Genomic DNA, 115,343 nt, shown 5'->3' on the forward strand with positions numbered 1-115,343 from the left:
CTAACCGACAAAATGTTAAAAAATAAATTCTAGTTAGACGGGCTTTATTTGCAGCCTATCAGTCTTAGACAGAGGTTTACCGAAGATATTTGAGCAACATTTTTTTTGATTTTTTGATTTTTACTTCTATCTTTGGCGCTCCAAGAGGAAAACGCATCCATAGCTCAGCTGGATAGAGCAACGGTTTTCTAAACCGTAGGTCATAGGTTCGAATCCTATTGGGTGTACGAGATTCATTTCTTAATTAAGTCGACGTTGCTCCAGACGTCGGCTTTTTTTTGTTTTAAGCCCCCATGTTTGCCAGGGGCTCACTGCAGATCAACTTCAGGGCCTGCATCATATATTACAAACTAAACTCATGATATCGTAGTTTACCGGGTCCTCCTCATCCTCAAAACAATTAAAACAACGTAGGTTGATACAGTTTCGCTGTAGACTCCTCAGGACGCAGAAAGTTGGAAATGGAAATACCGAGCAATCGCACTTTCTTGCCTGAAATATCAGCCGCGACCAGCAATGCCTCCGCAATTGAAATGATCATATCCAATTCCCTGATGGGCTCCGAGAAAGACCGGCTACGTGTGATTTGTTTGAAATCGCTGAATTTAATCTTGATCGTCAGCGTCCTGCCGTAAAGTCGATGTTGCTCCATCCTGTTGCAAACTGTTCCCGCAATTTTACAAAGCTCCTCATTCATCTCTGTTAGTAGCTCCAGGTCCTCGGAAAAAGTATCTTCAGCACCAATGGATTTCGTCTCCTGATTGGCCTGAACAGGCCGGTGATCAATGCCCCGGACAATCTTATAAAAAAAATGGCCGCTTTTACCAAACAGATGAACGAGCTCCCCCTCCGTCAGCTTTTTGAGGTCCGCACCTTTATGCAGGCCTCTTATTTTCATTTTCTCCGCCGTAACCTTACCCACACCATGGAACTTCTCCACCGGTAGCTGCTCGATAAACCTTTCAATTTTCGAGGGACCGATAAAAGTGAGCCCATCTGGTTTATCCATGTCGGAGGCTACCTTTGCCACAAACTTATTAATAGATACTCCGGCAGAAGCGGTCAGGTTCAATTCATCTTTGATCGCCTGTTTGATTTCCATAGCAATGTCGATCGCCGATCCGATACCCAGCTTATCTTCCGTAACATCCAGATAGGCCTCGTCCAGTGACAAGGGCTGAATTAAATCTGTATAACGCCTGAATATCTCCCGGATGTGCCGGGACACCTCCTTATAAGCTGCGAAACGCGGGTAAACAAAAATCAGATGAGGACAAAGCTGTAAAGCCCGCTTTGAGGGCATAGCCGAGTGGACACCAAATTTACGTGCTTCATAACTTGCAGTAGCCACAACACCTCCCCGTCCCTCGGGCGATCCGCCAACAGCAATGGCCTTTCCTTTCAGTGATGGATTGTCCCGCTGCTCCACAGAAGCATAAAATGAATCCATGTCAATGTGGATAATCTTACGCTGTTTGTGTTGCTCCTTCTGATCCATAACCTTTGAAGCATTAAAATTAAAAAAAATACGCCTTAAACAAGAAAGGCCTGCAAAATTGCAGGCCTCTCAAATCAATCAAAGTATATTAATTACTTCGCATTTTTCTTCTCAGTAACTTCAGTACGGATATCCTGAGCAAGACCTTTTAAATCTTGCATTGCTTTACGTACTCTTGTACCTGCAGCACCATTTCCTGAATTATAAAATTTGTCTGCATCAGCTTCAACGCTTGCAATAAGTTCTTTAAGTTTCGAGAATTTTTCCATGTTTTTCTTTCGTTTAAGATTGTAAATATATGATATAACGCTTTAAAGTTAATAATTATTGGATTTCCACCAAACGAATATTTTTGACAACACTGCATTTTTCAATCGATAAGCAAACTTTCCACTCTCCAAAGCTATTTAAAGGGCTATTTCGTTTAGATAAAAAAGTGCTTTTTCTTTTATCAAACGCCTGTTTTAATTGAAAAAACCGCTCATTGGAACCTCCGAACAACATGCTTTAAGCGTCTTCACCGCCTTATCTTTGAGCTGCCGTAGCCGCTCCTTACTCAGATGAAACACCGGAACCATATCTTCAAGCCTTGTCTGCGGCATTCCACCAAGCCCGTAATACAAAGACAAAATTTTTTGCTCCCTCGGAGGAAGGATACTCAGCAGCCGCCTGACATTCTCCGCCAGCGACTGCCGGTCCAGCACCGCATCGGCCGCCTCCACTTCCGAATTCCTGATCATATGCCCGAATGTTGTACCGGGCTCTCCCAACAGTATCGGCATATCCAGCGATGTGGTCTTCAACGCACTCATCTGGTAATCCACAACCTTTGTCTCCGGGAGATCCAGCGCTTCAGCAACTTCCTCCAGACTAGGCCTTCGTTCTAGCTTTTGCTCCAGCAGATCAGACGTCCTGTTCAGCCTGGTAATGCCTACAATCTGGTTGCCTGGCAGCCGGATCATCCTGTGCTGATCCGCGATGGCATAAGTGATCGACTGACGGATCCACCAGACTGCAAAAGAAATAAACTTAAACCCCTTCGTATGGTCGTAACGGGATGCCGCTTTGATCAGCCCTAAATTCCCCTCGCTAATTAGGTCTGCAAGACGCAAGCCCATATCCTGATAGTTCTTCGCCACTGATACCACAAAGCGGAGATTTGCACTGACCAACTTATCCAGGGCAGCCCGATCTCCCTCACGCACAATGGAGGCCAGCCGAACCTCCTCCTCCACATTCAACAACTCTATTTTACTGATCTCACTTAAATACTTCTCCAGTGAATCTCCCCCTCTATCGGTAATTGATTTCGATATCCTAATCTGTCTCATCCGCATTAAACCTATTAAATTTTCCTCAACGACTTACGCAAAGTTCGTAAGCGAAAACGATAAATACATTTACTTAATTTATTTCAGGAAATGATGCGGTTTTCAACTTGTTCATCTATCATTTTATAGGTTACAACCCACTATCACTCTTCAAAACAGAATATAATTTGCCGTAAAACCAAAGCGCAAAAAAAACAACAACAATACACTATCTAAAATAACACAAGCAAAAACAACCTCAAATTAATCAAATTAAAGTACATTCGAAGGAGCATCCCATAAAACAAAACAATAAAATGTACACTAAGTAAATATTTTGATAAAAGTTATGCCGTTTTATTTAGATAACATAGACTATCAGATCCTTCTGCAGCTGCAGAAAAATGCCCAACTCACCAATAAAGAGCTTGGATTACGTTTAAAACGCTCCTCATCCTCTATTTTTGACCGTATAAAAAGGATGCAGCAGCTCAGGATCATCAAAGGTTACACCATTGTCATAGACCACGAACAGATTGGCACCTGCCTGATCTCCCACATCCACATCAAACTAAAAGAGCATACCTATCCATCGCTCAAATCTTTTGAAGAAGCCATCCATTCATTTCCGGAGGTCCTGGAATGTGCCAACATCACGGGCCAATATGATTATATGCTGAAGGTCTGCGTTGCTGACATGAGGAGCTACCACAACTTTCTGCGGCATAAGCTCGGCCAGCTGACCAACCTTTCTGCAATACATACTGATACCGTATTGTCAGAAAGTAAACATGACATCGGTTATCCTGTAGCAAACCTAAAACTAATACCTTAAATTTGTTGTTAGTAGCGTAACAGAGATATGGCATTTATAGATTATTATAAAATTCTGGGTATTGACAAAAAAGCTTCGCAGGACGACATCAAGAAAGCCTATAGAAAGCTGGCAAGGAAGTACCATCCCGACCTTAACCCAAATGACCAGGCGGCAAACAAGAAATTTCAGGAAATAAACGAAGCCAATGAGGCTTTAAGCGATCCTGAAAAGCGTAAAAAATACGATGAATATGGAACCAACTGGAAAAATGCTGAACAATATGAACAGGCAGGCCAGTCCCAATCCCGGTCGCGCGGCAGTGGGCAGAACCCATTTTCGGGCGGCGGCTTCGGTGGCGGCGATTTTTCGGATTTCTTTGAATCCATGTTTGGCGGCAGCGCTGCCGGAAGAGGCGGAAGCCCCCGGTATAAAGGCCAGGATTACAATGCAGAGCTGAAACTCAACCTGAGGGATGCTTTCAGTACGCACAAACAAACATTGACGGTAAATGGCAAAAACATCAGGATTACCATCCCCGCAGGTATTGCCGATGGGCAAACAATCAAATTGAGCGGACATGGCGGCCCCGGCACCAACAAAGGCCCGGCAGGCGACCTCTTCATCACCATCCACATCAGCGAAGACAGTACCTTTAAAAGACTGCACAATGACCTTTATAGTAATCAGGAACTTGACTTATACACTGCGGTACTCGGTGGAGAGGTGATGGTAGATACTTTCGACGGCAAGGTAAAACTCAAAGTTCCCGCAGGCACCCAGAATGGCACGAAAGTACGCCTCAAGGGAAAGGGTTTTCCAGTCTATAAAAAAGAAGGCGAAGTTGGCAGCTTGTACATTACCTACCAGATCAAAATACCCACCGACCTCGATGAAAAACAAATTGCACTTTTCCGCGAGCTGCAACAGGGGAATTAAACATCATGAGCTATGGAAACACAATTCATCACCATTACGGAATGCTGTATCAACTATCACATTGATCCCGTATTTATCGACGAACTGGAAGATTCAGGCGTCATCGTCCTGACCATGAAGGAAAAAGAAAAGTATATTCATCACGAACAGCTCGCTGAGCTGGAAAAATACATCCATCTGTACTACGACCTCAACATTAATATTGAAGGCATTGACGCCATCAGGCACCTGCTGCAGAAGATGATCCTCATGCAGCAGGAACTCAACCTACTACAGCAAAAACTACAGTTTCATCAATAAATACTCAACCAACATCATTCTATCATTAAGAAGTTCAACACATTCCATTTATAAACGATTTAATGCCGGACCGCGGAATTGTAGAAAACTAATTTTACTTTTGCCGTATTCATGAAGACTTCCCAACCGTTGTTCGATTTCACTAAAAAAATCGACTACAAAACTGAAATACTTGCAGGCCTCACCGTGGCAATGACCATGATGCCAGAATCCCTGTCTTTTGCCATCCTTGCTGGTTTCCCTCCATTAATGGGTCTTTATGCAGCCTTTATTATGGGACTCGTGACAGCTGTCTTTGGCGGCCGCCCCGGCTTAATCTCTGGTGGCGCCGGTGCAACGGTAGTGGTATTGATTGCACTGATGAAATCCAACGGCATTGAATATGTTTTTGCAGCTGTCGCTATGGCCGGACTCATTCAAATCATCATCGGCCTCCTCAAACTGGGCAAGTTCATACGCCTTGTGCCTCAGCCGGTGATGTTTGGATTCGTAAATGGCCTTGCGGTAATTATCTTCATGGCTCAACTGGAACAGTTCAAAACATTGATCAACGGACAATTGGTATGGATGAGCGGAAATCCCCTATACCTCATGATCGGCCTGGTGCTGCTCACCATCACACTCATCCTGATCTTTCCAAAACTCACCAAAGCCATTCCCGCATCTTTGGCGGCGATTATCGTCGTATTCCTATTGGTGTTCTTCCTTAAAATCGACACCCGTACCGTAAAGGACATCGCCGCAGTAAGTGGTGGTTTCCCGCCATTTCATATCCCATCCATCAGTTTCAGCATGGAAACGCTGACCATCATCTTCCCTTATGCAGTGATCATGGCTTCAGTAGGATTAACAGAAGGCCTCCTGACATTGAACATTGTCGATGAAGTCACCCAGACCAAAGGCAACAGCAATAAAGAATGTATCGCTCAGGGTAGTGCTAACCTCCTGAATGGATTTTTCTCTGGAATGGGTGGCTGCCCGATGATCGCGCAGACTTTTGTGAACCTGAATGCTGGTGCCAGGGCACGTCTCTCTGGAATTGTGGCGGCACTAACCATACTCCTCATCGTTCTTTGCGGGGCACCGGTTATCGAAAAACTACCCATGGCAGCCTTAACAGGGGTGATGATGATGGTTGCCATCGGCACATTTGAATGGATGAGTTTCAGGATCATCAACAAAATGCCTGCACAGGACATCTTTGTGGGCATTGTAGTTGCGGTGATCACTGTCTGGCTGCACAACCTCGCGCTGGCAGTACTGACTGGCGTCATCCTTTCCGCACTTGTGTTTGCCTGGGAAAGCGCAAAAAGAATCCGTGCAAAAAAATACATCGATGTAAATGGTGTCAAACACTACGAAATCTACGGGCCCCTGTTTTTTGGATCAGTCGCGACCTTCAACGAAAAATTCAGCGTCGACGAAGATCCGGAGATGGTCATCATCGATTTCAAAGACAGCAGGATTGCCGATATGTCAGGCATTGATGCCCTTCATAAATTGACCGAACGTTATCAGAAAGCAGGAAAGAAACTGCAGCTCACACACCTCAGTGAAGACTGCCAGACACTGCTAAAAAATGCGTCAGAGGTCATCACCGTAAATATCCTCGAAGATCCAACTTATAAGGTAGCCGTTGGGTAATGTTAAAATAATCAGTCAATTGTTAACACTCCTATTGAAAAATCTTTAAGTTTGCGGTATGAGGTATCTGGCTTTTCTATTCACCATCTTCGTCGTCGCCCTTTCGGTGTGGCCATGCTGTGATGATGAAGCTAAGCCTACCGGCACTGAACAGCATGTCAGCCAATCCAGGGATTGTGACTCCAATGAAAACCCACATGCCTGTTCCCCATTTTTCCATTGTGGTGCATGCCAGTCCTTTGCCATCACTCCTTCCATTGAGCTGCTCAATACCAATGCTGCTCCGGGAAAAGAAATTCAATATATTGAAATTCCTGCAGCACGTGTCATCCTTTTCCCTGGTGACATCTGGCAGCCGCCTCAGCTGGTCTGATTGTATTTACAATGCCTGATCTCTGCTTCAGCGCATTTCTTAACAATTAGTTGACCACCAAAAGCATCTTTTCATGTTTAACAAGATCATTTTATTCTCTATAAAGAATAAATTATCCATTATACTGATGACCTTGGCGCTCATCATCTGGGGAGTCTATTCACTATCAAAGCTCCCCATTGATGCAGTCCCGGACATCACCAACAATCAGGTACAGATCATCTCCCAGGCGCCAAGCCTTGGTGCCCAGGAAGTGGAGCAGTTCATCACTGCCCCCATCGAGCTGGCCATGTCCAATATTCCCGAAATGATCGAAAAAAGATCAATATCCAGATCCGGGATTTCTGTGATCACCATTGTCTTTCAGGATGATACAGACATCTATTGGGCGCGACAGCAAGTTGCTGCGCAGCTCAAGGAAGCCGAAGCCAACATCCCCAGTGGGCTTTCTTCTCCAGCCCTGGCCCCCATCACCACGGGCCTTGGCGAAATCTATCAGTATGTGCTCCATACTAAAAAAGGATATGAGGACAAATTCAGCGCCACCACCCTCCGGACCTTGCAGGACTGGGTGGTAAAAACTCAACTCGCAGGTACTAAAGGCCTTGCTGAAGTAAGCGGCTGGGGCGGTTACGTCAAACAATATGAAATTGCACTCGACAACGACCGCTTGAATTCGTTGAACATTACCATTGCCGACATTTACCAGGCGCTGGAGAACAACAATGAAAATACCGGTGGCTCCTACATTGAGCAGCAAAGTAACTCCTATACCATTCGTGGGCTCGGACAGGTAAAAACACTGTCAGACATAGAGAAAATCGTCGTCAAAAACCCATCTTCGGTGCCCGTCCTGATACGGGATGTCGCCACCGTACAGTTCGGGAACTCCACACGTTATGGCGCCGTCACCAGAAATGGTGAAGGTGAAGTCGTTGCCGGCATCACCCTCATGCTCAAAGGAGAAAACTTTAATGAGGTCATCAAAAACGTAAAGGAACGCATCGTTCAGATTCAGGCCTCATTACCCGAAGGCGTTGTTATTGAGCCCTTCATAGACCGTACTGAGCTTGTTGGCAGGTCCATAAGTACAGTACAGAAAAACCTGATTGAAGGCGCCCTCATCGTGATTTTCGTGCTGCTGCTTTTACTGGGCAACTGGCGGGCAGGGCTGATCGTAGCCTCGGTTATTCCCATATCCATGCTGTTTGCTTTTTCCATGATGAAGGTGTTCGGCGTGTCCGGTAACCTCATGAGCCTGGGTGCCATAGACTTCGGACTCATTGTAGATGGTGCCGTCATTATCGTAGAAGCCATCATTTTCAGACTCAGCAGCATCAATGCTGCCCCTAACCTGCCGGCCATGACCCAGAAGGAAATGGATAAGGAAGTGTATACCGCCGCTTCAAAAATCAGGAACAGTGCTGCCTTTGGGGAAATCATCATCCTCATTGTTTACCTTCCCCTGTTGTCACTCGTAGGCATTGAAGGGAAAATGTTTAAGCCAATGGCCCAAACTGTGGTGTTTGCCATCATTGGCGCCTTCATCCTCTCGCTCACCTACGTGCCTATGATGACCTCACTTTTCCTGAGCAAGCAAACCACTCATAAAAGAAATATATCCGACCGCATCATGGATGCACTGCACCGCATTTACCAGCCTGCACTCATCCGTGTGCTTCAATTCAAAAAGCTGAGCGTCACACTTTCTGCTCTTCTCTTTGTGCTCAGCATCTGCCTGTTTCTGAATATGGGCGGAGAATTTCTCCCACAATTGGAAGAGGGTGATCTGGCTGTTGAAATTGCCATGGCGCAGGGCACCTCGCTGACACAGGTTGTGGAGACATTTGGCAAGGCTGAAAAAATCCTCAAAAAGCAGTTCCCTGAGGTGCGCCAGGTGGTCACCAGGATCGGCAGCGCCGAGATCCCTACAGACCCGATGCCTGTTGAACGTGGCGACATGATGGTGGCCATGGCACCCAAAGAAAGCTGGACATCTGCACACAGCAGAACGGAGATGAGTGAAAAGATGGAGGAGGCCCTCTCCATCCTGCCCGGCGTCAGCGTAGAAATTACTCAACCCATGCAGATGAGGTTCAATGAGCTGATGACGGGTGTCCGTCAGGATGTCGCCATCAAAATTTATGGTGATGAACTGGAGATCCTCAGCGAACAGGCCGAAAAGGTCGCAGCACTGATCAAGGACATTCCCGGTGTAACCGAGCCCTTCGTAGAACAGGTAACCGGACTCCCACAGATCGTCGTCGAATATGACCGTGATAAAATCGCACAATATGGACTGTCCATCAGCACAGTCAACAACCTGCTCAGCACCGCCTTTGCAGGGCATACTGCAGGGGTTGTCTTCGAAGGTGAAAAACGATTTGAAATGGTCGTGCGTCTGCAGCGCGACCTCCGCGAAAACATCTCCAGCATTGAGAACCTGTATATCCCCCTGCCTTCTGGTAACAAGGTACCACTCAACCAGATCGCTTCCATAGCCCTCAAAAATGCTCCCGCACAAATCTCAAGGGAAGATGGCAAAAGAAGGATTTATGTAGGCTTTAATGTGAGTGGCCGGGATGTGCAACGCACGGTGGCCGAAATACAGCCGCTCCTGCAACAAAAGCTCAAACTGCCTTCCGGATATTACATTAGTTATGGTGGTCAGTTTGAAAATCTCATTAAAGCCAAAAGCAGACTCTCGATTGCGGTTCCTGCAGCCCTGCTGCTCATCATGGGTTTGTTATATTTTACGTTCAGATCGTTCAGCCAGACCCTGCTCATCTTCACCGCCGTGCCACTCTCGGCAATCGGCGGCGTTTTTGCCCTGCTCATCAGGGACATGCCCTTCAGCATCTCCGCTGGCGTGGGGTTCATTGCGCTCTTTGGCGTGGCAGTACTCAATGGCATCGTGCTCATTGGTTATTTTAACCAGCTGAAAGCACAGGGCATGACAGATCCATACCAAAGTGTACTGGAAGGTACCAGAGTGCGCCTCCGCCCGGTCATCATGACCGCCGCTGTAGCCTCCTTAGGTTTTCTTCCGATGGCCCTCTCCGGCAGTGCAGGTGCAGAAGTACAGAAACCACTGGCAACAGTAGTCATCGGCGGACTGATTTCAGCCACCTTACTCACCTTATTCATCCTCCCATGTCTGTACCTCTTGTTTACCGGTAAACAATCCGGCTCATCAGCAGGCTCAGTTTCGAGGACAATACTGGCCTTCCTAATGCCTGTGTTCTTGCTGATGGGAAATCCAGAGAGCACACAGGCCCAGACCGTAGAAAAGGCCATTGCCATGAACACCGGACATCCAATAACGAGTCTGGATGAAGTCCTTGAATCTGTCCTCAAAAACAACCTGAAGGTAAAATCCCTGTCGCTCAGCACTGACCAAGCCAGAATGCTGGAAAAAAGTGGTTTTGACCCCGAGAAAACGCAGTTCTCCATTGCCCAGGATCCAACGAGTGGCGGCGGAAACGACAATGCGATCAATGTCACCCAAACCTTCTCCTGGCCTGGCCTCTACCACAACCAGCGAAAAGTACTTGGACTACAAACCGCGCTGTCAGAAAAATCCGGTGCCTATACCAGATCGGAAATCATCCGCGATACCAGACAGGCCTGGCATCACTACCTGTACTACCTGCAGCTCCTCAAAGTTTTGAACTTTCAGGACAGCATATATGGAGCTTTCATTGATAAAGCAGAAGTCAGGTTCAAATCCGGCGAAACCTCCAACCTTGAACTCATGACCGCGCGGACCAAGTATCAGGAAGTACAATCATTAAAAAACACTGCAAAAGCGGGACTGAAAATACAGGAACTCCAGCTCCAGCAACTCATGAATGAAAAACGGCCACTGAAGCCCACCGTTCAGGAACTAAAACCGCTGACTTTAACGGATGCAGATACCATCGCAACCAGCAGCAACCCCTTGATCGCTTATTACGGACAACAGGTGGAACTGGCTGCGGCAAGGGTCAAACTGCAGCAGTCACGTGCCATGCCGGACTTTAGCCTCGGCTACAGTCAGCAGCTTGTGATCCGTTCGTTTGATCCTGCAAACCTCAACCGTGATTACACTCCAGGCACCCGTATCGCTGGCATTCAGCTGGGCGTAGCCGTACCTGTCTTTAATAAGGCGGGACGCGCAAAGGTGAGGTCAGAAAAAATCGCAGCCCAACTTGCTTCAAATGAACGCCAGCAGGCTCAGAACCAGCTCGACCTCCAGTATCAGCAAAAGCTCCAGGAATACCAGAATGCCAGCCAGATGCTCAGCTATTACCAAACCACGGGAGCCAGACAGGCGGATGAACAACTGCGCATTGCACAGGTGTCTTTTGACCTCGGCGAGATCGGGTACATGGAGTACATACAAAATACAGCACTAGCCATCCAAAGTAAAATCAGCTACCTTGAAACGCTGAATCAATTCAATCAAACTGCCATTGAACTGGCATTTATCAAAGGAGAATAAGATATCATGACAACATACCATAAACTATTCAGCCTCATTTTAATTGTCATCATGAGCACGGCTTTCTCCTCCTGCAGCGAGAGACCGGAAAAACAGCCGGTCCAGGAGGAGGCTGAGGGTCACCACGACGCGCATGAAGCAGAGCTTTCCCTCTCGGCACAACAGATGGAAGCCATCGACTTGCAGATCGGAAAAGTGGAACAGAAGAACCTTACCGCCGTCGTGAAGGCCAGCGGACAACTCGCGGTACCTCCGCAGAATGAGGCGAAAGTAAATGTCCTCGCAGGCGGCATCATCAGGAAAATAGTCGTTCTGGAAGGCCAGAAAGTTAAAAAAGGACAAACGCTGGCCATCATGGAAAATCAGGAAATGATCAAACTCCAACAGGAATACCTCTCTACGAAAAGTGGATTCAGCTTTGTCGCAGCAGAATATAGCCGCCAGCAGCAACTCAAGGCCGCAGGGGCTGGTACCGGCAAAACCTTTCAGCAGTCGGAAGCAAACTACCAGACAGAACAATCACACATCAGGGCACTGGAATCACAACTACGCCAGATCGGCATCAGCCCTGCCCGTGTAAGCAGTGGCAACATCACCTCGCAGATCCCCATTATTGCCCCCATCTCCGGTACCATCGGACTGATTTCCGTCACCACCGGTGCCTACGTGCAACCCGGAAATTCACTGATGGACATCGTCGACAACTCGAAGATCCATGCCGACCTCCTTGTCTATGAAAAGGACCTCAACAAAGTGAAAATCGGCCAGCATGTCAGCTTCAGACTGACCAACCAGGATAACCAGCAGATCGAAGGGGTGCTGAATGGCATCAACAAATCCTTTGAAAACGACACCAAAGGATTAATTGTTCATGCCGTCATCAGTAATCCTATGAGCAACCTCATCCCCGGAATGTATGTCACCGGACTCATCAGCGTCGGCAATGCCCTATCCACCGTGGTACCTGTCGATGCGGTGGTAAAATCTGCCGGCAAGGAATATATTTTTATTGTTGCCGATGAGGAAGCACACGGAAATGGAGGTAAATCCGGTACCGACAAACCACAGGAAACACATTTTAAAAAAATTGAAGTAGTTTCAGGAGTGACAGAATTGGGTTATATTAGCATTACTCCAATTGAGAAACTCCCTGAGCATACTCAGGTGGTCACTAAAGGTGCTTTTTATCTGCAGTCTAAGTCTTCAGGTCCTGCAGAACACGATCATTAATCCACGACCTGGAGAATTGAAAATATCCGTCATTAACGTTACAATCGCTTTAAAATCATTAGGCATGTCAAAACATTCACATTGTTGTTCAGAAGAAGAAGATCCCAAATGTAAAAGCCAGTCTACCGATGTAGCAGCAGGACACGATCACGGCGACCATGACCATGATGGCCACGACCATGATCATGGCAGTCAGGAAAAAGAAGGCTGGCTTTCCCACTGGCCATTGCTTACCGCCCTGCTGGTCATCATTGTGATGATGGTCCTGGAATATGGCTTCCACATCACCTTCAGCAAATACATTCAGCTGGCAATATTCGTCCCCGCTTATCTGCTTGCCGGTTATGATGTGCTGCTCCTTTCCTTCCGAAAAGCCCTGCGCCTGGATTTTTTTAACGAATTTTTCCTGATGAGCGTTGCCACCATTGGTGCCTTCACGATTGGTGCATATAGTGAGGGTGTCGCCGTAATGGTCTTCTACTCCATTGGAGAGTGGTTCCAGGATGCCGCGGTCAGTAAGGCCAAACATAGCATCAAAGCCCTGCTTGACATCCGGCCGGATAGCGTTAACGTGATCAGGTCCGGCAAAGTGACCCAGGTTGCTCCATCCGAAGTGGACATTGATGAAATCATACAAATAAAAGCAGGTGAAAAGGTTGCGCTTGATGGCATCCTTCATTCCGAAGGGTCCAGCTTCAACACCGCCGCATTAACCGGAGAAAGTAAACCCGACAGCAAAAATAAAGGTGATCAGGTATTTGCAGGTATGATCAACCTCAATCAACTTGCTGAAGTACAGGTCAAGGCATTGTTCAAAGACAGCAAGTTGAGCAAAATCCTGGAAATGGTACAGGATGCCACCGCCAGAAAATCACAGACACAACTGTTCATCTCCCGTTTTGCAAAGGTCTATACCCCTATTGTGTTCCTGCTGGCCTTTTTGGTAGTCGTTCTGCCGATGTTATTCCTCACCGATTACAGTTTTAAAGAATGGTTTTACCGGGGCCTCGTATTCCTGGTCATCAGTTGCCCATGCGCACTGGTGGTGTCTATTCCCCTGGGTTACTTTGGTGGTATCGGCCTGGCCTCCAGAAATGGCATCCTATTTAAGGGATCGAATTTTCTGGATGTGATGACCCGGGTGGATACCGTCGTGATGGATAAAACGGGTACACTGACAAAAGGGATTTTTAAGGTGCAGCAAATCCATGCTACCGGAATTTCCGACAAGGAACTTGTCCGCCTCACCGCAATACTGGAAAGTAAATCTACCCACCCGATTGCTACGGCCATCCTTCAATACGCGGGCACCACGGAACAGGATATAAAAGACCTGGAAGAGATCCCAGGACATGGTCTGTCAGGGAAAATCGATGGACGCGAGGTCATGGCCGGCAACACCAAACTACTGACTAAATTCGGCATCAGCTACCCTGACACAGTCGATAAAACCGAAGGTACCGTGGTGGTCGTTGCTATCGACCGTAAGTATGCCGGATACATTACCATCGCCGATGAGCTTAAGGAGGACGCGGCAGAAACCATAAAAAGACTGCGCAGCCTCAACATCCTGACCGTCATACTTAGCGGCGACAAGCAATCGGTGGTTGATAAAATTGCTGCTCAGCTGGGAATAGACCGCGCTTTTGGAGACCTCTTGCCGGAAGATAAAGTGCATCAGCTGGAACTGGTAAAAAAGGAAAGAAAAGGGATTGCTTTTGTAGGTGATGGCATCAATGACTCACCCGTGATTGCCCTTGCGGATGCCGGAATGGCCATGGGTGGCCTGGGAAGTGATGCGGCCATAGAAACCGCAGACATCGTCATCCAAAATGACCAGCCCTCGAAAATCGTGGATGCCATAAAAATCGGCAAGCTCACCAGGAATGTGGTCTGGCAGAACATTGTCCTGGCGATGTCCGTGAAGTTAATCGTGTTAGGCCTTGGTGCCGGTGGCGTGGCGACCTTATGGGAAGCAGTTATTGCTGATGTAGGTGTAGCCTTGTTGGCCATCCTGAACGCAGTACGCATTCAAAACCTGAAAATCAGGTAACTATTGATTTAACCATTGTTTAAAATCCTCGGCCCTTTCTTCACTGACCACCGCCTCTGTGCCCGTCGGAGGGGCCGGGGACAATACAATTCTGACGCGGTTGCGGGACAGCTTGTACATCTCTTTGATCGCGGTGATGTTGACGATGAACTTCCTGTTGATGCGGAAAAATTCTGCAGGATCCAGCTGATGCTCAAGACTCCCAATCGTTTCCTCAATGATGTAATTCTGCTTGTCGTGGGTCACCAGAAACAGGTACTTGTCATCCGCCATGAAATAGGCCACATCTTCAGCGCCAACGGTCTTGATCAGCTTGCCCAGCTTCACCATAAAACGGTTCCTGATTTTTAAAGCAACAGTTTGTTCGGGAGGTTTTTGCTGCACAGGCGGCAGGTTCAGGGCTGATCCCTTGCGGATGCTGCTCAACTTCAACAGCGCAGCACGTACATCCTCTTCATCAAAGGGTTTCAGTAAATAATCGATGCCCTGATTCTTGAAAGCTTTCAACGTATACTGATCGTACGCCGTTGTAAAAATCACCGGACTGCTCACCTCTACCTGCTGAAAAATCTGGAAACTTTCCCCATCTCCAAGGTGGATATCCATGAACAGCAGGTCTGCCTTGTTTTTTTTGAGCCACGCTACAGCGGACTCAACAGTACCGAGGATCGCCAGCACCTGAATATTAGGATTGATCTCCAGTAGGGTGCTCTGCAATGTATCTGCAGCAAGATCTTCATCCTCAATAATTAATACCCTCATTACATTTTTTCCTACCCTGTAAATGTAAAAAAAAACTCCGGTCCGCGAAAATGCAGACCGGAGTTCAAAGGAACAATCTTTAAATGTAGTTATTGAAGGTTCGGGTTGTTGGCTACGGCCTCCCTCGGGAACCGGATGGTATACTTCGGATCGTTTTTCTGCAGTGTATAAGAGCTTCCATTCTCAAAGCTGTGTACCAGTTCAGGCTGTCCATACCTGCGCAGGTCGTACCACCTGTGGCCTTCCAATGCCAGTTCCCTTTCACGTTCATTCAGGATCTCCTGAAGCAGGGCCGGTTTGGCCAATGCAGAAATACGCGTAGCTTCCGTCTGATAGTAAGCTGGCTTCAGGCGTTTCACCTTCAGATCCAGCAGGCTTTTCAGTGCCAGCGCAAGGTTATCAGACTGCAATGCAGCTTCCGCCTGGATCAGGTACAACTCCCCATTCCTGAAAGAGATCTTATTTTCATTGAATGCACCCTTTAAAGACACAGTATTGCCAAAAGCTCTTCCAAAATACATGGGATAACGTAGGTCGTTTGCCTGATCGTAAATATTCAGCAGATGATCTGAGATCATGGACGTATTCGTAACTCCGGCATCAAAAGCCTTTTCCATAGACATGATGTTCTCCTTTGAACGGTAGTTGTTCGGCAACACCGCTCCTGTCACATTCAGGTCTTCCAGGTCGCCGTTCAGGGCAAGTGCCTGTTGGCTTGAGGCAAGTGCATTGGCCCAGTCACCCTTGAACTCGTATACCCGTGCGGTTAAAGCTGCAGCGGCACGTTTGGTGAAACGATAGTTAAATCCAGCATCAAAATTTGTGACATTCAACAATTGCCTGCCTGCCTCGATATCCGCAAGTATTTGTGCATATACTTCTGCAACGGTAGCTGTTTTGTAGTTCTGCTCCAGGTCTATAGCTAACGACAATACGATACCACGATCTGTAGCCGCCGTTCCCGCGTTATAAGGTTTTGCATATAGGTTTAACAACTCAAAGTGAGCGTATGCACGCAGCAAATAAGCCTCTCCCTTAATCTGCGCAGTTTCAGGACTCACACCGGCCTCCTTTTCTACCTCTGCAATTACATGGTTTGCGTTGAATATTGACGTGTAAAACGCTGTGTAGGGCATTGAACTAGTCAGCCCGTCTGCATCATTATCATTCCAGGCATAGATATCCTTATATGCAGGGAATCCAGTGGCATATTCGTCCATTAACAACTCATCCGTGCGTACCGCCAGCAGTGATTTATGGGCTGGAAAGAAATTATAAGCTGAAGTAAGCAGTCCTCTGAAATCTTCCGTTGTTTTAGGAATCACCCGCCCTGCCGGTTCGATATCCAAATATTTTTTGCAGCTGCTTGCGGAAAGTACAACAAGTGCGACGGCTGCTAATTTTATGATCTTATTCATGAGTATTTTAGATTAAAATGTTGCATTCAAACCAAAAGAAATGCTTTTGGTAATCGGCTGTGAATAAATGTTACCATAGGTCTCAGGATCAAAGTATCCTTTGTAGCTGGAACCAAATACAAATGGATTTCTTGCTTCTACACTAAATCTAATGCTGTTTGCCTTGATCCTTTTTGCGATCGCTGAAGGCAGTGTGTATCCCATACGCATACTGTTGATGCGAACATAGCTCATTTTTTTTGCGTAGATATCAAGATTACTGAAAGATGATCCGGTGTCTCCATTATTTAAATAATAGTATGCCATCCATCTATCTTCATACGTATCTTTTCCAAAGATCGCCGGTAGCTGACTGCCGCTTCCTGGTGTCACCACACTTAACAGGTCTTTGGAGAAATTCTGACCACGGTCAAATGCAGCAGGATTATATGGAGCCCTTGCCATCACCCACTGGTTAAGATTAAATATTGCAGTCACCGCCAGATCAAAGTTCCCCAGACGGAACCGGTTGGTTAATCCTCCTGTGAATTTAGGGTCCCGATCTCCAACATAGGTATACAAATCCTTGAACTGATCAGCAGTAAGTCTCGTTTCCGCAGCTTCACCGGGGAAGAAATCTGCATAAGGATCATACAATTGGTAGAAATCCTCAATGCTCAATACCTGTCCATCTTTAACCAGTAAAGGCAAACCATTGGCATCCAAACCAGCAGTCTTAAGTACGAACAATGAATTCACCGGAAGACCTTCTCTGGATGGGGTACGCTGATTTGAAGCAACATTCTCCCTCAACACCTTACTTTTATTATGGCTGATGTTGAAATCCGTTGACCAGCTGAATTTATTCGTACTGATATTTCTCGTAGAAACGCTCAGCTCCAATCCTTTATTTCTGATCCTGGCGAAGTTGGAGTTGGTAAACTCAAACCCATTTTCAAGTTGCAATGCCTGAGAACCAATCAGATCCTTACCATATCGGTTGTAATAATCTACCGTTACCTGCAAAGCATTATTGAATAACCCCAGTTCCAATCCAGCATTGAATGTAGAAGTCTTTTCCCATCTTAATTTATCATTTGGAGGGCTGGTCACAATTACAGCCGTCTCTGTTCCACCAGGTAAGATCGTCACGTCATCATAACGTCCAATAATCTTTGGTGACGTGTTCTTGTCGACATTCCCCTGCAATCCATAAGAAGCACGTAAACGGAGATTAGAAATCACTTTGATGTTTTTGATGAAATCTTCCTCTGAGGCATTCCATGCTCCCGAAACAGAATAGATCGGCAGGTACCTGTATTTCGGATCTACACCAAATAAATCTGAGCCATCATAACGGATACTTCCGTATACGGTATATTTACGGTCGTAGGTATAAGACAACGTTCCATAAATAGAAGCAAATGCATTCTCTACGAATCCCTTTCTATAAGTACGGAAGCTCTCATAGCCGGCAAAGTCAGCATTTGGGAAAACAATATTCGAATTTGTTAACGTCTGTTCATTAAATCCAAATGCCCTGGTCGTCAGATCGGTATTTTTATTTCTTCTCAATTCTGTTCCTAAAACAGCTTCAATCTCATGCTTATCAGCAATCACCTTACTGTATTCCGCCATCATTTTCCAGTTGTATTGAAAAAGAGAAGTTTTGTCATTCTGCATTGCACCACCTGCTGGAAGGAAGTACTCATACTTCCTGGTTGCCGAATTATAATATCTTGTAGATTCCTTTAATTTACGTCCTGCGTAAGAATTCACTCCCATATAACGTTCAGCGCCGGTTTCTTCAAACTGTAGCCCCAGCTGTGTACTTAATTTTAAATCACTATATACCTGATAATTCAAATCAAAAACACCCTTGAGACTGCTGTTATCAAGACCATAACGTGTGTTCTCTCTTTCTTCGACCGCATTAAACGGAAGATAAACATCACCAGTCAGGTTGCTTGTCCCGAAGATGTCCTGATCGTAAACAAAATTACCATTGGCATCTCTCACGGTTTGATAAGGATTTACATTCCTGGAGTAATTGGAAGGATTGGTACGTGCATCAATTTCAGTCAGGTAACTCTTACGATTGGTTTTTGATCCGAACAATGCAGCTCCAGCGGTAAGCTTCGGTGAGATCGTAAAATCGGTTTTCAACGTAACATTATACTTTTCAAGACCAGTTTCCTTGGTGGTACCTTTTTCGTTGTAGTAACCTGAAGAAAAATAATAGTTGGCGGCATCACTTCCGCCCGAAAGGCTCAGGCCGTACTGCTGATTTACCGCAGACTGGTAAAGCTCATTGCCCCAATTGGTATTGTTTTGTCTGAGGTTATTGATCTCAGCCTGTGTTGCCGGGCTCAGCGCAGCAAAACCATTCGCACGGTAATTCGCAAGCTCATTATTGTTATTCAGTATTCTTGCAATGGAGCCCTGATTATCTCTGTAAGTCAGGTCGGCACGATTGGCCAGGGCAAGTTCGAAATCAACTTTCTCTGAAGCATTCATCAGGTTCAGCTTGTCGAAATCCGGACGTTCCGCAATGAAGGTACTTGCATTGAAATTAATTGCCGTCGGACCTTTTTTCCCTTTTTTTGTCGTAATAACGATCACGCCATTAGAAGCCCTGGCACCATAAATAGCCGTAGCGGCTGCATCCTTCAGGATCGTGATGTCAGCAATATCATCTGGGTTCAATCCCGCAATAGGAAGGTTGCGCAAAGCATCAATATTGTCTTTGTCATAGATAGCAGGAAGGTTTGTTCCTTCCAAAGGAATCCCATCCAGCACCCATAGCGGATCCTGGCCGCCATTTAATGAGGCTGTTCCACGGATCCTGATTTTTGGTGCCGAACCAGGGCCACCACTGATGTTGGTGACATTCACACCGGCAACCTGCCCCTGTAACATCTGATCTACACCAGAAACCCCTGTCTGACGGATTTTATCGTACTCGATCAGCGCCGTAGCTGTTGTATTCTTGCGTTTTGCAATGTTTGTATATCCATTCACCACCACCTCGCTCAACGCATTGTCATTGCTCTCCATACGGATGGAGAAATCAGCTTTGTTCTCAATGTTAATGGCGATTGAACTGTAACCCAGGTAACTTACACGGATCGTTTTTGTTCCTGCAGGAACATTCAGACTGAACTTTCCGTCGGTACCAGTCATGGTGCCAATGGCGGAGTTCTGGATCACTCCTGGAACACCACTTTGCGCTCCGATTGTGGCCTTATCCACAAAAACGGATGCCCCCGGAATGGGAAGACCGTCCTTTGCTCCCACAACCCTACCGGTGATGGTACGCTGCTCCTGCCCGAAACCTGTCAGCCCGAAGCCCAACAGCAGCAGTATTAAAAGTAATTGTTTATTCATATCCCCTATTAGTTGTTTAGTTGTTGTTTGTGTGTTTGGTTAATAAATCTATGAATTGGCTATTTGGTTAAATCGTTAGCGGCATTGATCTGGAGGCTCTGCTGAATCCGAAGGATCAGGTCCTGATAATGTCCTCTTGTCGCATCGTCTCCAGTACCACGTTTCTTCGTCAATACCAACAGGATCTGCATCAGCTCCGTACGTTTAGCCGCAGCGACGTCTGAAGTTCTGCTCATCGAAGACACATGGATGTTCCTCAATGACACATCAGCACTGGCCGGCTTCTGCGTGCTCAAGCCACCTTCGTTAAGGCCCAGGTCGCAGGTTTGTGGCAGGTTATTCAAGCTGGCGTTAGCTCCTGCCATCGACGCCTCGTCTGTCAGACCTGTTTTTTTAATTTTGTCCAGCATTTTATCCGTACTCACCAACAACACATCTACGTAATTCTGTTGCAGCATGCGCTCGGTAATGGACAGTGTTTTACCAGACATCGTTTTCTGAAACACGGTTCCTCTGATTTCCTTCAACAAATCGCCAGCGGTCAACACTTCCTGCGTACCCATCAATATTTCCATCTCCATCATCCGCAGCAGACGCTCTTCGCTCAGCAGGCTATATAGCAGTCCGTATTGCTGCTCACGTCTCAGATTATAAGGCCCGTATTCGAAAGGACCAACCGGTGTATCTTTGATCGGAAAAGTCTTCAGTAGCAATTCCTTCGGATACAACCAATCTGGTACCGTCATTACTTCGTTTTTCAGGTAGTCGAGGGCCTTCAGTTGCATGTCCTTAGGCACAGGTGTATAGGCATTTTTACGGTCACCCGTCACCGGGTTCTCCAGATAATATCCACCAATATTGGCAGTCACATGCTCCGCATAAGTGTACCACTGATAAATCGCGGCCATATACAGTTTACCAGCCTGGTAATAATCTTCCCCGTCATTAGATGCCCAGGCAGCAATCTGCGGGATCAGTCTTTTCAAATTCTTCAGTCCATATTCGCTGGCTTTAACCGCATCGTCACCAAGATCTTCTGATTGCGCACGCGGATCAATCACATTGGTAGAATTCTGTTGTTCTCCATAATGATACAAAGGATCATCAGCATGGTCTTTAATCCATTTGCCCAATACCGGTAGCTCCTCATGCGGATCTTTAACATCCAGCCAGCGATAAGCCCAGGCGATGGCATATTTATCGTATACCCCAATCTGAGGGGTAATGTTAGTCACATTGTCTTCCGGCTGTGCAACATAGTTAAAACGTGCATAATCCATAATGGAGGGTGCTGTTCCTCCCATTCTGTTCGTAAAGGAAACTGACCGCAACGAATCTACGGGGTAGGCAAACGATGCCCCCATATTGTGCTTGAGTCCGAGTGTGTGTCCGATTTCATGTGAGGACACAAAGCGGATCGCATGTCCCATACGCGCATCAGAAAAATGATTCCCTCTGGCACCAGTATCGATTACACCAGTCTGAATGCGCATCCATGACTGCAGGGAAGTCATCACATTGTGCCACCAGATGACATCCGCCTCCAGGATTTCTCCGGAACGGGGATCCACTACCGAAGGCCCCATTGCGTTGGACTTTGGCGATGCAGCATAAGTAATTTCAGAATAACGCACATCGTCACCATCATAATCCGTCGTGTCAGTCACTTCACGTGCCTGGATCGCATTCTTGAAACCTGCAGCTTCAAAAGCTTTCTGCCAGTCTACTACGCCAGCGATAATTTCTTTTCTCCATTGCGGTGGTGTTGCGGGATCAATATAAAAGACAATTGGCTTTACAGGCTCCACAAGTTCTCCGTTCAGGTATTTCGCCCGGTCCTCCGGTTTAGGTTCCATCCTCCAGCGCGTCACCAGCTCCCTGCTTTCCATCTTATGCTGGGCATCCGAGAAATACCAGCGGGGTGTGCTGAACAAACCTACCCTTGGATCGGCAAAGCGGGGCTTCATCGGCGTTTCCGGAAGCAACAGGATATTGGTTGTCACCGCTACACTGATCGGGATGCTGCTCTGTCCCTCTGTAACCCTGGTACTCAATAAAGCGCGTACCACAATATTCTGAGGAAAACTCTTAATTCTTTCTATTGCTGATAAGGACGATTTAGGCGAGGTGCCCAGGCCAATATCTGTAAATACATCATTGAAACTTTTCTCGGTACCATCAAAAACCTTGTTCATTTTGATGACCACTGCTGCTGAATCAGGTGAGTAGGCTTCAATCTTAAAGGACTCAATTACAGATCCTGTGAAGTTATCATTTACCGAGCGACTGATGGCATCACCGGCAACAGTTTCTACCTGGGGCACAATCGTTTTCACCCACACTGTTTTTGATAGCTTATTCTGGGAGAAACGGATCACCTTATTTTCAAAGTTCATCCCCTTGTTCAATCCTGATTCATTTAATGCCATCGGCACAGAGGAGATCTTATTGATGAGCAACAAGTCTTTACCCATCATCTTCAGGGGAATTTCAAAATAATAATCCGTTTCTACCTGGTGGACCTTAAACAGACCATTAACAGTAACCGCCTTTTTCAACAGCTCCCGGTAGTTCTTCAACCCTCCGGAAGCACTGCTGTCGGCAGCATCTTTCTTTTTAACAGTATCAGCGGCCTTCTTCACGAGGCCTTTCGGTAATTTTTTAGGCAGTTTTTTGGGGGTCTGTGCGTCGACAGACACACTGCAAAGCATCACCAGCACAACCATCAGCGCAAATTTCAACAGTCTCAAAATGCTGATGTTCCGGTTATTCTGGACAGAAAAAAATGAAGTCTTATTCAAAATCATGTTCCAAAATGCTTCATAAATAAGAGATTTGAAAACAAACAGAAGTGAACCCACCCATTTACAGGGATGAAACCGCAGTTTTAAGGAGTGAAAACAAACCGCAACCACCTCCTTCTGCTGTCCTGAAAATGAGGCACTAAGGGAGCAATGGCAGGTAGCAAACATAATCATCCCCCTCAATCCCATACTTCAAATGCCTGTCCCCAAAATAGATATAAGTACTTTGCAAATAGTTCAACCCCTGTTTTCCTGAATCCCCAACATCTGTCCTCAGCTGCAGGTTATTCGTCACCACTAGGTCTGTTCCGTTGCTTTTTATGCTAATTTTCAAAGGTTTTTCCTTGGATAGCTTGTTGTGTTTTACTGCATTCTCCACCAGCGTCTGCAGGCTCATGAAAGGCAGCTTGTAGGATTGGTCCGCATCAGGCACCGCCAGCTCCAGCGGCAGCAACGCATCCCCGAAGCGAATCTTCATCAGGAAGAAATATTCATTCACAAAACGCAGCTCCTCTTCAACTGTAGCCAGCCCGTTTGGCGAAGCTTCCAATACATACCGGTATACCCTCGATAATTTCAAAACAAACAGCTGTGCCATCTTTGTGTCCTGGGCAATCAGTGCATTCAGCGAACTCAGTGAATTGAATAAAAAATGAGGGTTTACTTTCTCCTTCAGTTTATCCAGCTGCAGCAACGCGTTGTCCTTCTGCTGTTCTGCCTCGTTGATCTCCACCTGCCGCCGCAGCAAAAACTCTTTCTGCCACTTCTGCTGATACAACCAGGTTAATCCAAGAATGATCGCTATGGCGAGGAGCCCCATGTAAATGGAATAGGTATGTATGGCTTCCACATCTTCATCTACCACCAGCTTCGGCACATCAACAACGGTGGTCCAATTTGTCCCTACAATACCTGAGGGTACAAAATACCTGGTGACTGGAATTTTAAGGTATTCGGATAACGTCTCTTCATGTCTTACATTGCCATCCCAGGCACCATGCATCAATACAGCCGACTTGTCCATGTTCGACAGGTGTCGCCCAATCATCGACTCCTCGGGATGGGAAATGCATAAGCCCTCTTCATCAATGATAAAAGCATAGGAAAAGGCTTTCTCGTCTACCAGATAAAATGTCCGCTGCAAAGCTTTAAGGTCAACATCCAGCCCGAGCACCAGTTGTCCTGATCTTTTCCATGAAACACGCGAGGCAGTAAGCCAGTGTACCGCATCACCGGCAGCCACTACTTTGCTGACCGCCGCCAGCGAGGTGTCCGGAAGGACGAGCCGATGCCCTGCCCAACGTTTGAGGTAAACCGGAAGAACGCCACTGCGGTAACCATTTTGTGTGCGCGACAAGTACACGTAACTGGTATCCTGAGGTCCGGCAATGGCATACCATGCGTTCGTAACCCGGGCATCGGCAAACAACAATGCAGCAAGGTCAGCCTGAAGCTCATCAGCGTCAATACGATCTTCAGTAGCAGCAATAAAGTTACTGGCGTCGGCAGTCCCGTTCAACAATTGGTTGAACTCATAGCGAAACACCGTAGCCTTCTGCCGGTAAACGTTTGTCCCCGCCAGCTCGCCAATACGTGCAATGCGCTCATCCTGCAGGCGGCTGATGAAAAAGACAATTCCTGTGATCGACAAAATCACAGTTAACCCTATAGCAATGATATACTTTGGATTATGCAAGACAGGCCTCATGCCCGCAAAGATACGGCATTACTTTAAACCCCAGCGCCAGTTTGCGTAAAGCACTGGTTTTACAGGCACAATCATTCGCTTACTTTCCTCATAACCAGAGGATAAGAATATGGTTTCCCCAGGAGTCGTAGTAAAGCTGATGTTCATCTTCCCCCCGGTTTCAAATACGGTAAAAGATAGCTCAGACCTTTTGTCCGACGTCACCATATTCACCTTCATATCTGTCTGCAGCTGACAGCTGTCACCCTTTAAACTATAAATCTTAATGAAGGAAGTCGTATCGTTTTCCTTTTTTGCAGATACCAGGAAGTTGCTGCCCGCAGAAAGCTTATCGAAAGAAACATTCTTCCAGGAAGCGGGAATTGCCGGAAATACCTTCAGCTTACCTTCTCCGTTTTGCAGCAGCATCTGCGGAATGGTTAAGGCTACCGCCGGCAGACTATCTTTCATCGATCCATTGTCGTGTAAAACATTCGATTTCGCCAATCCGTCAAATAACTGGTTCAGCCACTCACTATATTGATCTCCTGTATTTGTCAGGTCAGGAAGGTAGCTCATCGCCGGTGGCAGGCTATTTCCCTTTTTCTTTGACGCCAATGCATAGTAATAACGGTGGATCCAGTAAAAACTCTCCACACGCTGGTCGGGAACGGAAGCGAAATTCTGCTGGTAATACTGGTGCCACCACTTCCGGTGTGCCTCCTGCATTACAGGCAGTTTGGCAATTGTAAAAAGCTTAATGCCATTCTGTGCTTCCTTCAACTCATCCTGCATACCATTGGGATCATATCCTACGGCAACCAGCATCGTGCTCTCCGCTGGCGTAACAACACTGCGCCAGGCCGTCGCAAAACCAGCATTGTCGCCCAGGGACTGAACACACACCTGATCATTCAGCACCTTTCTGATCACTGGCACTACAGCTTCAGCCTGCTTTTCCGCAACAAACTGCCACCTGATGTTTTTCTCCAGCCTGTTGCCCACAGCCTTTATCCATACCACATTCCCATTCGCAGGCACAAAGGAGCTGAATTGAATCGTTCCCGAGGTGGTGCTGATGATCCCTTTTGCAGTAGCATTGTAGAGGTCAAGCTCCAGCTTCACCGCGGTAATCTTACCCCTTGTCTTCAACAGCATCTTCCCCGTCCTCCCTCCCGATAGTGGCATGGCGATTCCGCTCAGGTCCGACCTACCAATGTCAAAACGAATTGCATTTTCGCTCTCCTTGTAGATATTGGTGTTCAGCAGGCCATTTCCCAGCAACAATCCTGTATTGGGGTTTGTGCTGACAGAATCCCAGCGCATCGACTGCCGGGCCATAAATTCCGCCCAGCTGAAAAGTGGTTTACCGGTCTGCCCTTCAGAATTGCCGGCAAAAATAAACAAAGCAAGAATAGTAAATGTCCATTTCATGAGTTTGTAAATTACTTTTGTATAAATAATAGCTCACTCTCCGAAATATCCTCCCTACGAAAACATTCCGATCAACATATATTGGTTATCCTAAAATACAAATAAATATCCAACATTACGACTGCAACATTTGCTCAATCAGACTTAAACCTCCGGAATAAAACACAGTTTTCAGCAGCGAGACTTTTCTCCTATTTGCCGACGGGTCTCTTCTCATATTTTTTACTATTTTTGGGGCTAATATGTACAGAGATCAAACCCGTTTCTTGATAGCAGTCGACTGTATCGTCTTCGGCTTCGATGGAGAACACTTGAAAATATTATTGGTTAAACGCGCACTGGAGCCGGAAAAAGACAAATGGAGCTTAATGGGCGGTTTTGTTAAACCCGGTGAAAGCCTCGATGAAGCGGCTCAGAATGTACTCAACCTCAACACTGGATTAAAAGGCGTCTACCTGGAGCAGATCCAGGCTTACGGAGATCCACTCAGAGATCCCATCGAGCGTACGCTGTCCGTGACCTACTTCGCGTTGATTGACATCCATAAATATGAAACACAGATCAACGACGAGTACCATGCGGAGTGGTTCCTCCTCAAGGACATGCCGCAGCTGATCTTCGATCATGATGAAATGGTGGAAACAGCAAAGCGAAAAATCCGCTATAAAGCGGCCCTGCACCCGATCCTTTTTGAGTTGCTGCCTAAGAAATTTACCATTCCTCAGCTGCAGAACCTTTATGAGGATGTTTACAATACACAGATCGACAACAGGAACTTCATCCGTAAACTTACCTCAACAGGCCTGCTCATCAAGCTTCCTGAAAAGGATAAGTCGGGATCAAAAAAAGGCGCCTTTTATTTTAAGCTGGACAAGAAAAAATACAAAGCTAATTTCCAGGCCTTCCTCAATCTGATCCCTAAACCAGATAAACTGGTCATGGGCTAACTGAACAGCTGCTCCAGCTTTGCATCGTTATAATCGCTTACAAAGGCTATTACATTGTGGTAAGCCGCAAAATCCTCCTTCGGATGCATGGTGGTAAGTACCACACAGCGCATACCTGCATTCTGCGCAGCTTCCACCCCTTTAGGAGCATCTTCAAATACCACAGCGTCAGCGGGTGACACACCAAGCAGACCTGCAGCTTTCAAAAAAGTTTCAGGATCCGGTTTGCTCAGCACCACATCTTCGGCGCTCACAACCGCTGTAAAGTAATCATGTAGCTGTAGGTTGTCCAGCACGAAATTAATATTAAAAGGAATGGCAGCAGAGCCGATGGCCATACCGATGTCCTGTGCCTTCGCTTTTTTGATAAAAGCATCCAGTCCCTCAATGAGCTTCAGATGTGGCAGGTATTCTTTCTGATATCTCCGCTCTTTCTCCATGGAGATTTCATGCTCACGCTCTGGAGTGAATGCTGATGGTCCGAACACACGCGCCAGGAGCTCACTGTTTTTACCATACATCTGCAACTTCACCTGCTCATAGGTCAGTGAAGCACCGAGGTCCTCATTCAGAATCTTCTGCCAGGCACGTCCGTGAAAGGCCATGTCGTCGATCATCGTTCCGTTCATGTCGAAAAGGAACGCTTTTGGTTTTGTCATCTTCTAAAATATAAATAGATATCTGCTAGTTTACGGTTGATGTAACTCAGGCATTCGCCAGGGCACGGTCGAGGTGTACATATCCGCCATCAACATACACAATCTGCCCAGTAGTGTGGCTTGACCGCGAAGACATCAGGAAAGCTGCAGTATTGGCAATCTCCTCTACAGTCGTCATCCTGTTTTCCAGGGGGATCTTCGAAGAAATCTCCTTTAGTTTCTCCGCAGCATCGGGCAAAGTTTCAATCCAGGTTTCATATTGGGGTGTCCAGCACTCTGCGACTACAATAGCGTTCACACGGATGTTGTATTTGAGCAACTCCACCGCCCACTCCCTGGTTAAGGCATTACGTGCGCCATTGGAAGCTGCGTAGGCCGATGTATTTCCCTGTCCTGTCTCTCCGGTTTTTGAGGTGATATTGACAATAGCGCCCTTGCTCCTGATCAGTTCCGGCAAAGCATGGTGTGCCATCAGGTAATAATGAACAACATTTTTGTGGAGCGAGGACAGGAAATCGGCATAGTTCCCATGCTCAAGGCCAACGCCATCATTCACACCGGCATTGTTCACTAAGCCGTCTATGCGTCCGAACTGCTCGATTACCGCCTTCACAGCCTTTTCACAGGCCTCAGGGTCACTCAACTCGGCCTCCACCTGGAAAGCCCTGCCCCCCTTTGCGGTAATCTCCGCAACCACCAGCTGGTTGTCTGCAGCCTTCCTGCCCACAATCACGGCTACCGCGCCCTCGCCGGCAAACACTTCTGCAATTCCCCTGCCGATGCCTTTGGCTGCGCCGGTAATGATGATTACTTTATCATTCAGTTCTAAGTTCATTATCTAGTATTCGATTTGGTTATTCTTTGTTTTAATGTGCTTTGCTTTGTTTGCACTGCCAATCTACTAAATAATCTGATTTATTTAGGCGATTGCGCCCTAACAGGGCCAGGTTAAAAACACATCGAGCTGGACTATTCTATTAGTTAGCGACTGTTAACATCTGATTCTTAGCAATTAAAAATCCAAAATCCCGTCTGCTTTTTTTAGCAGCTCTGCTCCCTTTTCTTTGAGGTCTTTTTTTCCCTTTTCCATGGTCTTTCCGGCCGAAAATTCCGATGTGGCATTGGAAATGGCTTTCAAACGATCTACCGTCGCAAACATTTTATCCGCATGAGGCACTTTGTTTTTCTTCAACAACTCCTTCCAATTAATTTTTGAAAGTACTGAAATCATGTACTTTGTAGCTATTTTTGTCAGAAAAACCTTATCGTAAACGCCATTGAGTGCTGCATCGGGGTCTTTTTCCTGAAGATGGACAATCGTCTGGTCAATTGCTGCCTGCTCATCCTTACCAAATAAAGGACTGTTTCTCAGCTTCTTCAAGGGCGCAATTGCGGCCTCCGGTTTACCCTTTTTCATCTGGAGGTAGCTATCCACTCCCCATACCACTTCGTTCTCCAGCCCCAGCTTTCTCGTATCTTCCAGGAAGGCCTCAAAATCCTCAAGTCCCCGTTCTTCATCGATGTCCCTTTCCATGCGCATCCGGTCAAATCCCCGGAACAGGTGGTTCATGGAATGAAAGGCGATATGCGTCTGCTCATCATTCATCCGGCTCCATCCGAAGAAAGCCTTGGTATAGGGCATCCCAATCCCGGTATGTTTGTTCAGCCATTCAATATTTCTGGAATAGCCATCTTCAGACAGGTAATACAGGCCATGGTTAAAAAACAAAAAGCCCCTGATGAACTCCAGCAACGTTTTCATTTCACCATCATCGAGCAGCTCAGGTTTCGTATATGCACATTCATAAAGCGCAAAATCCTGGCCCAGGTCGCGACTGGCCAGCACCAGCACACTTAAAATGGCATGTTCCACATTCTGCTGGTAGATCTTATCGCTGCCTCTCAGCAAGACCTGAGTTTTGGATGTGTCACCGTAAACGGCATTGAAGCCCTCCACCAACGAAGGAAACTGATCTTCATCCGTCTCTTTCACAAATCCTTTAACCTTGCGGTAATCCTGATACATTAAAAAGGCTTCCGCCACGGAAATACGTTCCTTACCGCCAACATCAACCTGGTTGAGACTTGACATCACCGTCTGCGAGTGTTTCGCAAACTGCCTGAACTCCTTGCTGTTCGTGTCCTGCACTGCTGCCGAACGCATCGCGATCTTTACAAACTTGTAAAACATCACTTTCTCATAGTTGATCTTTTCCTGAAGGGCATGTTTGTCCTTTTCCAATAACAAAGCATCTGTCACAGGGTCTGAGCAGCCTGAAATCAGCAAAGAGGATCCGGAAATCACCACGATAAAAAAAAGGAGCAGCAAGCGTGAGTTCGTACGCATAAATAAGTTTATCCTCTAAATATATAAATTATTCCGGCTTTTCAATATTTACTCTTTATCCACATAAATGGTGGCTTATGGAATATTTTTGTAGTTTCGCCCCTTTCATTAACCTACCTATGGATCATTTTTTTTATAGAAGCAGAAGTAAGACTATTAAACAATTATGGATGTCAGGGGGACTCCTGGTACTAATGATTGCCATCGCCGCCTTTTCTTTTGGATCGGCCGACGGAAGCCTCAAGATCGGCATCTTTGCCATCGCCTTTTTCCTGTTAATCGGATACTTTTTCGCCAGCTCCCTCAGCCAGCTCAATAGCAAACTGCCACTCCTCTCCGTTACTGCCGAAGGCATCACCGCTGGTGTAACCCCGGTAAGCAAAGCCACCGGCACCATGCTGTGGAAAGACATCCGCAGCACTGAAATTGTAGAAACGGACAACGATACACTGGTGCTCATCCATTTGAATAGGACGACGCCTTATGCCGAAAGGATCAGGAAGAAACTCAGCAAAATGGCACTGGATGGAATCATCGACCAGGAAGCGGATCAGCTGACCATCCCGCTTACCGCCTCTGAACTGGAAGGAGATGCACACCAGGTACATCGTGCGATTACGGAATCCTTAAAAAGCAACTCATAATCAAATTGTTACCATCATATCATGTTTAATTTCCTAAATTAGGGTACACACAAATAAAACATGCTATGAAATCTAAATTATTCCTGGCTGTGCTGCTCTGCTATGGGCTGCACGCTCAGGGCCAGCGACCGACAAAACTGGTGCGTGTTGGCCTTAAAGCTGGCATCAACGGCTCCCTCTTCACCAGAAATGTAGCTCCTTTTGACGGTGGTTACGTCAGACAGCTGCCGGACTATCGCCGCTTTTTCCGCCCCTCCGGATTTGGAGGATTTACGGCTGATTTCCAGGTCTCCTCCCGCTTCATGATCGGCACCGAATTGCTCTTCAACTCCCGCGGAATGGTCTACCGTGAAAAAAATGATGCTGTTGTCATCATAGATGATGAGGGTTATGAACAACAGGCTTACAACCGCTACAATTATAACATCGACTATTTTGAACTCCCACTTACCTTAAACTACAACCTGAGGGCCTCCAATACCTGGCTGGTCATTTATGGTGGCATCGCCCCTGCCATGGCCACCAACCATAAAACAAAGTTGTACTACGAGGAATCCATAAGGAGTGATGGCCGAAGGGCACAAAATGTACGGGAACGACTCGACTACGTCCGCAAGATCAACAACAATGCCATCGCCGGAATTAAGGTGGGGGATGACACCAACGATAAGGTGGCGGCGTATGCGGATTTTCGCTTCAGTCATACGCTGCGGCCTGTATTCACCAGATCTACAGATGCTTCTGGACACAACCTCCATACACAGATGTTTACCTTCTCGGCAAGCGTCGGCTTCAGGTTCTGACCTCATTCCCTTTCTACATACCGCTGGTTCGCAGACCAGCGGTATCAATGTGCTTCCAGGCATTTTGAAGAAAACTAAACATTTTTATCCCCCCGGCAGTTAGTTATAGAAGTATAAATGAATTGATATGCCAAATTATAAAACGATAGTCATTACAGGGGCGTCAAGTGGTGTTGGAAAAGCAATCGCTTTGGCATTTGCCGCGGAGCGTCATGCCTTGGTGCTTGCCTCCAGAAACCTGGATGCACTGAATGAGGTTGCGCTCGAATGTGAAGCGATGGGAGCTGTAGTGCGCTGTGTGAAGACAGACGTCACGGAGGCCGGAGACATGATCAGCCTGGCCGCTGAAGCGGAAAGCTTCCGGGGAAAAATAGACGTTTGGGTGAACAATGCAGGTGTACTGGCTGCGGGAACATTCGACGAAACCCCCATTGCAGTGCTCGACCAGGTCATCCGTACCAATCTTATGGGTTACATCCATGGAGCGCATGCGGTACTTCCTTATTTCAAAAAACAACAACATGGTACCCTCATCAACAACATCTCCATCGGTGGTTTTCTTCCTGTACCTTTTGGTGTAGGCTACTCGGCCAGCAAATTCGGACTGCGTGGCTTCTCTTCGGCACTAAAGGCGGAATTAACAGACTTCCCGGACATCCACATCTGCGATGCCTTCCCGGCTTTTCTGGATACTCCCGGCATACAGCATGCGGCGAACTATACCGGCAGGCACATCAGGCCTGCTCCTCCAGTGTATGACCCGGCAAGGGTAGCTGAAGCCATACTGAAACTCGCCTACCACCCTAAATCCGAAACCATGATTGGCAGTACCTCCAGCTTATTGAGGACGTCCTATGGACTCTTCCCAGCCCTGACAAGGGGAATTGCAGGATGGGTCATTGGCCGCTATCTAAAGGGCGCCGACGAGATCCCAAAAACCGACGGAAATATCTTTAACACTGTAAAATACGGAAATGCTGTATATGGTGGCTGGGGGCTTCCTGGTAAACCAAAGGCGCATCGCAAATACCTGGTGGCCGGACTGCTCTCCATTGCTGCGGTAGGATTCTTGATGTTACAAAAGAAACATTGAAGAAAAAATCCCGGCAGTCATCTGCCGGAATGAGAGAAACAACGCTAAGCATCAGCCAAGATCACTGAATCTGGATTTAAAAAATGATTACCTTTAAATCCAGATTCATCAATTGATTAAATGGGCGGCAAGGTCATCAGGTTTATATTTTTCGGGAACTACTTTGTTGGCCTCCTGGCCATCGCACTTACCATTGAAGCTACCTTACAGTTACGCGTCGCCTTCAACACTTTCAGCTATTACCTATTGATTTTCTGTGCGCCCGTAGCCTATTATACCTACGCTTATATGGGCGCCACCAGGTTCAGCAGCTCGGCAAACCCAAGGACACAATGGTACATCAAACACCAGGCATTCCTCAGACGCAGTCAGCTGCTGCTGACCTCCATCGCCATCATCATTTTCCTTTACCTCTTTATCAGTAATTTTTCAGGCATCCTGCAGCTGCCCTATTATTACTGGTTAATTGTATTGATCATGCTTGCTGCGGCAACACTATACTATGGACTGCTCCCTGCATACTTTTTCAACCTGAACCTTCGGAATACAGGCTGGCTGAAACCCTTTATCATTGGTTTCATATGGGCCTGCACAGCCAACATCATCCCGCTCATTGTCCTAAGGATCAACTCCGGGACAGATGTAGTCGTATCTTCCTTCTGGGTATGGCTGTTTGTCAAAAACTGGATGTTCTGCACGGTAAATGCAGTGATGTTCGACATCAAGGATTATGCAATAGATGCCAACCACGAACTGAAGACGTTTGTCGTCCGCATTGGCATCAGAAAAACCATCTTCTATTTTCTCATTCCCCTGCTTTGCATCGGCATGGTATCCCTGCTCATCTATGCCAGCATCCAGCAGTTCCCCTTTCTTCAGATCGCACTAAACCTGGTTCCCTTTGTGCTGACCATCATCGTTGCTTTCTCCCTGCATGCCCGGAAAAATATCATGTATTACCTGATCGTTATTGATGGCCTAATCCTCCTGAAAGCAGTCTGCGGAAGTACAGCAATATTACTATTACCTGGTTAATGAGTTAAAAAGCCATGACAGGAAACTACGACCGCATCGCCCGCTTTTACGATCCCCTCAGCCGATTGGTATTTTTCAATGCACAACGAAATGCCCAGAAAAACCAGCTGAAGTTCATCAATGGCGATCAACAGTTGCTCATCGTCGGTGGAGGCACCGGATGGATCCTCGAAGCCATCGGAAAGTCCCATAGTGGGCTCGAAATTACTTTTGTGGAAATCTCTGCAAAAATGATCGACATGGCACGGCGTAAAGATGCCGGAAACAATGTCGTACACTTTGTCCATGCGGCGGCAGAGGAATTTCAATCTGAAATTACTTATGATCTGCTCATCACTGCTTTTCTATTTGATAACTTCGGCACGGAAAAGGCAGGTCAGGTATTTTATAAACTGGATGCTTTATTGAAACCGGGAGGCCTGTGGTTATTTTCAGATTTCTACTTAAACCAACACAAACCTGGCATCTGGCAACGGATACTCCTGAAATCAATGTATGTATTTTTCCGTACCATAGCCCAGGTTGAAGCCAAAACACTGCCCGACACAGAGGGACTCTTCCAGGCAGCTGGTTACTGTCAGCAGGCGGTATCCATGCATTATAATGGGTTTATAAAAGCCATTGTTTACAGGAAAGCTCCGTTAAAATGAGCACTACAATAATGGAAGACTGAAATGAAACACGGAGCCCTTGCCGACTTCACTTTCCACCCATATCCTGCCATGATGGCGCTCAATGATCTCTGCACTCAGGTACAGACCAATCCCGAAACCTGAAATCAGGTTGTTGCTCTCCACCCGGTAGTAACGTTCAAACAACCTGCCATGGTCTTCTGCAGGAATGCCGATGCCGCTATCTTTCACACTCACGATGGCCTCGTCCCCTTCCCGGCTGCAATGGATCTCAATGACACTTTCCGCAGATGAATACTTTGCCGCATTGCTGATCAGGTTAGAAACGACATGGCCAATCTTATCCCTGTCGGCATTAAGCATCAGCCCTTCACAACGATGGAACTCAATATGATGAACGGGAAACAAGACTTCATTTTCATCAATCACCTCAGCAATCAGCTGATCCAGTGCAAATTCTTCCATCACCAGCAGGATCTTTCCGGACTCCAGCCTGGAAATGCTGAGGAAGCCGTTGATCATGGCGTTCATCTTATTCACCTGGTTGTTTACTTTCGACAGCATCCCCGAAGCAAATTCGTCTTTCACCTTGCTCGCCTTTCCATGAAGCACCTGCACGTAACCTTTGAGGGAGGTCAGCGGTGTCTTCAACTCATGGCTCACCATGCCGATGAAGTCGTTTTTACGGAGGTCATCTCTACGTTGCTCAGTAATGTCAAAGCTCACGCCCATCATATATACTGCCTCTCCAGAATGGTTATAGGTCGGCAAACCGGAAACACGAACCCAGTGTTCGGTACCGTCCGGCCAAAGTATCGGATATTCGGCATTATAGATCTGTTTTTCAGCAATTGCTTTCTCCACCTGCAGCATCACATACTGCTTAAAATCGGCATGTACCACCTCCATCATATCGGAAAAATCAAATTTATCCTGTTCCGTCAGCCCGAAGTTATGCTTAAACTGTGCGGAACAACTCATCTTTCCCAACTTCAGGTCCAGTTTATAGGCACCCAGCCTTGCTGCTTCCATGGCCAGCTCCAGTCCTTTTCTGGACTCTTCCAGCTCTACACGGGTCTGCTCCTCTTCTGTGATGTCCTGTAAGGTACCGCTAAACCTGGTGGCCTGACCATTCTCATCAAACAAAGCCTTACCTTTTGCCCTTACCTTTCTTGGTATCCCTGTAATCGGGTTCATGATGGTATACTTGATGTCGTATAGCCCTCCCGATTGATAGTCCATCGCTCTTTCAATGGCCGCCAGCACACGTTCACGGTCCTGATCAAAGATTACATTAGTTGCCTGATCCAAGGGGATTTCCTGATAAGGACGCAAGCCAAACCAGTTTCTCAACCGCTCATTCCCTGCGAAAGACATCATTGAAGGATCCAGGTCCCAGGTACCAAGGTTGGCAGCATCAATCGCAAAATTCAGGTTGTCCTCGCTGTATTTAAGGTTCTTGTTCAGCAAGGATACTTGTTGCGTAGCTTGCTGAAGCTCATCGTTCATGGCAGAAAGTTCCTCATTCAGGGAGGTCAGCTCTTCATTTGAAGCTGCCAGCTCCTCATTGGATGCAACAAGCTCTTCGTTAGACGCAGCAAGCTCCTCGTTCAGGTCTTGCTCCCTGCGCTCAGCTTCTGCGATGGCCTTCTGCCCGAGATAACGCGCAGTTACATCCCTCGCCGTGTTCATCACGCAATAGGTTTCGCCTGCCTCATTTTTTATGGCCCGGTATTTAAAATCGAAATAAAATGTTTGTCTCTTCCCATCAACGACCAGATCCGCCGGCATGTTGTCCGACTGGTAAGTGATCCCCGTCCGCATGACATCGAGAAATATCTGCTTAAAGGGCTGATCATGAAGCTCCGGTAAGGCCTCTTCGATGGTTTTACCAATTACGCTCCGGTCTTTTCCCCAAATCCGGATGATGGCATCATTGGCAAAAGCGATCACCATCTGGTCGGTATGATAAATTGCCGTTGCATCTTCTGAAAGTGCCAGCACCTGAAGTAATTGGCTGTCGTTATCTAGTAAAGGTCTTTTTTTCATCAAAATTGGGTTCGCGGATGGATACATAAGCTGATACAAGGATTGTACCGTTATAAATCATTATTCCTCATAGTGATAACAATCCCCGAATAGCAACCACCTGATGCCACCTGGAAGCGTCCATCTCCTGGATGCTATTCACGTCTGCCTGCAACTGCGGGGATAGGTTGTTCAATGTAATGGTGCTCCTTAATGATGATACACAAATATAAGATGTTTTACAGAAACAGCAACCTTTTACAGCACCTACAACCGGCTAGTCTGAAACAATTTTCAGCCCTAACGGTTATACCATTACCTATTTAGCACAAGATTATGGCACAATTAAGCGTACAGCCCAAAAGAAAAAGTAAGTTCTGGCTTTGGGTATTGCTCATTTTCATTATTGGCATCATTGCCTTCGTATTTTTCAATAGGAACAATACGGAAACATCTGATACCCCTCCGCAGGATACGGTGTTGACGCCCTGATAAAGAATGCCAGCTCATCAAACTCAAAGGTTATGACGACAAAAAAGACTGATTAAGACCCCTGCTGGCAAAATTACGAGCAGGTAGGTACTAAGAAAAAAGCGGGTAAAACCGTCCCAAACTGCGTCCCGAAGAAGAAAGCCGATAAGAAATAACAAAATGGAAACTGATATGGAAAATTCGAAAAACGAAGAAAAAAAAGAACAGCAGCATCCTCAGCCTGCTGATGATATACAAATGAACATCGAAACGGTCACCCCTGACACGGAGAAAGATCAGCCAGACTCTAAACAGGAAACGCATAAAGCGCCAAAGGATGCTGTCGAAAGTGAGCCGGAAAACGAAGAGCTCAACACTGAAAAACCGAAAGCTGAAGAACCGAAAGCTGAAGATGCGGTCACTGACCAACAGGATAACATCAACCACTACCAGGAATCCAAGCAAGAGCCTCTTCCCGGACAAGCTACTGGCGACACCAGTTCGGCGGAAAATGAAACTCCACCACCGGGAAACCAGGCCGATCAGCCTGATGCCGGTGGTGACGAAGAGACTCCAGCTGATGATCGTCCCGAAGACACAGACGAAAATGACGATAACACTGCTGATACAAAAGAAAACTCAGAAAATACGACGGATCATTCTGCCAAAATGGGATCAGGCGCTGATGATTCAGTAGAAAATGACTCAACTGGAGAAGATTCAACAAAAGAGCAATCAAAAGAAGAAGAAGAAAATTCCGCAGACGATAGTGAAAATAATGATGGCTCAGCAAACAGTGAAGAAACTAATCAGGATGACGATGGAGAAAATGATCAGACTAAAGGCCCTGCAGGTGATGTGGAAACGGTAAGTCCCTGACCGTCATTCGTCATAGAAAAGTCAATGCTTCATAATGAGAAAACCAGATTAATCCATCTTCCGTTAATTAAGTCAAACAGTGAGCGCGCGCAGAGAGGGATTGGAGAGAGGGAGTTGGATGTGTCTATGTGAGTTGGAATTTGAGAAGGCGAAGAGAGAGATGTGATTAGGATTTGTGAGGTTGATGGAAAGGGCGGAGAGAAGGAAGAGAGAGAGGATAGACACGGGAGAAAAACACAGGTGAGATTGATTTGAGGGGAGGAAAAGAAACGGGACTTTATAAGTCCCGTTTTTGTTTATATCGGAATTATGCTTTCTCATAACATAAATCAGTCCGCTGGTCAGCAAACCGTAAACAAACCTTGCCTTATTTGGAATTACCATCCATGGATGATACTTTTGACTATGAAAATCGAAGAAGAGTTAAAACATGACTTCGCCAGTCCCCAGCAAAGGGCACTGACCAACATCATCTTCACTTCAAACTGGGTGCTCAATCGCATCGCATCTGCACTAAAGCCTACCAATCTGTCCCTGCAGCAGTTCAATGTGCTCAGCATCCTCTATGGACAGCCGGATCAGACTGCTACTGTCAACCTGATCACCGAGCGACTGATCGACAGGATGCCTAATACCTCCAGGCTCCTCCATAAACTCATGGATAAAAAGCTCATTGAAAAAGAACGAAACAGCAACGACCAGCGCGTTGTTTATGTAAGACTCACACCTGAAGGTGCCATACTGAAAGAACAGGGCAGAAAAATCATTAACAACATCCTGGTCAACCTTAACGATCAGGAAGCCGATCTATTGAATGACATGCTCGAAAAAATAAGGAGCTAAAAAAATTTTATTAAATAACATCCATGGATGATATCTTCCTGGATCTAAACCAATACCCATCATGAATAAAGTCATCTTGTTAAATAAACGCCCCGAGGGTATTCCTACCCCGGAAGATTTTAAATTTATTGAAGAAGAAAAACCTGTAGCCACCGATGGTCAGATTTTGCTGAAAACACTATATGTCTCTGTAGATCCATACCTGCGCGGAAGGATGAGCGATGCCAAATCCTACATCCCTCCTTTTGAACTGAATAAACCCATCCAGTCTGCATTGGTCGCAGAGGTGCAGGACTCCAAAAATCCTGATTTCAAAACCGGCGATTTCGTCACTGGCATGCTCGAATGGAAGTTATTCCAGACCTCTACAGGTAAAGGCCTGACCAAGGTCGACGGTGAAAAAGCAAGTCTTTCTGCTTATCTCGGTGTCCTGGGAATGACTGGTCTCACGGCCTATTTTGGCCTCAAAGAAATTGGCCATCCCAAAGCAGGTGAGACACTCTTCGTCTCGGGTGCCGCAGGTGCCGTAGGCAGTGTTGCCGGACAAATCGGAAAGATCATGGGCTGCAGGGTAATTGGTGCCGCTGGCTCGGATGAAAAGGTAAACCTGCTCCGATCGAAGTTTGGCTACGATGCAGCCATCAATTACAAAACGACCCATGACCTGACTAAGGACATCGCAGCTATTGCCCCTGATGGGATCGATGTATATTTCGACAATGTTGGTGGCGATATTTCCGACGCTGTACTTGCCAACATCAACAGGCTGGGCCGTGTGCCCCTATGTGGCTCCATCTCTTCCTACAACGATAAGGAAGTAGCTACCGGTCCGAGGGTACAAACCGTAATGGTCAAAAAAAGCGTGCTGATGCAGGGATTCATCGTCTCCAACTATGCTGCGCAATTTCCGGAAGGCATCGCTCAGCTCAGCAAATGGTTCAGCGAAGGCAAGCTCACACATAGTGAGACCATTGTAGAAGGCTTCGAGCAGATCCCTCAGGCCTTTATAGACCTATTTGCCGGCAAAAACGAAGGAAAAATGGTGGTCAAAATCTAGAAAATAAAAACGGCAAACAGAACGACACGTACAAACAAAACGACACCTCAAACAGAATAATAAAAAAACAATCATAATGTTAAACTTCGAATATATGAACCCTACCAAAATCATTTTTGGTAAAGGACAAATTGAAAAAATCAGTAAAGAGATCCCGAAAGACGCCAAAGTGCTGCTGCTGTACGGTGGCGGAAGCATCAAGAGCAACGGCATCTACGATCAGGTGAAACGAGCGCTATCAGGCTTTGACGTGCTGGAGTTCAGCGGGATCCCTGCTAATCCGGAATATGAAATCCTGATGGAGGCTTTGAAAATTATCAAATCTGAGCAGGTCACTTTTATGCTTGCTGTAGGTGGTGGCTCTGTGATAGATGGTGTTAAATTCCTATCCTCCGCAGCACTGTATGAAGGCGACGAGCCCTGGGATATCCTTACCAAATCCATCCGGACAGAGAAAGGACTCCCATTCGGAACAGTACTTACCCTTCCTGCTACAGGCTCTGAGATGAACTCCGGATCGGTCATCACCAGGAAAGAAACTCAGGAAAAGCTTTCTATGGGTGGCCCTGGCCTGTTCCCGGTATTCTCCGTCCTGGATCCCCAAGTCGTGCAGTCCATCCCTCAGCGTCAACTGGCCAATGGCATCACCGATGCTTTTACCCATGTGCTGGAGCAATACATGACCTACCCCATCCAGGCATTCCTGCAAGACCGCATCGCGGAAAGCATCCTGCAAACGCTGGTAGAAATCGCTCCGAGGATCATGAAAAACCCGGCCGACTACGAGGCTGCAGCAAACTTTATGTGGAGCTGTACCATGGCCCTGAACGGCCTGATCCAAAAAGGTGTCCCTACCGACTGGGCAGTACATGCTATGGGGCATGAACTTACCGCCATGTTCGGTATAGACCACGCCAGAACGCTTGCCGTCATCGCACCAGGACACTACCAGTATAACTTTGAAACCAAAAAAGAAAAGCTGGCGCAATATGGCAAACGGGTATGGAACATTCAGGAAGGCTCGACGGAGGAAATCGCAAAGGCTGCAATTGAAAAAACGGTTGAATTTTTCCATTCACTGGGGATCGACACCAAATTATCCGATTATACCAAAGATTTCGAAGGCACTGCAGAGAAGATCTCAGAGCGCTTTAGCCAAAGAGGATGGCTCGGACTGGGAGAGCATAAAACGCTTGCACCGGCAGACGTCCTTGAGATTGTTAAGATGAGCTACTAAACTGCTTTTCAATATTAAAAAAAGCCCTGCGTTCCCTGTGCAGTCCACTGGAGCGCAGGGCTTTTTTATGACCTAAACCTGCCCGGAATTCTTTATCTTCATCACCGCCAGCCATGACAACAATAAATTGAAATTAATGGGTTAACGAATCCGGCAATGCGGCACCTACTATGTGAATTTAAAAATTGAAACTATGAAATATCATCTATTTGCGTTCGTCTTTGCACTCCTGACCATCTGCGCTCCTTCAACCTATGCACAGGTCAAACCGATAGAAAATTCATTGCTGTGGGAAATCAGTGGAAACGGGCTTTCCAAGCCATCATACCTATTCGGAACGTTCCATATCCTCTGCCCCGACAACTTCGCTATTGCCGACAATGTAAAAACAGCACTTTCCAAAACCGACCGCATCACATTTGAGGTAAACATCGCCGACCCTGAATTTATCCCTTCCATTCAGAAAGCTATGATGTCTCCCATTCCCTTGAGCAAAAGGTTAAGCCCCCAACAGTTCCAGGCGCTGGATTCTGTATTGACCGTACTAAAGTCTCCCTACACCCTCAAACAAATGGACAACCTTAGCCTTCAGGCTGTCAGCAGTTTCCTGATGCAAAAAATTCTGCCATGTGAAACCCCTGTGTCTTTCGAAGGAGAACTGCTGAAAGTAGCGCAGGAACAGCACAAACCTGCTGCCGGACTGGAAACCGTAGAATTCCAGATGGAATGTCTCCGTAACGCTTTTTCAGATGAACATCTCTATCAGCAGATTCTTAAAATCGAAAAGATGGATGCTGACCTGAAAGCCATGATTGCCATGTATCAACAGCAAAATCTGAACGGCATATATAGCTATGTGATGAAAAAAGAAACTGTGGAGACGGAATCTGAAAAATGGATGATGGAAGTGCGCAACAAAAACTGGGTGGCAGCCATGCCTGTCATGATGGAAAAGGAAAGCAACCTGTTTGCAGTCGGCGCCGGCCACCTTGGCGGCAAATACAGTCTCGTTACCATGCTCCGCGAAAAGGGATATACGGTAAAGCCCATCTACAAGTAAGCGCCCTGAGTGCTCCTGCTAAAACCGGGTTCTCCTACTTTATCAGGTGGGCAGTTCATTATTCCTACGGCCGTTATCTGAAAGAGCTGGGAGAGATCAGGAAAAGTCTGATTGAGGCCTAGCCACCCCACCCTCCGGTAGCTCTGTCGGCGCGTAGCCGAAGTGCTTCTTGAAAAGAAAAGAGAAATGAGACAGGTTTTCAAACCCTGTCTCAAAAATCACCTCCACAGGCCTTCTACCCTGGACTGACATCAGGTAATGCGCCAGTTCCAGCCGCTTTTGCATCAGCCATTTATGAGGAGTGGTGTTATAGGTCTTCTTAAAATCACGCTTAAAGGTCGTGATGCTCCTGCCAGTAAGATACCCGAACTTTGTCATCGTCATGTTGAACATATAGTTCTTTTCCATAAAACCTGACAGGTCCACCTTACCGGGTTCTTCGAAATTGGCCAGTACGCCGTCCACTTCGGGATCGATAGACCTTAAAATGCTGATGGCCTCATTAATTTTCAGCGAGGCAAGGTTTGGAGGCAACTCCTCCATCTCGAAATAGGGAACCAATGATGCCAGGCAGCTTTCAAGCAAAGGATGGCGCTTAAAACTGCGGATTTTCGGTATGGGCACAACCTCAGCCTTCACCTTTACACTTGCGTAGAAGTCGTTCAACGTTGCTGCCGACAATAACATGACTACCGATTTATGAGGCAAGCCGTCTTTTGGATAATTGATAATCGTTGCTGGCTGATTTCTCGGGATCAGGAAGATGTCCCCTGCTTTAAAAGTATGACTTGCCCCTGCCTGCAGAATTTTCGTTTCCCCTGACATAAACCAAATGAGCATGTGCTGATCAAACACCACTTCGGATTTAAAAAGCTTGTCTTCGTAACAGGACAACTTAATATCGGGTGTGATATATTTTGAAGTATGTTCCATAAATCATTTTTGTCCATTAAACCAATTAAAAAGGCTGAAACTGTATGCCAATCATTTTTTCAGTCAGCGTCCATAGTTTCTTCGCCCTTTCCTTATCCAGCGAATAGGGCTTTACACCATGCAATGTCCATGGCTCATCATACCGGTGCCCTATATTTCCCGTATCCAGCACGGCAATGTCAGCATCTTCACAATAAACGCCTCCAATGTCATCCAGCAGTGGACTTGTTGCACACCAAATGGTCGTCGCTGCCCCTTGGGGGATGGTCTTCAGCCGCTCAGCGACTTCCTTTTTGATCAGGCCATGCTCGTCATAAGTACCCATCTGCTGAAACAATGCAATAGGCTCTTCCCTACCTAAATCTGTACCATATACGGCTCCGGGATGTACCGAATATGCACGCACACCAAGGTCAGCCCCACGTTGGTCCAGCTCCATCGCAAAGAGGTTACTGGCAGTTTTTGACTGTCCGTAGCCCAACAAGGTATCGTATTCCCGGCTTTCAAAGTTAGGATCTTCAAAGTTGAATGCTGACATCTGATGCCCAAATGAAGAAACATTGATCACTCTCGCTCCCCTCGCTGCCTTAAGTGCAGGCCATAAGCCCGACACAAGCTGAAACTGTCCCAGGTAATTGGTGGCCAATTGCGATTCGATGCCACGGCTATCCCTTCGTAAGGGCACCCACATGATCCCGGCGTTGTTGATCAGCAAATGAAGCGGCCTTTCCGTAGTGATAAATCTATCCACAAACCCATCGACAGACTTGGAATCCATTAAATCCATCTGCTCCAATTCCACATTTGGAAAGCCCTGAAACACTTTCATTGCCTTTTCAACTGACCTCACCGGCACAATAACTTTCGCCCCTACTGAGGCAAGTACCTTAACCGTTTCCAATCCGATTCCGGCACTTCCACCGGTAACCACAGCAATCTTCCCTGTAAGGTCAGCACCATTGATCACCTCGGCCGCAGTTGATGATGCATTGAAACCCGAACCCAATGGCTGTTGCAATGCCCCCTGATAATTATTTTTTTTCATATCCATTCTATTTTGTTGATTCAAAGATAGATGGACAGAAAATTCAGCACTTTGTTTTAAGGACTTATTTGACTTTGTTTTAAGGATCAGTCCACTATTTTAACAATTCCCCCACAGCCCGTACCAGGCCATTCGGATCACTTGGCCTTGGCGCTGTCATCGTCACCACCTTTCCTTCCTGATCAACCAGCATATATGTCGGAAAGGAATTGATCGAAAAGCGGTTCTCAATCAGCCGCTGCTGTTCTTCTGGAAGCCGGTAGTGAACGATGTTTTCCCCGGTCAGGTCCATCTCCTTGATCATGCTCTTCCAGAGTTCTTCCGGAGACCTGTTTGCGAAATACATGAAAATCACCTCTTTATTTTTCAATGCCTCTTTTGCAACTCCGGCATACTTCATCTCCTCCTTACACGGACCACACCAGGTACCCCAGAAATCAAGATAAATGATTTTACCGCGGTACGGTGCGATCAGCTCCTTAAACAGGGCGTCTGCCTCCTTCTCCGACTTCAGGTGATCCGTATTCTTAATGCTTTGAGCAAAAGTGAAATCCGCATTTTTGGTTTTCAGCAAATGGTCATTGTAGGCCGATAGCTGAGCTCTGAATACAGGAGACTTCACCAGGCCCGCAAACTCCTCAAACTTCAGCGACTCCATGGGTTTTCTCGTTCGCTCAAAATACTGATAAATGCTTCTGGCCTGAAAGACGTCCCTGATGTCTTCATCCGCAATAATTTTTGGATAGAAACCTCCTGCAAATCGAAGCTCGTTAAGCCAGAGTTGCTGGTCACCGGCCGTCATAATTTTGTCCTGATGGCGCACTTGCAACCCCTCCAGTAACTTAGATTGCGCAGCAGTTACTGTCTGTGCAAGCGCCTGACCACGCTGGGCATCAATACTGCTGAGACGTTCAATTTCCATATCCACCTCTGCCACCCTTTTTTCTTCGGCAGAAGCCGTCACCGTGCCATCCGCAATCAGGCTTACCAATGCCTCCGCATAAGAGCCCGTTGAGCCCTCAAACTCATCTCTGGAATAGTCTGTATAGTCCCTGATGAAAGTCGAAAAATTTGCGTTGAGGACAAAAGGAGCCAAAGGTGTTGTAAAAAGAGAATCTTTAACAAAACTCATGTATTCCCTGGGGAAACGCTCTTTACTGCGTCGGTCCAGGTCAAAACGCTTCTGCATCAGATCGGCGCCAATGGCGTACCTGTTGTAGTTTAGGATGAAATACTTAGCCTTCGCCGACAGAGATGGATTTCTTTTGAAATAATCGTTCGAGTAAACATTCGCCCTGGACAACACAGCCCACTTCGCATTCAGATATTCCATGCCCTTCATTTGTTTGCTCGCCCGCTCTTCTTCGCTATCTGCATATATTCCCGACGAAGTGGTATAAGGATTGTAACGGGCCAGTTCATTCTGAACCCTTGCCTTGTCGCCCATAAATACCTGCTCCCCCGTTGAAAAATCGTAAAACAACAGGTAACGTTCCCCAGGTTCCAGCACACTTGCCTTACTCATCCTTCCCATATCGAGATAAACCTCGGCAGAATTCAATAACGGCACCTTGACGACAAAACGACCTGCGGAGTCTACCGTGCCAAATACCTTATCATTTTTATCGGTAATCACATTTCTATAGGAAATTGAAAAAGGTTCCTGATTCGGTGCATTTCTCAGATATCCTGTAACGTAAACAGTATCCATGATTTGATAATGCGTATCCTTGAAGACACTTGCATCAGCCGGGCTGTATGCAGGCAATATTTTAGCCACCTTTCGATAATCCTGCACGGCATGACTGCCAATCTTAACGGCTATCAGGCTATCTCCTCTTTTGCTGATCTTCAAACTCAACCGCTCAGCTCCATTTTTCAGCACTGCCCTTCCTGATTTTCCCGAGAACTGGAAAGATTCATAATCCCAAAATTTCTGGTCATAAATGGCAAAGTCCTCAAAAAAACCGAACGTCCATTCTCCTGACTTCGGATGATACCAGTTGCCCAATACCTCAGATACCATTGGATTGCGATCTTTACGAACATCATTACCGGCACCCCACAGCACAGCGTTTTTTTCAAGATCATCTTTGAAAATAGCACCATCCGGGCAAAAGCGTTCTAAGCATACAGGTGGTATCTTGTCAGATGCAACAGCATAGGAAACATAGCAAAAATTCAGCAATAACAGCAAGGCAGGGATAGAGCGCTTCATTGATCAGATATTTGGTTAGGATTAATTTTAACAGGAAAGCGCAATCATGCTACTTCCAAGCGCAATTACGGAATAATCATTTAGATATCAAACCATTAAAACACGAGAAATGTGACTGGTATCCTAAAAAAGAGACCAAATTTTATAATGGCAATAAACTTGCTGTAATCCTCCATAATCCCGAAGCCCAATGAACCACACTGATCCGATCAAAAGATTACCCTACAAAGTTATCAATATTGATTTACCTTACCAGTACATCAGCAATGGCAGTCACAGCTATAAAATTCCCTCAGCGGTAGACCTCGCACAGTGGCATCCCCTTTCCGACAGTTATTCCAAAGACAACGATTACCTCTTCAGATATGGAGAAGTTGCACTTGAAAAACAAATGAAACTCATCGACCTGCCGAGTTTTGAAGTGGTTCTGGAACATCCCCAAATGACACTCTGCTATTTCAAAGATAAAAACCGGGTATACATAGATAGCTACATGTGCCCTTTCACTATTCTCCCTGATGCTGATCCATCCACTTTTGAATTGATCTCATCAACGCCTGGCTTTAGCCGGGACCACAAACGCACCTACTATTACAATCAGCTGCTCCCTTATCAGTGGGAAGAAATAAACATCCTCAACAACCATTACGCCACTGCCAATGGCATCATCTACTCCGGATATCACCGTCCGGTTCCTGAAGCAGACATCGAAACCTTCGAAATCCCGGAACCCATACGTGCGGATAACGTTGCTAAAGACAAAAACCATGTATATTTCAGGGATCAGATCGTTGAAGGCATAGATCCACAGAGTTTTCATTTCCTTGAAGGTTGTACCGGCCCTGAACACCTCAATTACTACAATAGCGATATCGACCTGTATGCAAAGGACAATCACAATGCCTACTTCGTCAAGACCATCGCCAGGGCATTCAAGAAGATCCGCTCAAAAAGCCTGGAGGATTTCAAATTTAAGGTTATTGATGACCAGGGATATGGATATGACCAGGAAAACCTATACCATATGGGAAAAAAGATTCGTTCCAAATCGACCTGACGTTGGAAGTTCAAAATGACCATCGGCATCCATTCATTTTCTGGAAGGATTTTTGCACTTCGTGCATGATCAAATCCTGTATCAACATTAAAAACCATCTAGACAAATACATCCTTACCTTAAGGCCTGAAACCCGATGAAAAAATACACGTTACTCACGCTTTTATTATTCATGACCATGACCCTCTCCGCTCAACAAATGCAAACCGATGCCCGTTACCAGCAATACGAGGGCCGTTACGGCAGTAAATCAGGCGTTTGCCTGTTTGCAGACGGCACATTCCTTCTTTATGGTTATGCGACGGGCGTCTTTGGCCACTACAAATTTGAAAAAGACCAGCTCCTCTTTTTCCCGGACAAACAGGAATTGTTTATAGTGTATGCACATCAGAACAAAGGCCTGGGTGATTCCATAAGAATAAATTACCGTGGTTTTCAGGAGGGGAAAACATACATACAATTTGATCAGGATAAAGTACAACGGGTATTCAACGACAATGCCAACTGTTTTGATTCGCCCTTTGTAGATCAGTTGGCAAAATCGGCTACCACCATTACTTTGTCGGCTGTCGTCGAACAAACCAGCAGGGAGCCGCAGCAACCCAACCATTCCTGGAACTATACACTAGCCAAAGGTCAAAATGATTTAATTCTGATTTACAACAAACCAAAAAGGGAGTATCAGGACTTCATGGCAGTCATGGAACACGCTAATGGTAAAAGCAGACTAAAACTTTCCAGCTACGGTGGTGAGGAAGGTTATATCAAGCAAAATAACGACAAAGATGAGCAGAAACAATGGCAGGAAGTCCTCAGCTGGAAAACCTCATATGACGACTCAAAAAACAATCCGGAGAACACAGTTTTTGCAAACAAACATTACCATTCCTTTCCTCAACCAGACCTGGCAGAATACAGCCTGGATCAGGCCTCAAACCAACTCGTGATGGCAAATGCGGTCGAAAATGAAGCCTATTTTCGCAACGACCAGTATAATGACAACCGCTATCTGCGGCAATATGCGATCTTGCAACCTAAAAGCAAAAGCACCAAAGAGATTGTTACTAAAAATATAACTGCGGGCAGCATATTTTTCACCACCTGCGAGGATCCTGAAAAATCATATCATTATAATGGATACCTGCCCAGGGAGGACGATGATCAGGAAAAACCTCTCACACTAGTCGATCCTCCCAAGCCAATTGCACCCGTGGAAAATCAGAATAAGATCACCGAAAACGCTGACATCCCCGGCGCAAATAAAACTGATGAAGATGCCGCATACACTGGCATCTTCCGTCCCTTTTCTGTTGATCGCGAAGATGGATTTTACCGTGTTTCCAAAAGAGACAATAAGGATTTCAGTAAAACAATCCTGGAGAAACAACCTGCGCTGACCGGCCAGGACATCTCTTCTGTTGAGTCTCTAACGGATGAATTCGGCCAGGCAGTCATCCGGATAAAATTTACCGATGGTGGCCGGGAAAAGTTGAGAAAGGTTACTGCGGCGGCTGTAGGGCAACCCATTGCACTGGTGGTCTCCAAAAAAGTCATCTTCATGCCGATCGTGAACGAACCCATCTCTGGTGGCGACGTGCATATCGCAGGAATAGGCTCTGCGGAGGATGCAAAATCAATCGCGCAACAACTGCAGCCAAAAAAATAGTATGCAAGCTTTACCGGCTACTTTGACCTATCGCCCCTTTACAGCGCAACCGGGAATAATCGGGATTCGTGGTATGTTAATTGTTAATGATCAATCATGAGAAAAACGTGGCTGAAGGTTGCACTTACCCTATTCGTTATCATATTGATCATCATAGGCATACGCATCCTGCGGTCCGCCAATAAAGGGACGCCAAATCAACATCAGAAAGGCAATCCCAGTAAGACGCTCCCTCCTCCATCAGAGCAAAAACAACAATAATCAGGCGCAAAAATTAACATTGATTGGTTAGATATCGTTAGGTTCGTTTTAATGAACTTAGCACGTTTAGTTTCGCAGCTGCCTTCTCATTTCATTGTGAAGTGCCCTAATCTCAGCTGATGTACTAGTTGCTGTTTCTTTAGAAATCGCCTCACCTTCTTTCCCAATGACATTGCCGTTCTTTAGAACAAAGGAGGCCATTTGTTCTTTGGCAATCTTAACAGGTTCTATACCAACCGGAGATTGATAGGAAGTCACCTTGCTTATAAATAGAACAGGTTGCGTATGTTCAAGATAAAGCTGATATTCATTTTTACCACTTTCCCCGTAGTAGGTAGCTGTAAGTTTTAAGGTGTCTGAGTCATGATGGTAAATGTTGATTTCGCCACCTTCAGAAGAAACACCAAACACGTCATGTTTCGTCTCCTTAAGCGTAGAAAGACTGCCGTTTACGCTATCTGCATACTTTTCCACCTGCAGGATATACGACGCGGTATCTACTAAATTTCCCTGATCTTTATGTTCAGTAGCTGGTCTCAAAACAGTCTGCTCCTCGGCAGCAGCATCACGCGATCTAACCTGACTGCAGCTGTACACGCATAAAAGTAAAGCCAGGCTCGCCAATAACAAAGTACCTCTAATCATCACTTATTTCTTAAACTTTATGAATCACAAAGTAATTGAATTCAAACTAAAAACTACTTTTTTATTACCAGTAAAATATAAGATATCTATAGATTCGGCGTGATTGGTTCTCATTATTTTGCTATCGTTAAAATGCTTCCTATATTACATCGAAATTGTTGATGCATCAAAAACACTAAACCGCCAGACAACAACTCAGCATACCTGAGCAAATACAAACTGGTGCATCAGCATACGTTTTTAGGGGGAATGGATACAGGAAGTCATCTTAGCGATCAGGAACTGACGGCCCAGCTCAGGCTAGGTAGCCGGAATGCGTTCAATGAAATCTATTTCCGCCATTCCGAATACCTTTACCGGTTTGCTTTTAACATCATCAAAGACGAAGATGAGTGCACAGATGCCATTCAGGACGTTTTTATCTGGCTTTGGTCCAACAAGGAAAAGATCCAGGTGACCTCCTTAAAAGGGTACCTCTGCGCGGCTGTCAAGTACAAACTCAGCCGTGTCATTCAAAGCAGCAAGCGACGTTCAGAGATCCTGGCCCAACGGCCGGAGATCGAAATGACCGCTGCAAATGATCCCATGGAAATCAGGGAACTTGAGCAGGCAATCGACGACTTTATCGAGACTTTACCCCCAAAAGCAAGGAAAATTTTCGAAATGAGCCGCAAAGAATACCTCAGCAACAAAGAAATTGCAGAAAAACTAGGTATTTCCACCAAAACTGTGGAAAACCAAATGACAATCACCCTAAAAAAGCTGAAAGAAAACTTAGGAAAGATGTCTTTCTGGTCAGTCCTCCTTTAAACTTCTAAATATTTAATAAATATTTTACTTCGTCTTGGGGGCTAACCCCCTTTCATGTCCCTATACATCAAATGGCAATGCTAAAATTGCTTCATTTGGGGAAAAATGAAACATCAAAACGGGGATTTTGACAAATCCAACGCACATCATCAGCAGGAAGAGCTGGCGCGTCTACAAAGAATCGCCAGCGGACTTGCCAATAAAGAAGATCTGGAATGGTACAATACCTGGTGTAATGCTTTACAGCAGGATGCCCGGACTTCAAACCTGGAGGAACAGATCTCCAACTTCAGCAGCACCCAGTCGGACATCTTCGCTAAAATCAATCAGCAGCTCGACCACAAACCCCTCATCCGTAAAATCAACATCCCAAGGTTGGCAGCCGCAGCGGCCATCGTGGTTACGCTGTCTGTCGGCCTGTTTTTCTACATGAACAAGCCAGATGTCAGCAATAACATCGTCACCCTTAAAGGGGCCGACATCACCCCCGGCAGGAGTTCTGCGACGCTTACCTTAGCCAATGGGCGTAAAATACTGCTTGCAGGCACTGTAAACGGTCGGCTGGCAAAGGAAAGCGGTGTGACCATCACTAAAAATGCAGATGGGGAACTGATTTATGAAATCAGCAATCAGCCGGCCTTAAAAAGCGGAGGTCAGTCCTACAACACGCTTTCTACCACAAAAGGCGAGCAGTACCAGGTACGTCTCCCTGACGGATCCAAAGTATGGCTAAATGCAGCCTCCTCCCTCAGGTATCCGACCACCTTTTCTTCGCAGCAGAAACGCCAGGTGGAATTAAATGGCGAAGCCTATTTTGAAGTCGCAAAAGACAAAAACCATCCTTTCGTCGTGAATGCCAAAGGACAACAGATTGAAGTTTTAGGTACTCATTTTAACATCAATGGTTATGCCGATGAAGCATTCACAAGAACCACCCTGCTGGAAGGCAGCGTCAGGATCAACGGCAAAACCACCATCATACCCGGACAACAGGCTACCGGTAATGCCGACCAAATGCGCGTGACGAAAGCGGATGTGGATGCGGCGACCGACTGGACCAATGGCGATTTCATCTTCAATGAAAGCGACGACTTCAAATCGGCAATGCGCAAAATTGCACGCTGGTACGATGTCGACATCATATATGACGCTGAAGCCAACACTGATATGGAACTCCGCGGATGGATTTCACGTAAAAACAAGCTGTCGGTGGTGCTCCAAAGGATCGCCTCGACAGGAAAAGTACACTTTAAAATTGAAGGAAGGAGGGTGACTGTGACGAGATAATTACACGCATAGTACGCCTTATCAAAAAGAGCAGGAAGTGCAGCAAACACCCCCTGACCCTTATGTAAGGTTTTTTATCAATTAATTTCTGGAACCAACTAACCAGCAGTACCTGTAGCCTTCGAAAACATCAGGTATCCTGCTCAAACCAAACTTAACAAATGTATAAAATTTATACCACCAAAACGGGTATACCACATGCCTGTATAAGAAAAATCCTGCTCATTATGCGCCTAACCACCGTCATCATTCTGGGAACTTTAATGCAGCTGAGTGCCGCCACATTCGGGCAGCAAGTCACTGTGTCCATGCGTAAAGCATCCCTTGAAAACATACTGAAGGCCATCCGCACGCAAAGCGGTTACGACATTCTGTATGACAACAAGGATCTTTCGGGGATTAAGCCCATCGACATGTCGATCCAGGGCGTCAGTCTGCAACAAGCCCTCAACAGTGCCCTTGCTGGTCAGCCGCTTACCTTTTCTATTGAAGGAAAGGTAGTCGTGATCAAACGCAAAGAAACAAGCCTGGTGGATAAAATGAAAGCTTACCTGGCTGAAATTGACATCAAAGGAAAAGTATTCGATGAGGCCGGAAATCCAATGTCGGGTGCTACCATCACCGTAAAAGGAAGCGGCAGGTATACGATGACCAATGATAAAGGGGAATTTACCCTCGACAATGTCAGTGACCAGGCCATCCTTGCCATCACCTATCTCGGTTACGAAACCCTGGAAATCAAGGCAAAATCGGACATTTCTGTTTCCATGAAACCAGGAAGTGCCAAGCTGGAAGAAGTCAACATCACTTACAACACTGGTTATCAGAAAATCTCCAAGGAACGTGCTACAGGATCCTTCGCCAAACCGGACATGAAAGTGTTCAGTCAGCGCACCGCATCTCAGGACATCATGAGCCGTCTCGACGGACTGGTACCGGGACTGACTGTCATTTCAGGAAATGCAGGTGCTTATGGAAATGAACAAACCGGCCGTACACAGCGTGCACTGGTACGCGGGACGGGTAGTGTCCGGTCGACTACTGAGCCGCTTTACGTCGTGAACGGCATCGTCATCCAGAACTTTTCCAGCATTAATCCTGATGACGTTGAAGACATTACCGTGCTGAAAGATGCAGCAGCAGCAGCAATCTGGGGTGCGAGGGCAGCGAATGGCGTCATTGTGGTGACCACCAAATCGGGCTCAAAAAACCAGAAAATTGACATTAACTATTCGGGATATGTAAACTTCCAGGGAAAACCAGACTTCGACTACCTGAATCAAATGAGCTCTGCCCAATATATCCAGACTGCCAGGGAGATTTTTAATCCTACAGCTTATCCTTCGAGAACACTCAGCGGCAGATTTGTTGCGCCTCACGAACGCCTGATGTACGACAATGCCGACGGCTTGATCAGTGAAGCAGCCATGAACAGAGGCCTTGATAGCCTCGCGTCGATCGACAACAGGAAACAGCTCAACGACTTGTTCTACGGAAACACCATTAGCAACAACCATACTTTATCCTTAGGTGGTGGCAACCAGCAATACGCCGCCTACAGCTCGTTTTCTTATACGAATGCAACAGGCAGGCCAGGTGTCAAAAATGAAACCTATAAACTCAACCTTAATCAGACATACAACCCTACCAAATTCTTGAGCCTGACTTTATTCACTGCATTAAATAATACACTGAACAAAAGCAACAACCAGCTCAACATCCCTCAGGATATCCTGCCATACCAGCTGTTCAGAGATGCCCAGGGCAACAACATCACCATGAACTATGTGCAGGCGATGGACCCTGAAATCAAGCTGGATTATGAACAACGCAGTCGCATCAACCTCGACTATACGCCGCTGGATGAACTCAATTACGGCTTTCAGGATAACAATGCGACTTCCATCAACCTGATCGGTGGTGTGGGCATCAAAATATGGAAAGGCCTCGCCTTTCAGGGGAATTACGGATTTAATAAGTCGCCACAAACTTCCCATCGCTATACGGACATCAAGTCGTTCGGCATGAGAAATCAATTGGTAAATTTTACGGTAGCGCCAACAGCGGAGTCTACACCTGTTTATTACCTTCCTACTACCGGTGGTATGTACCAGACGGGCGATTATCAGCGCAAAGACTGGACCGTGCGTAACCAGCTGACCTACAACTCACGCGTTAGGGATGGAAAGGACTTCATTTCCGTACAGGTTGGTCAGGAAGCCCAGGAGCAGCACACCAGCTCTCAATACAATACCCTGATGGGATATGATCTTGACCTGCAATCTTACGCCGCAATTGACTATGTCACGCTTGCACGTGGTATTCCAGGTGTGGTTCCCGGAGGCCGCGCCAGATTCTCACAGAACCCTACAACGATGAGCGACCAAAAAAGCCGGTTCACCTCTTACTTCGCCTTAGCAAATTATACCTTTGATGGCAAGTATTCAATGGACTTTAGCTGGCGCCAGGACAAGAGTACACTTATTGGGGCCGACCTGTCGTCCCAAAACAAACCCATCTATAGCATTGGGGGTAAATGGGAAATGACTAAAGAATCCTTTATGCAGGGAATTTCCTGGCTCAACAATCTCGGCGTCCGCGCGACTTACGGGATCACCGGGAACTCTCCTTTTGTAGGGGCATCGTCTTCTAAGGACATCCTGGCATTGGAAAACACCTCTACTGCACCTCCTGCAGGTTATGGTGCACATGTCGACCAGCCTGCCAACGGAAAGCTAAACTGGGAATCTACACGTACCATCAACTTCGGGATCAACTTCGACGTGTTCGACTCTAAACTGAGTGGTAACATTGACATGTACGACCGTAAAACCACAAATTTACTCGCTGTTGTGGTCATGAACCCTTTCCTGAGCTTTGGCAGTTCCACAGGTAACCTGGGTTCGCTTTCTAATAGAGGAATTGAGCTTGGCCTGAGCACCAAAATTTTCGAAAGCAAAGATTTCAACTGGAACACCTCACTGACATTTAGCTACAACTACAACAAACTGCTTAGCTATGAAGAAGATCCAATCGCCCTTTCGTATGCTACAGCTAAGGTGGCTGCCAGTTACCTGATCGGTCACAGCATGTCTTCCCTGTTTGCCTATCAGTATGCCGGCCTTGATGCGATGGGTGATCCTTTAGTAAGACTGAATGATGGTACCGTAACCAAAGAAAGAAATGTAGCGTCTCCTGATGACATCGTGTATATGGGTACGACCGTTCCTAAGTTCAACGGCGGTTTGTTAAATAGTTTCGGTTACAAAGGCTTTACGCTTTCTGCCAACATCGGCTACAACTTTGGCCATGTGATGCGCAGCGAAACCAACGACTTCTTCACCGGCCGTCTGACTGGAAATGAGGGCAGCTTCAGCGGCAACATCAACAGCATTTTCAACAACCGCTGGAAAGTCCCTGGTGATGAGGCCCGTACCGACATTCCTGCCTACGTTGCCGGAAATGCCAATAACAACCGCAGAGAGTTGAGCTACTACAGCATGGGTGACACCAATGTTGAAAGTGCTTCGTACATTAAACTGCGTGACATTTCCTTAGGATACAACCTGCCTGCAAGCATGCTGAGAGCGATCCACCTGTCTTCTGTCCGTGTGTTTTTCCAGGCCAACAACTTCCTGTTGTGGACCGCCAACAACGATGGCATCGATCCTGAATTCTATGGTCTGACTAACGGAGGACGTTCATTACCTCCATTTAAACACTCATTCAGCTTAGGTACAAACATCTCCTTTTAATCCATTTACGAAAAAGACATGAAAAAATATAGTTATATCTTCCTACTCTTAGGTTCGCTGAGCCTTACCGGTATCAGCTCCTGCAAAGACAGCTTCCTGGAAGTAGACCAAAAACAACGCATCGTGGCGACCAGGGTTGCCGACTACGAACTGCTGATGAACAGCAAGGACCTGTACGATTTCTCTTCTGAGGGTGGCTGGCAGTCTACAGTACTCCTGGGTGATGAGGTGGCAGCGGAAAGCGATTTCCTGAACAGCGGCACCATCCAGACGCAACGCCTCTTCCGCTATGAAGATGTGGTTTATGAGGAAGGCCAGGATTCATACGATCAGAAATATTTCCATAACAACCTCTACAACCTCAATAAAATCATCAACGAGGTGGGCGATGCTACAGAGGGCACCGAGCAGCAGAAGCAAGTGCTGATTGCTGAAGCCAGGGCTACACGCGCATGGGTATACCTGCAGCTCATCAACTTTTATGCGAAACCTTACGATGCCAGCACCGCAGCCAGCGACCTTGGTTATCCCATCATCAAAACTGCCGATATCTCGATCCGTTACTTCAGTCGCAATACCGTGCAGGAAGTGTATGACTTTATCCTCGAAGACCTGAACACAGCGTTACCAGCACTACCTGTAACGCCAAAAGCAGCCACCCGGATGGGTAAAGCTGCTGCCGAAGCCGTTCTGGGCAAAGTATATTTATATATGGGCCGTTTCCCTGAGGCGCTGACACATTTCGAAGCTTCATTCGCGGCGATCGCACAACAGAACAACCCGGCACGGTTGTACAATTTCAACGAGACTTTCGCTGATGATGGCTCCTTCCTTCCTATTGATGAGTATGCTGGGCCAAATGGTATCGGCAACAATCCTAATGATTACACAGAGTCGGTATTAGTAAGAACACACTATGTAGGTAGCTACCAGCCCATTGGAAATGACGGACTGGTCCTTACTGAGGCTACTCAAGCCCTTTTTGGCAGCACCGATTTAAGACTCAACTTCTATACGGTGAACACTCCGGATCTGGAACCGAACCCTTCGGGCAGGTTGCGCAGATATTCGACTACCTATAATAAGTTCGGCGTTCAGCTTCCCGATCTTTACCTGATGCGCGCCGAATGCCGTGCGCGCCAGAACAACCTTACGGGTGCTGTTGAAGACCTCCTGACCTTGCGCAGAAACAGGATGCCCGAGGAAGATGCGGCTGTTCCTGCCAACGTCAGCAACAACCAGCGCGACCTTTTACATTTCATCATGGATGAACGCATCCGCGAGTTTGCATCCGAAGGATACCGTTGGTTTGACATGCGCAGGCTGCACAAAGACCCTTTGTTCAGCTCCGTGTTACCACCGCACATCGAATACGACAGTAATAACAATCCAACGGCCTACCCATTGCGTGAGGAACGTTTAACCTTAAGGTTGCCATCATTTTACATTGCCGCCAATCCAGGCATGCCTAATAACCCATAACACACAACAAAAGACCAAATGCAAGACAGTATTGTAAAGATTGAACAGCTATCACACCGTTATGGCAGGGATTGGGCCATACAGAATATAAATTTTGAAATCAGGGAAAATGAAGGCATCCTGGGTTTGCTCGGCTCAAACGGAGCAGGCAAATCCACCATCATGAACATCCTCTGCGGGGTACTGACGCAAACCAGCGGCAACGTATCCATAGGAGGGATCGACCTGGCAAAAGAACCCGAGGAGGCTAAAAAGCTCCTCGGATTCTTACCGCAAACACCGCCCCTGTATTTCGACTTCACCGTAAAAGAATACCTCACCTATTGCGCTTACCTGCGACTGATCCCGGAAAAGCAAATCCCGGAAGCCGTAGACCGTGCCATGGAAAAATGCGGGGTGGCACACTTCCATAAGCGCCTGATCAACAACCTCTCCGGAGGTTACCGTCAGCGTGTGGGCATCGCCCAGGCCATCCTGCATACACCAAGATTGGTGGTGCTTGATGAGCCTACAAACGGACTGGACCCGAACCAGATCCTGGAAGTCCGCGGACTCATTAAAGAGATCGCACAGGACCGCTCCGTGATCTTCTCTTCGCACATCCTTGCCGAAGTGCAGGCCACCTGCCAGCACATCCGCATGATTGAAAGTGGAAAGATGGTGTTTGAAGACAGCATGGATGCATTTAACAACTACATCCAGCCGGATAGCCTGCTGGCCACCTGGCGCAACCCACCAGCCATCAGTGAGCTGCTGCTCATCCCAGGCATCTCCGGCGCTGAAGTCCTCAACAACGGACAGTTCCGCCTCCATTTCCAAAACAACCCGGACATCACCGAGATGATCATCGACCTGAGCGGCCAGCACAACTGGCGCCTGCGTGAGATCACGCTGGAGCGGAGTTCGCTGGAAGCCATTTTTGCCCAATTGTCCAATAAAACAAAAAAGATTTCGGAATAATCTATCCCAACAATGAAAGTTACCCTAAAAATAGCCAGGCAGGAACTGGAGACCTTGTTCTTCTCTCCCATCGCCTGGATCATCCTCATCATATTCTCTATCCAGTGCGGCGTTAGCTTCACGGATAAACTGGCCATCTTTGAAGCCAGTCAGTATGGAGGTTCTCCAATGTCACAGCTGACAATTTACCTCTTCAGCAGCGGCAGCAGCTTCTTTGCACAATTACAGAAATACCTGTACCTGTACATCCCACTGGTCACCATGGGACTGATGAGCAGGGAAACCAGCAGCGGCACCATTAAACTGCTGTTTTCATCGCCGGTGAAACTATCATCCATCATCTTCGGAAAATACCTGTCCATGATGGTTTATGGCCTGCTGCTCACTCTATTTATCGTGTTCATCTGCCTTGGTGGAATTTACTCCGTTGAAAACATCGACATGGGCATGCTGTTCTGTGGAGTGTTGGGCCTTTACCTGCTGATCTGTGCCTACGCGGCAATTGGCCTTTACATGTCCTGCCTCACTTCCTATCAGATGATCGCTGCATTGAGCACACTTGTGGTCCTGGGTGTCCTGAGTTACATCGGTGGCGTATGGCAGAACATCGCTTTTATCCGTGACATCACCTATTTCCTTTCGATAAACGGTCGCGCAGGACACATGTTCTTCGGGTTGATTTCCAGTAAAGACATCATTTATTTTATCATCGTGATCGGCCTGTTCCTTACCCTGGCGATCATGAAGCTACAAAATGACCGCCATGCCAGAGGTTCTTATGCCTCTGCAATCCGCTACATCGTGGTGGTCTCTGTGATCCTGCTGATCGGTTATGCCAGCTCCCGCCCATCGCTAACCTTCTATGCGGATTTATCAGCCAACAAGAGCAACACGCTGACTAAAACCAGTCAGGATATGATTGCCAAGCTAGACGGCCCGATGAAGCTGACTTCTTACGTGAACATTCTTGATGATGGCTCTTACATGGCGATGCCCGCAAACCAGCTGAATGATATGGAGCGTTTTGAAAGCTATGTAAGGTTTAAGCCGGACCTGGAAATGGAATATATTTACTACTATGACCAGCCATTGAACCGCCGTGCCCCGGAAGATGGAAGGTCGCTGGAAGAACGGGCAAAACGTAAAGCCGAAGCTGAGGACATGAACTTCGACAAGATCCTGTCGCCCTCAGAAATCCGTAAACTGATTGACCTCAGACCTGAAAGCAACCGCTTTGTACGTCAGCTGACTTATGGCAATAAAAAAACGTTCCTGCGGATGTTTGATGATCCTGAGATGTATCCTTCTGAAGTTGAAACCACTGTGGCCCTCAAACGCCTGATGGTGAAAGCACCAAAGGTCGGCTTTGTAAGTGGTCATGATGAGCCTAACATCGTCAGCGATGGAGAGCCGCACTATAGCCAGGTGGTCAGCTATAGCGGATCCAGGTCGTCCCTGATCAATATGGGATACGATGTGATGGACATTTCCCTTCAGAAAGAGATCCCCGCAGATGTAGATGTTCTGATCCTTGCTGATCCGCGTAGCGCATTAAGTACCATGGAAGCAATGCGCATCCACCAGTTTATTGAAAAGGGTGGCTCCATGATGATTGCGGGCGAACCCGGACGCCAATCGTACATCAACCCCATCATCAGTCCACTGGGACTTCAGATGAAACCAGGCATGGTAATCCAGGACACACAAGACCTGAGTGTCAACTACGTACTTGGCCGCTTTGCCCCCGGCGCTTCTGCAATTCCTGACTTCAGCAGAACTGCTTCATTCAATAATCCTGTGGCCTTGCCGGGCGCCGTAGCCTTAAGCTACCAGCCTGATGGGAAATTTAAAGCCTCTGCACTGCTGTTAACCGATACAGTTGCAAACTGGATCCGTACGGCCCCATTGGTAGGCGATTCTCTTCGTCTGCGTTACAATTCGGCTATTGGCGACCAGAAAGGTGTATTTCCTCTGGCTTACGCATTAAACAGGACGCATCAGGGTAAAGACCAGCGCATCCTTGTGATCGGTGATGCGAATTTCTTCAGCAACGGAGAGATTTTTAAGTCTAACGTTGCGAAGGTCAACTTCCCTTTTATACAAGACGTATTCCATTGGTTAAGTATGGGCAACTTCCCTGTCGATGTAAGCAGACCTATGCCACAGGATAACCTCCTCAAAATCAGCAGACGTGATGTATCAGTCATGAAAATGATCTATATGGGCGCAATTCCGGTGCTGATCGGGCTCAGCGGTGCCACCCTGCTCCTTCGCAGGCGACGCAACTAAACAAAAAACTAATCAAATTAATCCCTTCAATTGATAGTCCTGGTTCAAAAGACCGGGACTATTTTTTTTACAGTCGCCCCGAATATATCCTTCAGTTCATATCAGCCAAAACCAGGTTTACTCCTGCTGCCCGGGGCTACTGCCGTACTTACGCTGCAAGGCCATGTATTCTGCCTGCAGTACACGAAATGACTTCGTATCCGGAAATTCACCCCCTGCCTGCTCCAATACCTGTAGATACTTCGCTTCTATCGTTTTGAAATGGGCTTTATCATGCTCATATTTTTCCTGATTTTTAACATCCTGAGCTGTCAGGGCAGCACCGTTGAGGTTCCCCAGATAGATGCTGTTAGAGATTTCAGTACCATCGGCAGTTTTGAAACACATGAAAGCCTCCATTGGCTCATTTGCAAAGGAATCACGGAGCGGAATGTACACCTGACCATCCTTTCTCTTTGCCGCGTTAAACATCGGAATAGACATCCTCTTACCAGGAAGATACAGCAACACCATCACCATATCATTTTGATTGGACCAATGGATTTTATCATCGGTTTGCCAGCTGATGGTCACACCTCCCTTTACTTTAGTAATGCTCGATGCCGGTGTTACAGGAACAGCTCCATTACTCAGGATAACCTTACTATAATCCACACGCATGTTAGGATACTGACCTGTTAAAGCATGTTTTTTTACATACGAAGTAGCGAGATTATGGGCATTTTTTGTTGTCCCCTGTGCCTCAAGCGCAAAACTTACCTTTATAAAAGAGTTGACCGCCCGTACAAAATCCATAGTAACAGACATCGCGTGTTGGTTTGCCAGTTGTTTCTCAGTTTTCCTTTTTGGTTGCTTTCCGATAGTACGACTGACATACTGCCCTCTAAGCATATAGTATACTACGTTTCTCATTTTTCCGATGAACCTTCCATCTCTTCCTGCAATTGCCATAATTGATTGTATTTAAGTTAATTATTAAACCGTATTTAATTTTAAACAAAATAGGAATCTTTCATATAACAATCAAGACACTGTTTGTATCATCTTTGTTATTAAACGTTTGTTATCAATGAGTTGAGAAATCTATAAGTGGAAATTAAAAGGGCTATTTACTGTACCAAAGCCCTACCAAACCTGACTTAGAAATGTCTTAATAATGTAGCACTATAAAGCAGTATACGGACAGCATATCGGGATACTGATCCTGTCTTAAAAGGAGATCACATTCGAGGTGTATCCATATCGCGGCGCAGCTAGGCTTATGTGTATTGCAATGGACATGGATTGTTGCAACTGATGGCAAGGATTTCTTGATCAAGATTCTGGTTGATGAGGATGCCATGTATTTAATCCTAAAAAACACAAAAAAGTTGTAGCTCAGCGACAAATGTTAATAATCAGACTGACAGCCATTTAACAAGCAATTAACAGATAAGTGGCCTGAGATCATCAAATCAATGATTTGATTTTTGAATTTAATTCTAAAATAAATTTGGCGTTTAAAATAATTATCCTACTTTTGCAATCCCAACAACGACGTAGGTCTTTAAAAAACTGAAATTGTTGAACAAGTTCGGGGTGTAGCGTAGCCCGGTATCGCGCCACATTTGGGATGTGGAGGTCGTAGGTTCGAATCCTGCCACCCCGACTTAAAAAAATCCTTCAATTTCTTGAAGGATTTTTTTTGTTACATTATTTTATAGTGTAGCTGTATATATTAAGATATATAGCGGATTAAGCTACCCACTAACAGATCAGAAGCAGTCTATATTCGCCTTCATTTTCTACCGGTGCCCGATGAACACAAGGCAAAGCCCGTTGCTCCGGATGGTCTACTGCCAATTTCCACAGATGACCCACACCCAAATTAAAATGATGGGCATCTGATTTAGGTTGATAATGCAGATCGAAAAAATATTCTTTCAAAAAATTTTCAAATCCTGTTTCCTGTCCATCATATAAGTCTATTAGCTTTTGCCTGATTTCCGGGACCAAAATTTTCTGCTCAACCTGACTGTTGGGTAAAATATCACTTGCAGCACCGTAATAAGTGCATAAAAAAGTATCGGCAGCTATAGGTGAGCGATCTACATGATAAGAATATACATCTGTAGAAATAAAGTCGAATTCATCATCACGTTCATAGCTTTTGAGTAGATTCAGAGAAGGCAAGGCACCAAAATCTGTTAACGCTTTTAAATCGTTCAATATAATTTCCCTCGCGATCCCCCCTTGTTCTGATAGTTCCAGGGCCAAAAGCGCTTCAATGGAAATATCTGTGATGTTTTCCTTTAACTGAAGCTTAGAAGCCACTTCTTTGAAATCTCCAGCCAAATTTCTGTACCAGCAAATTGCGTTTTTTGCTCCCTGAAATTCCGCATGTATCAGTTCATCAAATGTTGAAACCATTCCAACCTGGCGGTTACCGGAAAATTTCTTGTTCATATCTTTTCATTTATCACCCCTGTTTATCTCCATTTTTTACCCAGTTCATTTCACTTTCAAAAAAGTAAACCAGGGTTTGCCAAATGCTGTCAGGCTAGTAAATAACACATTGCCGTGCATCTTAATAGCTGTCGCAAATCTAACTGATGAAAATAGTTTTGCAACTATATTATTGTAGTAGCGCAGTACAAACAGTCTATTACACTCAAATGAACCGCATTAATTCAATCTGCTTTTATGGGGCTGTAGGTTACACCAAATATACCAGATCAGGAGGTAAGTGCGGGATATTGCCGAAGCATCGTAGGATTTTCGGCTTCATGCAGTAGAAAATCTGCTACATCGGCCCTGGAAATTTTGCCTATTTTGATTCCTTTGTAGAGCTCTGGCAGTACATGATACTCCTGGGTCATTGGGCCATCGGTAAGCATTCCCGGCCGAACAATTTCCCAGTTGAGGTCGCTGGTCGCAATCATCTCTTCCATCAGCGTTTTATTGACATATTGATGCTTCAGAAAAAGCCGGATCACGGTGCGCATGAAAAAGCTTAAAAACCTGGTACTTGCGCCGGCACCAAACCCCGTAACGATTAAAATAGGTGATTTAAAACTTAATGCTGCTCCCGCCTTTACCAGCGCAGCAGCGGTATCAGAGAATAAGGTATTCGGCCTTTTATTTTTAGTACCAATGGCAATGATCACCGCTTCTGCGCCAGGCATCACCTTCATCAGGTCAGTTTCAGAGGTTGCGCTACCCTCAACTTTAGTTAAATTTTCATGCTCAGGTATACCCGCCGTGCGGGTAGATAAAACCGTAACATGATGCCCTTTGGCGAGTGCCTGCTGAACGGTGACTAATCCTATGCCAGCCGAAGCTCCTATAATTGTGATTTTCATTTGTGCGAGGTTTTGAATGGTTGATGGTTAGCCTGAGTTATAAAATGAGTTGCAATACCAGGCGCAGAGACCAGAAGGCTTTCATCGCCCCATTTCCAGATGTCTCCGTCGGCATTTAAAATATCAGCACCGGCCTCCCTGGCAATTAAAACTCCAGCCAGCCAATTGAAGGTATCCAATCCCAGTTGATGAAATACGTCTACCCTGCCAGCACCAACATAGGCCAACTGCAAACCATGTGGGCCATAGTTTCTAACGACCCCAAAAGTATTTAACAGATCCCTCAGGGCATGACCATGCTTTTCGTTAAAACCGGGAATGGCGGGCTCCTGATGTCCGTATTCGAAAACAGCTACCATAATGTCTGGCTCCCACTTAAATACCGGCTGGATCGGCTTGCCATTCAAAAACGCTCCTGATCCCTCCTGGGCCCAGAACATTTCATTGGCCAAGGGGTCATAGATCACAGAAAAGTGAAGTTCTCCATTTCTGATCAATGCCAGGTTGATGGTCCATCCGGGAATGTGCTGCAGATATTGTATGGCACCATCCATTGCATCACATATCCAATATTCAGGGATCGGCAGTGGCTGTTTTTGTCCGTCGTTATCAAATTCATCAATTGTATTCCAGGGGGTATCCGGGAAATCATGGAGCAATCCGGACTTCAGAACAGTCATACAGCGTTCGTCAATGGATTTCAGTTCTGTAAAAAACTGTTCTTTATTGGTGGGTATTGCGTTAAGCTTGTAGTCCTTTAGAAAAAGGTCGCCGGCACGCCTTACGGTATTCAAAATGGATTGAATATTTATTTCCTTGTTCATCTCCTTATCATTTAATACGACAAAGATCGCAGGTAATAATGTAAGGAAATATAATCAAACCACGAGATGATAGTCTCAATCGCGGTATTGCTGACGAAATTGTAACGGAGTAAGCCCCGTCACCTTTTTAAATAACTTTCCAAAATACACAGGCTCCTCGTAACCCAGCTGGTAACTGATCTCCCTAGCGGTCATCTTGCTAAAACATAACAAACGCTTAGCTTCCAGTATACAGTATTGCTGAATATAGGTAGATACCGAATCGCCGGTAATGTTTTTAATGGTATCGTATAGATGTGCTACAGAAATATGGAGTTCTTCGGCATATCTTGCTGGATGCTTCCATTCTTTATAATGTATTTTAAGCAGTTGCATAAAAGACTGTTCAATTATTGCGGCCCTGTTTGTTTTGGATTTTCCGCCGGTATCAATAGAGGCAATTTCACCTGCAATTAACCCAATTAAGGCATCCAGTAAAGAATGACTGGCACGCACCGCGTATACATTGACTGGCGATGTCTGCAGTTTCTCCAGCTGCTCCATTAGCGTGATGACATGTCCATGAAAATCCGATTCTTTATCTAACGACAAGGGCTTGCGGAAACCTTTTTCAAGGATCAGTTGAAATTCCTTATCAACAAGTGTCGGGTCGATACTGATCCCCCAGCCCATCGGTTTACTTGCAGAAACCACATGATGGACCTGTCCTGGAAGGACGAGTACCATGGCAGGACCCTTCATGATGTTATTTTCAAAATCTATATTGATCACAAACTGCCCTGCCGTCGCGATCATCAGTAAATAATGATCGTCCCGGTGAGGCTTTGAATGGTCATGCTCCGCAGCATGGCCGCTAACTTTCATGTTCTTGATCAGCATACCGGCTTTAGCAAGCGGTGATATCGGAAACTTGAAGATATTGGTTTGCTGACTTTTCATTTTTGAATATCGATTGTTATCATACGATTCTATGAATTTGGGAATTAATCGCAATTATAGATAATCCTGGGATCATCAGCACAACGATACATCAAATTGTTTTGCGGCTTATTTATGCAGTTGCTTTTTTCGAAGGTACTCCAGCATCATTGCCGGTCGATCCGTTTGCAGAATTGTTGCACCATGCGCAATCAGCCAGTCCCAACTATCTTTAGTATTGCCCTCATCAAAGGCAAGGTCATCTTCATGACCAGCATTTAAGCTTGCCCACAAGGAGTTGAGCCATACTTTCGATCCTCCTTTCAGGAAAAAAGCCTGGTCATTTAACATTGCAACTGTATCCGTAGAGAAGTTCAGCTCAAAGGCAACTGGTTTTATGGCCTGCTGATAATCTGAAATGATCTTTCTGGCTCCTGGTTTACTGATGTTTACTACCCCCATGAAAGTAATCTCCTTCAGCAGTGCAGGATAGGTTTGTTGTAAGTCCGCGTAGGTTTTATCCGTTTTAAATATCGCATGATCTAGTGTGCCGGTGGTTTTTAATATCTGGTAAGCCTCTTCATAGCACTCGTAACTCTTATCGAGGTTGACCAGCACCTTGCCTTTGGCCAGGAGCATCACTTCTTCAAGTGTCGGTATGGTATGTTTGGTCAGGCGGCCAAGGCCATTTTTCAGATGAAAGTTCTTAAGTTCAGCGAGGGTGTAATCCGAAGGTTTGCCTTTTCCGTTTGTCGTTCTGTCGATGGTCTGGTCGTGCATGATCACGACTACCCCATCACTTGTTTTTGCAAGGTCGACCTCGATAATGTCTACTCCCATTGCTATCGCCAGCTCGTAAGCTTTCAAAGAATTTTCAGGAGCATTACGCCAGTCGCCGCGGTGTGAGGCCACCATTACATTTTTATCTGCCGGATTGTGTAGCTGGGCGATCAGTTTTGCCACCTGCGCCGAGGATTTCAGTCCACTGCATAGAAGCAGGGCAAGTAGCATGGCTTTAAAAGAAGTTTTCATTCTAAAAGATTTCATTTTAATATGTTAAAAGAGGGCATCAATCAACCATTTTATTTTTCCGGTCATTGTATGACTTCTGTTCAATGTATTATTTCAAGTTTCGTTGTATTATTTCAAGTTCACTGCGCTATTTTTCTAGTTGCTGCGCAATTGTCCTGTACACTGCGTGCTGAATGACTGTTCAAAAAAATAGAGGAGAACCCGACGTCCTCCTCCATTTTCATTTTATGCCATAGGGATTAGTAGCCCGGGTTCTGATACATCTTTACCGGATCGAGCTTATATTCGTCGAACGGTATCGGGAAGAACCTGTCTTTAGTGGTAAAGTTGGCCAGCTGTGCCAGCCCGAATGAACTTTGAGGTTTTGCTTTAAAGTAAGCCACCAGTTCAGGCGTACTGAAATACCTGATCAGGTCAAACCACCTTTTGTGTTCAAAGGCAAGTTCTACGCGACGTTCGTGCAGGATAGCCAGTTTCAAAGTTGGGAATTTAGTATTGTAGGTCGCATTCAAACGTGCCGTTGCATATAAAGGCACACCTGCCCTTGCGCGAACCATGTCCAGGTACTGAATGGCAGTCGCATCATTACCCTGAAGCATATTTACTTCCGCCAGCATCAGGATGACGTCTGCAAAACGCAGTATGGGCGTGTTATTGCCTCCATAACCAGTTGCACCTACATTTTTATCACGGTATTTGGTAACAAACCAATCCTGGATCTGGGCATTTGCAGCAAATTTCACAGAGAAATCTTTTCTCGGATCATTCAGCTCATATTCATTAATCAGGTCAGCGGTCACATTTCCACCCGCACCAAGACCCGGTTTATCAGAATTGATGGTTTCTCCCAAAGCCTGGTTGTTTGCAGCGATGCTTGAGCTGTAGGTAATGTCATTTGCTCTGTTAACAATTTCAAAAATGGCTTCAGGGTTCGAGGTCTTTTTTGTGACGTCGAAAACATCTGCATAAGGAATTGCAGAGAGCGTAGTAAAATTACGCATGTTGTAAGCGGCAGTCAGATAGGTGTTCGCATTGGTCAGATTTTCAGCCTTATTCGCATCTATTGTAGAAGCCATGGTCAGGTAAACCTGCCCCAGCAGCGCATTGATGGCAGCCTTTGAAACACGTCCCGCTCCTGCTCCGGTTTGCAGGTTAGGCAGGTTACTGGTCAGGCCATCTTTCAGATCGCTCACAATCTGGGCATAAACTGCAGCTTCCGGCTGGCGGTAAGTGTTTGCAAACACCTCATCAGTAGTGGTCAGGGTTTTGGTGATCAATGGCACATCGCCCCATTTTCTTACCAGGTGGAAATAAATCATCGCCCTGATAAACTTCACCTCAGCCAGGTATTGCAGCTTCGTATCGTTGTTGGTGAAGGTAACTTTGTCAATATAGGTAGTTACGGCATTACATTGCGTGATGGTCTGATATAAGCTTACCCAGTGTCTTTTCAGGTAAGTATTACTTGGCAGGATGCTGAAGTTACCAAACTGAAAGGGCTCACCCGCATTCGATTGGTTGTCATTGATACCAGTATCGTCAGAACGCTGATCAGTATAAAGACCACTGTTCTCACCGATGTTATCACCACCTCTCAGTGTAGCATACGCTGCATTTACTGCCAGCAGTACGCTGCCCTCCGAGGTAAAAAATTTCTCTACCGTTGTTGCGTTGGGATTCGTCTGCTCAATGAAACTCTTTTTACAAGAAGCCAAAGTAAGAAGAGCCAGAAAAAAAACGATTGTATATTTTTTCATTGTTCTATTTTTATTGTTGCTGATTAGAATGTTAGTTTGATACCAAGGTTATAGGCTCTGGCAATAGGATAATTTCCATAATCCACACCCGGTGCCATATTCGCCCCGTTATTTGTCGTTGCACCTGGTGCAAGGTTAGCACCCAGGCTGTAATCTACATCCGGATTGTATCCTTTGTACTTGGTGATCGTGAAGGCATTGTCTACACTTGCGAAAACCCTGACATTCTCTACTTTTATCTTTTTGGAAAGTGCCTTAGGGAAATTATATCCGATAGTGGCATTGGTCATCCTTAAATAAGAACCGCTCTGTAAGTAGAAAGACGATAAACGAGTGTTGTTACTCTGCGTTCCTGCACGGGAAGCACGGTAGTTTAACCCGCTGCCAGGCTGTGATGGCGACCTGTAACGGTCCGCAACTTCTACATACTGGTTACCTGAACCTTCGAAGTTGTACAGGTAATAATCCTGTCCGTCGAGCACCTGATTTCCATAAGAACCATTGAATGAAGCACGAAGGTCAAATGATTTGTAGGCTGCGTTGATGGCAAAACCATAAGTGAACTTGGCATAAGGTGTTCCGATAACCGTTTTATCCAGGTCATTTACGACACCATCTCCGTTTACGTCTTCAAAATAAAGATCACCTACTTTAGCAGGGTTGGATGAAGATGCCGATGGCGCTACCTTGCCCAGATTATCTTCAGTAATTCTGCCCAGCACTCTGAATCCATAGAACATACCGATCGGCTGTCCTTCCTGGGTGATGTGTGTTCTGTAAGAACGTTCAGCACCAGAAACAAGAATTGTACTTCCGTTACTCAGGTTTAATACCTTGTTTCTGTTCAGCGAGATGTTTCCGCTTAAGCCTAAAGTGAAATCGTTGCTCTGGATGATACGTCCGTCAACCTGGAAATCAAATCCTTTATTCTGAACCTTACTGTCGTCGAGGTTGGTCAGGATCGTTGAATTCGCAGTACCTGAAATGGATGATACCGGCTGGTCGTATAACAAGTTATAAGAACGGCTCAGGTAATAGTTGAAAATGAATGACAACCTGTTTTTGAAAACTGTGATGTCTGTACCAAAGTTATATTGTGAAGTAGATTCCCAGCCCAATGTCTGGTCGGTCATATCGCCTACCAATACACCAGAGCCAACTGTTCCGCTTCCAAATACGACACCACCCGGTGATTTTACGGTCTGAATCGCTTTATAATCAGCAATGTTGTTATTTCCGCTCAGTCCCCAAGAAGCCCTGAGTTTTACTGAAGAGCCTTCTCCAAGGAAATCGTTGTACCAATCTTCCTGAGACAAGCTCCATCCTGTAGCTACGGAAGGAAAAGTTCCCCATTTGTTTTGCGGACCGAATCGTGAAGATCCGTCGGTACGAAGTGAAGCCGTTACAAAATATTTACCGGCGTAGTTATAACCGATACGTCCGAAGTAAGACATTAAGGTAGTTTTTACTTTAAAAGCATTAGGTATAGTCAGCAAATCTGCTGCTGCACCGCGATCAGAAATCTCACCGATGTTATCGCTGGTGAAACCTTTCGCATTGATCCTGGTGAAGTCGATTGTATTTTGCTGTGCCGAATATCCAGCCAGCGCATTCAGGTCATGCTTACCGAACTTCTTTGTGTAGTTCAGCGTAAACTCTGCGAGTTTATCCAACTCAGTTTTGTTCTGAGCAATCGCATTTGCGTTGAGCATAGACTGGTTTGAATACGGAGGATTACCGCCACCCGCACTCAGGCTTGTAGGCAGGTAATAATCATATTTCTCCTGGTAAAGCTGTGCACCCAGGTTTGTCTTGAATGATAGCCCATCCAGGATCTGATAGGTTGCGTTGGCGTTGTAGGTACTTCTGTAACCTAACCTGTTGCTCTTTGTTTCCGCAACAGAAGCCAAGGGGTTTTCGATACCCTGAATACCAAATTCATTGGCGATGGCATTCATTCCATATTTAATAGGATTGCCATTTGCGTCCCTTGCCGGCAGGTAAGGAACATACAGCAAGGCTGCCATCATCGGGCTGAAACGTCCCTCACCAACCTCGTTATTGGTCGTCTGCGTGAAGGCTACGTTTGCTCCGACTTTCAGTCGTTCGCTCACATTACCGTCCACATTGGCCCTGAAATTCAGCGCCTTCATTGCAGTATTTCTGACGATACCATCCTGATCCTGATAGCCACCGCTCAAATAGTATTTCATATTGTCATTACCACCTGAGAAGGAAAGGTTATGACGTTGAAAGAATGCATTTCTATACAACTCATCCTGCCAGTCTGTATCGACTGTAGGCGCAATCAATCGCTGGTTTGCAAAGTCATAAATATCAGTAGGGATGCTCACTGACGATCCGTTACCTACGTTTTTGATCCTTGTGGCATTGTCGTCAGAATACATCGCATCCGTCCAGGTTTTACCGCCATTTACGACAAAGTCTTTGTAAGCGTTGTTACGGGCATCGATAACCAGTTCTGCAAACTGAGAACCATTCAGCAATTTCACTTTTTTACCCAGTTGGGTGATGCCACTCTGTACATCATAAGAAAATTTTCCTTTGCCATCTTTTCCTCTTTTGGTGGTGATCAGCACCACACCACCCGCTGCCCTTGATCCATAAATCGCAGACGACGCCGCATCTTTAAGGATGTCGATGGTTTCAATATCTTCAGGGTTGATGAAAATATTGTTCCCAGCAGGGTATCCGTCAACTACATATAAAGGATCCGAACCCGCCGTCAGTGAACTGGTACCACGAACACGGATTTTTGTACCTGCGTAAGGTGCACCACTGGTTTGTGACACCTGCACACCAGCAACCTTACCCACGAGGGCCTGCCCTACCGTTGGTGCTGTCAGGTTCATTTCTGATGCTTTCACACTGCTGATCGATCCTACCACATCTGACTTCCTGATCTTCTGGTAACCGATGGCTACCACTTCCTGAAGGGAGTTGCTCGATTCCTGCAGTTTGATGTTTACAGTTTTCTGGTTGGTGATGGTGACGGTCTGTTTGTCGTAACCGATGTAGTTGAAACTCAGCTTAGAACCAGATGCCACGCTGATGGAGTATTTACCTTCAGCATCTGTTCCTGTTTTTTTACCAGAAGTCTCATCAACAACCGTTACACCTGGCAAAGCTCCATTTTTTGTATCCGTAACAGTACCACTTACCAGAACCTGCACGTTGTTGTTCACTACAGGCTCTTCCACTTTTACAGGTGCCGCTGCAATTTCCTGCTTTTGCACTTTAATCAGTACGTGGCTGTCGTCCACCTGGACTACATTACCTTTGTAATCTCTTAACAGTTGTTTCAAAACGGCATAAACAGACTTTGACTCAACGGTCATCGTTACCCGTTTTTTAACGTCCAGGACGTTATCATAGCCGATAAGGAAGTTGGACTTTTCCTCTACTACTTTTAACACCTGCTTTAAGGTCATGTTTTTCGCAGAGAAGGAAATCATTGTGTTGTTCATGTTTTGCGCACTGGCAGCAAATCCCCGGAGGTTTAGCGGCAGAAAAAACACAAGAAGTAACATTACCCTCAGCAAGCCGGATGAAATGCTCCGTTTCGCAGATTGCAAACATGGGATTAGATAAAATTTTCGCATTTGATTAAATTAATTGTGATTATTTGTTGGGTTCTTTTTTTACTTAATAGAAGTGATGATTACTTTTCTTCCGTTCATATGGTAGGTTGTACCCGTCAGGGCTGACAATACATTGAGTACTTTGTCGGCACGTTCATTATGAAAACTCAGGGTATATTTTTTGGGGTCATAAGCCGCATCCATGGTGATGTCGAGGTCATACCACCTGCCCAGCATCCGGACGATTTCCGGATAAGAAGCATTGTCGAAGTTCAGGTGGTTGGTACGCCAGGCGCTGATGGAATCAGCATTTGCGGCTTTAACAAGGTGGCTTTCGCGCGTTTTGTTGTAAACGAGTGCCTGATTGGGAAGCAGTAATTTTGAGAAGGCAGCCCCTTTGTCGGAGGTTACCTTCTGCTGCACATTAACTTTACCGGCGGCGACGGTAACTTTAACCTGCTCATCATCTGCATATGCTTTTACATCGAAGGAAGTACCGAGCACAGTGGTCTGGATTTTCCCTGAATAAATAATAAAAGGTCTGGATTTATCGTGCTGCACATTGAAGAATGCTTCTCCGACCAGTTTAACTTCTCTTTTTGTTTTCCCGAACTTCGAGGAGATGAAGACACTTGATCCTGAATTCAGGAATACCGTAGTGCCATCCTGAAGTGTCACTTCTTTTTTAACACCATTTAAAGACCTGATCTCGGTGTAACTCTCGGGCAGCTCTACTTTTGGTTTGTTCCTTACTTTAATGACCAGGCCGGTTCCCAGCAGCACCAGAAATACTGCAGCAGCCTGCAGCCATCTGAAGTTTAGTCTTCTTCGCTTCGGGCCCTCCTCCGTCATCATTGCGATCCTGGCATCAAGGTCAGCAAATACAGCTGAGGCTTCATCAAGGCTCAGCTTTTGCACCTCTTGTCCCTGATGACTTTCATACCATGCTTCGACCAGTCGGCGCTCTTCTGCGGTCGCTGTTCCATCCTGGTATCTTCTAAATAATATATTAATCCGGTTGTCCAAAACTATCCTTTAGTTACAGCACGGTCTCGGAGCCTGAATGTCCTTTAAGGAATTGTTAACTTTACATTAGGTTTTTAATACCTGGAAAAATATTCGGGACAAGGGGATTCTGCGCATTTCAGCGAAGGTATAGATCACGAAAAAAAAAGATTTGGGTGTAGACTACTTCAACATGAGGTATGTATTACTTCAGCATGAAAAGAAACAGTGCAAGCATTTCAGGATGCGTCTGCTTCAAGGTAATTCTCAATCGTTTTAGTGCTTCGGAAATATTATTGCGGACTGTTTTTTCAGAAATGTTCAATAAGTCGGCAATCTCACCGTTTCGCTTCCCTTCGTTCTTGCTGAGGATATAACACTGACGAGTGGTTTCCGGAAGTTTTTCAACGATGTCATTGATCTGCTGGTAAAGTTCCTTCGCCATGGTACCTTCCTCGGCAGAATGATCCAGGGTATTCAATCCTTCAAGTAACAGTGTTTCATTTTTGAGCTGTATATTTTTCCTGCGGAAGGCAGAAATGACATGGTTTCTGGAGGCCACGTAGAGGTAGGGTTTAATGTCGCGAACTTCAGCCAGGCTATCCCGCTTCAGCCAGAGTTCCATAAAGATCTCCTGCACTACATCTTTGGCATCCTCCACATCAGAAATGCGAAGATTTACCATGGCAAAAACACTCTTTTTATGTTCTTCGTAAAACTCCTGAAATAAATCTCTGTCCATCATGATCCCTTCATGCTCACCTTTCGCACAAAAGTAGGCCTAAGCTATATTCATGACATTACCACAATGTTAACAAAACATTAATCGCGACTTATGGGTCCATTGGTTCATCAAAGTCAATCTGCAGCGCGCTGGCGAGCGGATAAAACTCAGCTTCGGTATCAGAAAGTCTTTTGCCGTTTTTAAAAGGAACATATCCGAGTTCCTGGGAACATCTTTCCTGAAGCACACCTGTGATGTAATCGCTCTGCGACTTGGCTGTTGAGCTGATGCAAGGTTTATCCATCGGCAAACCGTATCTGAAAATCAGCCTCGCACAATTCCTCAGGTTTGTGGTGGTGTGTCTTGCATGAGGTTCCATGAGGATCGCCCGTTCGGGTATCTGCAGGTTTTCCATCAGAAATTTTTTCATTTCTACAGCCTCATTATATTTCGTTTTAAAGGGATGCACACATCCTCCGGAAACCATGATAAAGGGTGCAACACCATTTCTATATTGCATCGCTGCCAGCCTGCAACGCAGCATCCCACCGGCACTGAGCGCCACTTCCGGCTCCTCGGGCCCCTCACCGGGCACCAGGATCAATGTATATTGATACTGATCCCATTTTATTTTTTTCGAGTGCTCATAAGCCGCCTTATTCACTGTTTCCGTCATCGGCTCATACTCGCCCGCCTGATTGCGCTCATTGATTTCCAGGCTATGCAGTGCAAACAGCATTGACGATGAGAAAAACAGTGAATCCCGGGCTTCCTTAACTGACAACTGTTCATTGAGGGCCAGCAATTCAGGGTAACGCTTATCCCTGACATTGAAACTGATGGAATCGATTTTTACGTAGTTTGGCTTCGCTCCTCCCGCATAGACATCAATGGTATGGTTTATGGCTCTGGCATCCTGCTCCCATGCATTGATGAGTGTTTTTTGGAGATCAGTGTTTTGACCCAACTGATAACATCCCGAGGGGATCAAATGCTTTGTCACCAGGTTAGCCAGCGCATTATCTTTCTGATATAATTCAGCTAACCTCGCACTCACCGCTTTAACTTCCTCATCACTGAATTTTGCCGCATTGATATAACAGGCGACATCCTTTCCACAATTCTTTACCGCATCCTCCATTGCCTTCTGCTTCTCCAGCCTTATTGTGCAGAGTTGTTTGTCGGCTGCCAGCAGCTGCTTTAGCCCGCTGGTCTGACCCAAAAGTGTCAGGAAGTAATAGTTTTTTTGTGCCACAGCACCGACCCCGGTAACCAGTCTATACCTGGGATCCGGCGATTGTAGCTGCGCAAATGTGCTTACAGAAATTAAGAGAAAAAACAGAATAATGATGCAACGTTTCATTCCGCAAAAGTAGCAATTGAACCGGCTGGAATGAGTTAATAATTTATTACGTATTGGTTAATAAACCAGATGTGCGGCAGTATCGATCTGTTCTTTTCCATCCGCGTTTTCATTATACCGCTCAAAGAGATCAGCTTTCTTCTTAATGATTAAACACGTTTCATTTTGCTCCTTATTGGTTTGAAAATGCTCATCTCCCCGGCTCAATAATCCGGAGATTTGTGAAGTTAATCATACCATTAAATAAAATCACAATGAAAAATCTTCAGGATACCGCAGATAAACTTGCTATAATTGCTGTCAGTATCGAATGTTTGCCCTATTTTTCAGAAAATCCTGATGTTTCTCTTTGATATATAGCACGATATCATAATCCGTAGCGGTTTCCACCCATTTGTGATCCGGGCGGAACTCAGATATAAAATCATCCAGATCTTTACCTTCCAGCTGAGTGATTGCAATAATCTGCTTTTTATTAAATCTGGCATCGATTTCATCCAACTGATATTCACTTTCCAATTTACGCTGCAGACGCCTGGCATCCTTTCCTTCTTTACTTAACGCACTGAAGACTTTATTTACATTGACAGCGATGCCTACCGGCGTGACATTGACCATATTTTTTATATCCCCTTTCTGATAGATGCTTTTATAAAGCACCTTATTCAGCTGATATTTTTCCAAAGGCGAAGTACGTCTTCCCCTGATCCTCACTTCTTCCAACGCGATCGATCTTTTTACCATACCGATGTTGATGAATTGCTCATTGAATACGATGACCGTATCTGGACGATAGCCTTTTTTAGAGATGATGATGGAATCACCCATGAAGGCATTTAAAGAAAAAGCTCCATCTCTTCCTGAAAGCGCCATACCATTAGTCCTTTTATCCATCAGATAGGCCGAATCAAGTAAAATGTGAGTTTCGGCGTCATAAATCCGGCCGGAAAACCGGGTAGTTTGAGCGTGGCAAATTGCACCATAAGAGACCAGCAATGCGCAAATAAAAAAGATTTTATACATCCACAACTAGCCTTACACATACATCACCAATTATCATCTTAAATACCATCGCTTAATTATTTTTTTAGCAGCAACTGTGAATCAGGGAGCAAATTCAGCATTATGACATTCAGAAACAAAAGGTTAACATCTTTTAACAACTTATTGCTATAGACCAGAATTGAATCCAAATGAGATTTGCCTACAACAATCCAAGGATCGGCTACATCAGGCAGGAGGTGATATCCCAACTTTGTATCATCAAACCATAAACAATGACAACTACAAAACAACAAAACGAAAAAGTATGGTTCGTGACCGGTGCATCCAAGGGATTAGGCGCGGACCTTGTACAACGACTATTGGCTGAAGGCTACAAAGTGGCGGCTACCTCAAGAAAAAAGCAAAGCATGGTCGACCTGATCGGCGAACATGAAAATTTTCTGCCTTTGACAATGGATGTAACCAGCAATCACGATGTAAAAAAAGCCATCGACCAGGTGGTTGATAAATTTGGAAGTATCGACATTGTGGTCAATAATGCAGGTTATAGCCAGATTGGAGCCATTGAGGAACTGACGGATGCAGAAGTGAAAAACAACTTCAACGTGAACGTATTTGGCCCTTTAAATGTGATCCGCAATGCAGCACCGTATTTAAGAAAACAACGCGCTGGACATATCTTTAACATTGCGTCTATCGGTGGCTTCGTGGGCGACTTCGCGGCATTTGGCATCTACTGTTCTACGAAATTCGCCATGGCTGGTTATACCGAAGCTTTGGCTGTCGAGATGCAGCCATTCGGCGTGCACACTACACTAGTTTATCCTGGTTATTTCAGAACGACCTTTTTGGACAAAGATTCGGTGATGGTACCTGCAAGCCCGATTGAAGCGTATGCGAATGCACGTGAGGTCGAAGCGCAGCACCTGAAAGAAATCAATGGCAATCAACCTAATGACCCGAAAAAGGCTGCTGAAGTTTTTATCGAGCTTAGCAAACAAGAAACTCCGCCGGTGCATTTCTTTATGGGCATTGATGCCGCAGCATTGGTAAATTCAAAGGTCAGGACCATCGAACTGGCGCTGGCCAATAACTTGAAACTGACAGAATCTACTGCAATTACTGAATGATGAAAAAGACAATTGAAGAGACAAAAGATTACATCGGTATGTGGGTGACAGAAGATGGTTTTGTACGCCATGAACTGCTACCCGAAGGACGATATGATGAAGCCCGGGGCAATCGGCAGAGTGCCTATCAGGGTGACTATTGGGTAACAGGTGATCACATTGAATACAAAGATGATACTGGCTTTGTCGCAGATGGCGACTTCCGTGATGGCATTTTATACCACGGCGGCATGATCTTTCACAAGGAAAATTAATTATATTAGACTATGAGTAACACATTCCGCTTTTCTGCGCTTAAGGACCTGCATGCCTACTATGGTCTGCCTCAGCCTGAGCATCCGCTCATCAGCGTGATCGATTACAGCAAGGTAAAATATCCTGAAGGTGCCCAGGACCTGAAATGGATACAGGATTTTTACATTTTTGCACTAAAGCGGAATGTTGCCGCCAAGTTCAATTACGGTCAGCAACCCTACGACTTTGACTCCGGTGTATTGTCTTTTTTTGCTCCCCGTCAATTGTTGCAGGTAGAGATTGATCCTGACGTGCAGGTGAACCCCTCGGGCTGGCTGCTACTGCTTCATCCTGATTTCTTATGGAACACACCGCTGGCGGAACAGATCAAAAGACATGATTACTTTCAATATAAGGTCAATGAAGCTTTGTTCCTTTCTGAAAAAGAAGAAATGGTAATTGCTGAAATATTCAGGAACATAGAGAAAGAATACCTGTCGAATATGGACAGTTTCAGCCAATCGTTAATCATTAACCAGCTGGAGTATCTGCTGATTCATGCGGACAGGTTTTATAACCGGCAATTTTTAACCCGAAAAATCAGTAACCATCAGATTTTAGTCAAACTGGAGTCACTGCTAGACGGCTGTTTTACAGATGATCAGCTGATTGAAAAAGGCCTGCCAACTGTTCATTTTGTGGCAGAGCAGCTGAACATTTCAGCGAACTACCTGAGCACGATGCTGAAGGTCCTGACAGGCCAGAGCACCCAGCAGTTTATTCACGACAAACTGATTGAGAAGGCAAAAGAAAAGCTTTCCAATACTGAGCTGTCTGTATCTGAGATTGCATACAGCCTAGGTTTCGAACATTCCCAGTCCTTCAGCAAACTGTTTAAGACTAAAACCAATCAAACACCCCTGGAGTTCAGGTCATTTTACAATTGAGCTGTTAATTTTATATCAAACAGAAGGGTGAATCCTCCTCTACTGTCCATTTACTACCATGGTGCTGAAGTTCCAGTTCATGATAGCGGTCCCTGAATTTTCAGGGATCTTTCTACCGCCTCATCAAAATTTAATTTTCTCATATTCCAGTTTGTATCATATCACCTACGGTCGACTTCATCTATTATCACTTTGTTTGTTTTACCTACTTCAGCACGACAAGGGTGATGCCCGCAGTGGTCATGTTTTTATGGTTATCCATGACATGAAGCAACAGCTTGTAGGGGCCTGCCGTGATGGGCACTTTGAGCATTGCATTTTTCAAGGAGCCGACGACGACATCTGGAATGGCGACAGGCGGCCTTTTTTGCGTTGCGGCGTCCCGTAGCTCAGCTTCAGCAAAGAGCTCCCACTTGGCCGTTAAAGGATCGTTTTCAGGATCGGCCACAGCTACTTTGATCAGGTACATTTCTCCGGGGTTGAGGTAAGCCTTACTGGGCTCTTTTTTGCCGTCAATCATGAGGTACTCAATTTTCGGTGCTTTGTTTTTGGTCTGGCCCTGCAGCGTTCCTGTTAAAGCAAGCAATGCAGCAAGTAAAGAGGTAAATGTTCTCATAAGTCTCAATCGGACTAAGATAAGGGATATTTTGATTTTACCACAAGCTAATAACCGAGGTCAGCAAGTCTGAGTTTCACCATTTCCCTGTTCTGCCGGGAGATGGGTACCTTTTGCAGGTTTTCCAGCAGTAAGGTACCTCCATCTTCTTTGAGGTGGCTTTTTATACAATGCAGGTTTACAAGATGCGACTGATGGGTGCGGATAAAGTCATGGGGTTTGAGCAGGTCAGCAAATTCTTTGAGCGTTTTACAAACCAGTACCTGCTCGCCACTGTTAAGGTGAAAAGTGGTATAATTGTTTTCTGCCTCGCACCTGACCACGTCGGTAATCTTTACATAAACCGTCTCTTTTAAAGTTGGCAGTGCGATTTTTGGCTCTCTGTTACCGTACTTCATGTAGGTCAGCAAGTTTTCAATATTCAGATTTTGCTTTTTCTCATTTATTCTGGATTCTGCTTTGGAAACGGCAGCTTTGAACTCAATGATGTTGATTGGTTTTAAAAGATAGTCCAGGGCTGAAAATTTGATTGCCTGTATGCCGTATTTATCATAGGCGGTAATAAAAATCACTTCAAACTTGATTTCAGGCAGTGCTGTCAGCAGATCGAAACCTGAGCCCTGCTGCATTTGAATGTCAAGAAAGAGCAGGTCCGGTTGATGTTCAGCAATGATTTTAATCCCGTCAGAAATATTTTCAGCAGTTGCTGCGATCAGCAAATCAGGGCAGTGCTTAGCAATGATCAATTGTAAGTTTTCAATATTGTTGGCTTCATCATCTATAATAACGGCCTTTATTTTCATGAGATCCAGTTTGTGAGTCGAATATTAATGATTGTTCCTGTGTTACTGGAATCAACGGTCAAAGTTACAGATTGGCCTTTATAAATCTGATTGAGTAAAAGTACCCGTTCTTCACTTAATTTCATTCCGTAACCCATGAAGTTATTGTTCTTAATAAATCCATGGCCATTGTCTTGAACTGATAGTACGAGGTCGTTATCCTCTTGAGCGATGTTGATCACTACGTTGCCGGATTCTTTTAATCCAGAAACTCCATGTTTCACTGCATTTTCGACAAAGGGTTGCAGCAGCATGGCCGGAATTTCAATATTGGCCTGATTTAAATGTTCATCAGCGTTAATCTGATAGTTAAACCCGAACCGCAGCTGTTCCATCTGCAGGTAATCATCCAGGATTTTAAGCTCATCTTGGATACTGAGCATCTCTTCATTGCCTGTGTCCAGCACTTGCCTGGTGAGACCGGAGAATATGGAAAGATAATAATTAGCAGATTCTATTTTGTTTTTATTGATCAGGTTCTGAATGGAGGTCAATGCGTTGAACATAAAATGAGGATTGAGCTGCGACCGTATGGATTTCAGCTTCAATCTGGCCAGCTGCTTTTCTCTGGTTGAAGCATTCAGCTTACGCTGGTTACGTCTGTAATAGATGTAAAACAACAAAGCAACACCCGAGAGTGTTGCAATTAGATAAGGAAGTGCTTGTTTGAGAGATACTTTCTTATCTGTTACTGGTGGAGGTTTTACCTCGAAGGGGATGTACAGTACCTGGTTGTCTTCATACCCCACCCGTATCACTTTTAGCCGATATTTTCCGGGCTTTTTGATAAATTCCTCTTTCACCGTAAATCGGTCATCCAGCAGGTAGTAAGCGATTTGTTTGTATCCTGCAGAATCCCCATCGAGCTTTTCAATATATATGGTGTAGGGTATCGTCTCATGCCTCCTGAAATGAAGTGACATCTGGTTAACTGAATCCTGAGGAAAAACAACATCTAAAGGTGATCCAGTGGCATGATCCACTTTCTTTGCATATCCCCGGTTCTCCTTTGGATCTTTGAGTTCAAAGAAATTGCTTGGTGTATTAACGATCAGACTTTCTATGTAAGGCTTGAAGCTGGCCCTCCAGTCGTAAATGATCCCATCTCTGATCTTATAGTTCTTTGTGTTGACAACCTCAACCAGAATTGTTCCCCCTGGCTCTTTGAAGGTCCCTATTGCACCATAAGGCTCATGGGCTCCATATTTCTGTTCCAACTTAGAAATCGGCGACCAGGGAACAATTTCGATGCTGTCGTTTTTAACGACATGATACCTATAGTCCTGAATATTGTCCTTGTTAATGCCCATTGCGACCAGGACTGCCTCTGAGCTATCAGAAATAATGTAACTGGTGTACGTTTTGTTAATTGCAGTAACAGGTGCGCCGGTAAAATTGGTCAACGTAGGGCTTAATTTCGTAAACAGTCCAATTTCGTAACGCCCTTTTAGAATAGCTGTTTGAGCAGCCTTTTGTTGATTGAGATAACCGACTGCCATGGAAAGGTTTTTATCATCTGTACTATAGTAAGATGTAGAAGTGCTGGTGTGAAAGATAAAATGTTCTCCAAATACCCAGGACTTATCCTGTGCAAAACCTTTAGACCATAACCCTGCCAGCAGCAGTATTGCAGGTAATAATGAGCGTATTTTTTTCATGATGTGTAAGTTTAAGTGTTATTGATTACATCACAAAAATGTATTTTCAAATCGCGGCCGGCAATCGGCAATGAGCATTTGGAAGCTTCTACTTAGAATTGGGTTAGTTTTAGGTTGTGGTTGCTAAATTGAGTATTTTTATTCCGGATCTATTTGGCTTCATTCCGGATCTATTTACCCCTAACCATCACCATTTGAATGGAAAAACAACAATTACCTATTATACAAGGATCTTTTCAGATTGCTAAAATGCCCGGAAAGGGCGGCTGGAGCTTTGTCACCTTTGATGCCATTGACAAACAGTTTCGTGAAAAATTTGGAGTCGTCAATGTTTGGGGTTTTATTGACGATTTCCGTTTGGACAGCTACGGGCTGATGCCAATGGCCAATGGCGGATTATTTCTTCCGATCAAGGCAGCAATCAGAAAAGAGATCGGGAAACAAGAGGGCGATTGGGTAAGCATTCGTCTGTATCCCAAAACCATATCATCTGCCGGCGATGACGATTTATTGTTATGTCTGCAGGATGAACCGGAAATACATGAATTGTTCAAAATGTATGCTGAAGCAGAGCAACAGGCTTTTACAAATTGGGTGAATGCTGCAAATGGCGATGAACAACGTGCAGAGCGTATTGCAACAACTATGGATATGATTTTAAGGGGCAAAAAGCGCGCTGATTAAAGAACTATTTAAATTTTAGGAAGCACATTTTAGTTAAATATTTGCTTATCACAGCTAACTATCGTAATATTGCGATACAGAATTATGGGACTTACAAAAACAGAGATATTCACCGAACAACAAAACAGATTGGCTGTAATGTTAAAAGCAATGGCACACCCTGCACGAGTTGCGATTCTTGAGCACATCATCAAAGCTAATGCCTGCATTTGCGGCGATCTGGTTACAGAACTCGGTCTGGCACAAGCCACCATCTCTCAACACCTCAAAGAACTTAAAAATGCAGGTTTAATACAAGGAACAATTGAGGGAGTTAGTGTGTGTTATTGCATTGAACCAAAAGCATGGGCACAATTACAAAATGAGCTGAGCATTTTCTTTACCTCGTATAAAGATCCGGGCAGTTGCTGCTAAAAAAATTTGGCTATATACATCGCAATATTACAATTATACACTCAATATAAAACTATGAATACAGATCAAGAACTAAAGGAACTGGTAAAGCAGAAATACGGTGAAATCGCTTTACAATCCAAAGAAGAAAATCAGGCTTCCTGCTGTGGAGCTGGTGGATGTTCTACAGAGATATATAACATCATGAGTGACGATTACACCCATTTGGAAGGTTACACCGAAGATGCAGATTTAGGTTTGGGTTGTGGACTGCCGACACAATTTGCAGGAATTAAAAAAGGCGATGTTGTGATTGACCTTGGAAGCGGTGCTGGTAACGATGCTTTTGTAGCGCGTGCGGAGACAGGCGAGACTGGAAAAGTAATTGGTATTGACTTCACACCTGCCATGATCAAAAAAGCGCGTATCAACGCTGAAAAACTGGCCTTTCATAATATAGAATTCCGTCAGGGGGATATTGAACACATGCCTGTAACCGCAAATGCTGCTGATGTTATCGTGAGCAATTGTGTACTAAATCTGGTGCCGAATAAGGATGGGGTTTTTAAAGAAATATTCCGTGTATTAAAGCCAGGTGGCCATTTCAGCATTTCTGATGTGGTATTGGTGGGTGATCTGCCAGAAGCGCTACGTTCAGCTGCAGGGATGTACGCCGGTTGTGTGAGCGGTGCGGTCCAAAGAGAGGAATACCTGCGCCTAATTGAAGCTAACGGTTTTAAAGGTATGCTAGTGCAGAAGGAAAAAGCAATCGTGATCCCGGATGACATTTTGCAAGATTATATGGACGACGCAGGCATCGCTGCATTCAAATCTGGTGATACGGGAATTTTCAGCGTGACGGTGTATGCGGAGAAACCGGCTGAGCTGGCCTGCTCAGGGCCGGGATGCTGCGATTAAGCCCAACATGAGATGAAAAAAAATTTAATACTAGAGGTTCATCATCATGTTCCTGATACATTTGGGTTCGGAAAATTTTGATATCTTACATCGAAATTAATGCTGCCATGAATCCCCGTCATAAACTGATTATCCTGCTCTTGCTTTTAACTTGTTTCAACTTACAGTCTTGTGTGGAGGATCAGAAAGCTTTAACACAAAAAGACGTCTATTTATTGATAGATGTCCTCCGAAAGAATTTAGAAGAACAATATTTTGATAAGGACAAAGCCATTAAGCTATCAAAAAAATTATTGGAGATGAAAGAGCAGCAGCAGTTTGACGGGATTTCCGCAGAGGAGGCCACTGAGCGGATCACGACGATGCTTCGACAAGAAACCAGGGACAAGCATTTTAACGTCATGGCTTATCATAAGACGGCTTCCGCGCAGAACGCCAGTCAAGCAGAGACACCTTTCACGGGGGGGATTACGCAGGTAAAGATGTTAGATCAGCAGGTTGGTTACATCAGGTGGGATGCCTGTGTTGCGGGCGATGAGGCATTTAAGAAAATACAACAGGCCTTGGATTCTGTAGCCGACTGCGAACAACTGATTATTGATATTTCTGAAAATCCCGGTGGAGATGGTGCAAGCAGTGCTTTCCTGAATCAATTTCTGTATCAAACAAAAGACTATCAAAGCCTTCTGATAAAAAAATGTACGGGTGAGCCGAACTGGCATCAAAGCGAAGTTACTTTTAATTACAAGGAAGGTCCCGCATTATTCGACATCCCTCTTTACATCATTGTCTCCGACAAGACCTTTTCAGCTGCTGAGTACTTTGCATTTACTGCCAAAGAAATGAAAAGAGCTACCATCCTCGGGAAAACAACGGCAGGCGCTGGAAATCCTGGCCAGGGAACAGGTGTCTCACTTGAGGAATCCGATATCGCATTCTGGATGTTCATCCCGAACTGCCAGATCACTACGCGATCGGGACGATCGATAGAGGGCGTTGGCGTAAAACCCGATGTAGAGTTGAGCTCCCAGGATTGGCTCAAAGAAACCATCGCTTATGTCCGAAAAAAGAAAGAATCCCGATCCTGAGAATGGGAAAAACTGCTGTTGGCGTACCTGCCGACAGACCATCATACATTTCTTAAACAAATAAAAACATCATATGAAAACAACAATTTTAACCGTGCTGCTGGGATTAGTTACCACATTTTCTTTTGGACAAGATACGACCAGTTACAGATCATCATTAAAAAAGATGATGCAGATATCTGGTTCAGAAACTGCTTACAAAGGGGTATTGGTACAAATGATTGCGATGTTCAAGCAACAGCAGTCAGGCGTACCCGAAGGATTCTGGGACGAATTTGAGGCAGAAGTAAGTAAGGATGCTTTTAACAAACTCATAAATATGGTGCTCCCGATTTATCAAAAGCATTTAACAGAAGCAGATTTACTTGCAGTGATTGCTTTTTATGAAAGCCCCGCAGGTAGGAAATTCGCGGAAAAAACCCCTCTGATCAGCCAGGAATCGATGATTGCTGGTCAGGAATGGGGTAAGCTAATAGGCCAGCAGGTGGTGGACAAGATGAAAGACAAAGGCTATCTCCATTAGAAAATAGACCAAGTTTACCTTATAAATTTCTATGAAACCATCTGCGTCAGCAATAGTTCCGGATTAAGTTATAAAAACAGCTGACGCTTTTCAATCAGGTGGAAAAGCGTCAACTGTGACACATTATTAGGAAAAAAGGTTAAGCCTAAGGCGCTTCGAACTTCCAATATTGAGGAGCTGCACCATTCCATGTCCAGGTTCTCACATCAGCTCCAGGTGTGGCATCACCATTTACGATATCCAGGACATTGTTCCCGGCTTTGGCCATGATCCGGTACCAGCCATCACCTACAGACTCAATACGCCATTGCTGACAATCATTAGAGAACACATCCCATACCTGTACGTTGGCACCGCGTTCGATAGAACAGGCGTCCAGATCCAGTGATTTATGGGTTGGTAATTCTGAAAGTATCTTATAATAGCCATTGTTCAGATAGGTCAGGTTCCATTTTTGTCCGGCGCAGGTTGTCCGTGTCCAGGTCCTTACATCTGCATTTCCGGTAGCACAGCCTGCAATATCGAGGTACAAACCTGCACCAGAAGTTGTATTGACCTTCGAGCGGATGGCGTACTGACCATTAGGAATCGGGTTAGGTGTCAAACAAGACGCGGTACCGGCGGATTGGGTAACTCCGGAAACGCTGATGTTGATTGGCATGATGTTACCTGCACCATCAAAGAACATCCGGTCGATGGCCACCTGCCGCTCATGGATATTGGTACTGGTACGCCTGTGATAAACAAAGAAATATTCCTCACTACATCCTGGTTTGCTGATGACAGCATTATGTCCCGGCCCTTTTATCGCACCCAGTGCTGAGGTGATCCGTCCTTTGGTAGTCCAGGGTCCCATCGGATTGGATGAGGTCGCATATTCCACATGGTAATCATCACTGCTGAAGTCATTTATAGAGTACATGAGATAATAAGTACTATTTCTTTTGATCACATACGGAGCCTCAAAGTAATTGGACGGTTTATCATGACTTCTGGTACCCGTCAGCGAGATCATGTCAGTATTCAGTCGCTGAACGTTGAAGGTGGTATTTCCCCAGTACATGTAAGCCTGACCATCTGTATCGATAAATACCATTGGGTCTATCGGATCCGTTCCGTCACCGGTAGCCAGCGCAGTCCCCTTATCCACAAAAGGGCCGGTCGGACTCGTGCTGACCGCCACTCCTATCTTCTTCGCCGCGGTATAATAGAAATAATAATTTCCATTACGGGCAACCACTGATGGTGCCCAGCCATCCGTTTGTGCCCAGCTGACATTCGCTAGATTCAAGACAATGCCTTCGTCCGTCCAGTTCAGGAGATCTGTCGATGAATAGGCGTGGAACTGACTGGCATTCGGCCCTGTGGCCGTTGGATAGATGTAGTATTTGCCATTTGCATAAATGATATCCGGATCGGCAGTTGCGACGGGTAAAATAGGATTACCACTCATTAAATCAACGGACAGGAGGCTGACTGCATTGCCAGATTTTACCGGGTTATTGAGATCAGGACTGGACGCAGTGTCCGGTTCTTTTTTTGTACAGCCTGCGATCACAGCGGTGATAATTACAGCACAGCTGAGCATACGAAATGCACCCGGCCATTGGCTTTTGATAGTTTTTTCCATACGGTTTTATATTTTGGTTAACCCTAATCTACAAGCTATTACTGTACATATCTGATCAAAAAATTCACAAATCGTATCATCTTTATCGTCAATCACCATCTGTTCAAATTTGATTCGTAAACTTTAACTTTTATAACGACATCATAGCCGTTAAAACCTAATGCAATTTTCATTGGATTTCCGAAAACTATAATGCTACTTTTATAAACTAAAGCATCACCATGACCATTGACCTGCAACCCACATTGGAAAACGAAGACATCATCCTTTGTCCTTTAGCCGAAAAGGATTTTTCCGTTTTATACGCTGCAGCAGCTGATCCTGAGATCTGGCAGCAACATCCGAACAAAGACCGATGGAAAGAAGAAGTGTTCCGCAACTTTTTTGAAGGCGCCCTGGAAAGCGGTGGTGCATTCCGTATCATTGACAGGTCTACCGGTTTGACCATCGGCAGTACGCGTTTTTATGATTACCGTCCTGAAAACAACAGCATCTTTATCGGTTATACATTTTATGCTACCGCTTACTGGGGTAAGGGCATTAACCCCAAGGTAAAAAAGCTGATGCTGGACTACATTTTCCAATTTGTAAATCGGGTTTACTTTCATATTGGGGCAGAAAACTTACGCTCACAGATTGCAATAGGCCGGTTACATGCCGTAAAAATCGCTGAGGAGGAAATCCCCTATTTTGGAGAAATGCCAAGACTCAATTTCCTTTACGAAATTCAGAAAGCAAGCTGGACCTGTTAAAACTATCGACACAACAAATTTACAATGTGGCGCCGTGGCTGATGCCGTAACACTGAATTGACAAATAAATACTATTATTTAGAATTATTCCAAGCAAATATATAGCTTTGGACAAAAATCTAAATATTGGATCAAAATCAGCATTTCAGTAGTGACCAGGGTGTCTTTATCTTGAAGATAGATGAAGAGCGTTTTGAGCATGCTTACAGGACATGCTGGAAAGATGTCTACGGAATCATCTTCCATTACACCCGTGACGAGGAAATTGCAGAGGAGGTCAGCCAGGATATTTTCGCTTCCTTGTGGGAGCGCCGTAAAAATATAGAGATCAGGACCTCGATTGAAAGGTATCTCTACCGGGCAGCGAAGCTGGAGTCTTTTGAATACCTGCGCACCAGCAGCAGTCATAGGACACATCTGCAGTCTGCGCTCAGCAACGCAATTGAAGGAAAAAACTACACCGAAGAGCAGATCCTATTTAACGAGCTGAATGCTAACATCAGTTCACTCGTCTCTCAGTTATCATCCCGCTGCAGGGAGGTGTATCTATTGAGTCAGGAACATGGGATGAACAATAAAACGATCTCCGCCAAATTGCTCATTTCAGAAAAAACCGTCGAGTATCACCTCTACCGTGCGATTAATTTTCTTAGGGACAACCTGCAAGCCTCCCGTTGTTAGTGAGACTAAAAAATAACACAACTCATAATCAACACCTTACATAAAAATCTATTTTTTTTTCATATTTATCCAAGGGAAAAAGCCTGCTTAAACAGCTTATCTGTATGAAGGCATCAGAAGTAGACCTCTTGATATGAAAATAAACAAGGAAATTATACAGCGTTATCATATTGGTCAATGCAGCCCGGAGGAGCGGGAGCTCGTGGAAGCATGGCTAATGAATGACGATGTGGAATGGAGTTACCCGGAACATGTCAGTCTTGACCATTTAGAAAACAAAGGCTGGGAAAAATTATCCGGCCGCTTTAAATTTCAGCAGCAGTCGACAGCCCCGCTTGCGGAACAAACGAATACACCAGTTGTCTCAACATTCGATACCAAACGGAAAAAATGGAGCACATCGCTTGGCATCGCTGCCAGCCTGTTGCTTATCGCGGCGGCGGGTTACTTTTTCCTGAACTTTCAGCGATACAAGAACAGTCCCGCAGTACAATACAGACAGGTAGCTGCAAAAAACGGTGAAAAGGTTACATTAAAGCTGCCCGATGGTACCCTGGTGCATTTGAATTCCGGAAGTACAGTACGATTTCCAAATAGGTTCCCGGATACTGCAAGGATGATTGATTTTAGTGGTGAAGCTTTCTTTGATGTGGCGAAAGATCCATCAAAACCTTTTTACATCAGCACGAGGAATACCAGTATCAAGGTGCTTGGCACACACTTTAACCTACGCTGCTACCCTTCTGAGATTTTTACCGCCGTGGTGGTGGCAGAAGGCAAAGTTCGTTTTATGGGGCCTAAAGGCCATGCGCACCTGATCCTCACTGCCAATCAGATGGGTTTATTTTCCACACCTCCCGTTCATGACGCTACAAGTACGGGGAATATGGTCAAAACTAACGTATACGCCAATAAGTACACGAGCTGGAAGGAAGATCAATTGATTCTGGACAACATGACTGTTGAGGAAATTCTCCCCGTGCTCGAGCGATGGTATAATGTAGAGGTAGAGATAAAGAATAACCGTCTTATTAAGGAGCGTTATACCGGCAGTTTTCTGAAGCCAGCATTAACAGACGTTTTGGAAAGCATCAGTTTCGCATTGAAATGCCACTACAAAAAAAATCACCAGGGTTCATTTATCATTTACTAATACGACATCACAAATATCAATAAAAAAAGACCCAGGTTCGGTCGGCAAACTTCATCCTGGGTCCAATTGCCAATCAATTCATCATTAACTAACAACAAAACAAAAGTATGTACAAACTATGTACCCTGACGAAAAAAAGCGTAACAATCCTGCTTTTCATTGGTTTTCTGATCTGGAGTCCAATTTACGGCATTGCACAACAGAAATCAGCACTTGATAAAATTGTAACTATCGAATTGGCCGAAATGAGCCTTGCAGACGCACTCAGTGCCTTAGGTGATCAGTCGGGCTTAAAGTTTTCTTACAGCAGCACACAGCTTGACGTGCAGCGCAAGGTAAAGTTAAGTGCAACTCAGAAATCCGTACGACAGGTGTTGACAGAACTCCTTGGGAAACAATTGAAAAGCCTGAGTCTGAAAGCAGATGTAGTCACGATACAGACTTCAGCAGGAAAAGGAAACATCAAAGGATCAGTAAAGACCAGCGACGGTAAACCAGCGCCCTTTGTAACGGTAAGCATTAAGGATGTAAAAAGCACCCAAGCAGACGAGAAAGGTGATTTCATGCTGAGAGATGTGGAAGCCGGCAATTACAGACTGGATGCCAGTTATGTTGGGATGACCACCCAAAGCAGTCAAATTAAGGTCTTGGCCGGTGTGACGATCACAGAAAACTTCAGACTGGCAGCAAACAGTCAGGAGCTCACTGAGATAGAGGTGAACGGCAAGATGGTCAACAAATTCGTTGTCCGCAAGACAGAAACAGTGGCTAAGCTGCCGCTAAAAAACCTGGAAAACCCTCAGGTATATACGACCATCACCCGATCTCTACTGAATGAACAGATCACTACAGACCTCACTGACGTCCTGAAAAACACGCCTGGTATCTTAAAGATGCAAGGTAGCATCGGCAGAAGTGGTGACGGAGCAGTTTATTATAATTTACGTGGTTTTCCTACACGAATTTCCATGGTTGATGGCATCGCCGGACAAACCAACGGAGACATCGACCCTGCCAATATTGAGAAAATTGAGATACTCAAAGGCCCTTCCGGAACCTTGTTCGGAGGTGCGCTCACGACTTTCGGCGGGTTGATCAATGTCATCACCAAAAAGCCCCTGGATACTCTCGGAGGAGAAATTGGATATACAACAGGAAACTTTAACCTGAACAGGCTTACTGCCGATATTTATGGGCCGCTAAATGACGATAAAAGCCTGCAATTCCGCGTCAATGCAGCCTATCATAAAAGATCGAGCTTTCAGGATGCAGGGTTCAGGAAATCTACGTTTGTAGCTCCAGTGATCTCTTACCGTATCAATGAAAAAATGGAAGCCATACTAAATGCGGAGTTTTACGACTATGAGGGTACCAATCCTTCCATTGTGTTCCTGCACCGCACGAGGAGTTACATTGCTACAACACCAAAGGCACTAAACTACGACTGGAACAGGTCGTTCACCTCCAATGACATCACGCTGAAAGCCCCTGCCTCAAACATCCACGGACAGCTGAACTATCAGATTTCCGGCAACTGGAAGTCGCAAACAAGTGTATCGAGAAATACCCGCAAGACTGATGGCATGTACCAGTACCAGTTTATACGCGGTGCTTCGAGCGATGAACTGGTGGAAAGAAACGTACAGTTGCAGAACTACGAAGGAAACTATACCGCCCTGCAGCAGAATTTCAATGGCGACTTTAAAATTGGCGGCATGAGACACAGAATGGTAGTGGGACTGGATTACCTGAACCAGACGACCTATAATAACAATTCCGCTATCGTGAAGTTTGACACAGTAAGCGCAGTTAATGGTGACCTTCCGGCCAAATATGGAACCCTGACCAGGGCGAAAGCAGAAGCTAAAATTGCGGCGCTCACAGGCGTGGGTACAGCTGGCGCTGTGGTGAAGAATTACAATTCGAGCAATATTTACAGCGCATATGCTTCTGATGCCATCGACCTGACGGATCAGTTGCTGGTGCTACTCAGTTTGCGCGTCGACCGCTTCCAGAGCCTTGGAACGATGAACCTGGCGACCAATACACTGCTGGTCAATACAAAATATTCACAAACGGCCTTGTCGCCTAAATTCGGACTCGTTTATCAGTTGATTAAAGACAAAGTTTCTGTCTTTGGTAATTACATGAATAGTTTCAGCAATGTTCCCCCTGTTGCTCAACCTCTTGGTGACATCTCAGGCACCTTCAAACCGCAGCAAGCCAATCAGTTTGAGGGAGGCTTGAAAATGGATCTCTTCGGCAACCGGATGAGTTTCACCGCCAGCTACTACGACATCGAAGTAAAGGACATTACCAGGGACGAGGTATTGAACAGGGAGGGTATTGACTACAATATCGTTGTCCAGAATGGCACCCAGCGTAGCAAAGGATTCGAATTTGAACTGATCGCCAATCCAGTTACGGGAATGAATGTGATTGCAGGCTACAGTTACAATCATAGCAAGCTTACCCGTTCTTCAAAGGCCCTTGAAGGCCGCCGGCCAGCATCAGCAGGGCCGGATGAGCTGATCAACATCTGGGTTAGCTATGTACAGCCCGATGGATCACTAAAAGGACTGGGCGCAGGCTTCGGTGCCAATCACTCCGGAAAATATCTTTCCGGGAACTCGGCCACGACGGGCGTCTTTACTTTTCCTTCCTATACGTTGCTGAACGGCACCCTCTTTTACGAGATGCGCAGGTGCAGAATTGGCATCAAGGGTGATAACCTTACCGATGTACTTTATTTTACCGGACAGGGCGTTTTGAGCGCGCAAATGCGACGTAGTCTTTCTGCCAATGTCACTTTTAAGTTTTAAATACTGAAACAGTCACCAGAGTTATCCATAATGTTGTCCGTATTTTTGGATAACAAAAGAAAAGACTATGAAAAGCTTAAAAGATAAAGTGGTACTCATTACCGGAGCGTCAAAAGGGATCGGTGCCGATATGGCCGCAGCATTTGCCGAAGAAGGTGCAAAGGTGGTGATCAATTATGCAAGTAGTGCAGGTCCTGCTGAGGCACTGCTCAATGGCATCCGCGAGAAGGGCGGTACGGCGATTACCTTCAAAGCAGATGTGAGCAAGGAAGAAGAGGTAAACAGTCTGTTTGATGCGGCGATCAACGAATTTGGGCGGATCGACGTACTGATCAATAATGCCGGTGTGATGGAAACAAAGTTACTTAAAGACCACTCCGTTGATGACTTCGACCGTCATTTTAACATCAATGTGAAAGGTGTTTTCCTCAGTATGAAAGCCGCAGCGACCCGGCTTGCCGACAATGGGATCATCATCAACCTGTCTTCATCTGCAACAAGGCTGATGTTCCCCGGTTATGCCATTTACACCGCTACCAAAACTGCTGTAGATCAGATGACACGCGTGTTCTCGAAGGAAATAGGAAGAGGCATCTCAGTGAATGCAGTAGCGCCAGGACCAACGGGTACGGATTTGTTCCTGAATGGAAAATCTGAAGAGGTGCTGGAAAGACTGGCAGGCAGTAATGCTTTTGGCAGGATTGCAGACCCGAGAGACATCACTAAAGTCATCCTTTTTATGGCTTCAGATGATTCCAAATGGATTTCAGGACAGGTCATTGGTGCCAATGGTGCCATGGCATAAATAATTTCAGCTTCTGCAGCTGTGCCCTTAACGAACCTTATTTTAGAGATAAGGTGTCGGACAGCTGCAGAGGCTTTTTCACGTGATAGTAGAAAAAGGTATTCCGCATGATTTTATTGGGATGCTCCTCGATACGTTCAAATGAGTACTGCGCCAGCAGTTCATCACTATGTTTTTCTAAAGCACCATACTCACTGTCGCGGGCAACCCGGTACAAATCCTTACTGTAATCCGTCAGAAAGCTGGTTTCATAGAAAAAAATATGGAGTGTACCGGGCACTCTACTGTGCTGTCCAAGGTATCTCTTTTGTACAAACTTGTTTAGTTTGGCCAGCAGCTGCTTTTCGGTTGATGCTCCCGGCACCACTTCATAGTATTGAAGCACGTGATCCATATTAAAATAATTTGTATCCAACCCCTTCCCGCTTAAAAACTTTTCATTTAATTCTTTATCAATGGGTAAAATCTCTACCCTGCTCGTTTCTTTACAACTGGAAAGTACAAACAGGCAGGCAAATACTAATATTTGTTGATACATTCAGTCCTATTATCAAATGAGTAATCAATGGTTAACTTAATTTCTGCGAATCAAGAGCAGTAATTTGTGGTCAGGAGTAAGCGCTCCTGATTCAGGTTACCCTTATCAATTTAGAGGCCACAATAGCTAATTATACTTCCTCTAATACCGCCATTTTTTTATTATTGTGGCATTAACAATATCAGTGACCACTTCTTCGGTCCAGTTTTCTATCTCATCATCACCAATATTTTCAAAAGGGATGATAACGTCTTCTTTATTATATATTTCTATCATCATTTTTACCTCCATGCATAAATGAGCTTCACCGTTGGATAGTTACCCCTGAAATCGGTACTAACGTCATCCTTAAGCCGGTAGTTGGCCACATAATATTGTGTTCTCAATTTGATAAAGCTATTGTTCGAGACAAAGTACCTAAAACTAAGTCCAGGGCTAAAGTACAAACCCGACCTTCCAACATGAACATCCTTATTTGGGTTGTGATAAGTCATCATCCCATAACCAAGGCCCGCACCTGCCTCAATAGAGAACTTTTCCTTACTGAAAATTTCATGGTCGAAATCCAGGCCAATCTGTCCACCGGCAAATTTATTCTTTTTCAATAGCTCATCATTGTACTTGATATATAAAGTATCTTTTGTGCCTTCATTGATAATGAAATCAAATGTAAGACTGATGGACGACTTCTCACTTTTCAGTTCCATGATTAATCCAGGCAGAACGGGGTGGCCCATTACGCGATTCTTCCCGTCCGGAAACCATAAACCTGCACTCGGGCCAAAATAAAACCCATCCTTTTTGAAAACGCCTTCTTTAGTATTTTTCTCCTGGATTGCTGCTGATGTCTTGTTGTCCTGTTCCTGAGCCTTTAAAAAGGATGGCCGACAAACAGCCAGAAATAAGACGATGATGATCGTGCCTGCGTTTTTCATAATAGGTGTGTTAGATATACTAAGCTAAAGGTTTACCTGAACCGGGAATACCAGCATGATTATTCGTGCATAGGTAGCCGCTATTTGCCAGCAGCATCTTATTAAATGCCAATCAAATGAAAACCTGGATAAGAAAACACCAACGCCAATTTTAGGGGGTATCACCATGGCGCACGCTTTCTATGTACGACCGTATACCCACCAATAAGCAGACCCAGCAGTATAAACAATAGGCTGACCATCTGTGCCTGCGACAAGTGCATCCCGAAAACCTCATACCTGTAATTCAGCCTGATTTCTTCGATTAACAGACGTTCCAGTCCGATCACCAATAAATAAATGGAGAACATCAATCCTGGCAGCCGGATCCTGTTCCTATTGATCCAAATGATAAAAAAAGCAGTCAGGATGAGCACAGATTCGTAAAAAGAAGTAGGGAAAACGCCATGTGGCAAGATGGTACAATAGTTTCCCGCGCAACCGCTAATGTAGCTTCCTTCATTTAATACATTATAAGGAAAACGGAAAGACCACATCCAGTCGGGCAGCCATAGAAAAGGTTTTTCGGTATTATTTACAATACCCCAGTCACCATCGCCGGAAAGTTGACATGCAATGCGTCCAACCCCATACGCCACCATCATTCCCGGAGAACCAATATCCGCCAGGTCGATCAGCCTCATACCAGATTTATGGCCGATATAAAGATAGGTCATTGCCCCGAATGTCAATCCGCCTAAAAATGTAAGTCCGCTGTATTGGAGGTAGTGGGCAAACGAATATGAACTATACAGCTGAACGTTCTCCAGGAAGTTGAAAACTTTGGCGCCAAGAAAGCCCCATACTGCGGTCCAGATCATCAGTTTCGGCATCAGTTGGTAAGGATGGACGACAATCGTTGTCTTGCGGTTATTTTCCAGCATTTCCTGCTTTCTGTACCAATAAATCAGGTAGCTAAAAAGCAAACAGATCAGCGTTCCGGCCAGCCAACTTCCCTGCAGGGAGAAAATGTACTTTAAAGGAGATTGCCAAAATAAATCAAGGTCAAAACAAGCGCCAATAACCTTAAATCCGAGCAGGAAGCCAAGAAGGCCATATTCTGCATAATCAGCGGCAGTGGCTCCATTGTTAAAAAATGGTTGCTCAAAGGTCGCTATTACCCCTACCCGTTCCTTGCGTTTAAACTCGCTGTAGAAAGTAAAGTAAGATAAAACGAATGCGAGCACCACGAAAACGCCAAATGTTGGGATAGGCAGATTGATGGGGACACCAAACAGATATTCAAGCAAATAAGAGATGGTAGGAAACATAGTTATCTGTTGAATTTACTGAATTCCGTAATGGAAAAACAACATTGTGCGCAGAAAAAAGACAGCTGCCCAAAAAAGAAACTTCTCTTTGGACAGCTGTGATGATGATGATCAGGTAAATGAAAAGCTGACCACCTGTAATGTTTAAAAACCGATCTGCAGTCCCAGGTTGACTACCCTTTGATTCTGGTAGGCATCGCCGGCAGTATTTGAGCTGACCTCAGGATCCTGCTGATACATGGAATAGTTGGTCCAGGTCAGCAGGTTGTAACCGCTCAGATAGATCCTGGCATTGTTCACCTTGAAAGGCAGCATTTTATCCGGTATCTGATAGCCAAGCTCCACAGTCTTTAACCTCAGGTATGTCGCATCAATCAACCAGAAATCGGACATATAAGCTGCAGGGCTGTTGATCGTGGTTGGATTGGTCGACAGGCGAGGAAACTTTGCTGCAGTAGGATTTTCCGGCGTCCATCGTTGCTGGTGGATCGGCTGAAACTGACTTTGAAAAGGCTCAATACCATTTCCATATACGCTGAAACTATAAGCTGTTGTACCTTGAAACAACACACTGAAGGTAAACCCTTTAAAGCCCCCACCCAGGGTTAAACCGAAACTGGTATTGGGTACATTGGGTCTTCCAATGGCGGTCATGTCGTATTGATCGATCACACCGTCTTCATTTAAATCCTTGTAACGCAGGTCTCCCGGCATAATTTCAGCACCCGTGTTTGGCTTTGCACTGGTCGGAATGTTCTCTTCAGTATAAAAACCGTCAAAGCGATATCCGAAAGGCTGATCGATCTGATGTCCGGTTTGTGCCAGCCATGGATATGCCGGGGAAGGTTCATCTTTAAACAAGACCTTGTTTTTGAAATAGGTCAATACCCCTTTGATGTTGTAGTTAAACGCGCCGATGTTATTGTTATAACCCAATTCCAGCTCAAAACCTTTATTACTTACCGTGGCAATATTTGTTGGAGAGACCCCAACCCCGATATTGATAGGTAAAGATTGTGAGGTGATCAACTGATCATAACGTCTGGTATTGAAATAATCGGCAGCCAGTGTGAGCTTATTTTTGAATAGGTTGAGGTCTAAGCCGACATCAAAGGTACGCGCTTTCTCCCAGCCTACATTGCTGTTCCCAAGAGGGCCTTCCGTAATGCTGTTGACATCTTTGCTTACTTCGCCGAATGAATAACCCGGCCCGTTGTTGTAGACCTGCTGAAACAAGTACCTGTCGCCAGGCACCTTATCAGAACCTACAAGCCCCAGAGAGGCCCTGATTTTAAATAGATCGGCAAAAGGGACAATGTCATTAAAGAAACTTTCTTTGGCAAGGTTATAACCTACAGAAACTGCAGGGAAGGAACCATAGCGTTTATCAGCCTGAAAACGGTCAGATCCATTGTAGGCCAGTGTAGCATCGATCAGAAACTTTTCTTTATAGTCATAACCAGCCCTCATTGTAAAGCCCTGGAAGTTCGCCGGGATCCAGTTCACCTTTCTGTCTCCGCGGGTTTTATAGGATTCCCTATTGTAAAGTACCAGGCCGTTGACCGTATGATCACCGAACTTTTTGGTATAGCTAAAATTGGCTACCACATTCACGCGGCTATCATACAAACCCTGATAAGCAAAAAGCGTATAATTTCCAAGGGCATAAATCGGACCGTTCAGGGTATAGGAATCTGTATTTGGATCGTAAAGGTAGGAAGGTGGATTTTCCCTAGATTGCTCCCTGACATTAGATTCCACGCTCGCGTAGGCCACACGTCCAGTAAAAGACAGCCCTTCGGTAATGGCCTTCAGGTCCTGCGTACCACCAAAGAGGATGTTCAGGTCATTACGCCTGTCCAGGCTATAACCTGCGGTTGCCAGACGTGCATTGATGGTCGGCAGCAGGTCACGGGTATCGCTGGCATAAGCGTAGGAACCATTTGGATTTAAGAATGGCGCAGAATAAGGATGGATTTTGGAGAAGTCGAATACCTCGCCAACGATGTTACCTGCCTTTGGAGAATTGATTTTTCCGAAATTAGCCCTCAGGTCCAGGCGGATTTTTAAGGTTTTGGTCGCATCAACATCCAGGTTTGAACGCAAATTAAACCTCCTGTAGTAATAATTATTATCTACCTGATTTCCCTCATTCTCAAAATTGTAAAGGTTTCCATTTTGTGTAAATGCCCCTCCGGAGATGAAATATTTGACCGATTCACTTCCGCCAGAGATGTCCACATTGCTATTGTACTGCATGCTGTTGGTTTTGAAGATGCGGTCGTACCAATTTACATCAGGATGACCATAAGGATCATCGCCCACCCTGAAGTGCTCAATATCTGCCCCAGTAAACTGAGCGGTAAGTCCGTCGTTAGCCCTTGCTTCATTAACCAGCAGTGCTGTTTCGTAGGCATTCAGAAACTTGAGCTTGGTGACCGGGCTTTGCATACCTGATTCCACCCTGGCATTGACCCTTGGCGCGCCAGTAGCACCCCTACGCGTCTTGACGACCAATACTCCATTAGCCCCTTTAATCCCATATACTGCTGTGGTGGAGGCGTCCTTTAAAATAGAGATGCTTTCAATCTCGTTCACGTTGATCTGGGAAAGCTGCCCGTAAGTATACTCAATGTCATCCACAATGATCAGGGGTTGATTCCCGTCAGGGTTCAGTGAGCTTACCCCACGGATGAAGAAATCGGAGGCATCCCTTCCCGGCTGGCCGGAACGTTGTACCGAGACCAGTCCCGGTAAACGTCCGGCGAGTGCATTCTGCACACTGGACGTAGGTATATTACGGATCTCAGCTCCTTTTACGGTACTTACAGCACCGGTATTCGTGATCCGTTTGGTCGTTCCAAAACCAACCACCATCACCTCGTTGAGGTCCTGGTTGCTGGGAAGGAGGAAAACTTCGATCTGCTCGCCGCCCCTTACTTTCTTTTCCTGTGCCACGTAACCTGTACTGGTAAACAACAGGACGTTGCTCCCCTTCAGGGTGATGGTAAACTTACCTTCATTATTGGTGATGGCCAGGTTCTTTGATCCTTTCTCCGTCACCGTCACCGCCGGCAGTGGGCCACCTGAATCCTTAACAATACCAGTCACGACCGACTGGGCCTGGGCAATTGCAGGGAATGTTGAGAAAATCAATAAAATGATATATAAACTTTTTTTCATGTCTTTGAATTGAATCTTGTGAATACCCTTAATTACCAGCCTGGATTTTGAACCATATTCCTATTTTTTATGACTTCAGAAAACGGGATCGGGGCCAGGTACATTCTTTTTTCAAAGTTCATCTGGAGGACTGGTGTCTGCTGATAGATGGTACCCGTTCCGGTTTGATAAATGACCATCCCATTCACTTGTCTGTCGAACAGCGTCTCCGCGAGTTTCCATCGTCTGACATCATAAAACCGATGTTCTTCAAAAGCAAGTTCTTTACGTCGCTCATTCTGAATGATTTCGCGCATCTGCACCTTGGTCAGGCCCGCAGCAAGCTGGTAAGGATTCAATCCGGCTCTTTGACGGATGGCCTCGACATACTGATACACCGATCCATCGGGAGCAGAAAGAAACTCATTTCTGGCTTCCGCATAGTTCAGCAGTACCTCTGCATAGCGGAACAGAACAAAGTCATGGTTCACATTGTCATACCTCATCAGGTTTTCGAAGTTCCCCATAAACTTACGGGCATAATAACCTGTTCTCGTTTGCTGTTTGGTACCTCCTGGCTTGTCGGCCCCACCCTCAAAGGTTTGTACCGGTCTGCCCAGCCACTGCGCACCATTGAAAAATATCGTTGCATAAAAGCGGGGGTCACGGTTAGCATAGGGGTCATTTTGCTGATATCCGGAGGCAGGATCATCGATAGGAAGGCCATTGGCCATACCAAAGGCATTGACCAGCTCCTGAGTAGGACTGGTTCGACCGTTGTTGATGGATACACTATAACCCACAGGGCCATTGTTTCCCTCCACATTGGTATTGTTCCCGCCTTGTCTGCTGAAAATACGTTCCCTGTTGGCCTGGGTAATGAATACCCCTTTAAAGTCGCTCAACAGCTCAAATTGACCAAGGTTGATCAGTTCTTCTGCAGCCTGAGCAGCCTTTTCCCAGCGCTGTGCCGAAAAGCTGACATAACCGGTAAGGGGATTTGCAGGATCAATGTTCGACTCATTATATAGAGGACTAGCGGCATACAGCAGCACCCTTGATTTCAGTGCGAGCGCGGCACCTTTAGTTGGTCTCTCTATGAAGTTAAGGTCAAATGGATTGGTACGCAGTTTATCTTTGATGGCATCACATTCAGTTACGATGTAATCAATACATGCTTCAAAGGTACTGCGCTTAAGCTCGACATTGTCATTCAGCTGGAAGACCTGATCACCCAGCAAAGGTACCCCGCCATGGCGTTTCACCAGTTCAAAATAATACAGCGCACGTAAGAAGCGCGCCTCCGATTTCCATACTTCCCTGAAGGTAACGCCATTGGGCAGTTTTCCTTTCAGCGGAACATTGTCGATGTTGTTGACAAAAATATTCACCTGACGGATGCCTGCGTACCAGTTGCCCCATTGGTTATCGAGGTAATTGTCTGAGGTATAAGTACCCATTGCCAGCTGTTGTACAGAGGTGTTGCCCGTATTAGAAGAAATGGCATCATCTGTAGCCGCATCCAGGTAATCATCGCCCACCCTATTATAGGTACGAGGAAGACGCGCATAGATGTCGATCAGAAAACGCTCCGCGTTGACTCCCGCAGAATCCTTGCTGTTGAACACCTGATCCAGCGTCTGCTGCTCAATCGGCTCTGTTTCCAGATCGCTCTTGCAGGAGAAGAGGGCGCTGATCAGCATGACCATTACAAAACATTTTAAATATATCCTTTTCATATCGTCTATCTTATATTTATAATTTGATGTTCACACCGAAATTCAGCACTTTCTGAATCGGGTACGAGTTATCACCATAAATTTCCGGATCCAGTCTGTCGTACGGGGTACTGGTGAAGAGGTTCTGTGCATTGGCAAATAACCTCAGCCCGGCCACTTTTATGCGGTTGGTAACACTGAATGGCAACGTGTAGCCTACATCAATGTTCCTGATCCTGAAGTACTCTCCGGAATGGGTCCAGAAACTCGAGTTGTTGAGATAAGGCGTGTTGTTCGCATTGAATCCCACGGTAAGCCTTGGATAGGTTGCTGTTGTTGCAGTTTCAGGTGTCCATCGACCTAAGAGGTACTCATAGCCCTGACGGTCACCGCCGCTGCCGAAAGCATAATCCGTTTGCTGGTAGGTCCTGTTTTTAACCCCCTGAAGCAGCACACTGCAATCAAACCCCTTGACACTGAACCCTAAAGTCGCACCATAGTAAATGATGGGTTTCGTATTGCCCAATGCCGTCTGATCAAACAGGTTGATGATGCCATCACCGTTCAGGTCCACGAGTTTAACATCCCCGGGGAACACCTGCGTGCCACCAAGTCGCGGCGCACTGTCGGCCTCCGCTTGCGTCTGTATCAGGCCATTTGCCAGGTAACCGAACACCTGTCCTACCGGCATTCCGGTACGGTTGTTCCAGGAGTACCGTTGCTGAACCTCGTTCATGTACAGCACCTCTGTTTTCATTCGGGACGCATTGGCGGTAATAAAATAATTGAAATTGTGGATTTTGTTCTGATAGGTAACGCTCAGCTCCTGTCCGCTGTACAGGTTCTCCCCGATGTTCTCATTAGGATAAGACATCCCGATCAGTTCGATAGTGGAGCCCCGTTGCTGCAGGAGGTCAAAATATTTATCCCGGTAAACATCCGCTACGACCTTGATGTGTGAATCAAAGAGCGCCAGGTCCAGGCCGACGTTCAGTTTATTCGCTTTCTCCCATGTGGCATCGACGTTGGCCAGGCCACGTTCAACGATACCGCTTTTAAAGGAATACTGATACCCCAGGTCGTAACCATTGTTTCCATCCTGGCCAAAGGAAGCCCTCCAGCTGTAATAGCCAAGTGCACCTTCATTGGTATTTCCCGTTCTGCCATAGGTGGCACGCAATTTCAATTGATTGACCCAATTCAGGTTGTCTTTGATGAAGGCCTCACTGGCAATGTCCCAGCCCAGACCCGCAGCGTAAAATAAGCCAAATCTGTTTCCTGCCTGAAAGCGGTTAAAGCCGGAATAGTTGACTGCCGCTTCAGCGAAATATCTGTTTTCATAATTGTAACTTCCTGTCGCTGCCATATTGGTGTACTTGGCGGGCAGATCGAACTGGAAGTTGGAGATCTGCTGATCTACAAATAACTTTCCGCTGATGTGGTGACTGTCCCCTATACTGGTATCGTAACCCAGCATTCCCTGTGCATAAAAGGAATTTGTCGTGGAAGTCGCTGCGAATGAGTTGGGCTGATCAGAGATGACGCCATATCTCGTATAAACCACATTGCCTAAGGTATTGTAAGACACATCATATACCGGCTGCTTCCTGCTTCTGTCGATGAGGCTGGAAGAGGTGGCTGACACGTTCATCTTTCCTTTCAGGTACAACCCCGGCAGCCACTGGTCGAACTTATACTTCATGTCCAGGTTAGCCATCAGGTCGCGGGTATTGTCCAGCAGATACCCTGATCCGGTAACCTGTTGGTAAAGGTTGGTGTTGTACACAGAAGAACCTCCATAAGTGCCATCGTCATTGAGTACGGGATAAGAATTGTTAGGCGTAGAATATAGCGCAGCCAATATATTCCCCGTTCCTGCGCCCGGCTGGCGACCATCCTGGATGCGGCCAAAAAGCTGCAGACCGATATTGAAGTTATCGGTGACATCGACATCAATAGAACTATTGATCAGGTACCTATCGAGGGAAAGGTTGTTATCGCCGGCATCGGCCATCTTAAACATTCCCTGCTGGTTCATATAACTCAGTCCTAATGAGTAACGTGCGGTTTTACCACCACCATTGATGCCCAGATTGTATTTGGTGATGGGCGCATCATCCTTCAGCACCTGATCATACCAGTTGACGTTGGGGTACAACAAGGGCGATTCGCCGGAGCGGAAGGCATTAAAGTCGCTTTCGGAGAATGCCGGAGATCTCCCTACGTTTTGCAATGCCTCATTATAGAGGTAAGCATACTGATAGGCATCTAAGGGTTTAGGTTGTTTTAAAGCTTTTTGTATTCCCGTTTGGGCGGTGAAGGAAATCCTTGGTGGACCTGCGATACCCCTTCTGGTGGTGACCTGTAATACTCCCCTGGAGCTCTTCTGCCCCAGCAGCAATGAGGATAACGCATCTTTCAATACCGAAATGGATTCAATATCTTCCGGGTCCAGGGAATAGATATCCCGTTGTATGCCGTCGATGATCGTGACGGGCTGCTGTCCCCTGAGGTTATAATTGATTTCCGCATTGTCGCTGAAGTTGGAGCTGTACTTGACGGCATCACTGGGAAGTGAGCCTGCCAGATCATTCATGGTGATTGGCTGGGTGCGGGCTGTTCTGAACCCACTGGATTCCTGCGTATAAAAACCAGGCAACCTTCCTGTAAGCGAATTCAAGTAGAGTGATGTAGGTGTGGTTTTTATCTGGTTGTTATTGAGTGAAGAAACAGCACCCAGAATTTCCTTTGATGTTTTCTTATCATACAAGACAGCGGTAGATTCGTTTGCAGCAAGGTAATCTACAACAAGCCTGACCAGCTCGTCTTTTGTGGGTCTGATGGTTTTCTGATAGTATCCCGGCTGGCTGATGGTGATGCGGTTATCGTTCTGCGCCAACGACACACTCACAGCGCCGTTTACATCAGTCGTACCGAGCAGTTTTTTTGTGGATGAATATACAGGCACGCCTGTCAGGGCTTTCCCATATTCATCAACAATGGTGAGCTTACGGACATTGGGAGACGCTGCATTGGGATCAGACGTTGTCTGTTGCCCATGTACTGCAAAGATGCTGGAAAGGAGTAGTAACATCCCCAAACTGCATTTTTTTATATAGCAATTTACCATAATTAAATACGATTTGTTATTCTTTGTTTAGGTTTAAGAAATTGATTTACAAGCATCTGATTAATTGCAGCTGAAGGTAAATCTAAAGGGATCGGCGGTATTGCCATACCCTACCCTTTTGGTTCCCGTGACGTCTGTATAATAATATTCTATCCTGCTAATGGCCACTTCCGGTGCGATGTTAAAGAGCCCTCTCGGCCAGGCATCTATGCGGTATTTTTTTCCACCCAGAGCATTCAGCTTATTTTTTGCCGTGCGCTCGCATGACTCCGCAATTACGGCGTTCATGGCATCGTAAGCTGTGGCGCACAGGTAAATGTCGTCGGTATCACTCAGACTGGTATTGGTCACCCCACTGTCGAATGTAAAAGTAACAATGTCATTGTCCAGGCTCTTTACAGGTTCAATCTTGCTCAGCTGCGGGTTGATAAAATCGATGAGCTCACCGGTGCCATTTGTAACCTCAAACTGGTTAGAAAAGGCAAACTTGGTGTAGTCGGTATCATCAGGTCTCAGGTTTTCTCTGGACGATCCGATGTAAAAGCCCAGTTTAACGAGCATATTCTCTGGTCCGAGCTTACAGCTGACCTTCACATCGAAGTTGATGTCTTCATTGTTGACAAAGGTGTATACTTTGGTGCTCCTGTAGATGAGCCACTCAAAGTCATCCACTAAATTTGGTCCGATTCCGAATCTCTTCTTTGCGGCTGCCGACCAGTTTTGCCCGGACACAGGCTCAATCTCCGAGTCAGGAATGAGGGTCATGGTTTCATCGCCTTTCGGGCTGGTGAAGCTCACTACAGCCTGCTGTTTGGCATTCCAGCTTTTCGGCACCATGATACCAACCAGCAACCTGGTGGCATAGGTTGGATTGGCCTGGTTGTTATCAATTCTGGACATGGTGGAGCCATGCAGCAGGAAAGTGGAAACCTCATTGGCATTTCCCGAAGCAGCCATTTCTATGCTGAAAGGATTGAGGCCGCATTGCGTAAGAAAGATGACTACTGCTACCCCGATCAGCAGATAGAGGTATCTCGCGTTTTTGATAAATCTTTTCATCATTCCTTAGTTTTCTTTTACAAAATTGTATTGATAAATATTTCCTGTGCAGCCAGGGCTGATGGTCAGGCTCAGCTGTCTTTTACCCTCTATGATCGGATACTGAAAGCTGATTTTTTCAGCGTCCTTACCTGTGGGTGTGAGGATCAGGCTGTACGGATACTGAGGATCGTTCAGATTGTAGGTCCCAGGATCACTCACCGCGAAAGCGAGTTTATCCTCCAGGGTATAGGTGCCGTCACTTTTAAAAATCACCTTGAATTTACTCAGGTCGATCCGCTGAGTCAGTGACTCGCCGTTTCTGGTCAGGGAAACTACCTTCCAGGTTCCTGAAATGTCTTTTACCGTTTCGTCGGTGATGGTATCTGCAATTTCGCTTTTACATGATGCGATAGTCAGCACAGCAAAGAGCAGATAAAAAATGATGTATTTTTTCCTTTTCATGATTTCGGTTGATAAGGTTAATAACCAGGATTTTGTAAGAGCTTAGTCGATTTGGCTACTTCCGATTGAGGCAGTGGCCAGAGGTACATTTTGTCGCTGAAGTTATGCTTTCTGACGTCTATGGTATTGTAGGTTGTGCCTGTTGCCGTTTTTACAGGCTCCGTACCATGCATCAGACGGTTGTCAGTCTGGGCGGCAATCTTCCACCTGCGGACATCGAAAAAGCGGTGTCCCTCAAAGGCAAGCTCTTTCTGTCGCTCGTTTCTGATGACTTCCCGCATCTGTACCTGTGTTAAACCTGCAGGCAGCTGGTAAGGTAACAGACCAGCCCTTTCCCTGATTTTTTCCACAGCATCATATACCTGCTGATCTGGCCCGCCGATATACTCATTTCTGGCTTCGGCGAAATTCAACAGGATTTCTGCGTATCTGATGATTGGAAAACAGCGCGGAGTGGACACGTTAAACCAATTGGCCACCACATCCCTGTTCAGCATCTTAAAGGTATAGTAGCCGGTAGGTGTCCCTTTATAAATGGCATCCTGTCCGGAAGTAACATTGTTCGGATTGGTTCTATCGATGTAAATATTGACCGGAATTCTGACGAGCTCGGGTGTATGGTAAACCAAAGACTGATCACGGGTAAACGTATTAAGAAAACGTGGGTCCCTGTTGGCATAAGGTTGCTGTGCGTTATAACCCGATGCAGGATCATCAATAGGCAAACCATTGCGCATGCCAAAGGCATTTACGGTTTCCAGGTAAGGAAAGGCGCCTGGATCTGTCACGCCATGTGTAGGCGGATTCCAGATGCCCTCCAGATCTTTATTCGCTCCCCTCATCTTCGCCAGGATGAGTTCTGAGCTTTTGCGAAGCTGGAACATCCAGTAAAAACCATATCCAGGCTCAGTATTGTTGTCCAGATATAAGGCATATCGTCCGCTGCTGATCACCTCTAAAGCAGCATCCTGTGCCTTTTTCCAGCGCTCGTTGTCGAAAGCAGGATAGGAAACAATGGATTTCAGCGGTTCGCCGGCAGCAATGCTGCCGCCGTTGAACAAAGGACTAGCCGCGTAAAGGAGCACCCTGGACTTGAGCCCTAAACATGCCGCTTTATTGATGCGGCCGTACTCTTCACCGACATGTACCCAGGGAAGATCCGTGGCCGCAGCATCAGATTCACTGACAATATAATCTACACATTGCTGGTAGGTACTCCGCTCAGAAGGGATCTCATCAGTGGCATTATACACCTTATCGCCCATGAGCACGATCCCGCCATAGTGCTCCAGTAACATAAAGTAATAATAGGCGCGTAAAAACCGGGCTTCGGCTTTGATCCTGGTTTTGGTATAATCGGCAAGCCTCGTGTTGGGCAGGTTTCCCAACAAAATATTGACCCTGCGGATATTGGTGTAAGAGATGCTCCACACGTCATTGGTGATGATGCTCGGGTTCACCGTACCTGTAGCAAACTGGATATAGGTATTGATGGCACCGGAAGCGGCACCTTCCGCTTCATCAGTAGAAGCATCCAGGCCTCCCCTGCCAAATCTCTTCGGCCAGGTACTGAAACCAATATCAACATAGATGCCCGAAAGAAAATCTACCGTATAGGTACTGTCGGCAAAAACTGCCTTTTCATCAAGATCTGTGGATTGTGTTTGGTCTAAAAAACTCTCCTTCTGACAAGAGTACAGACAAGCGCACAATGATGCACTAATTAAAAGAAAACTACTTTTTTTCATTTGACATTTAAGTTTAATCCTGCTCAAAAACACAGGCATAGCGTTCCCCATAACCAAAGGTGATTCGCTTTGAATTTCAAAAGAGCTTAAATCTGACCGCGCTGATTCATGCTGCGGCAGCAATAGATATTGCCTGAATAAAAAAGGTTAAGCTGAATTTAGCTGCACGCAATGGCGACTTGAAGATTCGATTTTTTGCTGATTCCAGTACCCCGGAAAATGGGCATAGGAATGACAAGGCCGTAGCCTGACAAGGAGTAGATTTGTTTTCATTATACAGTTAATATTTGGTTTATGTCAATTAAGACATCTAAAACAATTTAGCGATTTAATTCTTTTATTTACAATATTTTACAAAATAAATATTGATGCAAAAAAAGCCTTAAAAAAGCCATTCAAAGGGTATTTTGCTCAATGTCGATTTTAAAATGAAAAATCTTCATTCTGCATAGGTTTGACCGCATCAGGAAAAAGGATTTTTTTCCAGGATCCGGTATTAAATTTGATCACCTGACAGCCGGTTGCCTGCTGTCAGGTGAGTTTTTAGTTCGGGCTGATTCCCCATTTCTCATTGGGTTGCGGCCCCATCTCCAGCTTCAGCAGACCTCCGTTCATGATGTCCGAGTAATCTATCCAGCACTTGTCGTAGGCCTTGCCGTTCAATGTTGCACTTTGTATATAGACGTTCTGATCAGAATTATTGCTGGCCTCAATGGTAAATTTATTTTTCTGATCCGCATTTAAGACCACTTTAGCAAACACCGGACTGGTCAGCTCATAGCGGGTAGATCCCGGAGCGATGGGATGAATCCCACTGGCAGCCAGTACATACCAGGCAGACATCTGCCCAACATCTTCATTTCCAACAAGCCCTTCTACCGTGTTGAGATAGGCCCTCTTGCAAATTTCCCTCGTCCATTTCTGTGTCAGCCATGGTGCCCCAACCCTGTTGAAAAGGAAAGGAACATGGTGCACCGGTTCATTGGCGTGGTTGTAATAGGCATTCCACATCATATTCTGCGGTGCTTTCTCAAAAAAGTTAATGAGGTCAGCCCTGACTTTACCTTCACCGCCCATCAGCGCAACCATTCCAGGAACATCCTGAGGCACAAACCATCCCTGCTGGTAAGGGTTGCTTTCCATAGTGCCATACCATTCCTTTAAACGACCTTCTTCAGGCCAGGCTTCCCAGTTGCCATTTTTATCTTTAGGCCTGAACCATCCTTTTTCTTTGTCGAAAATATGCTGATAAGCTTTTGACTTCAGGTTATATTTCTCAGCATCTGCGGTCTTACCCAATCCCTTTGCCATCTGTGCCACACACCAATCGAAGTAAGCGTACTCTAAAGTATTTGAAATACCCAGAGATTCGGAGTAATAACCCTGCGGGCCATTACCAAATTTTTCAACGCTATTTACCGACAACTGGTAGGCCTTATTGACATCAAAGCCTTTTAGTCCTTTCACATAAGCATCAGCAATTACGGACACTGCCGGGTTGCCGATCATACAACCACTGTAAGCATTCAGAAATTCCCAGCGCTCCAGGTAATTTTTGTCTTTTTCCTCTGCAAGCGTCACCAATGAATTGATCATATCGGTAACCAGCGTGGGATTAATGATGGTCTGCAGGGGCATTTGGCTCCTGAACACATCCCATCCGCTGAAAATTGTGCGCTTGGTGAAGTCTTTGGACTGATGCGGCTTGTCGTCCCCCCCAATATAATTGCCATCCACATCTTCAAACATTCTCGGGTCAATCTGTGTATGGTACAGCGCGGTATAGAAAATTTTCTTTTGATCCTCAGTGCCACCTTCTATTTCAATTTTTGAGAGCGACTGATCCCATAATGCTGCGGCTTTTTGCTGTACCGTGTTAAAATCCCAGTTTGTGATTTCGGCACCGAGGTTTTGTTTAGCGCCATCCATGCTGACGAAAGAAATCCCTGCTTTCAGCAATACTTCTTCATTTGCAGCAGTCTCAAACTCACTGAAAAAACCAAGGTGTTTACCTTGTTTTTCTTTAACTCCTTTCAGCACTTCGGCATCAGCAATCCATTTCTGATAAGCATCACCGGTCACTTCTTCTCTCTTTCTGACGGCACCATCAGGAATTGCGGCCGACCAGACACCATAGTTTTTTAAAGGCTTGCTGAATTCTGCGTAGAAGTAGACCGTATAATTTGCCTTTCCATCGCCATTCCCCCAGCCACCACCATCTGGCGTACATTTCATCCAGCCACTGATGCTGTGATCGTCCATCACTTTCACATACTGCTCCACGGAAGTACCTCCTACCCTTCTGGCAAGGTCAATCTGAATCCTTGACTGTTTATTTTCCGGAAAAGTAAAACGCAGCATTCCACTATGGGGCGCTGCAGTGGCCTCAGCTTTGATTTGATGGTCTGTGAGGAGCACGGAATAATATCCTGCAGTGGCCTTTTCAGATTTCTTGTCATAGCCGGAACGGTAGCCTTGTACCTTTTGATCCAGGCTCCCTGAGTTTGTTTTCATCGGTCCTGCGGAAGGCATCACCAGGAAGTTCCCTAAGTCACCGAACCACCCTACGCCGCTCATTTGCGTAAAGGCAAAACCCTCAATGCTCGTATGCTCGTTGCTATATCCCGAGCCATTATCACCACCAGTGATGGTGTTGGGACTGACCTGAACCATCCCATAAGGCGTGGTTGCTCCGGGGAAGGTTTTCCCTAAACCATGATACACACCGGCATCGCCAACACTTGTGCTGGCACCGATAAAAGGATTCACGTACCCGGAAAGCTCCAGGCGTTTATTAGTCTGACAAGCCATCAGCAGCGACAAAGACATCAGGCTGATGAAGATGGAGTTCTTTCTCATTTTACGGCTACAATTTCTATAAGGTGTGAAGTAGGTTTGTTGATCTGATAAATCCGGTCGCTAAGTTGCTGGATGTTCCGTTCCCACATTTCCCTTACCTCAGGGAAACGTGCAGTTTGGTAGGTTCCCATTTTACTGCGGACGAAAACATCCGTGCGGGCTTTGGCCAATACTTTCTCCAATGCCTGCTGGGAGTCGTTGTACAGGAGGTTTTCTCCTTTGAAAAAATTAAACTGCAACCAGTAATAATCTCTAAGCTTCTTCTCCAGTTCCGCCCTGAGGTCGTTGAGGTACATGACCGATAACGATTGCTGGTATTGCGGTGTATTGCTTAACAAGGCCATATTGATCCCATTACTTAGGCTGTCGGCACTAAAGGTGCTGATCTTCGTTCCATCGATCATCAATTGGTAATCTCCTTTTTTAAGGTTTTTCACTTGTAGAGTTTCCTGGTTAAAGTTTTTGATAAACGGATACACGGCAAGTGCATCAGATTGCTTTTGAGGATTGTCCCACTGCGCATTTACAGAATCTATGGGAAAAGGGAGTGCATTTGCCAGGTAGTCAAAGACCACTGCTGCACTGGCTTTTTTATGAAGGTTTACCTTCGCATTTTCGGCTTCAGCAGTTCCAGCTTTGGCATTGATTAGAATACGGGCAACAGGTTTTCCTGCAAGTCCCTGATTTTCCAGAAAGAAAGCAGACATCACCAAATGCCCTGCCCTTCCCGGATGGATGCGGTCCGGTCCTGTGAGCGTATATTCAGGTTTCGATTTTTGCTCACGGATATTAATTTCAGTCATGGGCCGCAGCAGATCGACAAAAGCCCAGCCGTTGGTCTTTGCAGCCGTCTGCTGGAAGGTGGCAATCTGCTCCATCAGTTTACTTTTGCCTTTGAAATAGTTGTCTTTATTTTTCATGGTTTCATCATAAGGTGATGACGACATGATCACGGGTTTAATTCCCGGGTTTTCGAGGAGTTTTTTTTGCAGCAGAGCGAAGCTCTGAAAAGATTTTTCCAGACGCTGCTTAGCAGTTTCATCCGCATCAGCAGCGCTGAACTCAAAATAACCGCTGTCGTTCATCCCGAAAGTCAGCACCACTACACTTGGCTTTTTCGCCAGTACATCTTCCTCGAAGCGGTTGTTGATCTGTCCGGCAACATCCCCCCCGATACCCGCATTAAAAACAGTAATCCGCTGATCAGGGAAATGGGTCATGTAATAAAGCCAGATGTTAGACTCATAAAAACCCGCTTCAGTGATGCTGTTCCCTGCAAACACTACCCTGTCGCCGGATTTAAAAACTGCAGGCGATTGTGCTTGGGTTTCAGAACCAGCTGAAAGGGCCAGGATAAGGCCCATTATTATTTTCTTCATGAACATTATTTTTTCTTTTTATAGGTTTCTTTAATTGGGGTTAGCTTTAGTGTAGTAAAGCCAAAAGGTCTTAAACTGATTTGTATGTTCCTGGAGTTACCTGTTTTAACCATGCCCACATTACTTCCAGAGGCAGCGTTACTTCCGCGTACAGCGCCGGAAGCCTGAATATTTCCGGGATTCAGTTCGGTATCATCCAGGTTGACGAAACTGGTGTGTTCGGTATCAAAATTCAGTGTCAGTTCTCCTTTTGTAACACCTTTTGACGCATTAAACACCCGTACATAGACATCAGCCCCTTTCAGCGTACAGGAGCTGAGCTCCAGTTCCCCTTTGTTGACAGAGATTAACGACTGATTAAATTTAAGTGGTTTTGCGCTGGTTATCAACACTTCCAAAGGCGCTTTTATTTTCTCATTTTCCATGCTAACCTTTCCTTGTTGCCAGGTGCCCATATGAGGGAACATACTATAATTCATTCTTGTAGCATTCCGGATGGTATAATTTCTGCCCCACAATCCCTTTCCTGAATACTGTGTGGTGAGGCCTAGGGGGAAATCTGCGCCATGTGCGTAACTGGTGGTATGATCAGCAAAAACGGCCATTCCATACAAATCATCTTCACTTACTACATCCACCCAGTTCAATAAAATATTATTTTTAATGCTGTCCCAGGTACTGAAAAATGTATTTTCCAGGCGGCTTTCGGTCACGTCAAAAGGAGCATCTTTAGCTATTTTCTGTTTTTCTAAAGCCAGCGGAAATAAGGTAAGCAACTTATATTGATCATTGTAAAAAGCTTTATGCAGAGACCTTTCCTGGTAGTCCTTTTCTTCAAACTCGCCGATGCCCTCGTTATGTTGCCAATCGATCTCCAGGTGACAATTGATCCTTGCTGCTCCCTGGTACATGCTGATGACCTGGGATACCGGGTGTCCCGCAATACTGGTTTGTATTTCAATACTGATGAGGTAGGGTCCCTGCTCCAGGACAGTGATATTGGCAGAAGTATCAGCACTCGACAAGAACCCTCCTTTATTGTAGAAATTACCCCTCAGCTCGTTGAACTTTCGCTCCGAGCCTTGATCTACAAACTCTTTACCTTCCAAGCCTTTTGCGATTAAGCTGCTGAGTGTTCCGCCCTTTGCCTTATCAATATGAATCCGGTAGTTGTCCGTTTCCATGATACAATCGCCATTAACCTCGAAAGCAATTGATGCACTTTTATCTACTTTTGTTGCTTTATCTTTTCTGCCCCCATTACCCTTTTCTACCTTAAAAACAGCATACCCCATTGCCGGTACCCGGGCATGAAACAGAATAGATTTACCATCTTTCAGCAATTGAAAGGGCAGTTCACGGCCAGTGTCGTCCGTTAACATGAACTGATCATTCGCGGAAAATTCATCGGGCAGTGTTGTTGTTAATAGTTCCCTGCGAGTGCTACCCAAGGTATTGTAGACCTTCAGGTACACCACTCTGTTAGACCGCTGCCGGGTGGCCGAGCTGTTCTTAATACTATCGGCAATAAAACAGGTACGTTCTGTCCAGACAACGACTTTATCCGCCCAGGTATCCCCTTTTTTTCCATTGTACGGTACGATCCAGCAGTCGTGGTGTTGCGCCAGCATGAGGTTGCGCCATGCTTCGTCAATTGCCGCGGAGGGGTAACTGATGTGGGCATCCAGCTGATCTATTGCGGCAATTTTTTCAGCCTGAACGAGTTTATTTTCAGCAATCCTGACCTGTTGTGCCAGCTGTTGCAGCACCTGCGAGCCCCAGACCAGGCTGGTCAGGATGTCTTCCTGACCTACTTTCCAGTCGGCCGCCTTCTGGCCTTTTGTGATATTTTCAAAGTAGTTTTTCCATGTGGTGTAAACTGTAGGCTGATAAAAATCCTTTTTCAGCCAGGGGCCAAAATACCAGCCCGCATCCTGGAGGCACATGCCTACCGGATTCTTAATCCCATCGTTTAAAGCTGCTGTAACATATTCTTTGCTATTCGTGCTGGCCATGGTTTCCCAGGTAGAACCCGGCTTCAGCGCTTCCACAGCGTAACGTGGACTGGTCAGTATTGCAGTTCCGTCCGGTCCAATCCAGTTGACCAGCTCCTGGCCATACGCACGGGTATAGCCACCCCAGCAGGTATTTGGGTTTTTTAGCGAGGCATACTGATAGCCAAATGATTTTAAGATCTGGGGTAAGGCACTTGTAAAACAAGGCTCTTCGGAAGAATAGGTTTTAAAGTTCAGTGCAGGAAAGTGGTTCCTTAAATGCTTCATCCCATAATCAAGCTGGCGGATGATGCTCTCGCCGGAGATATTGAACATGTAGGGCTGGCCATAGGCCGGGTTTACATACTCCACACGACTGTTCGCCGATTGATCTTTGAGGAGTTCCTGCATGGCCTGATAGCCCTTCGAATCATTTTTCTTTGCAAGATCCCAGGTCTCCGGCTCGATCTCCAGGTTGATGTGCCACCTGGGATGCTTGTTCAATTGTTCCACGATAAAGCTGGTATAACCATCTGGGTAATGCCCCCAGATGCCTCCATGGTATCCATCAACAAAATAGGCTTGCTGAGCATAGATCAATCCCGGAAACAGCAAAAACAGCGCAACCAGTGCGACCCTTTTCATGTTCATTACGATGCAGTTATATTTGGTAAAACAAATAAACATATTTAAAACGTTTTAGTCAGATGCGTATCAAAAAAGACAACTATTGTATCAAATTACACATGTCCATGATATTGTTTGATGATGTTCAGTGACGTTACCATTTTTCCTCTGGCCAGTCGTCGGTTCGAAATGGCAAAACAGGGAAGCCTTCTTTATTCTGTAGGTTGGTGACCGGATAATTGAAAAAGGCATACCTTATCGCCTGCGGTTTTTTTACCTTTTTATTGCGGATGATCACCTGATTACCTGAGATCATGGCCTCAGCAGGATAAAAGATATGATCCGCTCCGGCGATATAAAAGAAGCGGGGAATTTCCATATCCCGCGTATTTAGTCCGGAGCCCAGCGACTCTGGCAGGAAACTGACGCTGGCACCATACTTACTAAATACAACATCCTGCACATGCGGTCCCTGATAAACCACAGACAGCTGACCATAGGTTCGGTTCAAAGCTACCGCTGCCAGCCGTTCGCCGACCGGTTTTTTATTCTTTGGGTGGAGGTCTTTCTTATCTCCAACATCCATCGTGGATACCATGAAGGTATTGTTGAGTTGTCCAACCCGCTCCTGCGCCTCCCGGAAAAAAGCATCAGTACCGAACTTAGGGTCTTCCTTTTCGTGAAAATAAGGTGCGATCTGCACATAATAAAAGGGTAACTCCCCTTGTTTAAAACGCTCACGCCAGGTTTTAACCAAGGTCTGGGTAGCGAGTGTATAACTTTCCCTCTCCAGATGATTGGCCTCCCCCTGATACCAGCAGAATCCTTTGATAGACAAATTGGTCAGGGGGTTGATCATTGCATTGTACAACAGGAAGGGACGTACTACCTTTTCAAATGAAAAACCCCCATCCACCTTTTCTTTTGATTTCGGGTCACTAAGGTACGGCTGAAGGTAAGTCTGATCCAGCAGCGCATCACCGGACAGCACTTCCCGTGGAAGATAAGCCTGCACACTGGATGCACCAATTCCGGAAAAGATGAGCCCAATCGGTATATGCAATTCCTCATAGAGCTTACGTCCGAAGCAATAGCCCACAGCACTAAATCCTGCAACAGAAGATGATGAACATTGCTGCCATTTCCCGGAAAAACCATCAATCGGATCGGCACTGAAGTTGAGGCCGACACTCAGCAAACGGATATTGGGTTGATCAGCATCCTGGATTACTGCCTCCGCTCCGGTCATTTCCTTCACTGCGAACTGCATATTGGATTGGCCACTACACAACCATAAATCGCCGATGAGCAGGTCGTTTAATATCAGTTGTTCATCTTTGGCCTGGATACTAATGCGATGAGCGCTAAAATCTCCCTTTTTCGCAGCCGGCACCTCAATGATACCCATAAAAGCTCCGTTTTGACCTGCAATCACGGTGATCGGGCTGTCCATCCAGTCGGACTTTATGCTAAGCCTCTCGCCCGGATCTGCAGTTCCCCAGACTTTAAACGACTTGTTTTGCTGAAGAACCATTTTGCTCTGTAGCGCATCTGCTACTTTAAGCGTTGCCTGTCCCTGCTCAGAGAGCAGCAGGCCCGGAAGCAACATCAGTAAGTATTTTGATATTTTCATTTGATGGTGTTGAGATATTTGAAATGACAACCTATTGAATTGAACTTAATGAAAATGGGCGGGATGACGCTGCTGTGCCCCTGCTCGTATTGGGTGCGTCAG

Annotated in this window: 89 protein-coding genes and 2 tRNA genes (1 of these 91 only partly in view); 44 read left to right on the forward strand and 47 right to left on the reverse strand. The window is 45.7% G+C overall.

Features of this window, described 5'->3' with window-relative positions; genetic code table 11:
• Positions 1-153: 153 nt before the first annotated feature.
• A tRNA-Arg gene (locus tag PBAL39_RS10215) sits at positions 154-227 on the forward strand.
• A 173-nt stretch (positions 228-400) separates the two neighbouring features.
• Here PBAL39_RS10215 and dinB read toward each other — a convergent pair.
• The 3 genes from dinB to PBAL39_RS10230 all read right to left on the reverse strand — a co-directional run bounded on the left by dinB (position 401) and on the right by PBAL39_RS10230 (position 2,829).
• Positions 401-1,498, reverse strand: coding sequence for a DNA polymerase IV (gene dinB, locus PBAL39_RS10220; RefSeq protein ID WP_008240992.1), 1,098 nt, complete (start codon positions 1,496-1,498; stop codon positions 401-403).
• A gap of 92 nt (positions 1,499-1,590) precedes the next feature.
• Positions 1,591-1,767 (reverse strand): hypothetical protein, encoded by a 177-nt coding sequence (locus PBAL39_RS10225; protein WP_008240994.1) that lies wholly within the window; start codon positions 1,765-1,767, stop codon positions 1,591-1,593.
• Positions 1,768-1,962: 195 nt separating this feature from the next.
• Positions 1,963-2,829, reverse strand: coding sequence for an RNA polymerase sigma factor RpoD/SigA (locus PBAL39_RS10230; protein ID WP_008240995.1), 867 nt, complete (start codon positions 2,827-2,829; stop codon positions 1,963-1,965).
• A 328-nt stretch (positions 2,830-3,157) separates the two neighbouring features.
• On the opposite strand from PBAL39_RS10230, the gene PBAL39_RS10235 reads away from it, so the two are divergent.
• From PBAL39_RS10235 to PBAL39_RS10270, 8 genes are all read left to right on the forward strand, one after another.
• Complete coding sequence (locus PBAL39_RS10235; RefSeq protein WP_008240996.1) at positions 3,158-3,643, forward strand: Lrp/AsnC family transcriptional regulator; 486 nt, start codon at positions 3,158-3,160, stop codon at positions 3,641-3,643.
• A 27-nt stretch (positions 3,644-3,670) separates the two neighbouring features.
• Positions 3,671-4,561, forward strand: a complete 891-nt coding sequence (locus PBAL39_RS10240; RefSeq protein ID WP_008240997.1) for a DnaJ C-terminal domain-containing protein — start codon at positions 3,671-3,673, stop codon at positions 4,559-4,561.
• A 12-nt stretch (positions 4,562-4,573) separates the two neighbouring features.
• Positions 4,574-4,861, forward strand: a complete 288-nt coding sequence (locus tag PBAL39_RS10245) for a chaperone modulator CbpM (protein ID WP_008240998.1) — start codon at positions 4,574-4,576, stop codon at positions 4,859-4,861.
• Positions 4,862-4,972: 111 nt separating this feature from the next.
• The gene (locus PBAL39_RS10250; protein ID WP_008240999.1) at positions 4,973-6,505 is read left to right on the forward strand and encodes a SulP family inorganic anion transporter; all 1,533 of its coding nucleotides are present in this window, start codon (positions 4,973-4,975) and stop codon (positions 6,503-6,505) included.
• Positions 6,506-6,563: 58 nt separating this feature from the next.
• Positions 6,564-6,878: a hypothetical protein gene (locus PBAL39_RS10255; protein ID WP_008241000.1), complete on the forward strand. Its 315-nt coding sequence runs from the start codon at positions 6,564-6,566 to the stop codon at positions 6,876-6,878.
• A gap of 73 nt (positions 6,879-6,951) precedes the next feature.
• Complete coding sequence (locus PBAL39_RS10260; RefSeq protein WP_008241001.1) at positions 6,952-11,361, forward strand: CusA/CzcA family heavy metal efflux RND transporter; 4,410 nt, start codon at positions 6,952-6,954, stop codon at positions 11,359-11,361.
• Between the two features lie 6 nt (positions 11,362-11,367).
• Positions 11,368-12,591 carry an efflux RND transporter periplasmic adaptor subunit gene (locus PBAL39_RS10265; RefSeq protein WP_008241002.1) on the forward strand — a complete coding sequence of 408 codons (1,224 nt, stop codon included), beginning with the start codon at positions 11,368-11,370 and terminating at the stop codon, positions 12,589-12,591.
• A gap of 64 nt (positions 12,592-12,655) precedes the next feature.
• The gene (locus PBAL39_RS10270; RefSeq protein ID WP_008241003.1) at positions 12,656-14,644 is read left to right on the forward strand and encodes a heavy metal translocating P-type ATPase; all 1,989 of its coding nucleotides are present in this window, start codon (positions 12,656-12,658) and stop codon (positions 14,642-14,644) included.
• Here PBAL39_RS10270 and PBAL39_RS10275 read toward each other — a convergent pair whose 3' ends face one another.
• The 6 genes from PBAL39_RS10275 to PBAL39_RS10300 all read right to left on the reverse strand — a co-directional run bounded on the left by PBAL39_RS10275 (position 14,645) and on the right by PBAL39_RS10300 (position 26,115).
• Positions 14,645-15,406: a LytTR family DNA-binding domain-containing protein gene (locus PBAL39_RS10275; RefSeq protein ID WP_008241004.1), complete on the reverse strand. Its 762-nt coding sequence runs from the start codon at positions 15,404-15,406 to the stop codon at positions 14,645-14,647.
• A gap of 89 nt (positions 15,407-15,495) precedes the next feature.
• Positions 15,496-16,824, reverse strand: a complete 1,329-nt coding sequence (locus tag PBAL39_RS10280; RefSeq protein WP_008241005.1) for a RagB/SusD family nutrient uptake outer membrane protein — start codon at positions 16,822-16,824, stop codon at positions 15,496-15,498.
• 12 nt (positions 16,825-16,836) lie between these two features.
• Positions 16,837-20,190, reverse strand: coding sequence for a SusC/RagA family TonB-linked outer membrane protein (locus PBAL39_RS10285; protein ID WP_008241006.1), 3,354 nt, complete (start codon positions 20,188-20,190; stop codon positions 16,837-16,839).
• Positions 20,191-20,249: 59 nt separating this feature from the next.
• The gene (locus PBAL39_RS10290; RefSeq protein WP_232282930.1) at positions 20,250-22,997 is read right to left on the reverse strand and encodes a zinc-dependent metalloprotease; all 2,748 of its coding nucleotides are present in this window, start codon (positions 22,995-22,997) and stop codon (positions 20,250-20,252) included.
• 136 nt (positions 22,998-23,133) lie between these two features.
• On the reverse strand, positions 23,134-24,645 hold the full coding sequence (locus tag PBAL39_RS10295) for a histidine kinase (protein WP_157273979.1): 1,512 nt from the start codon (positions 24,643-24,645) through the stop codon (positions 23,134-23,136).
• Positions 24,646-24,720: 75 nt separating this feature from the next.
• Entirely contained in the window at positions 24,721-26,115 is a 1,395-nt protein-coding gene (locus tag PBAL39_RS10300) for a glycoside hydrolase family 95-like protein (protein ID WP_008241010.1), read from the reverse strand.
• Positions 26,116-26,357: 242 nt separating this feature from the next.
• Between PBAL39_RS10300 and PBAL39_RS10305 the strand changes: the two genes are divergently transcribed.
• The gene (locus PBAL39_RS10305; protein WP_008241012.1) at positions 26,358-27,062 is read left to right on the forward strand and encodes an NUDIX domain-containing protein; all 705 of its coding nucleotides are present in this window, start codon (positions 26,358-26,360) and stop codon (positions 27,060-27,062) included.
• On the opposite strand, the gene PBAL39_RS10310 is transcribed toward PBAL39_RS10305, so the two are convergent.
• The 3 genes from PBAL39_RS10310 to PBAL39_RS10320 all read right to left on the reverse strand — a co-directional run bounded on the left by PBAL39_RS10310 (position 27,059) and on the right by PBAL39_RS10320 (position 30,068).
• A complete protein-coding gene (locus PBAL39_RS10310; RefSeq protein WP_008241014.1) occupies positions 27,059-27,721 on the reverse strand; it encodes an HAD family phosphatase in 663 nt (220 codons plus the stop codon). The two genes, PBAL39_RS10305 and PBAL39_RS10310, sit on opposite strands and share 4 nt — an antisense overlap.
• Positions 27,722-27,767: 46 nt before the next feature.
• Entirely contained in the window at positions 27,768-28,556 is a 789-nt protein-coding gene (locus PBAL39_RS10315; RefSeq protein ID WP_008241017.1) for an SDR family oxidoreductase, read from the reverse strand.
• Between the two features lie 177 nt (positions 28,557-28,733).
• Positions 28,734-30,068, reverse strand: coding sequence for a hypothetical protein (locus tag PBAL39_RS10320; protein ID WP_008241019.1), 1,335 nt, complete (start codon positions 30,066-30,068; stop codon positions 28,734-28,736).
• 119 nt (positions 30,069-30,187) lie between these two features.
• Here PBAL39_RS10320 and PBAL39_RS10325 point away from each other — a divergent pair, with 119 nt between their 5' ends.
• From PBAL39_RS10325 to PBAL39_RS10345, 5 genes are all read left to right on the forward strand, one after another.
• Positions 30,188-30,712, forward strand: coding sequence for an STM3941 family protein (locus PBAL39_RS10325; RefSeq protein WP_304411957.1), 525 nt, complete (start codon positions 30,188-30,190; stop codon positions 30,710-30,712).
• Between the two features lie 65 nt (positions 30,713-30,777).
• A complete protein-coding gene (locus PBAL39_RS10330; RefSeq protein WP_008241029.1) occupies positions 30,778-31,515 on the forward strand; it encodes an outer membrane beta-barrel protein in 738 nt (245 codons plus the stop codon).
• A gap of 127 nt (positions 31,516-31,642) precedes the next feature.
• Positions 31,643-32,608 carry an SDR family oxidoreductase gene (locus PBAL39_RS10335; protein WP_008241031.1) on the forward strand — a complete coding sequence of 322 codons (966 nt, stop codon included), beginning with the start codon at positions 31,643-31,645 and terminating at the stop codon, positions 32,606-32,608.
• Between the two features lie 120 nt (positions 32,609-32,728).
• Complete coding sequence (locus PBAL39_RS10340; RefSeq protein WP_008241032.1) at positions 32,729-33,643, forward strand: hypothetical protein; 915 nt, start codon at positions 32,729-32,731, stop codon at positions 33,641-33,643.
• Between the two features lie 14 nt (positions 33,644-33,657).
• On the forward strand, positions 33,658-34,293 hold the full coding sequence (locus PBAL39_RS10345; protein ID WP_008241034.1) for a class I SAM-dependent methyltransferase: 636 nt from the start codon (positions 33,658-33,660) through the stop codon (positions 34,291-34,293).
• A gap of 3 nt (positions 34,294-34,296) precedes the next feature.
• Here the strand turns inward: PBAL39_RS10345 and PBAL39_RS24625 are convergent, their stop codons facing one another.
• Entirely contained in the window at positions 34,297-36,324 is a 2,028-nt protein-coding gene (locus tag PBAL39_RS24625) for an ATP-binding protein (RefSeq protein WP_198139811.1), read from the reverse strand.
• Positions 36,325-36,639: 315 nt separating this feature from the next.
• Between PBAL39_RS24625 and PBAL39_RS25325 the strand changes: the two genes are divergently transcribed.
• From PBAL39_RS25325 to PBAL39_RS10375, 6 genes are all read left to right on the forward strand, one after another.
• Positions 36,640-36,795, forward strand: coding sequence for a hypothetical protein (locus PBAL39_RS25325; protein ID WP_008241037.1), 156 nt, complete (start codon positions 36,640-36,642; stop codon positions 36,793-36,795).
• Between the two features lie 171 nt (positions 36,796-36,966).
• A complete protein-coding gene (locus PBAL39_RS10355) occupies positions 36,967-37,653 on the forward strand; it encodes a hypothetical protein (protein WP_157273980.1) in 687 nt (228 codons plus the stop codon).
• Between the two features lie 405 nt (positions 37,654-38,058).
• Complete coding sequence (locus tag PBAL39_RS10360) at positions 38,059-38,496, forward strand: MarR family winged helix-turn-helix transcriptional regulator (RefSeq protein ID WP_008241040.1); 438 nt, start codon at positions 38,059-38,061, stop codon at positions 38,494-38,496.
• Between the two features lie 61 nt (positions 38,497-38,557).
• Positions 38,558-39,553: an NADP-dependent oxidoreductase gene (locus tag PBAL39_RS10365; protein ID WP_008241041.1), complete on the forward strand. Its 996-nt coding sequence runs from the start codon at positions 38,558-38,560 to the stop codon at positions 39,551-39,553.
• A 94-nt stretch (positions 39,554-39,647) separates the two neighbouring features.
• Positions 39,648-40,790, forward strand: a complete 1,143-nt coding sequence (locus PBAL39_RS10370) for an iron-containing alcohol dehydrogenase (protein WP_232282931.1) — start codon at positions 39,648-39,650, stop codon at positions 40,788-40,790.
• 193 nt (positions 40,791-40,983) lie between these two features.
• Positions 40,984-41,850 (forward strand): TraB/GumN family protein, encoded by an 867-nt coding sequence (locus PBAL39_RS10375; RefSeq protein ID WP_008241048.1) that lies wholly within the window; start codon positions 40,984-40,986, stop codon positions 41,848-41,850.
• Positions 41,851-41,946: 96 nt separating this feature from the next.
• Here the strand turns inward: PBAL39_RS10375 and PBAL39_RS10380 are convergent, their stop codons facing one another.
• From PBAL39_RS10380 to PBAL39_RS10390, 3 genes are all read right to left on the reverse strand, one after another.
• Positions 41,947-42,783, reverse strand: coding sequence for a helix-turn-helix domain-containing protein (locus PBAL39_RS10380; RefSeq protein WP_008241049.1), 837 nt, complete (start codon positions 42,781-42,783; stop codon positions 41,947-41,949).
• A 25-nt stretch (positions 42,784-42,808) separates the two neighbouring features.
• Entirely contained in the window at positions 42,809-43,828 is a 1,020-nt protein-coding gene (locus tag PBAL39_RS10385) for an SDR family NAD(P)-dependent oxidoreductase (RefSeq protein WP_039866427.1), read from the reverse strand.
• A 94-nt stretch (positions 43,829-43,922) separates the two neighbouring features.
• Positions 43,923-46,046: a thioredoxin-like domain-containing protein gene (locus tag PBAL39_RS10390; protein WP_008241053.1), complete on the reverse strand. Its 2,124-nt coding sequence runs from the start codon at positions 46,044-46,046 to the stop codon at positions 43,923-43,925.
• 190 nt (positions 46,047-46,236) lie between these two features.
• Between PBAL39_RS10390 and PBAL39_RS10395 the strand changes: the two genes are divergently transcribed.
• The 3 genes from PBAL39_RS10395 (at position 46,237) to PBAL39_RS25330 (ending at position 49,030) form a co-directional block, all read left to right on the forward strand.
• Positions 46,237-47,103, forward strand: a complete 867-nt coding sequence (locus PBAL39_RS10395; RefSeq protein ID WP_008241058.1) for a DKNYY domain-containing protein — start codon at positions 46,237-46,239, stop codon at positions 47,101-47,103.
• Between the two features lie 136 nt (positions 47,104-47,239).
• Positions 47,240-48,769 (forward strand): hypothetical protein, encoded by a 1,530-nt coding sequence (locus PBAL39_RS10400; RefSeq protein ID WP_157273981.1) that lies wholly within the window; start codon positions 47,240-47,242, stop codon positions 48,767-48,769.
• A gap of 96 nt (positions 48,770-48,865) precedes the next feature.
• Positions 48,866-49,030 (forward strand): hypothetical protein, encoded by a 165-nt coding sequence (locus PBAL39_RS25330; RefSeq protein ID WP_008241064.1) that lies wholly within the window; start codon positions 48,866-48,868, stop codon positions 49,028-49,030.
• A gap of 66 nt (positions 49,031-49,096) precedes the next feature.
• Here PBAL39_RS25330 and PBAL39_RS10405 read toward each other — a convergent pair whose 3' ends face one another.
• Positions 49,097-49,675, reverse strand: a complete 579-nt coding sequence (locus PBAL39_RS10405; RefSeq protein WP_008241067.1) for a hypothetical protein — start codon at positions 49,673-49,675, stop codon at positions 49,097-49,099.
• Between the two features lie 222 nt (positions 49,676-49,897).
• On the opposite strand from PBAL39_RS10405, the gene PBAL39_RS10410 reads away from it, so the two are divergent.
• From PBAL39_RS10410 to PBAL39_RS10435, 6 genes are all read left to right on the forward strand, one after another.
• Entirely contained in the window at positions 49,898-50,485 is a 588-nt protein-coding gene (locus PBAL39_RS10410; RefSeq protein ID WP_232282932.1) for an RNA polymerase sigma-70 factor, read from the forward strand.
• 105 nt (positions 50,486-50,590) lie between these two features.
• Positions 50,591-51,772 carry a FecR family protein gene (locus PBAL39_RS10415; RefSeq protein ID WP_008241069.1) on the forward strand — a complete coding sequence of 394 codons (1,182 nt, stop codon included), beginning with the start codon at positions 50,591-50,593 and terminating at the stop codon, positions 51,770-51,772.
• Between the two features lie 161 nt (positions 51,773-51,933).
• Positions 51,934-55,527, forward strand: a complete 3,594-nt coding sequence (locus PBAL39_RS10420; protein WP_008241071.1) for a SusC/RagA family TonB-linked outer membrane protein — start codon at positions 51,934-51,936, stop codon at positions 55,525-55,527.
• A gap of 18 nt (positions 55,528-55,545) precedes the next feature.
• On the forward strand, positions 55,546-57,009 hold the full coding sequence (locus PBAL39_RS10425; RefSeq protein WP_008241073.1) for a RagB/SusD family nutrient uptake outer membrane protein: 1,464 nt from the start codon (positions 55,546-55,548) through the stop codon (positions 57,007-57,009).
• An 18-nt stretch (positions 57,010-57,027) separates the two neighbouring features.
• The gene (locus PBAL39_RS10430; RefSeq protein WP_008241075.1) at positions 57,028-57,969 is read left to right on the forward strand and encodes an ABC transporter ATP-binding protein; all 942 of its coding nucleotides are present in this window, start codon (positions 57,028-57,030) and stop codon (positions 57,967-57,969) included.
• A gap of 12 nt (positions 57,970-57,981) precedes the next feature.
• Complete coding sequence (locus PBAL39_RS10435) at positions 57,982-60,258, forward strand: Gldg family protein (protein ID WP_008241077.1); 2,277 nt, start codon at positions 57,982-57,984, stop codon at positions 60,256-60,258.
• Between the two features lie 117 nt (positions 60,259-60,375).
• Here the strand turns inward: PBAL39_RS10435 and PBAL39_RS10440 are convergent, their stop codons facing one another.
• Positions 60,376-61,209 (reverse strand): DUF6266 family protein, encoded by an 834-nt coding sequence (locus PBAL39_RS10440; protein WP_008241078.1) that lies wholly within the window; start codon positions 61,207-61,209, stop codon positions 60,376-60,378.
• A gap of 623 nt (positions 61,210-61,832) precedes the next feature.
• Between PBAL39_RS10440 and PBAL39_RS10445 the strand changes: the two genes are divergently transcribed.
• Positions 61,833-61,906: transfer RNA gene (locus PBAL39_RS10445), tRNA-Pro, on the forward strand.
• 98 nt (positions 61,907-62,004) lie between these two features.
• Here PBAL39_RS10445 and PBAL39_RS10450 read toward each other — a convergent pair.
• From PBAL39_RS10450 to PBAL39_RS10500, 11 genes are all read right to left on the reverse strand, one after another.
• The gene (locus PBAL39_RS10450; protein WP_008241082.1) at positions 62,005-62,703 is read right to left on the reverse strand and encodes a hypothetical protein; all 699 of its coding nucleotides are present in this window, start codon (positions 62,701-62,703) and stop codon (positions 62,005-62,007) included.
• A gap of 269 nt (positions 62,704-62,972) precedes the next feature.
• Entirely contained in the window at positions 62,973-63,599 is a 627-nt protein-coding gene (locus PBAL39_RS10455) for an NAD(P)-dependent oxidoreductase (RefSeq protein WP_008241089.1), read from the reverse strand.
• Entirely contained in the window at positions 63,596-64,423 is an 828-nt protein-coding gene (locus PBAL39_RS10460) for an inositol monophosphatase family protein (protein ID WP_008241090.1), read from the reverse strand. Before PBAL39_RS10460 ends, PBAL39_RS10455 begins: the two co-directional genes overlap by 4 nt.
• Before the next feature lie 75 nt (positions 64,424-64,498).
• Entirely contained in the window at positions 64,499-65,362 is an 864-nt protein-coding gene (locus PBAL39_RS10465) for an AraC family transcriptional regulator (RefSeq protein WP_008241096.1), read from the reverse strand.
• 108 nt (positions 65,363-65,470) lie between these two features.
• Positions 65,471-66,373, reverse strand: a complete 903-nt coding sequence (locus tag PBAL39_RS10470; RefSeq protein ID WP_008241098.1) for a glycerophosphodiester phosphodiesterase family protein — start codon at positions 66,371-66,373, stop codon at positions 65,471-65,473.
• Between the two features lie 239 nt (positions 66,374-66,612).
• Positions 66,613-68,130, reverse strand: coding sequence for a RagB/SusD family nutrient uptake outer membrane protein (locus PBAL39_RS10475; protein ID WP_008241100.1), 1,518 nt, complete (start codon positions 68,128-68,130; stop codon positions 66,613-66,615).
• A 23-nt stretch (positions 68,131-68,153) separates the two neighbouring features.
• On the reverse strand, positions 68,154-71,618 hold the full coding sequence (locus tag PBAL39_RS10480; RefSeq protein ID WP_232282933.1) for a TonB-dependent receptor: 3,465 nt from the start codon (positions 71,616-71,618) through the stop codon (positions 68,154-68,156).
• Between the two features lie 174 nt (positions 71,619-71,792).
• Complete coding sequence (locus PBAL39_RS10485) at positions 71,793-72,758, reverse strand: FecR family protein (protein WP_008241102.1); 966 nt, start codon at positions 72,756-72,758, stop codon at positions 71,793-71,795.
• Between the two features lie 184 nt (positions 72,759-72,942).
• Entirely contained in the window at positions 72,943-73,482 is a 540-nt protein-coding gene (locus PBAL39_RS10490; protein WP_008241103.1) for an RNA polymerase sigma factor, read from the reverse strand.
• Positions 73,483-73,570: 88 nt separating this feature from the next.
• Positions 73,571-74,824 carry a YdcF family protein gene (locus PBAL39_RS10495; RefSeq protein ID WP_008241113.1) on the reverse strand — a complete coding sequence of 418 codons (1,254 nt, stop codon included), beginning with the start codon at positions 74,822-74,824 and terminating at the stop codon, positions 73,571-73,573.
• A gap of 300 nt (positions 74,825-75,124) precedes the next feature.
• Positions 75,125-75,718, reverse strand: coding sequence for a hypothetical protein (locus PBAL39_RS10500; RefSeq protein ID WP_157273982.1), 594 nt, complete (start codon positions 75,716-75,718; stop codon positions 75,125-75,127).
• Positions 75,719-76,101: 383 nt separating this feature from the next.
• Between PBAL39_RS10500 and PBAL39_RS10505 the strand changes: the two genes are divergently transcribed.
• From PBAL39_RS10505 to PBAL39_RS10515, 3 genes are read left to right on the forward strand one after another with little or no spacing between them, the layout of a single operon-like run.
• Positions 76,102-76,959 (forward strand): SDR family oxidoreductase, encoded by an 858-nt coding sequence (locus PBAL39_RS10505; RefSeq protein WP_008241118.1) that lies wholly within the window; start codon positions 76,102-76,104, stop codon positions 76,957-76,959.
• Positions 76,956-77,213, forward strand: coding sequence for an Atu4866 domain-containing protein (locus PBAL39_RS10510; RefSeq protein ID WP_008241119.1), 258 nt, complete (start codon positions 76,956-76,958; stop codon positions 77,211-77,213). The genes PBAL39_RS10505 and PBAL39_RS10510 overlap by 4 nt, the downstream gene beginning before the upstream one ends.
• Before the next feature lie 12 nt (positions 77,214-77,225).
• Positions 77,226-78,140, forward strand: a complete 915-nt coding sequence (locus tag PBAL39_RS10515) for an AraC family transcriptional regulator (RefSeq protein WP_008241124.1) — start codon at positions 77,226-77,228, stop codon at positions 78,138-78,140.
• Between the two features lie 205 nt (positions 78,141-78,345).
• Here PBAL39_RS10515 and PBAL39_RS10520 read toward each other — a convergent pair whose 3' ends face one another.
• The 3 genes from PBAL39_RS10520 to PBAL39_RS24630 are packed head-to-tail and all read right to left on the reverse strand — an operon-like array spanning position 78,346 to position 81,256.
• Positions 78,346-78,756, reverse strand: a complete 411-nt coding sequence (locus tag PBAL39_RS10520; protein WP_008241126.1) for a hypothetical protein — start codon at positions 78,754-78,756, stop codon at positions 78,346-78,348.
• Positions 78,757-78,803: 47 nt separating this feature from the next.
• Positions 78,804-79,559, reverse strand: a complete 756-nt coding sequence (locus tag PBAL39_RS10525) for a LytTR family DNA-binding domain-containing protein (RefSeq protein ID WP_008241128.1) — start codon at positions 79,557-79,559, stop codon at positions 78,804-78,806.
• Positions 79,556-81,256, reverse strand: coding sequence for a sensor histidine kinase (locus PBAL39_RS24630; RefSeq protein WP_008241130.1), 1,701 nt, complete (start codon positions 81,254-81,256; stop codon positions 79,556-79,558). The genes PBAL39_RS10525 and PBAL39_RS24630 overlap by 4 nt, the downstream gene beginning before the upstream one ends.
• A 198-nt stretch (positions 81,257-81,454) precedes the next feature.
• Between PBAL39_RS24630 and PBAL39_RS10535 the strand changes: the two genes are divergently transcribed.
• The 5 genes from PBAL39_RS10535 (at position 81,455) to PBAL39_RS10555 (ending at position 84,862) form a co-directional block, all read left to right on the forward strand.
• Positions 81,455-81,940 carry a YdeI/OmpD-associated family protein gene (locus PBAL39_RS10535; protein ID WP_008241131.1) on the forward strand — a complete coding sequence of 162 codons (486 nt, stop codon included), beginning with the start codon at positions 81,455-81,457 and terminating at the stop codon, positions 81,938-81,940.
• Positions 81,941-82,024: 84 nt separating this feature from the next.
• On the forward strand, positions 82,025-82,354 hold the full coding sequence (locus PBAL39_RS10540) for a helix-turn-helix transcriptional regulator (RefSeq protein ID WP_008241132.1): 330 nt from the start codon (positions 82,025-82,027) through the stop codon (positions 82,352-82,354).
• Between the two features lie 54 nt (positions 82,355-82,408).
• Complete coding sequence (locus PBAL39_RS10545; protein ID WP_008241133.1) at positions 82,409-83,251, forward strand: arsenite methyltransferase; 843 nt, start codon at positions 82,409-82,411, stop codon at positions 83,249-83,251.
• Between the two features lie 173 nt (positions 83,252-83,424).
• A complete protein-coding gene (locus PBAL39_RS10550; RefSeq protein ID WP_232282934.1) occupies positions 83,425-84,339 on the forward strand; it encodes a S41 family peptidase in 915 nt (304 codons plus the stop codon).
• A 73-nt stretch (positions 84,340-84,412) separates the two neighbouring features.
• The gene (locus PBAL39_RS10555) at positions 84,413-84,862 is read left to right on the forward strand and encodes a DUF2059 domain-containing protein (RefSeq protein WP_008241137.1); all 450 of its coding nucleotides are present in this window, start codon (positions 84,413-84,415) and stop codon (positions 84,860-84,862) included.
• Positions 84,863-85,007: 145 nt separating this feature from the next.
• Here PBAL39_RS10555 and PBAL39_RS10560 read toward each other — a convergent pair whose 3' ends face one another.
• The gene (locus PBAL39_RS10560) at positions 85,008-86,492 is read right to left on the reverse strand and encodes a family 43 glycosylhydrolase (protein ID WP_008241139.1); all 1,485 of its coding nucleotides are present in this window, start codon (positions 86,490-86,492) and stop codon (positions 85,008-85,010) included.
• Positions 86,493-86,713: 221 nt separating this feature from the next.
• Here PBAL39_RS10560 and PBAL39_RS10565 point away from each other — a divergent pair, with 221 nt between their 5' ends.
• The 5 genes from PBAL39_RS10565 to PBAL39_RS10585 all read left to right on the forward strand — a co-directional run bounded on the left by PBAL39_RS10565 (position 86,714) and on the right by PBAL39_RS10585 (position 92,705).
• Positions 86,714-87,244, forward strand: a complete 531-nt coding sequence (locus PBAL39_RS10565; protein ID WP_008241141.1) for a GNAT family N-acetyltransferase — start codon at positions 86,714-86,716, stop codon at positions 87,242-87,244.
• Between the two features lie 126 nt (positions 87,245-87,370).
• Positions 87,371-87,925, forward strand: a complete 555-nt coding sequence (locus tag PBAL39_RS10570) for an RNA polymerase sigma-70 factor (protein ID WP_008241143.1) — start codon at positions 87,371-87,373, stop codon at positions 87,923-87,925.
• A 133-nt stretch (positions 87,926-88,058) separates the two neighbouring features.
• A complete protein-coding gene (locus PBAL39_RS10575; protein WP_008241144.1) occupies positions 88,059-89,078 on the forward strand; it encodes a FecR family protein in 1,020 nt (339 codons plus the stop codon).
• Between the two features lie 107 nt (positions 89,079-89,185).
• A complete protein-coding gene (locus PBAL39_RS10580) occupies positions 89,186-91,900 on the forward strand; it encodes a TonB-dependent receptor (RefSeq protein ID WP_008241146.1) in 2,715 nt (904 codons plus the stop codon).
• 67 nt (positions 91,901-91,967) lie between these two features.
• Positions 91,968-92,705 (forward strand): SDR family oxidoreductase, encoded by a 738-nt coding sequence (locus PBAL39_RS10585; protein WP_008241147.1) that lies wholly within the window; start codon positions 91,968-91,970, stop codon positions 92,703-92,705.
• A 37-nt stretch (positions 92,706-92,742) separates the two neighbouring features.
• Here PBAL39_RS10585 and PBAL39_RS10590 read toward each other — a convergent pair whose 3' ends face one another.
• From PBAL39_RS10590 to PBAL39_RS10655, 14 genes are all read right to left on the reverse strand, one after another.
• Entirely contained in the window at positions 92,743-93,243 is a 501-nt protein-coding gene (locus PBAL39_RS10590) for a hypothetical protein (RefSeq protein ID WP_008241148.1), read from the reverse strand.
• A gap of 281 nt (positions 93,244-93,524) precedes the next feature.
• Positions 93,525-94,178, reverse strand: a complete 654-nt coding sequence (locus PBAL39_RS10595) for a hypothetical protein (protein ID WP_008241150.1) — start codon at positions 94,176-94,178, stop codon at positions 93,525-93,527.
• Positions 94,179-94,339: 161 nt separating this feature from the next.
• Positions 94,340-95,488, reverse strand: coding sequence for a prolipoprotein diacylglyceryl transferase family protein (locus PBAL39_RS10600; RefSeq protein ID WP_008241157.1), 1,149 nt, complete (start codon positions 95,486-95,488; stop codon positions 94,340-94,342).
• 144 nt (positions 95,489-95,632) lie between these two features.
• Complete coding sequence (locus tag PBAL39_RS10605) at positions 95,633-98,671, reverse strand: TonB-dependent receptor (RefSeq protein WP_008241161.1); 3,039 nt, start codon at positions 98,669-98,671, stop codon at positions 95,633-95,635.
• Positions 98,672-98,703: 32 nt separating this feature from the next.
• A complete protein-coding gene (locus PBAL39_RS10610) occupies positions 98,704-100,389 on the reverse strand; it encodes a RagB/SusD family nutrient uptake outer membrane protein (protein ID WP_039866393.1) in 1,686 nt (561 codons plus the stop codon).
• A 16-nt stretch (positions 100,390-100,405) separates the two neighbouring features.
• Complete coding sequence (locus tag PBAL39_RS10615; RefSeq protein WP_008241164.1) at positions 100,406-103,462, reverse strand: SusC/RagA family TonB-linked outer membrane protein; 3,057 nt, start codon at positions 103,460-103,462, stop codon at positions 100,406-100,408.
• 96 nt (positions 103,463-103,558) lie between these two features.
• On the reverse strand, positions 103,559-104,560 hold the full coding sequence (locus tag PBAL39_RS10620) for a DUF4961 domain-containing protein (protein WP_008241166.1): 1,002 nt from the start codon (positions 104,558-104,560) through the stop codon (positions 103,559-103,561).
• A gap of 3 nt (positions 104,561-104,563) precedes the next feature.
• Complete coding sequence (locus PBAL39_RS10625) at positions 104,564-105,001, reverse strand: DUF5004 domain-containing protein (RefSeq protein ID WP_008241168.1); 438 nt, start codon at positions 104,999-105,001, stop codon at positions 104,564-104,566.
• A 17-nt stretch (positions 105,002-105,018) separates the two neighbouring features.
• Positions 105,019-106,749: a RagB/SusD family nutrient uptake outer membrane protein gene (locus tag PBAL39_RS10630; RefSeq protein WP_157273985.1), complete on the reverse strand. Its 1,731-nt coding sequence runs from the start codon at positions 106,747-106,749 to the stop codon at positions 105,019-105,021.
• Positions 106,750-107,292: 543 nt separating this feature from the next.
• Complete coding sequence (locus PBAL39_RS10635; RefSeq protein ID WP_008241189.1) at positions 107,293-109,608, reverse strand: GH92 family glycosyl hydrolase; 2,316 nt, start codon at positions 109,606-109,608, stop codon at positions 107,293-107,295.
• The gene (locus tag PBAL39_RS10640; protein ID WP_039866439.1) at positions 109,605-110,987 is read right to left on the reverse strand and encodes an SGNH/GDSL hydrolase family protein; all 1,383 of its coding nucleotides are present in this window, start codon (positions 110,985-110,987) and stop codon (positions 109,605-109,607) included. The genes PBAL39_RS10635 and PBAL39_RS10640 overlap by 4 nt, the downstream gene beginning before the upstream one ends.
• A gap of 5 nt (positions 110,988-110,992) precedes the next feature.
• Entirely contained in the window at positions 110,993-113,632 is a 2,640-nt protein-coding gene (locus tag PBAL39_RS10645; protein WP_008241194.1) for a glycoside hydrolase family 38 C-terminal domain-containing protein, read from the reverse strand.
• A 130-nt stretch (positions 113,633-113,762) separates the two neighbouring features.
• The gene (locus PBAL39_RS10650; RefSeq protein WP_008241195.1) at positions 113,763-115,241 is read right to left on the reverse strand and encodes a sialate O-acetylesterase; all 1,479 of its coding nucleotides are present in this window, start codon (positions 115,239-115,241) and stop codon (positions 113,763-113,765) included.
• Positions 115,242-115,272: 31 nt separating this feature from the next.
• Positions 115,273-115,343, reverse strand: the 3' end of a protein-coding gene (locus PBAL39_RS10655) for a GH92 family glycosyl hydrolase (protein ID WP_083801733.1). Its footprint extends 2,206 nt past the window's final position; the window shows 71 of its 2,277 coding nt (coding positions 2,207-2,277); its start codon lies beyond the right edge, outside the window; its stop codon occupies positions 115,273-115,275.

This window comes from Pedobacter sp. BAL39, from assembly GCF_000170795.1.
GTDB lineage: Bacteria > Bacteroidota > Bacteroidia > Sphingobacteriales > Sphingobacteriaceae > Pedobacter.

Coding starts and splice junctions, on each gene's coding strand:
- PBAL39_RS10615 (WP_008241164.1), bottom strand. CDS start 103,462: ATGTTACTACTCCTTTCCAGCATCTTTGCAGTACATGGGCAACAGACA.
- PBAL39_RS10450 (WP_008241082.1), bottom strand. CDS start 62,703: ATGAACAAGAAATTTTCCGGTAACCGCCAGGTTGGAATGGTTTCAACA.
- PBAL39_RS10515 (WP_008241124.1), top strand. CDS start 77,226: ATGAGTAACACATTCCGCTTTTCTGCGCTTAAGGACCTGCATGCCTAC.
- PBAL39_RS10275 (WP_008241004.1), bottom strand. CDS start 15,406: ATGAGGGTATTAATTATTGAGGATGAAGATCTTGCTGCAGATACATTG.
- PBAL39_RS10335 (WP_008241031.1), top strand. CDS start 31,643: ATGCCAAATTATAAAACGATAGTCATTACAGGGGCGTCAAGTGGTGTT.
- PBAL39_RS10605 (WP_008241161.1), bottom strand. CDS start 98,671: ATGAAAAAAAGTTTATATATCATTTTATTGATTTTCTCAACATTCCCT.
- PBAL39_RS10365 (WP_008241041.1), top strand. CDS start 38,558: ATGAATAAAGTCATCTTGTTAAATAAACGCCCCGAGGGTATTCCTACC.
- PBAL39_RS10555 (WP_008241137.1), top strand. CDS start 84,413: ATGAAAACAACAATTTTAACCGTGCTGCTGGGATTAGTTACCACATTT.
- PBAL39_RS10310 (WP_008241014.1), bottom strand. CDS start 27,721: ATGACAAAACCAAAAGCGTTCCTTTTCGACATGAACGGAACGATGATC.
- PBAL39_RS25325 (WP_008241037.1), top strand. CDS start 36,640: ATGGCACAATTAAGCGTACAGCCCAAAAGAAAAAGTAAGTTCTGGCTT.
- PBAL39_RS10245 (WP_008240998.1), top strand. CDS start 4,574: ATGGAAACACAATTCATCACCATTACGGAATGCTGTATCAACTATCAC.
- PBAL39_RS10375 (WP_008241048.1), top strand. CDS start 40,984: ATGAAATATCATCTATTTGCGTTCGTCTTTGCACTCCTGACCATCTGC.
- PBAL39_RS10380 (WP_008241049.1), bottom strand. CDS start 42,783: ATGGAACATACTTCAAAATATATCACACCCGATATTAAGTTGTCCTGT.
- PBAL39_RS10505 (WP_008241118.1), top strand. CDS start 76,102: ATGACAACTACAAAACAACAAAACGAAAAAGTATGGTTCGTGACCGGT.
- PBAL39_RS24625 (WP_198139811.1), bottom strand. CDS start 36,324: ATGAAAAAAAGACCTTTACTAGATAACGACAGCCAATTACTTCAGGTG.
- PBAL39_RS10415 (WP_008241069.1), top strand. CDS start 50,591: ATGAAACATCAAAACGGGGATTTTGACAAATCCAACGCACATCATCAG.
- dinB (WP_008240992.1), bottom strand. CDS start 1,498: ATGGATCAGAAGGAGCAACACAAACAGCGTAAGATTATCCACATTGAC.
- PBAL39_RS10325 (WP_304411957.1), top strand. CDS start 30,188: ATGGATCATTTTTTTTATAGAAGCAGAAGTAAGACTATTAAACAATTA.
- PBAL39_RS10580 (WP_008241146.1), top strand. CDS start 89,186: ATGTACAAACTATGTACCCTGACGAAAAAAAGCGTAACAATCCTGCTT.
- PBAL39_RS10600 (WP_008241157.1), bottom strand. CDS start 95,488: ATGTTTCCTACCATCTCTTATTTGCTTGAATATCTGTTTGGTGTCCCC.
- PBAL39_RS10340 (WP_008241032.1), top strand. CDS start 32,729: ATGGGCGGCAAGGTCATCAGGTTTATATTTTTCGGGAACTACTTTGTT.
- PBAL39_RS10235 (WP_008240996.1), top strand. CDS start 3,158: ATGCCGTTTTATTTAGATAACATAGACTATCAGATCCTTCTGCAGCTG.
- PBAL39_RS10420 (WP_008241071.1), top strand. CDS start 51,934: ATGTATAAAATTTATACCACCAAAACGGGTATACCACATGCCTGTATA.
- PBAL39_RS10370 (WP_232282931.1), top strand. CDS start 39,648: ATGAACCCTACCAAAATCATTTTTGGTAAAGGACAAATTGAAAAAATC.
- PBAL39_RS10425 (WP_008241073.1), top strand. CDS start 55,546: ATGAAAAAATATAGTTATATCTTCCTACTCTTAGGTTCGCTGAGCCTT.
- PBAL39_RS10590 (WP_008241148.1), bottom strand. CDS start 93,243: ATGTATCAACAAATATTAGTATTTGCCTGCCTGTTTGTACTTTCCAGT.
- PBAL39_RS10270 (WP_008241003.1), top strand. CDS start 12,656: ATGTCAAAACATTCACATTGTTGTTCAGAAGAAGAAGATCCCAAATGT.
- PBAL39_RS10510 (WP_008241119.1), top strand. CDS start 76,956: ATGATGAAAAAGACAATTGAAGAGACAAAAGATTACATCGGTATGTGG.
- PBAL39_RS10385 (WP_039866427.1), bottom strand. CDS start 43,828: ATGAAAAAAAATAATTATCAGGGGGCATTGCAACAGCCATTGGGTTCG.
- PBAL39_RS10395 (WP_008241058.1), top strand. CDS start 46,237: ATGAACCACACTGATCCGATCAAAAGATTACCCTACAAAGTTATCAAT.
- PBAL39_RS10305 (WP_008241012.1), top strand. CDS start 26,358: ATGTACAGAGATCAAACCCGTTTCTTGATAGCAGTCGACTGTATCGTC.
- PBAL39_RS10460 (WP_008241090.1), bottom strand. CDS start 64,423: ATGAACAAGGAAATAAATATTCAATCCATTTTGAATACCGTAAGGCGT.
- PBAL39_RS10495 (WP_008241113.1), bottom strand. CDS start 74,824: ATGAAACGTTGCATCATTATTCTGTTTTTTCTCTTAATTTCTGTAAGC.
- PBAL39_RS10610 (WP_039866393.1), bottom strand. CDS start 100,389: ATGAAAAGGATATATTTAAAATGTTTTGTAATGGTCATGCTGATCAGC.
- PBAL39_RS10490 (WP_008241103.1), bottom strand. CDS start 73,482: ATGATGGACAGAGATTTATTTCAGGAGTTTTACGAAGAACATAAAAAG.
- PBAL39_RS10240 (WP_008240997.1), top strand. CDS start 3,671: ATGGCATTTATAGATTATTATAAAATTCTGGGTATTGACAAAAAAGCT.
- PBAL39_RS10620 (WP_008241166.1), bottom strand. CDS start 104,560: ATGATGAAAAGATTTATCAAAAACGCGAGATACCTCTATCTGCTGATC.
- PBAL39_RS10575 (WP_008241144.1), top strand. CDS start 88,059: ATGAAAATAAACAAGGAAATTATACAGCGTTATCATATTGGTCAATGC.
- PBAL39_RS10255 (WP_008241000.1), top strand. CDS start 6,564: ATGAGGTATCTGGCTTTTCTATTCACCATCTTCGTCGTCGCCCTTTCG.
- PBAL39_RS10565 (WP_008241141.1), top strand. CDS start 86,714: ATGACCATTGACCTGCAACCCACATTGGAAAACGAAGACATCATCCTT.
- PBAL39_RS10470 (WP_008241098.1), bottom strand. CDS start 66,373: ATGAAAACTTCTTTTAAAGCCATGCTACTTGCCCTGCTTCTATGCAGT.
- PBAL39_RS10400 (WP_157273981.1), top strand. CDS start 47,240: ATGAAAAAATACACGTTACTCACGCTTTTATTATTCATGACCATGACC.
- PBAL39_RS10300 (WP_008241010.1), bottom strand. CDS start 26,115: ATGAAATGGACATTTACTATTCTTGCTTTGTTTATTTTTGCCGGCAAT.
- PBAL39_RS10250 (WP_008240999.1), top strand. CDS start 4,973: ATGAAGACTTCCCAACCGTTGTTCGATTTCACTAAAAAAATCGACTAC.
- PBAL39_RS10635 (WP_008241189.1), bottom strand. CDS start 109,608: ATGAGAAAGAACTCCATCTTCATCAGCCTGATGTCTTTGTCGCTGCTG.
- PBAL39_RS10650 (WP_008241195.1), bottom strand. CDS start 115,241: ATGAAAATATCAAAATACTTACTGATGTTGCTTCCGGGCCTGCTGCTC.
- PBAL39_RS10230 (WP_008240995.1), bottom strand. CDS start 2,829: ATGAGACAGATTAGGATATCGAAATCAATTACCGATAGAGGGGGAGAT.
- PBAL39_RS10520 (WP_008241126.1), bottom strand. CDS start 78,756: ATGAGAACATTTACCTCTTTACTTGCTGCATTGCTTGCTTTAACAGGA.
- PBAL39_RS10280 (WP_008241005.1), bottom strand. CDS start 16,824: ATGAATAAGATCATAAAATTAGCAGCCGTCGCACTTGTTGTACTTTCC.
- PBAL39_RS25330 (WP_008241064.1), top strand. CDS start 48,866: ATGAGAAAAACGTGGCTGAAGGTTGCACTTACCCTATTCGTTATCATA.
- PBAL39_RS10265 (WP_008241002.1), top strand. CDS start 11,368: ATGACAACATACCATAAACTATTCAGCCTCATTTTAATTGTCATCATG.
- PBAL39_RS10360 (WP_008241040.1), top strand. CDS start 38,059: ATGAAAATCGAAGAAGAGTTAAAACATGACTTCGCCAGTCCCCAGCAA.
- PBAL39_RS10430 (WP_008241075.1), top strand. CDS start 57,028: ATGCAAGACAGTATTGTAAAGATTGAACAGCTATCACACCGTTATGGC.
- PBAL39_RS10645 (WP_008241194.1), bottom strand. CDS start 113,632: ATGAACATGAAAAGGGTCGCACTGGTTGCGCTGTTTTTGCTGTTTCCG.
- PBAL39_RS10355 (WP_157273980.1), top strand. CDS start 36,967: ATGGAAAATTCGAAAAACGAAGAAAAAAAAGAACAGCAGCATCCTCAG.
- PBAL39_RS10500 (WP_157273982.1), bottom strand. CDS start 75,718: ATGGATAAAAGGACTAATGGTATGGCGCTTTCAGGAAGAGATGGAGCT.
- PBAL39_RS24630 (WP_008241130.1), bottom strand. CDS start 81,256: ATGAAAAAAATACGCTCATTATTACCTGCAATACTGCTGCTGGCAGGG.
- PBAL39_RS10330 (WP_008241029.1), top strand. CDS start 30,778: ATGAAATCTAAATTATTCCTGGCTGTGCTGCTCTGCTATGGGCTGCAC.
- PBAL39_RS10440 (WP_008241078.1), bottom strand. CDS start 61,209: ATGGCAATTGCAGGAAGAGATGGAAGGTTCATCGGAAAAATGAGAAAC.
- PBAL39_RS10345 (WP_008241034.1), top strand. CDS start 33,658: ATGACAGGAAACTACGACCGCATCGCCCGCTTTTACGATCCCCTCAGC.
- PBAL39_RS10595 (WP_008241150.1), bottom strand. CDS start 94,178: ATGAAAAACGCAGGCACGATCATCATCGTCTTATTTCTGGCTGTTTGT.
- PBAL39_RS10525 (WP_008241128.1), bottom strand. CDS start 79,559: ATGAAAATAAAGGCCGTTATTATAGATGATGAAGCCAACAATATTGAA.
- PBAL39_RS10560 (WP_008241139.1), bottom strand. CDS start 86,492: ATGGAAAAAACTATCAAAAGCCAATGGCCGGGTGCATTTCGTATGCTC.
- PBAL39_RS10260 (WP_008241001.1), top strand. CDS start 6,952: ATGTTTAACAAGATCATTTTATTCTCTATAAAGAATAAATTATCCATT.
- PBAL39_RS10285 (WP_008241006.1), bottom strand. CDS start 20,190: ATGAATAAACAATTACTTTTAATACTGCTGCTGTTGGGCTTCGGGCTG.
- PBAL39_RS10630 (WP_157273985.1), bottom strand. CDS start 106,749: ATGAAAAAAAGTAGTTTTCTTTTAATTAGTGCATCATTGTGCGCTTGT.
- PBAL39_RS10225 (WP_008240994.1), bottom strand. CDS start 1,767: ATGGAAAAATTCTCGAAACTTAAAGAACTTATTGCAAGCGTTGAAGCT.
- PBAL39_RS10405 (WP_008241067.1), bottom strand. CDS start 49,675: ATGATTAGAGGTACTTTGTTATTGGCGAGCCTGGCTTTACTTTTATGC.
- PBAL39_RS10585 (WP_008241147.1), top strand. CDS start 91,968: ATGAAAAGCTTAAAAGATAAAGTGGTACTCATTACCGGAGCGTCAAAA.
- PBAL39_RS10475 (WP_008241100.1), bottom strand. CDS start 68,130: ATGAAAAAATATACAATCGTTTTTTTTCTGGCTCTTCTTACTTTGGCT.
- PBAL39_RS10540 (WP_008241132.1), top strand. CDS start 82,025: ATGGGACTTACAAAAACAGAGATATTCACCGAACAACAAAACAGATTG.
- PBAL39_RS10480 (WP_232282933.1), bottom strand. CDS start 71,618: ATGAACAACACAATGATTTCCTTCTCTGCGAAAAACATGACCTTAAAG.
- PBAL39_RS10455 (WP_008241089.1), bottom strand. CDS start 63,599: ATGAAAATCACAATTATAGGAGCTTCGGCTGGCATAGGATTAGTCACC.
- PBAL39_RS10640 (WP_039866439.1), bottom strand. CDS start 110,987: ATGAAGAAAATAATAATGGGCCTTATCCTGGCCCTTTCAGCTGGTTCT.
- PBAL39_RS10465 (WP_008241096.1), bottom strand. CDS start 65,362: ATGAAAAGTCAGCAAACCAATATCTTCAAGTTTCCGATATCACCGCTT.
- PBAL39_RS10315 (WP_008241017.1), bottom strand. CDS start 28,556: ATGAACTTAGAACTGAATGATAAAGTAATCATCATTACCGGCGCAGCC.
- PBAL39_RS10435 (WP_008241077.1), top strand. CDS start 57,982: ATGAAAGTTACCCTAAAAATAGCCAGGCAGGAACTGGAGACCTTGTTC.
- PBAL39_RS10535 (WP_008241131.1), top strand. CDS start 81,455: ATGGAAAAACAACAATTACCTATTATACAAGGATCTTTTCAGATTGCT.
- PBAL39_RS10545 (WP_008241133.1), top strand. CDS start 82,409: ATGAATACAGATCAAGAACTAAAGGAACTGGTAAAGCAGAAATACGGT.
- PBAL39_RS10390 (WP_008241053.1), bottom strand. CDS start 46,046: ATGAAGCGCTCTATCCCTGCCTTGCTGTTATTGCTGAATTTTTGCTAT.
- PBAL39_RS10320 (WP_008241019.1), bottom strand. CDS start 30,068: ATGCGTACGAACTCACGCTTGCTGCTCCTTTTTTTTATCGTGGTGATT.
- PBAL39_RS10625 (WP_008241168.1), bottom strand. CDS start 105,001: ATGAAAAGGAAAAAATACATCATTTTTTATCTGCTCTTTGCTGTGCTG.
- PBAL39_RS10290 (WP_232282930.1), bottom strand. CDS start 22,997: ATGATTTTGAATAAGACTTCATTTTTTTCTGTCCAGAATAACCGGAAC.